This is a genomic window from Paraglaciecola sp. L1A13, from assembly GCF_009796745.1.
Lineage (GTDB): Bacteria > Pseudomonadota > Gammaproteobacteria > Enterobacterales > Alteromonadaceae > Paraglaciecola.
The window spans coordinates 230,687-346,029 of record NZ_CP047024.1 but is presented as its reverse complement, the minus strand read 5'-3'; the positions used below and the strand labels follow the sequence as shown (position 1 = coordinate 346,029).

81 protein-coding genes, 1 tRNA gene and 1 pseudogene (2 of these 83 running past the window's edge) are annotated in these 115,343 nt (G+C 41.0%); 30 read left to right on the top strand and 53 right to left on the bottom strand.

All coding sequences use genetic code 11. The annotated features are described in order from the left end of the window. Positions 1-1,002: the 3' portion of a trehalase family glycosidase gene (locus GQR89_RS01395; protein WP_158768400.1), read on the top strand. The gene continues 297 nt to the left of window position 1, outside the view; the window shows 1,002 of its 1,299 coding nt (coding positions 298-1,299); its start codon lies beyond the left edge, outside the window; it ends in the stop codon at positions 1,000-1,002. Positions 1,003-1,021: 19 nt separating this feature from the next. Next, positions 1,022-2,236, top strand: coding sequence for an AGE family epimerase/isomerase (locus tag GQR89_RS01390; RefSeq protein ID WP_158768399.1), 1,215 nt, complete (start codon positions 1,022-1,024; stop codon positions 2,234-2,236). 160 nt (positions 2,237-2,396) lie between these two features. Here the strand turns inward: GQR89_RS01390 and GQR89_RS01385 are convergent, their stop codons facing one another. Continuing rightward, positions 2,397-3,764: an alkaline phosphatase PhoX gene (locus tag GQR89_RS01385; protein ID WP_158768398.1), complete on the bottom strand. Its 1,368-nt coding sequence runs from the start codon at positions 3,762-3,764 to the stop codon at positions 2,397-2,399. 386 nt (positions 3,765-4,150) lie between these two features. Between GQR89_RS01385 and GQR89_RS01380 the strand changes: the two genes are divergently transcribed. Both GQR89_RS01380 and GQR89_RS01375 read left to right on the top strand, forming a co-directional pair. Further along, positions 4,151-4,227: transfer RNA gene (locus GQR89_RS01380), tRNA-Arg, on the top strand. Between the two features lie 793 nt (positions 4,228-5,020). Beyond that, positions 5,021-5,680: a hypothetical protein gene (locus tag GQR89_RS01375; protein ID WP_233269048.1), complete on the top strand. Its 660-nt coding sequence runs from the start codon at positions 5,021-5,023 to the stop codon at positions 5,678-5,680. A 54-nt stretch (positions 5,681-5,734) separates the two neighbouring features. Here the strand turns inward: GQR89_RS01375 and GQR89_RS01370 are convergent, their stop codons facing one another. Beyond that, positions 5,735-6,190, bottom strand: a complete 456-nt coding sequence (locus tag GQR89_RS01370) for a hypothetical protein (protein WP_158768396.1) — start codon at positions 6,188-6,190, stop codon at positions 5,735-5,737. A 278-nt stretch (positions 6,191-6,468) separates the two neighbouring features. Here GQR89_RS01370 and GQR89_RS01365 point away from each other — a divergent pair, with 278 nt between their 5' ends. Next, positions 6,469-7,215, top strand: a complete 747-nt coding sequence (locus GQR89_RS01365) for a ZIP family metal transporter (protein ID WP_158768395.1) — start codon at positions 6,469-6,471, stop codon at positions 7,213-7,215. Positions 7,216-7,340: 125 nt separating this feature from the next. Here GQR89_RS01365 and GQR89_RS01360 read toward each other — a convergent pair whose 3' ends face one another. After that, entirely contained in the window at positions 7,341-8,390 is a 1,050-nt protein-coding gene (locus GQR89_RS01360; RefSeq protein WP_158768394.1) for an MBL fold metallo-hydrolase, read from the bottom strand. A gap of 253 nt (positions 8,391-8,643) precedes the next feature. Between GQR89_RS01360 and GQR89_RS01355 the strand changes: the two genes are divergently transcribed. From GQR89_RS01355 to GQR89_RS01345, 3 genes are all read left to right on the top strand, one after another. After that, positions 8,644-12,858 (top strand): cache domain-containing protein, encoded by a 4,215-nt coding sequence (locus GQR89_RS01355; RefSeq protein ID WP_158768393.1) that lies wholly within the window; start codon positions 8,644-8,646, stop codon positions 12,856-12,858. 307 nt (positions 12,859-13,165) lie between these two features. Continuing rightward, entirely contained in the window at positions 13,166-15,364 is a 2,199-nt protein-coding gene (recQ, locus tag GQR89_RS01350) for a DNA helicase RecQ (protein WP_158768392.1), read from the top strand. Between the two features lie 278 nt (positions 15,365-15,642). Next, positions 15,643-16,902 (top strand): ferric reductase-like transmembrane domain-containing protein, encoded by a 1,260-nt coding sequence (locus GQR89_RS01345; protein WP_158768391.1) that lies wholly within the window; start codon positions 15,643-15,645, stop codon positions 16,900-16,902. Between the two features lie 109 nt (positions 16,903-17,011). On the opposite strand, the gene selD is transcribed toward GQR89_RS01345, so the two are convergent. Further along, positions 17,012-19,156, bottom strand: a complete 2,145-nt coding sequence (selD, locus tag GQR89_RS01340) for a selenide, water dikinase SelD (protein ID WP_158768390.1) — start codon at positions 19,154-19,156, stop codon at positions 17,012-17,014. 226 nt (positions 19,157-19,382) lie between these two features. Then, positions 19,383-20,474, bottom strand: coding sequence for a tRNA 2-selenouridine(34) synthase MnmH (gene mnmH / locus GQR89_RS01335; protein ID WP_158768389.1), 1,092 nt, complete (start codon positions 20,472-20,474; stop codon positions 19,383-19,385). 249 nt (positions 20,475-20,723) lie between these two features. Here mnmH and GQR89_RS01330 point away from each other — a divergent pair, with 249 nt between their 5' ends. Together GQR89_RS01330 and GQR89_RS21610 are read left to right on the top strand one after the other, a co-directional pair. Further along, positions 20,724-21,203 (top strand): peptidylprolyl isomerase, encoded by a 480-nt coding sequence (locus GQR89_RS01330; protein ID WP_158768388.1) that lies wholly within the window; start codon positions 20,724-20,726, stop codon positions 21,201-21,203. 72 nt (positions 21,204-21,275) lie between these two features. Then, a complete protein-coding gene (locus tag GQR89_RS21610) occupies positions 21,276-21,398 on the top strand; it encodes a hypothetical protein (RefSeq protein ID WP_255455661.1) in 123 nt (40 codons plus the stop codon). 81 nt (positions 21,399-21,479) lie between these two features. Here the strand turns inward: GQR89_RS21610 and GQR89_RS01325 are convergent, their stop codons facing one another. Both GQR89_RS01325 and GQR89_RS01320 read right to left on the bottom strand, forming a co-directional pair. Further along, a complete protein-coding gene (locus GQR89_RS01325; RefSeq protein WP_158768387.1) occupies positions 21,480-22,718 on the bottom strand; it encodes an ABC transporter permease in 1,239 nt (412 codons plus the stop codon). Then, positions 22,712-23,437, bottom strand: a complete 726-nt coding sequence (locus tag GQR89_RS01320; RefSeq protein WP_158768386.1) for an ABC transporter ATP-binding protein — start codon at positions 23,435-23,437, stop codon at positions 22,712-22,714. Before GQR89_RS01320 ends, GQR89_RS01325 begins: the two co-directional genes overlap by 7 nt. 104 nt (positions 23,438-23,541) lie before the next feature. Between GQR89_RS01320 and GQR89_RS01315 the strand changes: the two genes are divergently transcribed. From GQR89_RS01315 to GQR89_RS01305, 3 genes are all read left to right on the top strand, one after another. Further along, positions 23,542-24,123, top strand: coding sequence for a DUF3299 domain-containing protein (locus tag GQR89_RS01315; RefSeq protein ID WP_158768385.1), 582 nt, complete (start codon positions 23,542-23,544; stop codon positions 24,121-24,123). Next, a complete protein-coding gene (locus GQR89_RS01310) occupies positions 24,124-24,576 on the top strand; it encodes a hypothetical protein (protein WP_158768384.1) in 453 nt (150 codons plus the stop codon). It begins immediately after the preceding gene. 85 nt (positions 24,577-24,661) lie between these two features. Beyond that, entirely contained in the window at positions 24,662-25,324 is a 663-nt protein-coding gene (locus GQR89_RS01305) for a DUF3299 domain-containing protein (RefSeq protein WP_158768383.1), read from the top strand. A 65-nt stretch (positions 25,325-25,389) separates the two neighbouring features. Here the strand turns inward: GQR89_RS01305 and folE2 are convergent, their stop codons facing one another. The 6 genes from folE2 to GQR89_RS01275 all read right to left on the bottom strand — a co-directional run bounded on the left by folE2 (position 25,390) and on the right by GQR89_RS01275 (position 29,771). Then, positions 25,390-26,310 carry a GTP cyclohydrolase FolE2 gene (gene folE2 / locus GQR89_RS01300; RefSeq protein ID WP_158768382.1) on the bottom strand — a complete coding sequence of 307 codons (921 nt, stop codon included), beginning with the start codon at positions 26,308-26,310 and terminating at the stop codon, positions 25,390-25,392. Positions 26,311-26,404: 94 nt separating this feature from the next. After that, the gene (locus GQR89_RS01295) at positions 26,405-27,103 is read right to left on the bottom strand and encodes a DUF1826 domain-containing protein (protein ID WP_158768381.1); all 699 of its coding nucleotides are present in this window, start codon (positions 27,101-27,103) and stop codon (positions 26,405-26,407) included. Continuing rightward, a complete protein-coding gene (zigA, locus tag GQR89_RS01290) occupies positions 27,100-28,317 on the bottom strand; it encodes a zinc metallochaperone GTPase ZigA (protein ID WP_233269047.1) in 1,218 nt (405 codons plus the stop codon). Before zigA ends, GQR89_RS01295 begins: the two co-directional genes overlap by 4 nt. A 5-nt stretch (positions 28,318-28,322) precedes the next feature. Continuing rightward, positions 28,323-28,733, bottom strand: a complete 411-nt coding sequence (locus GQR89_RS01285; protein WP_199271359.1) for a MerC domain-containing protein — start codon at positions 28,731-28,733, stop codon at positions 28,323-28,325. A gap of 7 nt (positions 28,734-28,740) precedes the next feature. Then, entirely contained in the window at positions 28,741-29,220 is a 480-nt protein-coding gene (locus GQR89_RS01280; protein WP_158768380.1) for a Fur family transcriptional regulator, read from the bottom strand. A 2-nt stretch (positions 29,221-29,222) separates the two neighbouring features. Next, positions 29,223-29,771, bottom strand: coding sequence for a DUF2796 domain-containing protein (locus tag GQR89_RS01275; protein WP_158768379.1), 549 nt, complete (start codon positions 29,769-29,771; stop codon positions 29,223-29,225). Between the two features lie 265 nt (positions 29,772-30,036). Between GQR89_RS01275 and GQR89_RS01270 the strand changes: the two genes are divergently transcribed. From GQR89_RS01270 to GQR89_RS01235, 8 genes are all read left to right on the top strand, one after another. Further along, a complete protein-coding gene (locus GQR89_RS01270; protein ID WP_158768378.1) occupies positions 30,037-32,430 on the top strand; it encodes a TonB-dependent receptor domain-containing protein in 2,394 nt (797 codons plus the stop codon). Positions 32,431-32,463: 33 nt separating this feature from the next. Beyond that, complete coding sequence (locus tag GQR89_RS01265; protein ID WP_158768377.1) at positions 32,464-33,852, top strand: 5-methyltetrahydrofolate--homocysteine methyltransferase; 1,389 nt, start codon at positions 32,464-32,466, stop codon at positions 33,850-33,852. Positions 33,853-34,149: 297 nt separating this feature from the next. Further along, a complete protein-coding gene (locus GQR89_RS01260) occupies positions 34,150-35,826 on the top strand; it encodes an ABC transporter ATP-binding protein (RefSeq protein ID WP_158768376.1) in 1,677 nt (558 codons plus the stop codon). Beyond that, complete coding sequence (locus GQR89_RS01255; protein WP_158768375.1) at positions 35,823-36,851, top strand: efflux RND transporter periplasmic adaptor subunit; 1,029 nt, start codon at positions 35,823-35,825, stop codon at positions 36,849-36,851. The genes GQR89_RS01260 and GQR89_RS01255 overlap by 4 nt, the downstream gene beginning before the upstream one ends. Then, positions 36,851-38,248, top strand: a complete 1,398-nt coding sequence (locus GQR89_RS01250) for a TolC family protein (protein WP_158768374.1) — start codon at positions 36,851-36,853, stop codon at positions 38,246-38,248. Before GQR89_RS01255 ends, GQR89_RS01250 begins: the two co-directional genes overlap by 1 nt. A 632-nt stretch (positions 38,249-38,880) precedes the next feature. Then, positions 38,881-39,294, top strand: coding sequence for a 3-phosphoshikimate 1-carboxyvinyltransferase (locus tag GQR89_RS01245; RefSeq protein ID WP_233269046.1), 414 nt, complete (start codon positions 38,881-38,883; stop codon positions 39,292-39,294). 277 nt (positions 39,295-39,571) lie between these two features. Continuing rightward, entirely contained in the window at positions 39,572-41,893 is a 2,322-nt protein-coding gene (locus GQR89_RS01240; protein ID WP_158768373.1) for a hypothetical protein, read from the top strand. A 1,350-nt stretch (positions 41,894-43,243) separates the two neighbouring features. Continuing rightward, a complete protein-coding gene (locus GQR89_RS01235; protein WP_158768372.1) occupies positions 43,244-44,200 on the top strand; it encodes an acyltransferase in 957 nt (318 codons plus the stop codon). Positions 44,201-44,341: 141 nt separating this feature from the next. Here the strand turns inward: GQR89_RS01235 and GQR89_RS01230 are convergent, their stop codons facing one another. The 13 genes from GQR89_RS01230 to GQR89_RS01170 form a co-directional block, all read right to left on the bottom strand. Further along, entirely contained in the window at positions 44,342-45,235 is an 894-nt protein-coding gene (locus GQR89_RS01230; RefSeq protein ID WP_158768371.1) for a glycosyltransferase family 2 protein, read from the bottom strand. Positions 45,236-45,319: 84 nt separating this feature from the next. Next, the gene (locus GQR89_RS01225) at positions 45,320-47,215 is read right to left on the bottom strand and encodes an acyltransferase family protein (RefSeq protein ID WP_158768370.1); all 1,896 of its coding nucleotides are present in this window, start codon (positions 47,213-47,215) and stop codon (positions 45,320-45,322) included. 176 nt (positions 47,216-47,391) lie between these two features. After that, positions 47,392-49,575, bottom strand: coding sequence for a GumC family protein (locus tag GQR89_RS01220; protein WP_370461064.1), 2,184 nt, complete (start codon positions 49,573-49,575; stop codon positions 47,392-47,394). 75 nt (positions 49,576-49,650) lie between these two features. Beyond that, a complete protein-coding gene (locus GQR89_RS01215; protein WP_158772090.1) occupies positions 49,651-50,142 on the bottom strand; it encodes a polysaccharide biosynthesis/export family protein in 492 nt (163 codons plus the stop codon). Positions 50,143-50,260: 118 nt separating this feature from the next. After that, on the bottom strand, positions 50,261-51,448 hold the full coding sequence (locus GQR89_RS01210) for an O-antigen ligase (RefSeq protein WP_233269045.1): 1,188 nt from the start codon (positions 51,446-51,448) through the stop codon (positions 50,261-50,263). Positions 51,449-51,482: 34 nt separating this feature from the next. Beyond that, positions 51,483-52,517, bottom strand: a complete 1,035-nt coding sequence (locus tag GQR89_RS01205; RefSeq protein ID WP_158768368.1) for a glycosyltransferase — start codon at positions 52,515-52,517, stop codon at positions 51,483-51,485. Next, entirely contained in the window at positions 52,514-53,446 is a 933-nt protein-coding gene (locus GQR89_RS01200; RefSeq protein ID WP_158768367.1) for a glycosyltransferase family 2 protein, read from the bottom strand. The genes GQR89_RS01205 and GQR89_RS01200 overlap by 4 nt, the downstream gene beginning before the upstream one ends. Position 53,447: 1 nt before the next feature. Beyond that, complete coding sequence (locus GQR89_RS01195) at positions 53,448-54,575, bottom strand: glycosyltransferase (RefSeq protein WP_158768366.1); 1,128 nt, start codon at positions 54,573-54,575, stop codon at positions 53,448-53,450. A 194-nt stretch (positions 54,576-54,769) separates the two neighbouring features. Next, positions 54,770-56,209 (bottom strand): oligosaccharide flippase family protein, encoded by a 1,440-nt coding sequence (locus tag GQR89_RS01190; RefSeq protein WP_158768365.1) that lies wholly within the window; start codon positions 56,207-56,209, stop codon positions 54,770-54,772. Beyond that, positions 56,209-57,189 carry a glycosyltransferase family 2 protein gene (locus GQR89_RS01185; protein ID WP_158768364.1) on the bottom strand — a complete coding sequence of 327 codons (981 nt, stop codon included), beginning with the start codon at positions 57,187-57,189 and terminating at the stop codon, positions 56,209-56,211. The genes GQR89_RS01190 and GQR89_RS01185 overlap by 1 nt, the downstream gene beginning before the upstream one ends. Positions 57,190-57,191: 2 nt before the next feature. Continuing rightward, positions 57,192-58,202: an NAD-dependent epimerase gene (locus tag GQR89_RS01180; RefSeq protein WP_158768363.1), complete on the bottom strand. Its 1,011-nt coding sequence runs from the start codon at positions 58,200-58,202 to the stop codon at positions 57,192-57,194. A gap of 91 nt (positions 58,203-58,293) precedes the next feature. Further along, positions 58,294-59,697, bottom strand: a complete 1,404-nt coding sequence (locus GQR89_RS01175) for an undecaprenyl-phosphate glucose phosphotransferase (protein WP_158768362.1) — start codon at positions 59,695-59,697, stop codon at positions 58,294-58,296. A gap of 1,280 nt (positions 59,698-60,977) precedes the next feature. After that, the gene (locus GQR89_RS01170) at positions 60,978-61,424 is read right to left on the bottom strand and encodes a DUF2798 domain-containing protein (protein WP_158768361.1); all 447 of its coding nucleotides are present in this window, start codon (positions 61,422-61,424) and stop codon (positions 60,978-60,980) included. Between the two features lie 531 nt (positions 61,425-61,955). On the opposite strand from GQR89_RS01170, the gene GQR89_RS01165 reads away from it, so the two are divergent. Beyond that, the gene (locus GQR89_RS01165) at positions 61,956-63,554 is read left to right on the top strand and encodes a flavin monoamine oxidase family protein (protein WP_199271358.1); all 1,599 of its coding nucleotides are present in this window, start codon (positions 61,956-61,958) and stop codon (positions 63,552-63,554) included. Continuing rightward, the gene (locus GQR89_RS01160; RefSeq protein WP_158768360.1) at positions 63,554-63,979 is read left to right on the top strand and encodes a cytochrome c; all 426 of its coding nucleotides are present in this window, start codon (positions 63,554-63,556) and stop codon (positions 63,977-63,979) included. Before GQR89_RS01165 ends, GQR89_RS01160 begins: the two co-directional genes overlap by 1 nt. Before the next feature lie 214 nt (positions 63,980-64,193). Here the strand turns inward: GQR89_RS01160 and gdhA are convergent, their stop codons facing one another. From gdhA to manD, 7 genes are all read right to left on the bottom strand, one after another. Next, a complete protein-coding gene (gene gdhA, locus GQR89_RS01155) occupies positions 64,194-65,546 on the bottom strand; it encodes an NADP-specific glutamate dehydrogenase (protein ID WP_158768359.1) in 1,353 nt (450 codons plus the stop codon). 39 nt (positions 65,547-65,585) lie between these two features. Further along, positions 65,586-65,972 (bottom strand): nucleoside diphosphate kinase regulator, encoded by a 387-nt coding sequence (gene rnk / locus GQR89_RS01150; protein WP_158768358.1) that lies wholly within the window; start codon positions 65,970-65,972, stop codon positions 65,586-65,588. Between the two features lie 252 nt (positions 65,973-66,224). Further along, positions 66,225-66,620 (bottom strand): GreA/GreB family elongation factor, encoded by a 396-nt coding sequence (locus GQR89_RS21605; protein ID WP_255455708.1) that lies wholly within the window; start codon positions 66,618-66,620, stop codon positions 66,225-66,227. 582 nt (positions 66,621-67,202) lie between these two features. After that, positions 67,203-68,081 (bottom strand): hypothetical protein, encoded by an 879-nt coding sequence (locus GQR89_RS01140; protein WP_158768356.1) that lies wholly within the window; start codon positions 68,079-68,081, stop codon positions 67,203-67,205. Positions 68,082-68,166: 85 nt separating this feature from the next. Then, positions 68,167-69,936 (bottom strand): transporter, encoded by a 1,770-nt coding sequence (locus tag GQR89_RS01135; protein ID WP_158768355.1) that lies wholly within the window; start codon positions 69,934-69,936, stop codon positions 68,167-68,169. 11 nt (positions 69,937-69,947) lie between these two features. Further along, positions 69,948-71,087: a Gfo/Idh/MocA family protein gene (locus GQR89_RS01130; protein ID WP_158768354.1), complete on the bottom strand. Its 1,140-nt coding sequence runs from the start codon at positions 71,085-71,087 to the stop codon at positions 69,948-69,950. 44 nt (positions 71,088-71,131) lie between these two features. Beyond that, the gene (gene manD, locus GQR89_RS01125; RefSeq protein ID WP_158768353.1) at positions 71,132-72,349 is read right to left on the bottom strand and encodes a D-mannonate dehydratase ManD; all 1,218 of its coding nucleotides are present in this window, start codon (positions 72,347-72,349) and stop codon (positions 71,132-71,134) included. Positions 72,350-72,541: 192 nt separating this feature from the next. Between manD and GQR89_RS01120 the strand changes: the two genes are divergently transcribed. The 3 genes and pseudogenes from GQR89_RS01120 (at position 72,542) to GQR89_RS01110 (ending at position 75,481) form a co-directional block, all read left to right on the top strand. Continuing rightward, the gene (locus GQR89_RS01120; RefSeq protein ID WP_158768352.1) at positions 72,542-73,555 is read left to right on the top strand and encodes a LacI family DNA-binding transcriptional regulator; all 1,014 of its coding nucleotides are present in this window, start codon (positions 72,542-72,544) and stop codon (positions 73,553-73,555) included. Positions 73,556-73,873: 318 nt separating this feature from the next. Next, a pseudogene (locus GQR89_RS01115) lies at positions 73,874-74,395 on the top strand (transposase); the annotation flags it as partial. A 102-nt stretch (positions 74,396-74,497) separates the two neighbouring features. Continuing rightward, positions 74,498-75,481, top strand: coding sequence for a transposase (locus GQR89_RS01110; protein ID WP_158768351.1), 984 nt, complete (start codon positions 74,498-74,500; stop codon positions 75,479-75,481). A gap of 413 nt (positions 75,482-75,894) precedes the next feature. On the opposite strand, the gene glyA is transcribed toward GQR89_RS01110, so the two are convergent. Further along, positions 75,895-77,148: a serine hydroxymethyltransferase gene (glyA, locus tag GQR89_RS01105; RefSeq protein WP_158768350.1), complete on the bottom strand. Its 1,254-nt coding sequence runs from the start codon at positions 77,146-77,148 to the stop codon at positions 75,895-75,897. A 124-nt stretch (positions 77,149-77,272) separates the two neighbouring features. On the opposite strand from glyA, the gene GQR89_RS01100 reads away from it, so the two are divergent. Beyond that, on the top strand, positions 77,273-78,127 hold the full coding sequence (locus tag GQR89_RS01100; protein WP_158768349.1) for a LysR family transcriptional regulator: 855 nt from the start codon (positions 77,273-77,275) through the stop codon (positions 78,125-78,127). A 122-nt stretch (positions 78,128-78,249) separates the two neighbouring features. On the opposite strand, the gene GQR89_RS01095 is transcribed toward GQR89_RS01100, so the two are convergent. The 18 genes from GQR89_RS01095 to GQR89_RS01010 all read right to left on the bottom strand — a co-directional run bounded on the left by GQR89_RS01095 (position 78,250) and on the right by GQR89_RS01010 (position 112,091). Then, a complete protein-coding gene (locus tag GQR89_RS01095) occupies positions 78,250-80,724 on the bottom strand; it encodes a zinc-dependent metalloprotease (RefSeq protein ID WP_158768348.1) in 2,475 nt (824 codons plus the stop codon). Between the two features lie 6 nt (positions 80,725-80,730). Then, positions 80,731-82,329: an amidohydrolase gene (locus GQR89_RS01090; RefSeq protein WP_158768347.1), complete on the bottom strand. Its 1,599-nt coding sequence runs from the start codon at positions 82,327-82,329 to the stop codon at positions 80,731-80,733. 75 nt (positions 82,330-82,404) lie between these two features. Then, entirely contained in the window at positions 82,405-84,003 is a 1,599-nt protein-coding gene (locus GQR89_RS01085; protein ID WP_158768346.1) for an amidohydrolase, read from the bottom strand. Positions 84,004-84,037: 34 nt separating this feature from the next. Next, the gene (locus GQR89_RS01080; RefSeq protein WP_158768345.1) at positions 84,038-86,863 is read right to left on the bottom strand and encodes a TonB-dependent siderophore receptor; all 2,826 of its coding nucleotides are present in this window, start codon (positions 86,861-86,863) and stop codon (positions 84,038-84,040) included. A 607-nt stretch (positions 86,864-87,470) separates the two neighbouring features. After that, a complete protein-coding gene (locus GQR89_RS01075) occupies positions 87,471-89,444 on the bottom strand; it encodes a choline BCCT transporter BetT (protein WP_158768344.1) in 1,974 nt (657 codons plus the stop codon). Positions 89,445-90,276: 832 nt separating this feature from the next. Beyond that, entirely contained in the window at positions 90,277-90,579 is a 303-nt protein-coding gene (locus GQR89_RS01070; RefSeq protein WP_158768343.1) for a hypothetical protein, read from the bottom strand. Continuing rightward, positions 90,576-90,767: a hypothetical protein gene (locus GQR89_RS01065; RefSeq protein WP_158768342.1), complete on the bottom strand. Its 192-nt coding sequence runs from the start codon at positions 90,765-90,767 to the stop codon at positions 90,576-90,578. The genes GQR89_RS01070 and GQR89_RS01065 overlap by 4 nt, the downstream gene beginning before the upstream one ends. Further along, positions 90,764-93,334, bottom strand: a complete 2,571-nt coding sequence (locus tag GQR89_RS01060) for a hypothetical protein (RefSeq protein WP_158768341.1) — start codon at positions 93,332-93,334, stop codon at positions 90,764-90,766. The genes GQR89_RS01065 and GQR89_RS01060 overlap by 4 nt, the downstream gene beginning before the upstream one ends. Next, positions 93,334-94,416: a hypothetical protein gene (locus tag GQR89_RS01055; RefSeq protein ID WP_233269043.1), complete on the bottom strand. Its 1,083-nt coding sequence runs from the start codon at positions 94,414-94,416 to the stop codon at positions 93,334-93,336. The genes GQR89_RS01060 and GQR89_RS01055 overlap by 1 nt, the downstream gene beginning before the upstream one ends. A gap of 796 nt (positions 94,417-95,212) precedes the next feature. Continuing rightward, entirely contained in the window at positions 95,213-95,629 is a 417-nt protein-coding gene (locus tag GQR89_RS01050) for an MAPEG family protein (protein WP_158768340.1), read from the bottom strand. Positions 95,630-95,995: 366 nt separating this feature from the next. Then, positions 95,996-96,463 carry a dCMP deaminase family protein gene (locus GQR89_RS01045; protein WP_158768339.1) on the bottom strand — a complete coding sequence of 156 codons (468 nt, stop codon included), beginning with the start codon at positions 96,461-96,463 and terminating at the stop codon, positions 95,996-95,998. Continuing rightward, a complete protein-coding gene (locus tag GQR89_RS01040; RefSeq protein WP_158768338.1) occupies positions 96,447-99,143 on the bottom strand; it encodes an NACHT domain-containing NTPase in 2,697 nt (898 codons plus the stop codon). The genes GQR89_RS01045 and GQR89_RS01040 overlap by 17 nt, the downstream gene beginning before the upstream one ends. Further along, the gene (locus GQR89_RS01035; RefSeq protein WP_158768337.1) at positions 99,140-99,478 is read right to left on the bottom strand and encodes a CU044_2847 family protein; all 339 of its coding nucleotides are present in this window, start codon (positions 99,476-99,478) and stop codon (positions 99,140-99,142) included. Before GQR89_RS01035 ends, GQR89_RS01040 begins: the two co-directional genes overlap by 4 nt. A gap of 18 nt (positions 99,479-99,496) precedes the next feature. Then, positions 99,497-100,756 carry a DNA cytosine methyltransferase gene (locus GQR89_RS01030; protein ID WP_199271357.1) on the bottom strand — a complete coding sequence of 420 codons (1,260 nt, stop codon included), beginning with the start codon at positions 100,754-100,756 and terminating at the stop codon, positions 99,497-99,499. Between the two features lie 95 nt (positions 100,757-100,851). Beyond that, a complete protein-coding gene (locus GQR89_RS01025) occupies positions 100,852-106,239 on the bottom strand; it encodes an ATP-binding protein (RefSeq protein WP_158768336.1) in 5,388 nt (1,795 codons plus the stop codon). After that, positions 106,232-107,767: a hypothetical protein gene (locus GQR89_RS01020; protein ID WP_158768335.1), complete on the bottom strand. Its 1,536-nt coding sequence runs from the start codon at positions 107,765-107,767 to the stop codon at positions 106,232-106,234. The genes GQR89_RS01025 and GQR89_RS01020 overlap by 8 nt, the downstream gene beginning before the upstream one ends. After that, positions 107,764-109,881 (bottom strand): hypothetical protein, encoded by a 2,118-nt coding sequence (locus tag GQR89_RS01015; protein WP_158768334.1) that lies wholly within the window; start codon positions 109,879-109,881, stop codon positions 107,764-107,766. Before GQR89_RS01015 ends, GQR89_RS01020 begins: the two co-directional genes overlap by 4 nt. A 449-nt stretch (positions 109,882-110,330) precedes the next feature. Beyond that, entirely contained in the window at positions 110,331-112,091 is a 1,761-nt protein-coding gene (locus GQR89_RS01010; RefSeq protein WP_158768333.1) for a class I SAM-dependent methyltransferase, read from the bottom strand. A gap of 625 nt (positions 112,092-112,716) precedes the next feature. Here GQR89_RS01010 and GQR89_RS01005 point away from each other — a divergent pair. The 3 genes from GQR89_RS01005 (at position 112,717) to GQR89_RS00995 (ending at position 115,247) form a co-directional block, all read left to right on the top strand. Then, positions 112,717-113,031 (top strand): helix-turn-helix domain-containing protein, encoded by a 315-nt coding sequence (locus GQR89_RS01005; RefSeq protein WP_158768332.1) that lies wholly within the window; start codon positions 112,717-112,719, stop codon positions 113,029-113,031. Positions 113,032-113,043: 12 nt separating this feature from the next. Beyond that, complete coding sequence (locus tag GQR89_RS01000) at positions 113,044-114,282, top strand: type II toxin-antitoxin system HipA family toxin (RefSeq protein WP_158768331.1); 1,239 nt, start codon at positions 113,044-113,046, stop codon at positions 114,280-114,282. A 254-nt stretch (positions 114,283-114,536) separates the two neighbouring features. Next, the gene (locus GQR89_RS00995; protein WP_233269042.1) at positions 114,537-115,247 is read left to right on the top strand and encodes a hypothetical protein; all 711 of its coding nucleotides are present in this window, start codon (positions 114,537-114,539) and stop codon (positions 115,245-115,247) included. A 43-nt stretch (positions 115,248-115,290) separates the two neighbouring features. On the opposite strand, the gene GQR89_RS00990 is transcribed toward GQR89_RS00995, so the two are convergent. Continuing rightward, positions 115,291-115,343, bottom strand: partial view of a TonB-dependent receptor gene (locus tag GQR89_RS00990; protein WP_158768330.1) — the final stretch only. 2,839 nt of this gene lie beyond the right edge of the window; the window shows 53 of its 2,892 coding nt (coding positions 2,840-2,892); the start codon falls outside the window, past its right edge — the gene reads right to left on this strand; the stop codon is at positions 115,291-115,293.

The following is a 115,343-nucleotide window of genomic DNA, read 5'->3' as shown; positions in this document are numbered from 1 at the left end:
TGGGGCTCAGATAAACGGGTAAAAAGTACGTCTATTTCACAGCCTCCCGTGGTGGCAAGTGTCATCAAAGATATGCTCGACACAGCTGACGATAAAGCCTTAGCGCGCAGTAAAGCCGAATCATTATTTTCTAACTTAGTTGACTACCACCTTTGGTGGTATAAAGAGCGGGATCCACTCAATACGGGTTTAGTCGTTAGTTACCACCCTTGGGAATCCGGCATGGACAACAGCCCAGCGTGGGATGAAGCTCTAGCAGCGGTACCTTGTGTAGATTGGGAATATGAACGTCGTGACCTTGGCCATGTTGATTCATCGCAACGTCCGCATAAAAGTGAATACGACCGTTTTCTGTTTTTGGTCGACTTCTTTAAGAAGCATAAATTCGACAGCGAAGTCATCTTCAATGAGTGCCCTTACAAGGTAAACGACATTGCCATCATCGCTATATTGCACAAAGGCAGTAAAGATATACTCGCTTTGGGTGAAACATTAGGCATTAAAGACAAACGCTTAGATGTATTAGCTCAGCGTATTGAGCTTACGCAAAGCGCGATTTCAACATTATGGTGCCCTGAGTCTCAATACTTCTATTGCCGCAACGTACTAACAGACACCTTATGTAAAGTGCGTACGTCAGCCGGTATGCTGACTTTATTTGCAGGCTTAGCTGACGCGCAGCAAAAAGAAATCTTAAACACCAAGGCCAAACAGTGGAACGCTGCGAGTCAATACTGCATCGCCTCTACTCACCCAGAAGAAAGTCGTTACGAGCCACAACGTTACTGGCGTGGGCCTATCTGGTTACACATCAACTGGATGATAGCCCTAGGCTTTGAAAGTGAAGGCTTTCAAGACACCGCTGATAAACTACGGAGCGACTGTCGCGCATTAGTCGATTTGTCTGGTTACTACGAATACTTCAACCCTGAAACGGGTGCAGGTTGTGGTGGTAAAGACTTCTCGTGGACCGCAGCTATTGCGTTGCATTGGTTACTTTAAGTAACGTCAGGAGATTAAGATGACAAACAGCACACCACATTTTAGCAGCCCTACGTTTCTGCTTGACCATATAAGCGACACGCTCAAGTTTTACGAAGCCAACGTAGATGACCCCCATGGCGGCTTCTATCAAAACTTCCTAGACAACGGCGATGTGTACGACAAGGGCACCCGCCACCTAGTGAGCTCAACCCGTTTTGTCTTTAACTATGCCCGTGCCTATCAAGAATTCGGCGAAGCCAAATATCTAGCACGGGTAAAGTCTGGTATTGCATTTATTCGCAGCGCTCATTACATACCCGAAACGGGCGGTTATAACTGGCTAATAGACGTGCAAGAGGGCGTTGTCAGCGTAAAAGATCAAACCAATCACTGTTATGGCTTTGCGTTCGTGATCCTCGCTTACAGCTGGGCGTTGCGCGCAGGCTTAGAAGAAGCGCGCGAATACCTAAGTGACACGTTCGACACCATGGAAACCCACTTCTGGGATGCAAGCGCAGGCCTTTACAAAGACCAATGCAATGCCGATTTCAGTGTATGTGATAACTATCGCGGTCAAAATGCCAATATGCACACCTGTGAAGCGTTAATAGCGGCCTATGAAGCCAGTAACGAACGTCGCTTTCTTGATCGCGCTATCGCCTTAGCAGACAAGATGACCAATCAACAAGCGGCGCTAATGGGCGGTTTAATTTGGGAACATTACGATCTCAATTGGCAAGTCGACCTTGAGTACAACAAAGACGACCCGAAAAATCTGTTTCGTCCTTGGGGATTTCAACCTGGTCACCAAACAGAATGGGCCAAGTTACTATTATTCATTGCCAAGCACGACCAACGCCCGTGGTTAATTCAGCGCGCCAAAGCCCTATTTGACCAATCATTAGCAGTCGCATGGGACAAAGAACACGGTGGTATATTCTATGGTTTCGCCCCAGACATGAGCATTTGCGACAATGAAAAATACTTCTGGGTTCAAGCGGAATCTATGTGCTGTGCAGCCTACTTACATCACCACACCGGTGACGCTGTTTATCAGCAATGGTACGACAAAATTTGGCAGTACTCTTGGCAGCATATGGTCGATCATCAATACGGCGCCTGGTTTAGAATACTGACCCACGACAACCAAAAAATTGACCAGCTCAAAAGCCCCATTGGCAAAACCGACTATCACACCATGGGCGCTTGTTTTGACGTACTCGAATTAGTACGCCGCCATCCTATGACGTAAGTTAGCCCAAGCGCTTGCTGTAATCCCTTGTAAACGCTATCAGTAAAGCAAACGCTGTAAACGGGTAGTACTAGCCTGCATGAAACACTGTGTCCCCTTTGGTTTCATGCAGGCTTTTTATTGTTTGTTTATTAGCTGAATTACCAGTCTTTACATAACATTAACCAGCAAACGTATCCCATGGTCCCCTTATGGCTAGGGTTCTAGTCGGTGAATAGAGGTTCACGAATAAGACTGAGCCATCTGGTGAGAAACATGCACCAGCCAATTCCGTTTGCATATTCAAACGCGCAAAATTATAAGCTTCACCTTGCGGGGTAACTCCGCGCAAATGATTATTAACCACGTCGGTGTACTGGTCTTCACACACTAAAAGATGACCGTAAGGCGTAACCGTTAAGTTATCACCAAAGTTGTACAGGGATTCATCTTCACTTTGTAAAAACAATTGTAGCTTTCCAGATGAACTCGCTTCTTCTGGTTGCCCTTCAAAAGAAGACGGCTTATAGCGCATAATTTGCCCGAGTTGCTTTGCACCGCCATTGGTACAACAAAAATACAATTCATTGTCACCCCAATGGATCCCCTCACCCCGAGCGAATAATGCTGCCCCGTCTTTAAAACCGCGATCACGCAGGTCATCTTCAGGGCTTTCAGGGCTATCTAGGTTTATCCACTGGGCATCCACCCACTCTTGTACCGGCATGTGATCCGCTACCCAATTACGTGTGTCATAACCTTTAGTGCCTTTAATCACTAAGGCCTGTAGTTGACCGCCTAGGGCTAATTTCCCTGGTTGATGAGGAATGAAGCGATAAAACAAGCTGTCGCCACGGTCTTCCGTTAAGTACACAATCCCCGTTCGTGGGTCTACCGCTGCCGCTTCATGATTAAAGCGCCCCATGGCGGTTAAGGGTTGTGGTTTGATTAACCCTTGAGCAGAGGCTGGCACTTCAAAAATATAACCATGGGATTTCGATACACCAGTACCCGCTTTAAGTACCGACTCTTCACAGGTCAACCAACTATTCCACGGCGTCACGCCACCGGCACAATTTCGCACTGTGCCAACTAAGGTCAAAAACTGCTCTTCCAACGTTTGGGTTTTCAGGTTGTAAACCATCTTACTGGTTCCCCCAGGTAAGGCCACACCATCACTGTTTTGGTCGTAAGCTAACTGACTCTTATGTTGTTTAATACTCGACTCAGCCTTGATTAAGTCCCTTGGGTGCAACTCATGATTACGAATAAGCACAACACGCTCCTCGTCTAACGCGAAACAACCCATGCCATCAGCTCTATCTGGTACGGTAAGACCATCCGCCATTTCATCACCCAATTGTGAAATAACCTGATAATCAAACCCATCGGGCAAATCCAAAATATTCTGAGGATCGGCGACAAGAGGACCAAACCCATGAGTATTTTTAGCTAAAGAAGCTGCATTTACTTTGCCAAAATAACTCGCCGTAAGACCACCAAACGCTAACGCACTTGCGCCCAAAGTAAACTGTCTTCTAGAAATCATAATCTCGCCCAAAAAGTTAAAATAAAGCCCCACATTAAAAGCGTTATGTTATCACATAACCAATTTATTCTGTTAATTTATGATTAGAAGGGAATATCACGCCAATATGACAACTTCATTTTGTAACCTAGGTTCGATAAACCAGAAAACTCGACATTAAACATATATCGACAAAAATAAAACTAAATAAAAGTGGAAAAAACGCTGTATTTCATTAGAATCAGCGCTCACAAAATGAAGCGCTTTTAGCTTAGCTGGCTAATGATTAGTCGCGAAGTGACGAGAGGTAGTTGAACGTCACGTCGAGAAAGAAGAACGACAAACCGCGATGATTTGGTTGGAACCAAGCTTCATGGATGAAAACGAAGAAAGTAAAATATATTATTGCACCCGTAGCTCAGCTGGATAGAGCGTTGCCCTCCGGAGGCAAAGGTCATGAGTTCGAATCTCGTCGGGTGCACCATTTCTAAAAGCCTATCAAGTTATCAATCACTAACTCTTCATTCTCTGTGACCAGATTGTGACCACATGCACTCTGAACCGTAATTTACACGTGCTCATTTGACTATAAGTAAATCCTGCAAAGATTAATAAAGTGCGAGTAATAAACACTTTCTTTATCCACTACGATAAGATTGCCCCCGATCGTACCGCCACGATAAAGTGTTGCTCTACTGTAACCAGCGCTTTTATCTATAAGTTTTATATAAAGCTTTTCTAATTTAGCAGCTCATATTCTTTTGGTGGCAAATTAGTTAGTGTTTCATTCGGCCAATCGTAAGTGCGTCCGGTAATCTAGGGATATGTGATTTCCACTCCGCCTGTTACTAAGTAAAAAGTGTCTACAGAGTTAGGGGAAGATCAATATGTCAGTTTGAATTCACAGTAGCCGTCCATAATCACCCATGTATCTCGCCCCAAGTTGGCTGAGATTTATGGTACATCTCATCCGTCTGCTTTAAGTGATGACAGTATCTTTTAGCCCACTCAAGGTAATTCGTTGTATTACCCTTTTTTTGTAATGGACTACCATAATGCTTACTAATAAATAATCAAAATTCACGCTGAGCCAGTAAATATAATCATATTTAATGCCTTGTAATGGTTTTTCACGCAATTGATTTAAATTTTCCGTCATAATATAGTTTGTAATCATTATTCACGAAATTATGCTTTATATAATCATTTTTCATGGGTGATAATCGTTTTTCATGGTAAATCATCATTTGTAGCTTGGCGTTATGGCCTTAACACAAATGCAAATTATCCAATCGCTTGGCGAAGCGATGAACTGGTTTGAGCGAGAATTAAGTTGGGGTGTGCCACCGACTGAATTACGTCACCTTTGCGGCCGTATTGGGGAATTATATGCGGCGCTAATTTCCAACGGGCAAATGGCTACCGAGGTAAATCAAAGGGGTTATGACGTAGTTAGCGCTGAGGGCGAGCGTATATCAGTAAAGACCACGGCCATGATGGGAAACAAGGGGCATGTTACGTTTAATGCAAACACCCTTGAATTCGTTGACCGGGTAATCATTCTTCGTGTTAATACAGACGAGATGCAGGTAGAGACGTTATTAGACACCTCTACCGCTGAGATGATTGAACTTTTGGGCAATGAAAGAAACACTAAGCGAATGCTGTCATTAAGTAAATTAAGCGGCAGACCTAAAAATAGAGTTGAGATAAAGTCTGTTAAAGAAGTTACATTTCAGGGCTATCTTATCCGTGAACTTGAGACAGGCACAATTGAAATTGACTTAAACGGCGAACAGATAAGCCCTGTTAAACCCAAATTACGAAACTTAGCTAAAATTCTGAATGTCAGTTTACTAAACAGTAACGGAAACCTATTTAACACACGGCAGTTGGGTAGCCTGATCATAAAAACCATTCAAGAAATGAATGATTAAATTCTGCACTAACATGATTATTGGCCTCATTGATTACACATCGCGCTTGAAGGCTTAAATATCCATCATTCGGTCAATATTCATTGATAATATTCGTTTTTCTTGTTTTTGCATCTCAACTAAATTAGTGAATATTTCTTTCAACTGCATTTCATCCACTTCTTGCTCTACTTGGCTATATAACTCAATAAGTTCATCGCTAAATCTCGTTGCCAATTCAGCAATATATTCCATGGATTTATCGGTTTGCAACGTTTCAAACTCTGGGATCTTAAGTATATTTTGGTCATTAGCGAATTGAAGATAAGTATCTAGAATGCCGGTAGACGAGTCTTTCTCATAATTTCCTAATGCTTGGGCAGCGTCATTTTCGTGCTTAATGAGGTAATTTAATAATAATTCTACTTTTTGTGGATTTTCGTTAGTTGCCAGAAACTCATATAGTTTAGCTAACCGAATATGAAATGATTTTGCATGTTTAATGGCATCTCGTGTTTTTTCAAACCGCATTTTGTTCTCTTTATTAAATATGCATAGTAATTAACGCTAATTATCAGTTAAGTGATAAAAATTATGTTGATGATAATCAATTTTTTACAACAAACAGTAAGTCTGCCAAAAAATATATCTTAGACTGGTGATATCAGTAAAATATACCACGCTAATTGGTGGTAACTCGCTAAAAAAGCCATCGTACAAACCAAAATAATGTCGTTTCAACCTGACGTAATATACCGTCGACATACTTAGTTATGGCATTGCGCGATACATAAAAAGGGACATGCTTAATGACGACATTGGCTTGGATAATTGTCAGCAGTTTATTGATGAGCTCAATAGCACTGGTGGGTAGTGTAACACTGCTATTGAAGCCATCGACCCTTAAAAAATTGCTATTACCTTTGGTTGCCTTCGCTGCGGGTTCGCTTCTAGGAGGGGCATTTTTGCATATGATCCCTGCTGCGCTTAAAGCTAATCTGAGTATAGGGAAGATTGGATTATTAATTATCAGTGGGTTTACTGCTTTTTTCATTCTTGAGCAATTTTTGCATTGGCGTCACACCCATCAAATACCCAGTCAGCAAGATGGACACAAAGAACCTTTGACCTACTTAATTTTATTTGGCGATGGGCTGCATAATTTTTTGGGTGGCATGGCAATAGCCGGTACCTTTTTAATCGATATCCGTTTAGGTATTGCCAGTTGGCTCGCAGCCGCAGCACATGAAGTGCCACAAGAGTTAGGAGATTTCGCTGTACTTGCTGATGGTGGCTGGTCCAATCGTTCAGCATTGTTTTTCAATTTTCTATCTGGGCTGACGTTTTTACTGGGTGGATTAATCGCTTATTTTTTATCTTTTAAAATAGATGTTTCTTGGCTTATTCCCTTTGCCGCAGGTAATTTTATTTACATCGGTGCGTCAGATTTAATCCCCAAAGTAAACAATGATACAACTCACAATGTAAAAGATAGAGCGGTGACCTTAGCGGCGTTTGTATCCGGTATCGTTCTCTTGTACTTGGCGATACCCTAACGATATTTTTATCAAAATTCCGCGATAGTGTTGAACAAGGCGTCGCTAAAAATAGTGAGATTCATGCCTATTGAAACGAAAAATAAAAGTCGCTTATCCTTTTGCTATCATTTTTACTCATCCCGTCAATGCTCACAGGCTAGAGTAAAAACATAGTGCCCGTCTTCGTTGATATCTCGGCTTACTTCATCCTCAAAATACAGATAGTTCAGGTGCGCAAGCGCTTCGGCAATGGCGAAGAACATATTGTGTTCGTTTAACTCCCGTTTAAACAATACAGGTAAGCATTCTTTGATAGTTTTACCTTGTGCGCAAAACGATTTTAGGTTGGCAAGATGCTCATGATGATGCTCAATCAATTCATCAACCCGCTTATGTAACCCAACAAATGGTTGTTTATGAGAGGGTAATACCAGCGCGTTCTGTGGAAGGTTTTTAAACTGCGGTAAAGTGTCTAAGTACATTTTCAGAGAGTTAGCATTTGGCTCGGTACTGTACACCCCTATATTCGGGGTGATGATGGGTAACACATGATCCCCTGATATCAATACGTTTGTTGTGGGGTTAAACAAGCAAACATGTTCTGGCGAGTGTCCTCTGCCAATCAACACCTGCCACTGATGGCCACCAATGGTCAGATTATCGCCTTCTTGCAAACGTTCATGATGCAAAGGAATTGGCCGAATAACTTGCCCTACCCCTTTATTCGTTTTGCGGTTTTCACTGGCGGTTGCCACGTACTCTGATGACATACCACAGCGCACAAGGTATTCATCGTCTTGCCAGTCTGATGCACCTCTGCTGCCTGCACTCATAGCTCTGCCAACAAAGTATTCAGAATGACTCATATACAATGGCGCACGATATTTATCGACTAAATAACCAGCCATACCTATGTGATCAGGATGCATGTGGGTGACGATTATTTTGGTTAAAGGCACATCTAATTGATTTAGTAGGCTATCCCATAACTCTTGCGTTTTGTTTACCCCAAATCCGGTATCGATAAGCGCGTAACCTTTTTCATTGGTGACAGGGTCATTATCTTCAATCAAATATAAGTTGATATGATCCAGCTCAAACGGCAACGGCATGCGTATCCACAGAATACCCGGTGATACTTGCTGCCATTGACCAGCTTCAGGTGCTTGCACATCAATAAAATCAATTGTCATTGGGTGAACTCCACGTTTTATAGCGCTCTATTACAATCAACTTTGATCTAAACCACCACGCACAACGATGAATCATTAACTATCAAAACCTTGAATAGCAAAAATCGTGACTTCTACACGCCGCCCCAGAGCCGTAACTATTAACCTAATCTAGCCGCTCAACTTAATTACGGGAAAATAATCAACCACTTCTATTTGCACTCTCATGATATTGGTCAATAATCATACAAGTGTGAACATTTAGGCTAGGGATATGGCCAAAAATCAAATGGAAAACAATTCTACCCTCCCCCGTAAACCAAAATTTTTACGTATTTGGTTACTTGCTTTGATTGGCATTTTTTCGATTGTCGCCTTCGGTTATTATCAATACAGGCTGCAGCAAGAAAATTTTGCTAATACCAATTATTTTCGAGTGTTGTCTGAAGCCGCCTCACAACTAGATAATAACCTCGCCCAATTAATTAGCTTGTATGAATGGGGCGAAAGCGAAGCCAATATACGGGCCATTCTGCCCAGTTATAAAAGTGCAAAGCTGACAAGCCAGCAAAGCAAAAGCTGTAAACCAACGGATGAAACTGGCGCACAAACCAATCTGTTTTATTACCAATTCGACGGGCAAAATTTTTTAGTTAAGCCAAAAGGAATTGACGATGTCAAAGAACCGGAAATAGAAAAGAAGGTAAATAAGTACATCGCCTGCGCAAGTGTTGCCAGCAATGACATTCTGCCCGTCCCCAAAGCGGGCTTTAGTCTCTATTTATTCGTTAATCAATCTAATAAAGTTATCGCGAGTCGCGGCGAACAATCGGCTCTTTCAATCATTAACGTTAACCATATAAGTCGACTTATTGCCGAAAAACAAAATCTCAGTTGGAAAGATCTTGCATCCGACAACCAGCAATCTTCCACCGTTGAAGGGCAAAAACTACCTGGTTTCAATCATTTTTTAGATTTGCAACTCACAGCAGGTGAGTACCGCATCTTCATTTATCCCTACAAACTGAGCAATACAGACAAACTCATCGGTGATATATCAAAACCTCTTTACGTATTGGGTGTACTGCCCAAACCCATGCTTAAAGCAGAGCAAAGCCAGCGCTGGAATTTGAGTTTGCTATCTATCACTTTGCTGCTCTTGATCTTTGCTTGGGTCATGTCACGTCTGTTTATGTTATCCAACAATCAAGCTGTGGGAGATATCTTTTATTACTTAACAATGGTCTGCAGTTATCTTCTTTTTGTAATGGTTATTTCACTGTTGTTCGCTTATGGGGAAAAAACCACCGAACAGAGCTATAAAAAAACGCAAGCAAAGCAACTACTGACAAGTATCAATTCTGGATTTAATCGAGAAATGAGTGAGATAGTTGATGAGCTCAAAAAATACCGTAGATTTTATCGCAATTTGCTTGAAGCTCTGCCAGAAAACTTACCTGGAAACACTGTTCAGCAAACAGAAACAGCAGAACGTACAGCACTCGCTTCACTTCTATTACACTGTGACAATTATCAAACGCCCGATGCAATTAAAGAAAAAACAAAGTGGAGTTACAGCACGCTAACAGATGTCTATCAAACTGTGGATAGGCCCACTGACTGTGATCTCGAATCGGTTATTACAAACAAAAAACGATTGAATCAGATAAACTTTTTTGCCCCCGGCCTGCAGTTTATTCCTAGCGAAAAAGATGATGAAAAATATGCCCAGTGGTTTAACGCTGAAAAAGGGATCACCCAACAGACTAAAATTTTGAATATTGTGCTTTTGGATAAAGACGGTAGCGATACTATGCCGATGTTTTTTTTCAACGAAAATAATAAAAAACCGACCAGCTTCCAACTTGCACAGAGGCAATATTTTAGAAATGTCCGTGACCTAAAAGGCTGGCAAGCGAAGTTCGGTGACCTATCTAAGTCGGCAGGTAAGCAAAGTCCACCGGATATAAAAAACTTCTATATACAGCGCCTGCTGAATCTTAATAACGGAACACGTGGCAGCACAATAGGTATGCCCCTTTACGACGACCCTCAAGAAAACGGCGAAGGCTATGTCATGGTGGCCGACATCACCCTTCCATCCCTAACGATGACTGAATTTAATCAGCCTAATAAATTATTAGACATGACATATATGGTCGTCGATCGAGACTCTGGTCAGGTTTTATTTCATTTAGACGAAGATCGCACCTTAGTGGAAAATTTATTTAGTTTTGGTCAAGGAAGCGAGAAAATCACGCACCGTATACGCGCGGGTTTGGGAAAAAAAGGAGATTGGGTCGAAGGGTTTTATCATGGAGTAGCCGGTACTTTTAGTTATCAAAAAATGCCCATCGAGCAATGGGCATTGGTGATATTTATGCCAAGTGACAGTCTTGATATTTTTATGACCAATCTATTTCTGCTAAACAGCATCACCATGGCCGTAATATTATTATTTATTTCGCTGTGCATAGTCATAATGCGACACTTTTTTGATACTGGTTTAATCAAATTAAAATGGTCAATTCCATTGGTTATTGAACGGCGCAAAATCATGTTGTTTAGTTCAATTTATATTGCCAGCATCTATCTTGGTTTTTGGCTCGACAATGCTCTTAACCGCTCAAATGGAATAGAACCACCTTATGTGTATTGGCTTACAGTACTGGCTGCCGTCGCATGTTTGGCTTGGGGATATTTCGAATATCAGAAATACTATCGCAAGTCACGCCAGGCGCAGCGTCAGCCAATAAACAGCAAAAGGGGCGCATTCGTATTAACCATTTGTTATATTTTTACGGGCGCTTTATGCACTTTTTACCTGCAACAGGTCGGCATGTCTTCGTCGTTAAGTTTGAATTGGTACTACACCCAGAAGTTATATCCCGCTAGATTAAATCAAGAACGTCAGGAATTACATACCAGTGCACTTAACCGGTATCCTAATTCGATCAGCCGATTTCATGTGGCCCCCTTGAGTCTTATGCCCATCTCTGATGAGTGGGAAGAAACCTTAACGTCAAAGGCAACTGACACCCCGTATTTGCAACCTAAAGACGTTCGCCACTTTGGCAAGCTTGTTAATACATCAGATATGAAAAGCTGGGTAATCCGTTATTTAGGTTTTAAAGAAGATAAAAAGCAAACAGGAGAGAATGAAGAAACCGAAGAAACCGAAGAAACCGAAGAATTGAAACTTGCGCGCACTGCAGATCTGAACGGGTATTTATTTATTATGGTTGTCAGTTTTTTAATACTTTGTTTTATCTGGGTACGTTTTAATAAACTCATTTTGGCCGTGCGCTTATTCGGGCCACCGGAGTTTTTGCGCCATCTCAATCAAATTGTTAACCGCCCCTATAAAATAGATGACTATTATCCGAATAAGGCATTAGTGCTCGACTTGAATACTGTTCCGACTGCCGGTTACAACATTGCTCTGTTATTACAGCAATGGCAAAACAAGGCAAAACATTTACCCGTATTATTTGGTAATTTTTTCACTCTTTGTCCGTCGTTAGTGGAGATTGCCGGACAAGATAATCCTTTTCCCAATATGAAAATATCCTTAGAAAGAAGCAAAGAAGGAATAGCATTAACGCTATGGGATATAGAAATGACTTTAGAGCTGCCCATACAAAGAAAACTACTGCTACGTTTTATTAATCATTTAAAATCGCTAGAAATTGCAGGGCACCTTGCCAGCGTCACTATTATCAGTGAATTCCATAGCCTGCAACGTTTGTGTTTAAAAGATACGCTGCTAAATTCTCAAGGACAAAGCGCCCAACAACTTGAACACGGGGAATATTTCTCGTGGGCTGAATGTCTCATGGATTTCTCGGTTTTAGTCCCCTCGGACCTTAAAGAAAATCTAGATTTAAAATTTATTCAACATGAAGTGGATGCATTTCCAATGTTGGAATTTCTTCGTTCTGAATTAAACTTACCCATCGCTAACACATGGTATAAGTCGTTTAATTTATTGCGTTGGATATACCTCAAAGATTGGCAAAAAACCCACAAAGAATGGGCATCAATTAACTTTATTTTACTTAAGTCTGAAGCTCTTTATCGTTTCAAGTGGGAATCCTGTTCAGCAGCAGAGAAGCTAGCACTATTCTATTTGGCCCAAAACAAACGAGTAAATCCCGCTAATCTGCAAATGTTAGAACATTTGGCTTTGAATGGGCTCATAAAAGTTAAACGAGGCAGGGTACATATCGTCAATAAAAGTTTTGCTTATTTTGTTCAGTATGCCGAAGACAGAGAAACCCTTCACCAACTGGTCGCGGAGGGTAACCTGGGCCGGTGGCAGAGTTATAGACTACCCGTGACGTTACTGATTGTGATGGTTATTGGCACAATTGCTCTGACATCGGGTAACTCTTTGTATATGATCGTGGCATCAGCAATGGGTGTTTTGGGTACTATAGGCAGCTTAACCAATAGCGCTAATTTGATCCGCAGTAATCTGCAAAAATGAGGATCACATTAAGCCGTAAGCATATTTGAGATAGGCAACACCTCGGTGCGCTTCATAATGCATCTTATGTACGATGAATAGGTATGCATTTTCAACCTCGCTAATAACTGTATATCTAAGCTTTTTGCAGAGTTTGTTACAGTGGCATTTTTATGCAAACACACTTGGCCACAGTAACGCTAAATGGATTTTTTACATACCTTCCATTAAATCCGATCTTAACGTAGACAACGAATTTTTAAAAAAATATTGTTACCGTTATAGCATTGTATGAGCAAATAATAACCACTTAAGAAGGACATAATGCGTGATCGACCAAGCCAGTAAAATCCTTAAAGAAGTGTTTGGTTTTAACGAGTTTCGCCAGTCGCAAAAAGCGATTATCGGCAACGTACTCAACAAGCAAAATACTCTGGCGATCATGCCTACCGGCGGCGGTAAATCGTTGTGTTATCAAATTCCGGCTTTATTGTTTGATGGCCTGACAGTGGTTATTTCCCCCCTCATTTCACTGATGCAAGATCAAGTGCGCCAACTCCAAGCACTCAATATTCCAGCTTGTGTATTAAATAGCTCCCTTTCAAAACAGGAATATCAAGACAACCTGCAGGCTATTGGCGAGCAACGTTGTAAATTGGTATTTTTAGCACCAGAAACGGCTTTGCAAACCAATGTTATTGCGCTATTAAAAAGCGTCCCACTGGCCTGTATTGCCATTGATGAGGCCCATTGTATTTCAGAATGGGGGCATGATTTTCGTCCTGAATATCGCCAACTGAATCTGTTACTTGAGCAGTTCCCCAGTGCGGTGTGCGTTGCCCTGACTGCCACGGCTACCCCGCGGGTGCGAGCCGACATTAAGCGACAGCTTCATATTCCTGATAACAGCGAATTCATTGCCAGTTTTGACAGGCCAAATCTATATTTAGAGGTATTACCTAAAGACAATCCCTACCAGCAATGCACCAGTTTTATCAAGCTGCATCCAGATCAATCCGGCATTATTTACTGCCTGTCACGTAAGCAGGTTGATGAGCTGAGCGGCAAACTCAGCGCCGATGGTTACTCAGTGGCGGCCTATCATGCAGGGCTTAGCAGTGCTAGGCGAAATGATGCGCAAGAACGCTTTATTCGCGATGATGTGCATATTGTAGTGGCCACCATTGCTTTTGGTATGGGTATTAACAAACCTGATGTGCGCTATGTTTTGCATTACGATTTACCAAAAAATATTGAAGGTTATTATCAACAAATTGGCCGAGCCGGTCGCGATGGCTTATCTGCCGATTGTCTTTTGCTCTTTGGTTATGGAGATACCGGGAAAATACGCTATTTTATCGACCAGATTTCCGACGAACAGGAAAGACGGATTGCCACCGGGCACCTAAATCAAATGCTGGCACTGGCTGAAACAGACACTTGCCGTAGATTGCCATTACTGCAGTATTTTGCCGAAACACCGCAAAGTGAAAATTGTGCAAAGTGCGATAATTGCTGTAATGAGAGCAAGCAAAAAAGTGATTTAACGGTTGCAGCACAAAAATTTCTTTCTTGTGTGTATCGTACCGGTGAGCGCTTTGGTGCCAGCCATATTATTGATGTATTACGAGGCTCAAACGCTGAAAAAATACTGCAAAACCAGCACAACTTGCTTTCAACTTACAACATTGGCAACGAGTACAGCAAAAAGCAGTGGATGGTGCTATCGCGCCAGCTATTGCAAAAGGGGTTATTGAGTCAAGATGAACAATTCGGCGGGCTGCGCCTGACCAAACAAGCAGCTGACGTACTCAAAGGCAATGCCCCCTTCTTCGCCCTGCTACAACAAGCAACCGTTAGCAGTAAAACCAGTACCACCTCGGCGCAACCAGGCGACGCAGCGCTAGTACAAATACTTAAAACAGAGCGAAAACGCTTAGCTGATGCCGACAATATTCCACCTTATGCTGTGTTCGCTGATCGCACGTTAAGCGAAATGGCTTACTACTTTCCTCGCTCATCACAGAGTTTATTGAAAATTCACGGAGTCGGTCAGGCTAAATTAGACAAATACGGTGAGATATTTTTGCAGCTTATCAGTGATTATTGCCAGCAAAATAATTTACAAGAAGTTAGTAACGACCAAGCCCCCAGTAAAGCCCCCAGTAAAGCCACCAAATCAAGCAGCCAAAGCTCACAAAAAACCAGTGCCAAAACCCTTGAAATTATCAACGCCTTTCAAGACGGTAACGATATCGAAGCGCTTGCCACTTTGCACAAGGTTAAAGCTAACACCATCAATAAGCACTTGTATGACTATGTGCAAGCAGGTGAATGTCTTAATGAACCCGAGCGACTGCTTTTGGCAACCAAGCTAAGTAAAACTGAAATCGACCAAGCCCTCAACGCGTTTAAGCAACACGGAGCAGAGCGTTTAAAGCCCGTGTTCGATGCGCTTAATACACAAATAAATTACCAGCAATTACACTTATTAAGGGTGTATTTTGTGCAACATAAAGGCGCTTGAATCAGTTTATTCCCTAATCATCCCGATACAATGAGCAATCCATTGTAGGGAACAGTGAACCATCCCTTGTTAGCACAATTAATTTTCCTTGATGTGGATCAGGCCGGCAATACTACGCTATGCCATAGTGGCGTTGAAATAAACGCAATTGGTACCTTGGTTTAATGCGAAACGTCATCAAATGACAGGTCATTATGGCTGGGTTCTCTACGCATGCCGCCCGTGCTCCATAGAACGAGCTAGCGAGGCGACGTAACACTTTTACCATAGGGCACAGCATGATAGTAAAAACTTGGCAGGTTATCAGCAGCATAGTGCTTATTACTACCATCAGTGTTTTGCTACAGATCCCTAATGAAACTTGGGGTACAGCAGCAACGGCCAGTCTTGTATTAGGTGCGTCAGCTTTAGCATGCATGGCGACGTCTTGCACTCTATCTAGCCGCTGGAGTTTTGTTGAAAAATTATTTGGCGGCTTGGATCAGCTCTACCAAACCCATAAATGGCTCGGCATATGGGCCCTTGTCTTCGCTGTTTATCATTTCGTTTTTAAAGCTAATCTGGATTCTTGGGATGCGTCGCCAATTCTAGAGCTTCCCAAATACTGGGCGCGGCTAGCACGTCAACTCAGTATCGTGGCATTAGGTTTTATTGTGCTGCTAGCGTTAAACCGTAATATCCCTTATCACGTCTGGCGTTGGTGGCATAAGCTCTCAGGTCCGTTTTTTCTCATTGTTATATTACATTGGCTGAGCTTTAAATCCCCCATCACCCTCGATAGCTCAGCTGGTATCTGGCTAGCGCTGATCTGTGCGATTGGCGTAATGGCGGCGTTTTACAAGCTGGTGTTATACCCTCTTCTCGCCTCGGGTGGCGAATATAAGGTGGTCGCCGTGTCACATGGCAATAAAGCGGTACACTTAGAACTTGCGCCCGTTAATCGTAGTTTTGCATTTGAGGCCGGTCAGTTCGGGTTTCTAGCCCTCAAAGAAGCCGGCTTACGAGAGCCCCATCCATTTACTATCGCCAGTGCGCCGACTAACACGGGCAATATTCATTTTGTCATCCGAGCATTGGGTGACTACACGCACAGATTAAGCGAACAAGTTAAAGTCGGCATGGTGGCCGATGTCTATGCTCCCCACGGCCACTTTAAGCGCATGCCTGATGCACAAACAGAGATCTGGATTGGTGCAGGAATTGGCATATCACCTTTTATTTCATGGTTGGAGGATAAAAGCATCGGGCACTTTGAGTCCGAGACCTTAGTGTATTGCTTTGAGCCGTCTCGGGCTTTCCCTAGCGTTGAACGTATTAAAGAGATGGCCGCCGATTCGGGCGTACGGTTCGTACCGAATCCAAGTGATGGCGACGCGTTAGCAGAGACGATCCGCCGCGTGGCCACTGAAGTCAGTCCACAACAGGTTCAAATCAGTTTCTGTGGTCCAAAAGGGTTATTGAAGCACGTTGAAGAATTGATGAAAGCAAATAATATTCCTGTAAAAAACATCCGTTACGAATTTTTTGAATTCCGTTAACCTAGGGGATGAAACGGGCATAAGACACAAAGTTGCTGACTCATTCATGGCCAATATCCTGTCTTTCTCGCCTGCCTATCCTGCCCAAGGTTGGTCCATTTATTTATGCTTAATAAATGGAAATCTCCTTATCTCCCGTTTGCAGACGGGATGTAACGTGACCAACCTTGACGACACCGTCAATAATTAATAACTTCGAGGCCACCTCCGGTGAAACCGATACTAGTAGGCCGCCGTTCGTTTGTGGATCAAAGAGCAAATCAATAATCTGGTTTTGTGCATTTTCACTGACCATGCAACGGTTTTTCAAAGGTAATAACTGAGGGAGTAAACTGGAGGCTACGCCCAGCTGCGACAAATCTAACGCCCCGGGTAACAAAGGCACGTTTCGACTATCGATATTAATTTGTAAATCAGAGCCTTCAACCATTTCCAAACAATGACCTAGTAAACCAAACCCGCTGACATCGGTTGCACTATGCACTTCATGGTTTTGCAGAGCCTTAAAAAAAGTGCGGTTAGACGTCAGCAAATGCGCCCAAAGATCATCCACTGTCCCCGCTTCGGCTTTTAGCTGCATATCGGCAGCAAGAATAACCCCAGAGCCTAAAGGTCTGTTTAGTAATAAAAAATCACCCGCTTTGAGGTTGTTCTTTGGCCATACGTGATGCTGTTGTCCGTTGACTACAATGGCGAGGTGGGTTTCTTTGCCTTGGGTGCTGTGACCACCCACTAGGGTGGTTTCGTGATGAATAAGTGCTTCGGTAATACCATTCATAAGTTGTTGAAAATCACGCTTGCTCAAACGAGGATTGGCAAAGCAGATATTGGCCCACACTTGTGCGCTGGTCGGCTGAATGCCCATGGCGTATAAGTCATTAACCGCATGATGAGTGGTCACAATACCGAGGCGGTAAAGATCATCGGTAAAGGCGCGAAAGCCATCAATGCTTTGGTATACGCTTTGTTCTTTGTTAACGATGGCAATCGCAGCGTCTTCGGTCTTAGTCAAATGATGGGGAAAATTCGCTTGCTCATAAATAGGTAAATCTTTTAGTGACTCTTGTAACATCTGTGGGCCAAGCTTACTGCCACAACCAGCGCAATGCATGGGTTCGTCCATGTCGCTGTGCATACTGGGTAAGTGCTTTTGAAACAAATCCATAAAAGTTAAGTCGATGTGATCTTTCCACTTCCACACCCAGCCACCAGAAAAACTAAAACCCATTTTTTGCCCAGCCGCTGTTCGGTTTCCAAGTGAAATGAGTGATAAGAAACTTGTCTGCAGTTTAGTTTTGGTGAATGTTGTATGTTGCAAAGCCGCACGTAAGTTTTTTTCCAAAAAAGGCGCTGACCGGACCGCATAGACCCCCGCTTTAGGGCGCGGTGAGTAAGTCATGCTTGCCACATCGCCAGCGGCAAAAACATCAGGATGCGAGGTACTTTGCAGGTATTCATTTACTTCAATAAAACCTTGTTCGTCCGTTGCTAACCCTGCTTTTTTGGGCCAAATGGGTGCCGTTGCTGGGGTGCACCAAATCGATTTATCGATAGCAAGCACCTGATTATCGTCTGCAACTAACTGTTGTTGCTCGACCTTGGTGACACGAAAATGATTAACTAAAGTCACATTGTTACGTTTTAGCGCTTTGCGGACAGCCTTTTGCACACCCCTTTGATAATTTGACAGTAAGTCTGAGCCTGACTGAACCAAAGACAATTGAATCGGTTTTTGCTGCTGCGCAAAACGGTGAGCAATCGCCAGTGCAATTTCAACACCCGCGGCACCCGCACCAACAACCGCCCAGTGAGGAGTCTTACCTTGATAATCATGGGCCAGTAAATGGGCCCATGTAGCCGTTAACTGACTAACTGGTTTCACCCCAACGGCAAATTCTTTGGCACCGGGCACAGTCAGGTTTGGCGTTGAGCCCACATTGATCGACACCTTGTCGTATTCAATATCAGGGTGGTTATGTATGTGAATGCGCTTAAGATCAACATCAAGTCCCGTAACACGTCCATGAATAAAACGTACGTTAGCGGCTTGAGCCAGTTTATTCAGATCAATATGCGTTTGCTCTTTAGAATAATGTCCGCTGATAAAACCTGGCAGCATGCCTGAGTAAGGTGTCAGACGAGTGTCTGAAATAAGTGTGAGTCGTACATTAGGGATCGGTTTCATCGCCAACATTCTGAGCACCAATACATGAGTATGACCGCCGCCAATAAATACCAGATCGCTTTCGTTCAAGAAACTTACCTTATTAAAGTGTGAGGGCCGATGTTGTAACTAAACCAGAGGATGCCAATGGGCACGAACATCTTCTTTAAATAAAAATTGCCAATTAAGCTAACAGACCGAGCAAACTAGCTTCCATATTCAGTAAAAAACGTAGAATTTAATATAACGACGCCATTGCCTATAAAAGCGCCAGCGATAGTCCAACAGCAACACAAAAAATACTGACCTGATTAGCCTACAATTTTTTCTTATCTGCTAACCATTCGAGTATCTCTTTATGATTACCTTCAAATATTGTTTGTTGCGCTTTTGCGGCCAATTGATACTCATACATAGGGTCGTAATAATCACTCAGCAACACGTCGATTATATCGTCAAATTTGGACCAACTCCCTTGATTGATTAGCTGCAATACCGCGCTATCAAGTAAAAGAATGAGGTTTTTATAACGATCACCACCGAGGCGAGTTTTTATACGGGTCAGTGCACTGCGGATAAATTCATCAAGGTACGTTATGGCAGCCTCTTCACCCTGACTGAGCTGTGACTGGTAAGCATGCACAAAGTAATCTTTACGAATTCGCTCGATACGCTCGTTCAACTGCGTATTGAGTAATACGGTAGGCGCTTGCTTACTCAGTCCTATATACTCTGGTAACAAGGCAATGCGGCCAATCATGCGCGATTCATCTTCAAATAACACAGGGGCATCAGTTTGATTGCTCAGTTTTAACCATTTTATCGACCATGCATTTTCAAAATCAATTTGGCTTGGCTGTTTACTACCAGTACTACCAAATGCACTGCCTCTATGATTGGCTAACCCTTCAAAATCAATTGATTGAGGCCAATCTTGAATAACTTCAGTTTTGCCTGACCCCGTTGCGCCTGAGAGAACTTGAATATTCCCTTGAGCAATTCGGTCATGCAATTGCGTCAACAAAAACTGCCTCATCGCCTTGTAGCCACCCACGACCAGCGGCATATTGATGCCTGCTTCAGCTAACCATTGTTGCGTCAGATGAGACCGCAGCCCACCACGAAAACAATATAAAAGCCCGTTCGGATTATGCCGGTGAAATAACTGCCACGCGCGAATTCGCTCCTCTTTAACTGCGCCCTTTACCAAACTGTGGCCTAAAGCCAAAGCCGCCTCATGGCCTTCTTCTTTGTAACACGTACCTACGGCTTCGCGTTCTTTATCACTCATCAATGGATGGTTTACAGAATAAGGAAAAGCACCTTTATTGAATTCAACTGGTGCTCTAACATCCATCATCGGAATGTCGTTTAGAAACAAGCCCTTGTAGTCAGCATTAGATAGCAAGCACAGTCCTTAAAAATCGAGTAAGAACACTTAGCTTATCAGAATTGTTATCAAGTAAGTGATTCTCAAGACCAATGGTCTACGTATAAAATCAATTATCAAGTTCGACTATTTGCCCTTGATTTGATTAAAAAGGTCTCCAAGTCTGATGATAGAACATTAATAATGTGATGATGTTTATGCGACGTAAGTTTCGGTGGCATTCACGTCACAACATAATTAACCGACTAAATATGAAAGGACAAATAAATGATTGCAGATCAAAAAGTGGTATCGCTAAACTACACAGTAAAAGACGCAGAAGGCGAGCTCATCGATAGCTCAGAAAATGCCAAACCATTAGTTTACCTACATGGCCAGCACAATATTATTCCCGGTTTGGAAACCGCACTGGTAGGTAAAGCGCCAGGTGATGAATTTGATGTTACCGTTGAACCAGAAAACGGTTACGGTGAATACAACGCAGATATTCTACAAGTTGTGCCTCGTGAAGCTTTTAAAGGCGTAGAAGAAATCGAAAAAGGTATGGTTTTTAGTGCTGAAAGCCCGAATGGCCCAGTTCAGTTAAGGGTCGCTAACATTGAAGGCGATGATATTACCGTTGACCCTAATCATCCATTGGCAGGTAAAACGCTGACGTTTTCTGGCTCAGTGATAGATGTTAGAGAAGCCACTGAAGAAGAACTTGCCCATGGCCACGTTCATGGCGAAGGCGGACACCAACACTAGGCATTCAATCTAGCAATGAGGTGAGCAGTAAATTTTATCTCTATTTACTGTGACCCTTTTTTAGGCAATGCCATGGTGGCCAAGTCGAAGAAGCTGCAGACCAAAGCCCAAGAACAAGTGAGCGAAGGGCGTCTACTCGTTGAAAAAGGCGCTGGTTTTATCCGTAACGTACCACTGTTGCCTGATAGCCAATAAAGCTAGGCGTATATAAACACCAAAGGGCCGCACACTGCGGCCCTTTTTGGTAAGCGCATTTTACCTAGTTATCACCACCCTTTAGCCTTTGCCAGAAAGACTCGATTGCAGTGCATTTTTATACGCTTCAAATGCAGGGATAGCCGAGGTGATGACAGATGCAATGGTAATGATGACAGTGATTTTCAGCGTCTTCCACGACAACAAGTTTGCACTTAAAAACAGACCATAATGAGATGCGAGCCCGTCAGTGAACAGCGCCAAGGTTAAACTAACGAGCGTAATAGAACTTACAATACTAAGTAGCACCAAAATAAGCGCCTCTAATAACACCAATGCAAAAATTACAATTGGGCCAGCCCCTAATGTTCGCAGTACCGCAATCTCGCCTTTTCGCTCATTCATGGATGCAAGCAACATGGTGGATAACCCAAACAGTGACGAGATTAAGACCAAAATGCTGATAACCCTAAGTACATTCTCAACAGATGCCATCATTTGCCATAACTCTGCCAGCGCAACCCCTGGCAAAATTGCCATTAAACGGTCGTCTTGGTAATTATTCAAATCTCGTTGCAGTTTGAAGGTAGCGAATTTGGTTTTTAATCCAAGTATTACTGCTGTCACACTTTCGGGCTGAATATTTTCTAGTGATCCGCCTTGAAGGATTTTTGCTAACTGGGATGGCGGCAAATGAATCGCCTCGATGGCGGGCAACGTTACGTGCACCGTTTTATCAACGGGCGTACCCGTCGCGTTAAGAATACCGCTGATGACAAAAGGACTATGATCGTGATGGGTAAAGCTTGTCGCACCAATGCCGTGAGCAATAATAATTTTATCGCCCACATGGTAGTTTAACTGCTTGGCGACGTCTGCCCCAATAACAGTTTCAAACAGACCTGAAAAGGCTTTACCTGATGCAAAATTAAGAGCCTTATCATTGCCGTACTTGTAGTGGATGAAGTAATCACTATTGGTACCTAGTACGCGAAAACCACGATGGGAATCCCCTAATGAAATAGGAATTGCCCAAGCTACTTGGCTGTTTTCTGTTAGCATTTCATAGCTTTTATAATCGATATTACTAGTGGCATTCCCCATACGAAAGACCGAATATAAAAGCAAGTTTAATTGTCCAGTCGGCGCACCGACGATGAGATCAGCGCCCGAAATAGTTCGGTTAAAACTGTTTTTCGCCTCCTGACGAATATGCTCAACACTGATTAATACGCTGATACTAATCAGCAGTGACAGAAATGTCAGAATAACTGATTTTTTACGGCTGCACAGGCTGCTCCAAGCGAGGGAAATTAACATGCTGTAGCCTCTGCAGACTCACACAAGCTTGGCATATCGATGCTTTTTTTGAAAAAGCGTTGCAGGGACATATCATGACTCACGAATACCAGCGTCGCATCAGCGGTCTCACACATTTCTAGCAAGGTATCCATAAAAGCATCCCTTGCTGATGCATCTAAAGCAGAGGTTGGTTCGTCCACCAGTAATAACTCTGGTTCGTTGATAAGTGCCCGAGCAATCGCCACACGCTGTTGCTGGCCCACACTCAATGAATTTGCCGGCTTGTGTATGACATTTACTGGCAGCTTTAACCTTGAAAGTAAGGTGCTGACAGCTTCTTCAAGATGTTTATTCCGTTTAGCAGCAAAGTAGTTGGCTAACTGAATATTCTTCAGCACGCTCAAATAGGGGACTAAGTTGAATTGCTGAAACACCACACCGATATGCTGCGCTCTGAAGGCATCTCGGCGCCTACCAGACAACGCTGAGAAAGGTTGCTCTAATAGCTCGACCGTCCCATCGGTCGGGTTTAACACGCCTGAGAGTAAATTAAGCAGTGTCGTTTTGCCTGAGCCAGAATCTCCGTGCAGGAACACTCGCTCTCCTCTTTCAAGCTGCCACTGCGGGATACAAAGCACTGACTCTGTACTCGATTTAGGATAACGATGGCGCACATTTTGTACGTTTATCGCTAGATTTCTTTTAATATTACGGTTAGCTGGTTTAACTGCTTTCATGGATAATTCTTTAAAATACGTTACGATATAAACTTAACAATTGATATGTTATAACATTTACTTCATCCTAAGACTAAGTAATATTTTAATCACAGATACAGCTAATGAAATTACGCATTTTTAGTTCGCGCGTCATCGCCCTCATATTCACCACTGGTTTGCTTTATTCGGCAACCGCGGTACAAGCCAGTGACAATTATCAAGAAATAGAGTGGATAGCATTAATGCCGAAGGACGATCTTGATGCATTAATGAACCCACCTGAATATTTATCAGATATCGCCGACGGATCAGAACAAGATTCGGTTGCCGCTTTTAACAATAAAGAAGCGGATGATGCAAATACAAAGCGCTTTCAAAAGGCGTTGATCTCCACACGTGTGATTGAATCATATGCGAATAAACGCATACGAATCCCTGGTTTTATTGTGCCATTAGAATCGGATGCATCTCAGCGTATTACTGAGTTTTTTATCGTGCCGTATTTTGGCGCATGCTTACATATGCCACCACCACCGCCTAACCAAATTATTCATAGTCAAACCCAACAAGGGATAAAACTAGACAGTCTTTATGACCCTTTTTGGTTTGAAGGCACACTGGTTATTGATACCAAAGAAAATGCCCTTGGAACCTCTGCATATCGCCTTAAGCTAGATAAAACCTACCCATTTGAGGAAGAATAAATGAGAACGCTAAAATCAATCGGTTGCATATTGACATTACCGTTGTTGATACCGTTAGTAGCGCAGTCATGCGAACTACATAGTGGACGAGGGTTTGGCATATTTTCGTCTTTTCATCCTCTGGAGCAAATGCACTACCAGCAAACGTTTACCCAACCGCTGCACGTCACTCATCCAAGCAGCGTTAAAGCCGAGACAAATACACCGACAGTGGTCAAAATTGATTACGGTATTCCTGATACCTATAAAAATGTCGTCATTCGTTTTTCTGGTAGCGATAATGTCACGTTTTTAGATGGCGTAGCGTTATCAGCTCAGGGTGCGTCGGGCAGCTACCCACTCAAATATCATGTCACCAAACCTGGTAGCCATAAAATTTCATTACATATCAACGCCTTAAACCATGACGTTCCAGTAGACTTTACACAATCTATTACTGTAAACGCTACATGATGGTAACGCTTGCTGCTTATCAGTTTGAGTACAGATATATATGGTATATAGCAGGCGGAATTAGTGTGTTTGAAGTGAAGAGTCTATGTTAAACAACACGCTTAAGATTGCTGCCACATTATTAATTTTCTTTGGCGCTGGCGCCGCGCTCACTCAATTATTGGATTACAATTGGTCACTGCAAATACACAAGCTATTTTCCAGTTCAGTGCTGTATGTTACCCCTGATATCGATTTACGTGACCGCCTGAATAAAAGCGAAAGAATACAGATAGGCTGGCGTAACCTGTTACCTAATTCAGACCAATCGGTGCTAGCAAAATATCAATCAAATAACGAAAAATCCCTGAGTGAACAGGTGGCCCTTTCCATAAAATCCTCCACTGACCAAGCTTATCAATCCGCGTTGTATTCCACTGATGTGGTTGAGCAGATTATTGGCCAACATGTTAGTATTTCAGGCTATATTGTGCCTATCGACCTAAACGAAGATAGAAGCGTTAAACGTTTTTTCTTGGTGCCCTATTACGGCGCATGTATTCATTACCCACCACCACCGCCAAATCAAATGATTTACGTAGACCTTATCGATGGTTTTTCAAAAATAATGATGAGCCAAGCGTTCACTCTGACCGGTGTATTGGAGAAGGGCCTATTTGAAGATCATCAAGGCACTTCGGCATACAAACTAAACCTGTCTGAAATCAAAGAGTTCCACGAACAACCAGATGAATACCGCAACCACTAACTAATCTGCCGCGAAGTTAGTTAAACGACTGTGTGCCTGCGCAAACAAGCACCAACCGCGATTCTCTATGATTCACTACTAATGGTTGTATTTTTGAAATCAATCGCGACTGCGTTGTGGGCATGTAAGCTTTCTTGATGCTCAACTTTAAACCAATAATCGAGCACATCTTTTTTAAGTTCAAGTGCATGCTTTAAGCGCCTTGCCGCATCTTCACAAAACATTAAATTTTCAGCATTTAACTTGGCGAACGCTTGCTCGTCTTGACGTTTGACAGCAGTTTGTACTGGCGTGCCAATCACTTCTTCAAGTTGTGTTATTAGATCGGGAAAATTGGGCAACGTATTACCATCAAGGGTCAGTTTAATATACGCATAAGAGCGCTGACTATGGGGTGTAGCAACGACACCATTTTTAGATGTGACCCATTGGGTTATCTCACTTTTTGCAATCATATCATCAGTAAAACGCTCAGAAATGGCATCGCTCAACGCTTGTTGTGATAACGCAGACGAGCATGGGCAAGTGCTCGAATACGCAATAGTCAAAGACAACACGGTACGTACTTGGCCATTTACTAGCTCAGTGGATATTCCAATAGGATAACTCTGGTAGCCAAATTCGTCACTTAGCAGTGCTTTCTTTCGAAGAGTTAGCTCAAAATCTAAATTCACTTTCGCGCCTTGGCTAAGTCCCTGTTGAGAGGCAACCAGCTCGGTTAATAGCGCTTTGAGCGCAGTAGCGCTTAATAACTCAGTACCCAGTATGTCGTTCAACTTTAGAAATAAGCGTGACATATGAATACCTTTTGCATCGCTTTTGTCTAAGCTGACATACACATCAGTTTTGGCGTTAACATATGCTGTAACTTGGCTTGCCAACGGCACTTGAATCGGTACAGCGATACGCTCCATACCCACCCACTTGAGCGCAGTGGCAGACAAAACGCTTTCGCTGGACGTAACATCCGGTAAATTTATGCTCATAAACTAAAATGGTCCCGTTTTGGATAAATGATTAATGATAGTGTGACGTTGAACTGACAAGCTATTTGCTCAAACCTTGTGGTTGAATATTCACTCAAAATACAAAGTCCAAGGTCAATAATAGGCGTTGCTCGTTGCTGCTATTTGGGGGTGAACGATGCACCAGACCAGCTCCCTCATTGTCAAACCAGCCTTCGCCTTTAAGCAGTGCCACGTCGCCACTGGTCATAGCTTGAATAGACCTTTTATCAACATAAATACCGGATTGGTCATCGCTTAAGCCGTTATTACCAGCACCCAACTTAGTACGATCAACTGTTTCATTCGTAAGCCATTGTGTGCCAGGACCACAAAAAGAGGTGACCAAACGACACGGAATCCAATCCACATGAAATCGCGGGCACATAGCTTGCTCTAGCACTTTTAGACGCAGACCAGCACGTTTCAAGTCAAACAAACAACAAAACATATCAACAAGTGACGCGATGATTTCGGTCAGTTCGTCATTAAATCCAAGGGGAGTCAAGGCCATGCTTAAGTCATCGATAATGGAGCTAGCAGCAATCGTTTTTTCAAAGTTGAGACGCGGATTTTGTTCTACACACTGCGCTATGTGCTCAAGTAAATCTTTTGAAAGCGTGCGCTGCCATACAACAATGTTGTTCTGTTCTTGGTAAATATCAGGTAATACACTGCAACTATCACCTAAGGCGTAATTAACACGGTCTGCTGAGCCGTTAGCACCGTGATAAATGATGTGCTCTGGAGTTTGCACCACTGCTGCTAAGCTCATGCATCTTCCTCCCATACTGGGAACGGATCAGGCAAGGTTTTCCAGTGAGCCTTTCCTTGTAATAAGACTTCATCGTCCAGCAGGCATTCATCTAGGGCTTTTCTAATTGCAGCTTCTTGTAAATTCTGACCAATAAACACCAACTCTTGGCGCATATCTCCAAAGGGTTCTTGCCATAAGGCATTAATTGATTGCAGATATTCTTCGTCTGTTGGCCATTGCTCTTTCGGCACGGCTTGCCAGAACAAACCACCAAAACCATAGCGTGCAATACCACCAGCTTGATTCCAAAGGCCTGCAAACTGAGGGCGTGTTGCTAGCCAAAAGTAACCTTTAGAGCGCAGTAACTTACCAAAACCTTTTGTATTGTGAACAAAGTTGTAAAACTTCTCTGGGTGAAATGGCCGTCTCGCTGAGTAGCTAAAGCTTTGAATGCCGTATTCTTCTGTTTCTGGATTATGCTCACCGCGCATTTCTTTCAACCAGCCAGGTGCTTGTTGAGCTTGTTCGAAATCAAAAAGCCCAGTGCCGATAATTTCTTCTATCTTTACCTGCCCATTATTGATTGGAACGATACGCGCATGAGTATTAAGGTTTTTTAAAATTGCCTTTAACCGCTCTATTTCAACGCTATCCACTAAATCCGCTTTTGAAATAAGCAGCACATCAGCGAATTCAACTTGCTCAATAAGTAAGTCAGCAACACTGCGTTCATCATCTTCACCCAGGCTTTCATCGGTCTCGGTTAAATACTTAGCTTCGTCGTAATCTTTGAGAAAATTAACACCGTCGACCACAGTTACCATAGTGTCTAGGGTCGCTATATCTGATAACGAAATGCCGTCTTCATCAGTAAAAGTAAAGGTTTCAGCTACTGGCAGAGGCTCAGAAATCCCAGTTGATTCAATCACTAGGTAATCAAACTGACCTGTGCTGGCTAGTTTACCAACTTCGATAAGTAGGTCTTCTCTGAGCGTGCAACAAATACAACCGTTACTCATCTCTACTAGCTTTTCATCCTTATGATTGAGTGAAATCTCATTTTTTAGTAACGAGCCGTCGATATTGATTTCACTCATATCGTTGACAATAACCGCTACTTTTTTGCCTTGGCGATTATTAAGAATATGGCTTAACACTGTGGTTTTACCTGCTCCTAGGAACCCGGAAAGCACGGTAACGGGTAGTCTGTTCTTTGGCATTGGATTTAGCATTAATATTAGTCCTGGTCGTGTATTTCTATATTGTCGTCATGGCGACGCAAACGATAGTTAAGAAAGTGCCCGTAAGCGATGATGCTTGTCCCTAGTACCGTTAGGGCAATTTCACCGTATTTACCCACTATCGCGTGCCCTAAAGCAGAGGTAGCAATTAGAATCGCTAACCCCACTAAACCAATAAGCAATACGCGATGGCTGCGATGATGCAAGTAACCAATCACTAGAGCGATTGCGCTAATAGGCACAACAGCTACTAGCAACATCCGATGAAATAGCTCATCATTAAACGCCAGCAATCCCGTAAGAGCCGGCATTAAAATCAATATAATAGGAAGGAAAAGGCAGTGAATAACACATAATAGCGATAGGCCCACTGCCGCTTTATCACTCATTAGCTGTAACTTGGTCATGGATGTCTCAAGAAAGTTTTTTATGAAAAGTCGATTGGCAGCTTTTGCACAGGCTATAAAGCTCTATTTGTGAACCGACAGACGAAAAGTCAGCACTTTTGGCATGGTGAGTGAGTGCCTCAATAACTTCTTGGGCAATCTCCACTTCTTCGATGTGCTGACACGACTTACAAATCATAAAAAGGGGCGGATGTTCTTCACAAGCGCCAAATGTATGATTGCAAATAATATATTTGTTGATGGATTGCAGGCGATGTACAAGGCGTATCGATTCCAAGAAATCTAACACGCGATATACCGACATCGTCTTGATGTCTGATGCAATTAGCGTGTTGTAATGATCCGTCAATTCATAAGCAGACATAGGTGTTTTAACGTCAAGTAGCACCTCTAACATATGCAGACGCGTTTCGGTCAGCCTGCTACCTGCTTTTTCGCACATATCTCTGGCTATTTCGATAAAATCATCGGTGTTTACAGGACACATAATCACCACGCTATATCTGGTTCAGCTGGCGTTAGCTGCGCCAAACCTTGGCTAATATTCGTTATCCATTGCGCCCGAATACTGGTTAACGACACAAGGCCCTTGAACAGCGTAACTGTCAGTTTCTTGACCTTAGCGGGGCAAGCAAACCGGTATTCAACGTTCACGTCCTCGTGCAAAAACTCATTATGATCGCCATGCTCGTGATGTTTCTCATCATGCTTTTGTGCATGCACAGTCTCAATGTTATTCAAATAAGCTAAGTTCAAAGAATGTGTTACTTCATTCAAGGAGCAATTAGGGTTTAATTCGATTATCGAGTTATTGTCCTCTAGCCTTTTTGCGAAAAGCTGAATGGTCTTTTGCTGTGCCTCGTTTTCTGGCGCATGCTCAAAGCCAAGCACATCTGCTGCGGGCAAAATAAGCTGCACATGCCAATTGTTATCTTCTTGCGAAATGAACATTTGCCCCTGACCATGAACATGCTCTTGTGCAGCAACTGTAAAGCAACAGCTCACTAGCGCGCTCAACAGCAATACATTTTTCATCATTCATTTACCCTCTTATTTGCAGCAATACGGCTAACCCTAATAACTCGCGCTTTTGTGCTGATTTATCTCGTTTTCTTTGCTCGGCAGCATCCTTTATCTAAGGGTTACTTTCATCCAAGCAACAAGCCTATGTGCTAAGCAATGCTATTTATGCGAAAGGTCCTTCATTAATCCATTTTAAGATTAATAAGGCTCTTCCATTTGATTATAATATAACATAACATTTAATTAATGATACATTATAACATCACACGGGAAAATAAAAATGAATAGGATATCTTCACTAGCAGCGCTGATTAGCGTGCTCTTACCTGCCAGTCTTTTAGCGCAAACCATAGAGGGGACGGTAGTCAATAACGCTGGTCGTACCGTCGCGGGGGCGAAAGTAAAAGTGGAAGGAATAGGCGCTGAAACGGTCACCGACAAAGCTGGGCGCTTTGTTTTTACTGATTTGAACGAAGGTAAAACAGAACTACATATTTCCTCATCTGGATATGCCCATTTGCATCAGGACATTTCGATGCCAACACAAGGCATAAAAGAAATTACCTTTACTTTGCAGCGCTCTCCTATCGAAGTTATCGATGTGTACGCGACGCCAATTCATATGTCAGTAATGGAATCTGCGTCACCTGTTAGTGTACTTTCTGGGGAAACACTGCGCCGCCAACAAGCATCAACCTTGGGTGACAGCTTAGAAAAACTGCCTGGTGTGCAATCAAATTTTCATGGTGCGGTTGCGAGCACTCCGATAATTCGTGGACTAAGCGGCCCTCGAGTGTTGATCTCACAAAATGGTTTAGACGTCAGCGATGTGTCTCGAGTCGGACCAGACCATTCGGTTGCCACCGAAGCGTCAACCGCTCAGCAAATTGAAGTACTGCGTGGCCCCGCTACATTATTCTATGGCAGTGGCGCAGTGGGAGGGGTAGTCAATGTAGTAGATGGCCGCGTGCCTACCGACAACACAACGCGTGGCGAATGGCTGCTCGAAACAAACTCAGTAGATGACAAAAAACTGGGCTCATTCAACCTCACTACAGGCTATGAATCATTCGGATTCTACGCTGATGGATATTGGCGCGAATCGAATGACTATGACGTGCCTGTCGCACCAGATTCCGACTCTGATGAGCCGCAAGATCATGTGGTTAAGAACAGTGCTGAAAAATCTGATGGCGTCACGTTAGGTGCAAGCTACTTATTCGATCAAGGTTACGTCGGTGTAGCCGTTGAGCAGTTCAATCGCGAATACGGTATTCCTGGGCACTCTCACGGTGACAGTGAAGACGAAAATGTTTATGCAGATCTAGAGCAAACCCGCGTACAGCTTTTAGGTGAGTTGAACGTTGATAGTAAGTGGATCAGTAAAATCAATTTACGCGGTGGCTTCACCGACTATGAGCACGCTGAAATAGAAGAAGACGCAGTTGGCACCGTGTTTAAAAACGAAACTCATGAAATCAAGCTCGACTTCATCCACAACCCCATCGCAGATTGGAACGGTGGTATCAGTTTCCACTACAAAAACAGTGATGTCGCGGCCCAAGGCGAAGAGGCATTCACGCCGCCGTCTAAGGCGCAAACTATTGCATTAGCCATTATGGAAGAAAAACACTTTGGTGACGTGTTACTGCAATTTGGTGGGCGTATTGAGCGCGTAACGATTGATGCCAACAACGTATTGCTACCCACGCTTGATGCGCACGACCACGATGACGAAGCAGAAGAGGAGGATGATCATGACCACGATCATGAAGAAGAATCTACAGTGACCCGTGTTTTTGATTTAGCCCACGAATTTACACCAGTCAGTGTATCTGCGGGTTTAGTCTGGGACTTCACCCCAGGGTATAACTTAGGGTTGTCTATTTCCCGTTCAGAAAGAGCCCCGTCTGCGTCAGAACTACTATCGTTTGGTGCACATATTGGCACAGGTACTTACGAAGTAGGCGCGTTATTCGCATTGGATGACGACGGCTCGAGCATAGGTCTGACCGGAGAAAATATCGACTTAGAAACCGCTAATAATATCGATTTAACCTTACGTAAAACTCAAGGTGATATTGGTTTTGTATTCAACGCATTCTACAACCAAGTCGATAATTACTACTACCAAATAGCCACCGGATTATTTGCTGAAAGTGGCCACGATCACGATCATGAACATGAAGAAAGTGACGTAGAGGAAGATGAGCACACAGATGAGTTACCCGTTTATCTTTTTCAGACTGACGACGTCATATTACACGGTTTCGAAGCACAAATTGCATGGCAAGCCACCGACACATTCAAAGCGACCTTATTCTCTGACTATGTTCGCGCTCGCTTAAAAGATGGCGGCGACTTACCCCGCACTCCACCACTGCGCTTCGGCTCTCAGTTTAGCTATGAAACTGCGCGTTTGAGCGCACATCTCGATATCACTCGCTACCAAGAGCAAGATCGTGTTTCTTCAGACGAAACCACTACCGGTGGCTACACCTTGGTTGATGCAAGTGTGTCTTATGATCTGCCGGTTTCAAGTCAGGATATTGTTGTTTTCCTAAAAGGCAGCAATCTGACTGACACAGAAGCCAGAGTACACACCTCATTTTTAAAAGACATTGCACCACGCCCGGGACGCAGCATTTCAGTTGGCGTCAGAGGCAATTTTTAGCTCAAAATTCATTTACATAACAAGGAATATACAATGACTAACACACATAAATTTAATCTTCTTGCTGCGGTTATTGGCGCAGTATTGCTAACAGGTTGTGGCGACGCTGAAACCACCCTAATCGAAAAAGATCCAATAGAAATACCTGACGAGGACCATGATGATGATGAGCATGACCACGCAGATGATGAATATACGATTGATTCAATGGGCCGACTAGCTGTGTTATCCGCTGAAAGTAACGTTACCACTATATTCGATTTAGACGATGGTGACCTACTAGACACCTTCACCTTAATTCACACATCTAACACTTTAACATCGTCAGCAGATTATCGTTTTGCAGTTATAGCGAGCCGAGCGCAAGACTATGTGGGCTTTATTGATGGCGGCATGTGGCGCGAAGATCACACTGCACATTTACATGATTACGAGCAAAGCCCTGCCATGAGTGACTTTGAAGTCACAGGCAGCAGCCCTACTCATATTTTAAGTCATGATGGTCAATTAGCCGTATTCTTTGATGGCAATGCAGATGCAGGCACGCCAGCCTCAGTGAAGGTCGTCACCGACACGCAAATAAGCAGCGAAGCCGATCCGCTACCCACTTTAGATTACACCATTAATATGCACGGTGTAGCTGAGCCTCGAGGTGAATATCTACTTGCCACCGTTCGTCGGGACGACGCTGAAAATACCTCAGTTGCGAAGGTATTGCCTGACCAAGTCGGTGTGTATCACTTACATGACGATGTTTATGAACAAGAACAAGTATTGGATGTGCTGTGCCCTGATCTACACGGTGCGGCTCAAAACGAGGATTACGTTGTATTCGGTTGTACCGATGGCGTGCTTTCAGCTCATGAACATGATGATGAATATGAAGCAGAAAAAATTGCTAATATTGATTTGTTAGACGGCTTGCGTATAGGCACATTGTACGGTCACGAAGAAAGTGATTCTTTGATTGGTATTGCCTCTGGTCACGATGCGGGTGAGGTTATTCTTATCAACGTTAACCCTGAACAAAGCATGATGGAAGCATTGTCATGGCAACCTGATAGCGACGTGACGCCCGTTTCTTATGCTTTTTCTCATGAAGGTAGTGAGTTTTTGATACTCGACAGCCTAGGTTTTTTAAATGTACTTAGTGCTTATGAAGAAGATGGCATAGTGCGCTGGGAGCTGCGAGAAAGTGTAGATATCTCAGAGCAAGACGTATCCACTATGCCCGAAGGCATGTCATTTAGTATGACTGTGGCGCAAAATAGCGATTACGTTTATGTATCAGACCCCATTGCTCAGCATGTACTGCAAATCGACCTTGAGTCGCTAACAATAACAGGCGACATTGAACTGGACTTTGCCCCAGACAATATCACTTGGTTAGGTATTGCTGAATCGGACCATGATCACGACTAAATGTCGCATAAAAAGTAAATAATAAAGATCGCCCTATATGGGCGATTTTTTTATATAATGAATGAACGAAAAGATCACCTTTTACGTAAAATTTTGCACCTAAATAATTGATTTAGTTGCTCAATAGCGATACAACCATTTAAATATCTGAAATAAATCAGTAAGCTAATTAAAGTGAAGCTGGTTTTAGTTTTAACCTGTAGTCACTTTAATAGTGTGCTTGTGATAGCTCAGTTTTTATAACGTTAACAACATTGAAATTGACCGTGTATTGACATATTAAAAGACGAGCCCGAAATGTCCTCCAAAAATATTGACCTAGTTAACTTGCGCCAAACGTTATTTGCTTTGTTAAAGCCAGAACGTTCATTTTTCGCTGTTGTCATCGCTTATAGCGTTGTTATCGGCCTGCTAACGTTAGCCGTGCCTATTGCAGTACAAACCTTAATAAACACAATCGCCAATATTGCTTCAACGCGCGCGGTGATCACCCTTGCTATTGTTTTGTTCAGTACCTTACTTCTGTCAGGTTGCTTCGCAGCCCTGCGCATGCGTGTCATGGAATATTACGAACGGCGTGTCTATGCGCGTTTAGTGGCTGATCTGAGTCTGCGTACTATATTGGCGCCCCATAGCTATTTTGAAGGTAGTCAAAACACCTCGATCACTCATCGTTATTTTGACATCATGACATTGCAAAAGAATGTACCTAGTTTGATGGTTGATGGTATTGCTTTGATATTACAGATGATTGTCGGTTTCACCCTCGTCTCTTTTTATCACCCGTTTTTACTCGCGTTCAATCTATGCGTAATTTTGATTATGTATATCATTTGGCGACTCTGGTCGACCCAAGCCAAGATTTCAGCGGTGCGCTTATCTGAATCAAAGTACTCCACCGCGAAATGGCTAAGTAACTTGGCATCGGCCAACGACTTCTTAAAATCCTCTTCTCAGTTCGATTATGCAGGCAAAAAAACCGAGCGCTACGTGTCAGAGTATGTAGATAACCATTCTCGCCATTTTTCGTTCACCTTTAAACAAGTCGTTATGTTTTTGGTGCTGTATGCCTTGGCAAGCTCTGCTTTACTTGGCTTAGGTGGCTGGTTAGTCATAGACGGGCAATTGTCCATCGGGCAACTTGTCGCGGCAGAATTGATTATGGCTGCAGTATTTTTAGGGCTTTCTAACTTCAGTAATTACCTAAAATTGTATTACGAGTTGTATGGCACAGCAGATAAAATTGGTGGTGTTATTAGCATGCCCCAAGAAGCATATGAGCAAACATCTAAGCCAGCGCCTGCTGGCGGTGCGCTAAATTTCAATAATGTAATTATCAAGCGTAAAGATGAATCATGCCTTATCGACAAAAATATCGCTCAGGGCGATAAGTACTTTGTAACGACCCAATCTAATTGGACCCAGCGCACCATAGTTAACTTACTCAAGCGCTACGAAACCCCCGCATCCGGTTGGATTAACCTTGATAACAACGACCTGTCTGATTACGACACCTACGATCTGCGCCAAGCCGTGTTTGTGTTAGACCGCTCGCTAATTATTGAATGCACCATCGAAGAATACATTAAAATGTGTGCTCCGGATGTATCAACCAATGAGATAAACGTCACCCTTGAAAAAGTAGGCCTTACGGATATCATTAATTCCCTGCCGCTTAAACTAAAAACCTCGATATCCGCGGTGGGTACGCCGTTACAACCCCTTGAATTCATACTGCTGAAATTAGTGGTCGTCATGCTTTCTAAGCCAAAAGTGTTGATAATTAACCAGCACTTTGATGCTATTCCTACTTCAAGACGTGAAAGAATATTAAAGGTAATTGAAGCAACTAACCTGACTGTATTGTATTTTTCAAATGCGCCAACTACCGGTTTTTTAAATGGAGTTATTGCGCTAGAAAGTAAAAAAGAGCCCATAAATAGTGGCCACAGCAGCGCAGGAGATAAACCATGAGTAACGCTCATAACGATTTCATGGGAGAAATGAAAACCTTACAACATTTAGAGGTGCCAAAAACCCACAAAACAATTATCTGGCTTGTGATAACACTAGTGATCGCCGCAGTGCTGCTATTAACATTCACTCCATGGGTGCAAACCGCCTACGGCACAGGCACCGTTAACTCGCCAGATCCTTTGTACCGTATTCAACCTATCTCAGCTTTACTTAACGGCCAGATTGAGCAGTGGCATGTAAGAGAAGGCGATAGTGTTAAAAAAGGTCAACCCATAGTTACCTTAGTCGATGTGGATTCTGACAGGCTAGAAAAGATACGCTCTCAACAAGTTGCCGCTAATCAGCGTTATGTCTCAAATAAAATCTCAGTACAAAACGCACTAAGTAACCTCTCACGCCAGCAAAAGTTACTCCAAGAAGGGCTGGTATCTCAAAAGGATGTCGAAGCGGTTGAAATTGCACTCGAAAAACTTAAAGCGGAAGCATCTAAAACAGAAGAAGATTTAGACACACTTAAAATGACATTGGCTCGTCAAGAAACCCGTACTAAATATGCCCCAATGGACGGCACAGTCGTTCGAATGAAGTCAGGCGGAAGCGCTACTTATGTCACCTCAGGAAGCATATTAGGCTGGTTTGTGCCGGCAAACGTTGAACGACAAATCAGTATAAAGATTAGCGGTCTTGATGCAGCACTTTCCACAAAAGGCAAAAAAGTCAGGATTCAATTTGAAGGTTGGCCAACATTCCAATTTAGTGGTTGGCCTGCTATGTCAGTGGGAACGTTTGAGGGAGTAGTATCATTTGTCGAACCTGTCGCTGACCAATTTGGTTTTTTCACCGTCTGGATTGAGCAAGTCAATACCACAGTCGCGTGGCCAGATCATGAAAGCGCTCGCTTAGGCAGCCGAGTCAGAGCATGGATACTACTTGAAGAAGTACGGTTAGGGTACGAGTTATGGCGACAATTAAATAATTTCCCTCCCGTGCGTGTTCAAGAAACCCAAGAAGGCTCGACCTAATGTATAAATCACTGGCTTATGCCACGTTTTTACTTGGTATTTCTGTGCCATCCCAAGCATTAACATTGCAAAAATATCTGTCATTTGTATCTGATAACCACCCTGAAATACTGGCACTTGATGCCACGACAGGCCAATACGGCGCAGATATTCAATACGCTGATGGGGCCTATGACGCAAAACTAGATCACAACAGTTTTTCGCGAGTGGCCGGCTACTACGATGGTTTGCAAGCATCACAAAAGTTCTCAAAACCCCTCGAAGCATATAATGCAGAGATCTTCTCTGAATACCGCATTTCACATGGTGACTTTCCGGTTTATGAACAACAATACGCGACCCTGTCTGGTGGTGAAGCATCATTAGGCGTGAAGCTTTCATTGCTAAAAGGCCGCGACACAGATAAGAATAGAACGGCGATGGCGAGTGCACGCCTGAAATACAAAATGTGGAGTGAAGAGGCAAAACTTGCCCAAAGTGAGTTTTACTATTCTGCAATTCTAGCCTATCTCGACTGGGTCGAATCCGTGAGCTACTATAACAAAATAGAGCAGTTGGTCGAAGCAGGTGTTAATAGGCAAGATGGTATTAAAAGACGAGTTGCAGAGGGAGATATTGCCGAAATTGAGCTGTTAGAATTTGAAACTCGGCTACTAGAGCGGCAGGTTACTTTGCTCTCAGCTGAACGCAAAGTACAAGCAAACATTCAAAAACTGCGCTACTACATGCATAGCAACGCTTCGCTTAATGATATTCAAAACGCCCCCTCAAGCGATGCAACGAACATGACATGGCCAATTGCGTTCAAAAATGTCATGCATGCTGAGGTCTCTTCAAACCACCCCGCTTTAGCGGCAAAAGCTTACGAAATGCAGGAATTAAAACAGAAAATGCGCCTCGCAACAGTCGACCTGTTACCCAAGCTCGATGTTGAGGCTAAACTCGCGCGAGATATAGGCTCCGGCCCAACGTCACTTCAAGACACAGAAGCTAAAATAGGTCTGTATTTTTCAATGCCTTTTGAGCGCTCACAAGCGAAAGCAAAAAAGAGTAGAACACAGTTCGAAATCAATGCTTTAGAGCAGAAAACCAACGCCTTGCAACAGTCAATTGATGCCAAACTACAAGAACGTCTCATCAACCTTACCTACGCCAAACGTTTGCATAACATGCAGAAAAAACAGGTTGTTTTATCACGTCAACTTTTCGAGCGAGAACAGCGACAGTTTGAATTTGGTTCAAGTGATTTTTTTATGCTTAATAACCGAGAAGTCGATGCGTTCCAAGCGGATTTGAAAGCATTGACCGCGCGTATCAATGTATTTAGAGAAGAGCTCGCTATAATGAAGTTAAATGCCCAGCTAGATCACGAGTTTATTCAGCACACCCTACTTTAAACGCCCACGTCGAGTAGCAATTTAAACTTTGCCCCCTAAGCACAATGGCTGAAACAGGCGCACTAGATCCGCATAAGGGTTTATGACCATTGCAGCAATTTAGCTTTTATACGCGCAGGCAAACTTACCCTCGTCCATCAAGGCAGTCTTAAAACAGTAGCAAAAATGAGTAACACAGCACAAACCTTGCCCTTTGCACGACCCTTTCGATAATAATTTGCTTAAGTGCTTAGTTCATTATTAACGGCTTACTAAGTCGAAGCGACTCACAAACTTGTTTCTTGTAGGAGACTTCCTTTAACTACGGAAAGCAAAATTGATTTTTATTCAACGTTGTGAGTAAAAACTTCAAGGTTGCTTAACTTCCACATAAAACGTTTTCGATATAATCCCAAACTGGTATGAATAATCTAGTTAAACTAACAAGGCGCTAACAAACGTTAATTTCAACTATCTGATAACTAGCACTAATTCGTTTCCTTTCGTGGTAGAAAAAACTTATAAAATATAAATTTTTTAAGTTTTCATGTAAAGTTAATGCCTGAAAACATGGTATGCAGGTTATATTTTAAAGTAATAACCAGTTAAAAAACCGCGTGTCTTTATATACTTTTAACGAAATGGATACCTACGTGACGCAAAGTAAACCTCAGATTAAAAATGAACCTGCAATACAGAAATTGCTAAGTAGAATGCCTGACGACGTGGCAACAAGTTTTTCAGATGATCAATTATTGCACTTGAAGCTAGCCTTAGGTGCGCGCCAGTGGGGAAAGCATAAAATAGACTTTCGCGGAACTGTTGCCCTGCCCTTCTCACCCAGTAAAATCTACTATGTGTTACTTATGGGCAAAAACCACAGAGACTTATCCCGTACTGAAAAGGCGGTATCAGCCTTTACGATTACACTTTTTGTTAGCTTATTTATTTTTATCTGTGTACTCGTAGGGTTACTCGTTGTGTATTTACTTAAGTCGGCTTTAGGCATTAATTTGTTCGAAAATTTTTCACTGGGAATTTGGAGTTGGTTTAAAGCGTTATGGTAGTGAAAGCCTGTTATGGTCAGTCATAGAAGCAAATTTTTAGCACGCAGCGTAAATTTATTAACGCTTATCTGTAAGCTTCAAATTATGACTTTCTTTAGGATCAGTAAAATAGTTTCCATATATCAACACACTATTATTTTTCGCTAATAGGGTTAATTTCTATCTCTTTTGGCTAAGACCACCCGAAGTATCCACATTTAATAATAAACCTAGTCCATAATAAGCTTAGTAGGTCTATACTTTGTGTATTTTTTTGACCGTTACTTAGAGGGTACTTATGAACCGTAATTTCATTTTATTAAGCATGGCCACCATAGGGATTCTTGCGCTCGAATGCAGCGCTGGTGATACAGATAAAGAGCCTCTTGTCCAAAAACAAGCTGAGTTTACTATAAAAGGAACACGAAACCTTGATAAAGACGAGAACGGCCTTTATGACGATGTCGAACGAAAAGCAATGCTTGATGTGCTGCAAAACATCAGCCCTGAGATCAAAACAACCTTTGATACGAATAATGACGGCAAGGTATCAGTACTTGAACAAACGAGCGGCCGCCATCCATTATCACAACTGACAAATAGTAACAAAGTCGTTGCTAGCTCAGTAAAAATACCTTGGTCACCTAATATCTACTCTGAATGGATTTCCACGTCAGCCCTTCAAGAGGATGCCCCACTAGGTAAAGTAGCAGCACTATCCTCCCGAGGAACGGTAAACAAAACCGGTTTAACACAGCAGAATAGAGATAAACAACCCCAACTTAATGCGGTCCGTAACGGAATAGAATTTGCGGCTAACTCAGGGCAGTATCTTAGTATGGGCGTTCAAAAAGACGCCCGTTGGAACTACCGTTGGTGTCTTTTTACCTTCCGGATAGATGGAATGAGTGGCGCTGGTGATACAACCGTGCTGGTTGATATCAATCGTGGTAATAGCGCAGGCCAATCATCACCAAAAATTTGGTATAACAAAGAAACGGGGCTAAATGTTGAATACGTAGGACAAGCACAAAGCGGCTTAGATAAGCGCGTTTTGACAACGAAAGATATTTACATCGATGGTAAAAGTTGGAATGTCGTCGTTGTGGGTATGCGCTACGGCAGAATGTACGCCTCAGTCAATGGTCGCGATATTGATATTGAACAACCCGATTATTATTCAGCGCCTCGTATCTACGAAGGAACAACCGTCATTGGTAGCACGCAGAATGATAACAGTGCATGGGCATTAGACGCGCTACTCTTAGGTACGACTGAGCCCTCTGAGGCAATGATACGCAAAATGAGTGGATGGGCTGCCCATCGTTTGAGTTTTGAAAAAAAACTACCTGAGAACCATCCTTACTATTCACAACACCCCGTGCTTGATGAAGAAGATCACCCCCATCGCTATGTTCATGACGATGAGGCTTGGACGCAATGGGGCCAATCGCTTCAAGATTCCATCTTTCGAAAGAGTAATGCGGGCAATAAACCAGTCAACACGGAAACATTTGAGCGCGTCTTTTACGATGATTTTCGGAGTAAACGCATTACGCGAAGTTTTACCGGCGAAGGAAACCTATGGCAATCCCCTGGTTTTAATACGGCAGTAGGTGCTTCTATTCCATTAGCACTTCCGGGAACTGAACCCGATGCCTATGCTCATAATGCCGAAACTAAAAAGCAGACTCTATCTTTGGTTCCCAAAGGCAACAGTATGGTTGCAAGCGCTTTTTATTCGGTTAACGATATGGGCCACGGGTACACTTGGGATGGCCCTAAAGTCATTAGAATTCGCGCAATGTTCCCCAATATCCCTCAAAAAGACTTAGCACCTGGCCTTTTTCCGGCCTTTTGGTCCTATGGTACTGAGTGGCTATTTTGGCGAACATCTAATCGCATAGAAGTGGATTGGTTTGAGTTTGACGGTAAAAATGGCCAATGGTTAAACGGTCTCGCAAGTCACTATCACTATAGTCATTTAACGGACAACATTTATGCAAAAAATAATAAAAGCGCCAACAGTTACAAGGCGTACGGTGGCGAGTTAACTGAAGCTAAATCAAACATTCCGGGAGGACTCTATTTTTGGGATGGTCAATACCACACTTGGGAATTTGTAATAGATAACGACTTAACCTATATAAATGTAACCGTGCCAGACCAAAATGGCAAAGATCAATGGGTTGAGGTAGGGCGCAGTAGAACCCCTGCTACTTATCTTGAGCGCATGGATATCCAATTTGATTACGCCCTGAAAGACGAACAGCCCAAACCCATTGGGGAGCAGAAATTTACTGTGGATTTTGTGGAAGTGCTGCAAAAAACTGCGCAAATTTCTCATTTTACCGAACCTTTTATCGCCGCCCCGCAAATCACTGGCGATGCATCCGTTGGAAGCACGATAACATGCACTGCTAATTTACAAGGGGTGAAAGATGCTCGTTACTATTGGTTTGCCGATGGATACCCTTTGACCTATTCGTCAAACGCGTCTTACACACTAAGCACTAACGAGAAGGGTGCAAAAATTCGGTGTATGGTTAAGGCAGTTGGCGCGCTAAATATGCCTGAGGCATGGTCAGCGGAATGGGAAAGTCCAATTGTAAAACAGTGAAATAAATATCGCCCCACAACAAAACCGTGCAATGGTTTAATGATCACGAGCATCGAATAAGGTAGTAGTTTTACCACCTTATTCGATGAAGTGGCAAAGACGTACTTTTTCACCAGAATTTAAATTAAAAGCAGCTCTTCCCCGGTGGATTACGCAATAACAACACCGTGATGGCAGCCTGTCGAATGCGCAAGCACTAGAACAGAAAAATTCATTTTTAATAAACTTCCGCTCTCTTGATATCAGACGGACTCGACTGCACGCCCAGTTTGATCAATTAAGTACGAATGAGAAGTTAAAAACAAGCTTCTGCGTCTTTGATATTGTTCATAGTATCCACTATGAACACCACCAACGTGCACAAAAAATGAATATTGAGCTCACGACATTGCTCATCAAAGTCAACAAGTCAATTAACCACAGCCAAAGCTCTGAATGAAACTGAAGTATCTTCGAGATGATGCAAGAGCAAGATTAAATGTTGGCCGTTTCAACGCGCGCATGTTAATGAAAGAGCTTGTACTAATATGTAAAATACCTATTCGTGTACATATAAAACTGCGACGGTTGAGCACCCAATATACAAAATCAATTACGATGGAGTTTGATGTATCAAAATGCGACAGGTGTCGGCTGTGGTGATACCACCTATATCTGGCTGGGTGACTAGCGGTTGTAATTAATTTATACACGAAACGTATTGTAGACTGGTCTATACCTCATCAATCGGAAGCCGAAGTCGCATATTCAGGCAACAGGTCTGGCGTTATCAACGGACACACAGCGTGCGTCGCTAGAGAAATTGTTGAGACAATACCCCGATCAAAAGAACATTAAGAAACTTGAAGCTTAAGTGAAAATCGATAACTGGATATTCTTCTTAGCAGCAAGAAAAATACAATATGCGATATGCGATACAAGTTAGTACTGGATTACGGCAACCATTAACAACTGCATATATTCAATAAATAATTAGCTCCCGCAAATTTGGAAACCAACCAAAATTAAAGTCTACAATCAATTACACACTAAAAATTAGAAAAGAAAACGATTGATTCATCTACAAGAGAAGAACTACTTTAGTGAAAAAAATTAGCTAATGGCATTTTTACAAGTCATTAATTAACAACATCGAATTAGACCTACTATATAACATACTAATTAAACGTGATTATCTTTTTTAAACATTATATTTACATAACGGAAGCATATCAATTCTGTAAGACAAGAGTGACGAAAATATGTCATAACATTCTGATGTAGTTCTTAATATTTTATTGTATTATATTTTTATACTAAGAAAAAAATAGATAAACGACACTGAAAGTTTAGTAATGGAATATATATAATATGAACAGAAATATTGCTTTGGATGTCCTAAAATTAATCATGGCGTTTATGGTGGTGGGCATACATGCTAATTTTATGATGGACTTATCACCATTAGGTAATTATCTTACCGTCCATGGTATGTTTAGAATAGCAGTCCCTGTTTTTTTCGTAATAAACGGATATTTCTTTTATTACGTCCTAATTAAAGAACAACAATTAAAATGGCTTAGAAGAGTATTTATTCTATATATTACATGGATGGTATTTTATTCATACTTTTGGTTTTCGATACCAGATATGTCTTTTATTTCCTATGCGAAGCTTCTTAAGGTTGTTTTTTTTGGATATTATCATTTATGGTATATTGCTGGAATGATTGGGGCAGCTGTAATATTACTGATACTTCGAAAATTGCCGTCATCTATTCTAATAATATCTATCATACTAACCTTCCTTTCTGGAGTGATAATACAATACTTAGGAAATTATCACATTTTTGAAGGAACCTTTTTAGATAAATTGTTTAACACAAATCAGATGCATCGGAATATGATATTTTTAGCATATCCATTTTTTTGTACGGGCTATTTAATCAATAAACATTCACTTCCTAGCAAAATATCTTTAGAACATTCATTTATCTTAAGTATTCTTGCAATAGGTGCATTGTTAGGTGAATCTTATTTTAATTTTCTCCAAGAAAATAGGGATGGATATTTTGATAATTATTTTTCACTTATTTTAATTTGCCCAATAATATTTATATTATTTATTAAAGCTAACATCCCCGGAACGAATAGAAACATCGCATTATATTCTTCGTCTATATACTTTATACACGTATTAATTCTGATTATACTGCAAAAAATTACCGCCCTTAGTCCTACATATGTAATGTTATTTACTATTTTACTCTCAGCATTTGTTTCATATTTCATTATAAAAATCAATAAACGGTTGAAATTTATACTCTAAATCGCCAACGCTTATTTAATGAAAATTTTATGGAATTTATTTAACTGCATTTAACACCACAGATTTATACGGTAACGCGCATCTAATACACGATAATTAACGAGGAAAGTCCCTTTTCAAATAATAGACAATTCGCTTACATTATAATGAAGAACGTTTCTTAGCATTAAAGAGACAATCCCAACATGCAGCGATTTTCGCTCTTTGTAAACAGGCTAAATTACTCTTATTGGATGCGTAGTAAAAAATTAATTTTAGCCATCCTTTTAAAAAATACACCAAAGAAAGAAACCTTGCATGACCTTTACCTAGATATTTTCCTGAAATATATAAATACGACCAAGTCATATGATATTGTCTAAAAAAACTTAATTTTTCACTGCTTCCTGAAGACCCTCCATCGATATGGAAAGCTTTGGCATCTGGCGTATAAATTAACTCATAACCACTTTTTTTGGTGCGTATACAAAGGTCATCTTCTTCAAAAAATAAAAAAATATTTGGATCAAAGAAACCTACCTTTTTCATTATTTTCATATTGAAAAACAGTACAGCACCAGATAGAAATTCAGCACAGATATCACCGTCAGCTCGCAGAAAATTCCCTTCGCTGATCTTTCTCTGATGAAAATTTCGTCGATATGTCTCTTGTAAATAACCGTTTTCATAAAAAATTGCAGTACTAAGAATACCAGCTTGAGCATAAAGCGCAGATTTTTTGACTAAAGTATCTAATGCGCCTTTCCCCATTACTGCATCGGGATTCAGCAACAACGCGTATGGTGTTGTTATTTGCTCAAGGGCAATATTATTTGCAACGCCAAATCCTAAATTATTAGCATTTCTAATTAGTTTTATTTTGGCGGTGCCAAAAGAGTCAATTACATCAGAAATATTATCAACACTTGCATTATCGACGATAAATATATTCGAAACTAACTTTTCATTTACTACTGACTCTATTGCGGCTCTAACTACACTAGTACTATTAAATGTAACGATAACAACAGAAACTGGACCAATATCATTAATCATTTAGTACCTATTTCAAATTTACTTCAGCATAAAACTGAAATACAACAAATTGTAAAACACTGTAAAATAGAAATTAATAACAAATCATAAATAACTGCTAATTATATCTTTCATCATATTTTCTACTACATATTTGGAACCTTTAAGCGACAAATGCCCATAGTCAAATACTAATGGGGTATTTTTGTCATCTACTTTAGCTAGACAACCGTTCTTGTTACATAACTGATCAATCATAGAGAAATATTCAATTTCTGAATTATCATAATCTATATGTAATTGACTATTAATTCTCAAAACATTACGATTAAAAGAGCGATCGTTAATTACCCTATCATCTTTATTAAAGTGTCTCCGGGCAATCGTAGTGGGCAAGGATGGCTGCCATTGTGGTACCGGTCCCACTAAAATTAATTTAGCACCTAAATTATGCTCATATAAATATTGAAGTATTTCATTAAAATCATTTTTATCATGATCAATACGTTGAGCTAAAATAATTACTTTAGGCTCAATATCTAATATTTTATGCTTTGCCATATCATTTGACCTATCACAAGCACGTTTATATTCCTCTACAGATTCATTATCTTTCTTAATAAGCGGTCGGCAACCTGAACTAGCGACTTGGTTAATGTGAACATTCGGGAATGTGCTTCTAATACCATAAGAAAGTGCTTGTGCATGTGAATCACCCCAAATAAATATCCCACCTTTACCATTTGTAGTGCAAGTCTCAGAGATATCATCAACCTTTGCACTAAGAGATTCTGCATCGAAGAAATTACACTGCTCCATAAATGCTTTCGGAAGATATTTTTTGTAATTTTCTGTGTGATAAATAGACACATATTTTGCTTCTTCAGAATTAGCAATGCTTCTGATAGGCGTATTGATGCCATTTTCTACAAATATGAAAGAGCCTAAAAATCCGGTAATGCATAAGAAATAAACAGGCTTACATTTTAGGTACCCAAATACGCTAGTAAAATCATTTCTAAACTTAATTTTCTCAATATATTTGTAACTCAAAAAACCAAGAAATATCGACAGTGCAATACCAAAATATATGAATATGCTATCCAGTGAGTAATAATAAATAGCGACCACAAAAGGCCAGTGCCATAAGTAGATAGAATAAGACCAAGCCCCTACTTTCTGAAACACAATATTGCTAGTAATAAAACTGTTGTTACGTTGTGCCTGAATGATAAGAAATGAACCGAACACCGGGAAGATTGCAAGATAACCAGGCCAAGGATTATCTTTTGAGATAAGCCAGTAAGAGCCCAAGATTAAGGCCAAGCCAATCCACTCTAGCAATTTTTTTCTTTTTTCTTGTATGGAAAATGGATACAAATAAGCAACACCGCCAATCATCATTTCCCAAGCTCGAGTATGTAATAAATAATATGCCGTACTAGGCCATTGGTAAGTAGCAATAACGCAAAAGATAAAACCAAAAACACTTCCCAACAAAATTGCGGTTTTCATCATTTTTAAAGACATAAATTGCCGCATAGCAACAAGGACTAATGGGTAGATTATATAAAATTGCCATTCAACCGATAAAGACCAAGTGTGTAATAGCCATTTTTCATGCGACGCGGTATCAAAATACCCAGCTTCCATCCAATATATGAAATTGGATACAAAAGTCAAACTACTGCCAATGTGCTTACCCAAAGCTCTGTAATCGAATGGAGTAAGATAAAACCAACCAAATACAAGCAAGGCTAAGCACAGTATTGCTAAAGCAGGAATAATTCTATTCGCGCGAGCAATATAAAACTTTAATATGGAGAAACTCTCTTTTTCAATACCTCTAAATATTATTCCTGTCATTAAAAAACCAGAGATAACAAAAAACACATCTACACCCGCAAAACCGCCTGGCATCCAAGACGCATCAAAATGAAATAGCACAACGGCTATGACTGCTATGGCTCTTAATCCATTTATATCTTTTCTAAATTCCATGATAGTCCAACCTATAAATAAAAAACGGAGTTAGCTAATAAATAATAACAATGAAACGCTCAATAATGAGCAATTTATTAACTCTAAAAATTAAAAACCAATTATTTTAATCTTACTAAAACTCGCAAGCAGTGAATCGTATAAGGCTTGTCATTAACAAGTTATGAAAATTGACTTCAAGAAGAAGCCTCATCGCCATAAGAGTAATCGTTGTAATAACCTTGATATCCAGAGTCAGACATCTTTTTAGTATCAACTTGGTTTAACACCACACCGGCTATTTTGGCGTTGACCCGTACTAATTTACCTATACCGTTTTGAGCAACCCCAACACGTGTGTCATTACTTTTCACTATAAAAATAACTGCATCTGCTTGCTTGGCAATAATCAGAGAGTCACTGACCACTTGAACTGGCGGGGTATCGATAATAATACGATCAAAGGATTGCTTTAATTCTTCTAATATATGGGCAAATTTTGGAGATGTTAATAACTCCAACGGATTTGGCGGCCTTTGTCCACAGGGCATAATGGTTAGACCTGAAACTTCATCCAAATATATACATTCGTTCAACTTTTCAGTACCTGATATTAGATTTGCTAAGCCCGGATGATACGGCGGCAGGTCAAAGCGCTTGCAAATATTTGGCTTTCGCATATCAGCATCAATCAGCAAAGTACGTTCAACTTGAGCTAATGCAAAAGCGAAATTAATGGCGGTAGTTGTCTTACCCTCACCAGGTAAAGAAGAAGTTATTTCAATGGTTTTTGTCTCTTTATCAAGTTGCGTTAATAAGAAGTTGGTTCGAAGGGTACGTACAGACTCAGCGAACCTTTTGCCATTTTCATCATAAAAATAGTGCAACAAAAAGCCGTTCTTTTTCTTCACGCGCACTAGCGGCAATAAACCTAACAAACGCTGGGATAGTTTATCTTCGGTACCATTAATGTGCTTAAAAGTATCGTTTAAAGATTCAACCACAAAAGCAATTACGAGCCCTAACCCTACTGATGCCATAAAAGCTAAAATGACGATAAGCATCTTATTAGGTTTAACGGGGTTTTGCGGTCGAAAGGCCCGGTCAGTAAAACGTGCAACCGCCGAATTAAAATCACCAGTCACTTCAGTTTCTTTCGAACGAGAGAGAAACGTATTATATATTTCACCGTTCGTTTCTACTTCACGAGATAATTTTTTATATTCATATTCTTTCGCTGTGAGTGTCTGGAATTGCGCTTTTATGCGCACAAGTTCTTGCTCGAGCGCTTCAATATTACGCTCACTGGTAGACAGCTCTTTTTCTACCCCAGTAACTAAGCGGCGTACTTGCTCATTAAAGTTACTGTTTACGGTGGCCAATTCAGCTCGAGCAGCGATCATTTTTGGGTGTTTAGGCCCATATCGCTGGCTTAATTCTGATACTTTACGCTCAACCGTGACCAAGGTTTGTTTTACATTTTGTATAACATCTTGTGAGCTGATTTCACTTATCGATCCCAACATCTCTAAATCATCACGGCCATACTCATCGATAACGCGCACTATACTTAATAGTTTGTTTCTGACCTGTCTTGCACCAACCAATTGCTCAGATGTTTGCTCTAATTCTTTTGAGACTAAACCCACCACGCCCGAGACATCCACTAAATTCTCGCGTTCACGATATTGCTGTAGTTTTAACTCGGACTCGTCTAAGCGAATACGTAAGTCAGATAAACGCGTGGTTAACCAGCCCGAGGCCTTTTTAGTCATCCCCATTTGTGCAGATAGATTTTGCTCTATATACACTTCGCCAACCGTATTGGCGACGAGTGCAGCTAATTTAGGATCACTACTCTCGAAGGTAATGTTAACTAATTGTGTGGTACGCACAGGGTCGATCGATAACCGCCCTAAAAAGGTGCCGACTAACGACTGTAAAGCCATTTCCTCTTGTTCTGGACCTGATAATACCGACACTTTCTTTTTAGGTAAAAAAGGAATGAGGCCTTTAATATCGTTAATAACTTCTCTTTTACGTGACGAATTAACAATAAAATCTGGGTTATTTTTTAAATCTAACTTTTCTACAACTGCCTGAGCAATTTTACGCGATTGTAGAATTTTAAATTGCGTTGTGTAATATTCTTTGCGGTTAGAATCAAGGCCGTAAATATCGTCAAACGACACGGCTTTCGCTTGATCAGCCTCTATTAATAGGGTAGCTGTTGCCCTATATATCGGTGTTACCTTAGTTACTGCAAAGACCGTCGTCAGTGTTATAACTATAGCCAGTAAAGCAATGCGCCATTTATGCTTATTAATTACCGCAAAATACTGGCGTAAATCGATAACCTCGTCGGCAGAGTTTTTAACCATTTCAGCCGTCACATTAGCTTTCTGGGAAGGTGAATCTAATTCCATACTTTCAATCTTTCTCATTATAAAAATTCTTTAAAAAAACCGCTGTTCAATGGTAACCGTATCACCAGCATTTACTTTATAGTCAAGAGATGCTTGTTGCTTTTTGTCTTTCTCTCTCTCTTTGAAAAGAGATATTTTACTTATATCTGCGCGCTCAGTTAAACCACCTGCCAATGCGATAGCCTGATTGATAGTCATCCCCGGTTGATAAGGGTAGCCGCCTGGCAATTTCACTTCACCAAGAATATAGAAAGGGCGATATTCAACGACCTGTACATAAACATTGGGGCTGATTAAATAGTCGCCTTTTAAACCTTGCTCAATAACTTGTTCAACCTGTTTTACGGTTAAGTCTGTTACCTTAACCTCCCCCAAAAATGGATAATTGATGTTACCGCTACTACCCAACAAAGTTTCTATCGCTAAATCCTCTTCACCAAACACCTTAATAGCTACCTTATCACCAGGGCCTAAAAGGTAGGTTTCTTGCGCAAAGACGTTTATCGAAGTTAACGAAATCATGAACAAGAAAAAAAATGTTATTTTTATAAAAATTTTATTCACAAACACCTCTTATAATCAAAAACTTCGCACGCATAAACCTAAAAACACTATATTTAAAAACATTTAACAAACCTATTCATTTATTATATTTCGTATCAGCAAGTGCTGCTGAGTTAAAAGCAAACCCCATGCACAAAGGAAAATAAAATAACAGCATTGATGGTGCGCCACTTGACATAAAAAATAACATAATGATTGAATAAGCCAACAAACACAAAAAGCAATCTCGTTGTCTAATAGAATTAAAATTGTTTTTTAGTCCGAAAATAAAATAAGGGAATAGTAATAAAATAAGACCAAAAACTCCATACTCGATTAAAATATCAAGAAATACATTATGCGTATATAAAGCTAGATTCGGACTATAAAAATAGTTAATCATATGATTAGCTAACATCTTAGGCCCTACACCAAAAAATATATTTTTTTGAAATATATCCCAACCAAACGTTACTAAACTCTGGCGATGCAAATTAGAAACCCACAAAGCTGCATCTTCATCAAGATAATATATTTCAACATCGCTATAATTAAAAAAAGAAAACTCTGCTAAGTCAACCATGTTCGGTGCTAACATTAGCAAAACCACGCCGAAGCCAAAGGCTCCCATTAGCAACCATTTAAGCGCATAACGATAAGCCATAATTAAATATATCAGCGAAACGATATGAAAAGCTAAAATCCCTTTCCGTTCAAGTGAAAGTAAAATAAAAGGGTATAAAATTATCAAGGGAAAAATATATTTTTTATTATTAAAAAAATAAATATGGCTGACTAATACAACCCCTGTTAGAGCGAGTATGTACTTGGCATCACCTAAATCTTTATAATGGTAATATTTTCCATGAGCAAAGTGATACAGAACGACAAAGATACATATCATTAGTAACGCTTTTAAAAATAATGCCTGAAATTCTTTAGGGTATTTAATTGATTGACCATAAACAATTCCAATAACGACCAACAATAGCGCCCACTGGACTGACTCAACTATTGCATCCTTCAAGCTTGATTTTAAAAGGCCAAGTAACAAACAGTATCCGATAAAAACAAACACCATTTGATAGCCATGCGGCACGCACCATACAATGCGTCGATGACGTGCAAGAACAAAATAGAGACCGATGATGGTTATCGACGAGATATCTGCCAAACGAATAATAACGCCAGGTAACGAAAGCCGTAGATCGGTGAAATACAAAGGAATAACAGTCGCAGCCAAAACGAGCAATAGCCTTTCGATAATTTGCAACTTAATTTGCATATATCCCTCGTATAACTGATAAATTAATCACCAACTAATTACCTAACAACGTGCTATATAACTCAGTATGTCTTTGAGCGCTTTTTTCAATCGAAAACTCATAGGCACTTTTTATTGCTAGTGTTGACATATCATTATAAGAAGTAATATTTGACGTTACAGCTAAGATCAAAGACGTTAACTGCCCAATATCCCCCACTTCAAATAGATACACGCTGTCAACCACATCATTTAAACCCTCTACATTAGTTGCAAAACAAGGTAAGCCTGCAGCCATAGCTTCAACCACAGCTAAGCCAAAGCCCTCCCAGTTGGATGACTGAACATATATATCAATACTGTCTAAAAAGTAAGGGATATCGCTAACTTGCCCATGAAAGTACACCTGGTGCTTTAAGCCTAAATCAACAACCAGATTTTCTAACTTTTCGCGTAATTCGCCATCTCCAGCCAAATGTAACTCATAGCCACTGCCCAATTCTTTTAACGCCTTAATTAACGTCTCAATATCTTTTTGCTTAACGAGTCTGCCAACCATACCGATTTTGATAGGAAAACGAAGTGCTTCAATTTTACGTTCTTGCATTGAAAAACGACTTAAGTCAACACCATTATTAATAACTAACGCCTTATCGTTACTCCACCCTAAAACAAGTTCAAAGGCTTTTTTCACGCCTTCTGAGATACATACAACTTGTTTAAATCGGCGGAAAAAAATAGCCTCAAACCATTTAACCAATTTAATATCTCGTCTACGATAATAAGGATTATGTTCAGTCAATATTTTTAAGGTGGATGATAGAAGTGCAATATACATAGAAGGGAATAAATGAGCATGGACTAGATCGGCTTTATTCAAACGTTTAATGACACCAAACAATCCTAAATCTCGCTTGTGATAAACACTAACGCCTAAGCTATTGAGTTCGTCAATATATTCATTTTCACCGCGGGTAAGAATGACTTCAAATTCAAAGTCATCTTTTTGCAACGTCATTAAGTCGACTAATAAACGTTGTACGCCACCAAGACGTTGTAAATCATTAGTAATATGTACTATTTTATTCACTTAAAAAACCTACAAATTAAACAGGAGAGTGAATAGTTTATCTTACCTATTATATTAGAACCATGCTGTTTAACGAGCTTATTTACCTCGATCATTTTGGGATAACATAGTTGATAATAAATTTTTCTATCGGCTTTATCTGATATTTTTAATCCCTTTAACATAAGCAAAAATGTACGTTTTTGAAGTTGTGATACCAATTCACGTTTTTGGTGAGTATTATCAATAGTCTGCTGAATAGCTGTGATTAAATTTACTAGTAAATCGGAATATTTAGATGTTCTTAACGCCGTTGTTGAGCCCGCACGTTTGCGATAATAGACCAACGTGCTTGAAATACGAACACTAGTTTGTGCTTTTGAAAAAGCGTGAATATTAAACCAAATATCTTCATAAATCATACCCTTCGGGAACCGCAAATCGTTTAATGTGTCTCTATTATACAAACGAGTCCACACAAAGAAGCCTGTATGAAACGGATTTAAATTTGATGAAGGCAATTCAGATATGACTGTATCGTTAACATCCGGTAAGACTGTTGTAAACTCTGTGAAACCAAATTCAATAATGTCATTTTTGGCACGTTCGACATATGGCTCAAGAGTTTTCCAATAATGTGGTGCAATGGCATCGTCTGAATCGATAAAGCCAATATACTGCCCTTGAGCGACTGCTAATGCTTTATTTCGGGCTGCGGCCTGGCCTTGATTAATTGGTTGCTTAATAATGCTGGGGTTAAATTTTAGTGCCTGTTTATGTTCAGCAATAAATTGCTCAACCAAAGTGATAGAGTTTTCAGGGCAGCAATCGTCTACAAAAATGATTTCGACTTTATCTGTATTAATTCCCTCGAATAAGCTTTGCATCAACTCTGGTATATACTGAGCAACCTTATAAACTGGGCAAATGAGCGACACTAGAATTGGCATATTATGCTTCCTGTCGGGCGCTAGCTTGATGCTTAGCACCAATGACGCCATACTCTTCTGAGTAACTTTCTAACATGACAGGCAATGAATACTTTTGCTTATATAATTCATACGCTTCAATACCGTGATCAACAATTTTTTGTTTATCATCTATATATTCCGCCATCGAACTTGTCATCACTTCAGCATCACGAATCGGGACTAAGTAGCCAGATTTGTGTTCAACAATGAGTTCAGAACAACCACCTACATCTGATGTGACTACCGCTTTTTTACATGCCATTGCTTCGATAATACTGCGCGGTAAACCTTCCCAAAAACTGGATAATACAAATACATCTGCCTCAGCTAGTTTTTCTGCGAAATTATCGACCACGCCACAAAAATTAATCATACCAGTTGGGAAGTTAGCAAAATAAGATTTTACCTGTTCTTCGTACTGTCCGTCTCCGTATATGCTTAAAATAAAGGCTTTATCATCTGCTAATAATTGCTGACAAGCTTCCGCTAGCGTCGCGTAGTCTTTTTGATCTTCAAAACGCGCTGCGGTAATAAAATGAACGGGATCATCGCTTAACTGCCAATTATCGTTACTGATACCCAGCATACCATTGCGTATCACTAATAACTTTTTATCCGGTACGCCAATACGCAGGTATTCATTTTTATCAAACTCACAAACACCAATAATGGTCGAAGGTAAAACTGATAATGTTTTTTCAAGTAACTGATATTTTTCATACCCTTTGTTTTCAGGTGTATTAACAAAGGGCACACCATGTGGCACATAGTAGGAGCGCTTAAATGTTAACATTGCCGCGATACGCCCTAATGCGCCTATTTTTGCGGTATGCCATGAGCAAACTTGTGGTTTTTCAGCGAGAATAAGCCAAACCAATTTAAGTAATGACAGTAAATCGCTTATCGGGCTCAAATCCCGTTTCAAACCCGTTAATGCATGCACCTGAAAGCCTGAATCACGTAATTTATCAATCGCTTCTCCATTCCCGCCAATTGCATAAATTACTTCAGCACCCTCTTGACGAAATTTTTCACCAATTTGACAAATGTGCTTAAAAGAGCCTGATACCACTGTATCTGAACGTGTCATTCCTATTAAAATTTTCATTTTTTGCTCCCTTAGCTCTTATATTTATTGTTGACTAATAAAAAATTGGTCGTCGCCGGTGTCGTTCTACGACCTGTAGTTCTAATAAAATGGTGAAGTTTTGATGAATGAAAGTTCATTTATTTATCGCTCAAAATTGTTTGATCGATATACCTTAAAAACACTCTTCATATTTAATAAAACATTCCTAAATTTTATAAATTTGCTTTCTTCTGCTTAATGAAAACGGCCCCTTTGTCTGTAAGGAATAGCCCCAAGGGCTTTATCGCACAAAAGATTAGAAAAATTAAAATAGTGACTATCCCTCCTAAAAGTCCTGAGAGTATTGAAATTTTGGATATCATTAGGTAAAGGGCAATTATAAAAAAAGCAGAAAATAGAGATGGTGAGAATTTATTAATTAATTGATAACAAGTTATTCTTGTGTACATAATTATAAACATGAGCGTTAATAAAAATCGTAAAATACTGGCGATAACAACAGCATAAGCGACTCCAATCACGCCATAGTCGAGACCAAACCAAACTGAAAAAAGTAATATAAACAATGAAGTAACTTGCTTAATTGTTAATATTTTCACTAAGTCGTAAGCAGCTAAGAATGAATCCATAAATGAAGATAGGGCTCTAAAAATAATACAGCTTGCAAGTATCTGTAATAAATCACCGACTACTCCCCACTGACTTCCCATCATAATAAGTACAATTTCGTGAGCCCCAACAATTAAAAGAATCGAACCAAGTGTTAGGGCCAAACTTAATAATGACAGGGACTGTAAAAAAAAGACTACCAATTTATCTTTCTCGGACTTCATTGCTGCCATAACTGGAAATACAACACGATCTACAACAAGTAAATATATCTGATTAGGAAAATCGACAAGTTGCATTGCCCTAGAATAATTTCCGAGCGTGGCACTTCCTAAAAATCGGCTTACAATGGCAATGTCTAATTGTTGGCTAAGTAAACCCAATGTATTATTAAAGAAAAATGCAGAAGCATATTTGCTAATCTCAACCAATTCTTTTTTATAAATTTTATAGCGCAGGTTTCCCCACCCTTTTTGCAATATAAATAAAATAGAAATTAACTCTGAAACCCATAAACCGATAATGATCGCCCAATAACCTATATCGAAGTAGAGCAAGGGTACGGTTACAAAAACATTACCCGTAATAGTGCCAAATGCCTGCACTTTTCCTATAAAAAGAATGTTCCCACCGCGTTGTAATAAAGCAGAGCAAATATTGCTCACTCCAAGTAATAGAAACATCAAACTGGAAACTTTTAATGGCAAGCCAATTTCTTCAATCGTTAATATGTCAGCAATAGAAGTACCTAGAAAAATAAGTGTAATACTCACTAATGTGCATAGCCCAACAGATAAACCTAGTGCGCTGCCTATATGACGCTCGCTGATTAAAGGGCGTTGTATAACGGTTCTTAGTATTCCCATGTCGGCGACAAGGTACGCAAATCCGAAAACCATAGTAAAAGCAGCCACGACACCGAAGTCTTCAGGGGTAAGAAAGCGCGCAGTCACCATTAGAATGAATAATCTAACTAACTTTGACGAAATAGTTAAAGCAGCCATTGTCCCTATGCCAGATACCACTGACCGATTTTCAGACATTATAACCTCCTGACTAAAGAGGCAGTTTTATATACTGATAAAAAAAGAATACGAGGTGGCATTTTTTTAAATTCTGATTTTCTAACCGAATTAGTAATGTCTTTGGTAATTGATATATTTTGGGCTAACGTTTTTAGCGCGTTTTGCCAGTCGTTTTTATTCGTCAACTGTTTGCGCCATTTTATATAACGCCCCAAGAGATCAAAAAACAGCCGGCTATACATTCGTTCAATGCTAATATTTTTATTTTGGGATAATAAGTATTTATCAAGCGCGTGAACGTTATTGGCAATAAGAAAGTAATCAGGATTAAACTTTTTACTCACTGACTCATCATTTAAGTCATAAAAGTAAGTACCTTTACAGTAATCGATCATTCTCGATTGCGTAAAAATAATACGAGACAATAATTCATCTTTGTAGGTTTTGCTCATATCTTCAAAACTATCTAAGAATGAGTAGGCAGAAAGAAATATCGACTTTCTATATACGCCGAAACTATGTGCTCCCCAACCATCTATGCAAGATTTAAAGACATCATCCCCAGATTGAGGCCAAGAATCAGTGAACATATTAAACGGGACTGGCTCACCTCCGCCAACTTTCACCTGGGTGAATAATACAACATCAATATTTTTCGTAAATTTTTCAAGTGCCAACTCGATCGCATTTTCAGAAATAGTGTCATCTATATCTAGATATACGATGTATTCACCCTGCGCTTTTAAAGCACCTGCTCGGCGAGCTTCTGCTGCACCGGCATTTTTTTGATCCACAATATGAATGTTTGAATAACTTTTAGCTAACGTTTCAAGCTTTGATAATGATTTATCTTGAGAGCCATCATTTATAACAACCCACTCAATATTCGGGTATGTTTGAGCTGCAACGCACTCATAGCATTTATCAATAAAAGACTCGCCGTTATACACTGGTGTAATAATGGAGACTTTTTCATTGATTTCGTCTATTACCGTCATTATCAAATACTGCCCATACTGTTATAAGCAATATACCAATCAACAAACTGCTGCATGCCATATTCAATCTTTGTATCAGGTTTAAACCCAACTTCTTCTTTCAAACTGTCAATATCAGCAAACGTGGCAGGGACATCGCCCGGTTGCATGGGTAAGAAATTCTTTTTAGCTTCTTTCCCGGACGCTTTTTCAATCGCTTCAATAAAGGTCATTAGTGCGATGGGTTCGTTATTCCCGATGTTAAACACTTTATAAGGTGCTTTGCTTGAAGACGGTGACGTATTGGGGTTTTCAGCATTACGCTGTGGTACTACGTCTTGAATGCGAATAATGCCTTCAACAATGTCGTCAATGTAAGTGAAATCGCGCTTCATTTTGCCATGATTAAATACTTTGATTTCGCGGTCATTCAATATTGCATCCGTAAACAAGAACGGCGCCATGTCGGGGCGGCCCCAAGGACCATACACAGTGAAAAAGCGCAACCCTGTTGTGGGTAAGTCGTATAAATGACTGTAGCTGTGTGCCATTAATTCATTCGATTTTTTTGTCGCCGCATACAGTGATACCGGATGATCGACTGCGTCTTCGGTGGAAAACGGCATCTTTTCGTTCATGCCGTATACCGAACTAGATGACGCATAGACCAAATGCTGTACTTTATTATGCCGGCAACCCTCAAGAATGGTGGCCATACCCACTAAATTTGAATCAATGTACGCCATTGGGTTTTCAATTGAATAACGCACACCTGCTTGAGCGGCCAAATGTATAACGCGTTCGAATTTCTCATCGGCAAATAATTTAGCGATACCCTCTCTGTCAGCTATATCGATTTTAATAAACGTAAAATTATCGAAATGTGCAATTCGCTCCAAGCGAGCGAGCTTTAAATTAGGGTCGTAATAATCGTTTAGGTTATCTATACCAACGACTGTATGGCCTTGTTCACATAACTTTTCAGCAACAAAATTACCAATAAAACCAGCTGCGCCGGTTACTAAGTATTTCATTTGTACTTCCTTTAATTTATTCGCTAGGGGCGTTAATAATGCTATAGGCCACTATCTATAGTTTGAGTCGACGCATATATATGCGACTCATTTAATAAGCGTTTTTGTCTGTAAATGAACGGAAAATAGTAAAGAAGACGATTTTTGCGTCCATCCATAAAGACCACCTACGAATATAATCTAGGTCGTATTTGATGCGCATTTCCATTTTCTCTATTGTGTCTGTCTCACCACGCCAACCATTAATTTGTGCCCAACCGGTAATGCCAGGCCTAATTTTGTGACGCAGCATGTAGTAAGCCACAGCTTTGCGATATTCCTCGTTGTGTGCAGCGGCATGCGGTCGCGGCCCAACAACTGACATTTTGCCTTGCAATACGTTAACAAATTGCGGTAATTCATCGAGAGATGTGCGACGAAGAAACGCACCAAGCTTGGTGATGCGCACATCATTCTTTGTCGCTTGGGTAACAACATCAGAATTTTCTGTTACGGTCATTGAGCGGAATTTATACACCTTAATGTCTTTACCATTCAGGCCGTAACGACGTTGTTTAAAGATAATGGGCCCTTTCGAAGTGGTCTTCACCGCAATCGCAATTATCAATAACGGAATACTAATGAGCAGTAAAATGGCGCTCGCGAGTAAGATATCTTCAATACGTTTAGTTAACGCATACGAACCGCGCATGGGGTTGCAAAACACGCTTATTGTTTGAATGTTTCTTACATGCGCCATCGAGGCACTCATAATACTGAACATATATAAGTTAGGCACAAGCTGAACATTAACCGTGGTATTGCCCAGTAATTGTAAAATAGCGGTGATGCGTTTTTCAGCCGATAACGGTAAGGCTATGTACACAACATCAAATTCGTTTAAACGCGCGTGGTCAACTCCATCGTCAACTTTACCGTTTATCATTCCGTGGTAGGTTTCCGGTAGGCGTTCTAAGTCTCTGTCATCATAAATGGCGGTTAAACGGTAGCCAGTTTGCGGATTGGCAAGTATTTCTCTTGCAAGATTTTCTCCTTCGGTAGTTAACCCAATAATAGCTACGTTCCGGGTGTTTAAACCTTTACTGCGTATACGACGTAAGAATAAACTGAAACATCCTCGCCAAATTATTAACAGAATCCCTGTTAATAAAAACCAGGCAGAAATTGCGCCTCTTGAAAGATCCGCATTCGATTGGTCCCAAAAGAGATAGAGCAAAATAAGAACGAAAGACAGCGACCAAGACAGCAAAGTATTAAAAACAATCTCTTTGAAAGCGCCATCACGCCATGAACGATATAGCGCCAGCATTTCAGCTGTAATAGAAAAGCCAATAATAGAAATAAGGAAAAGTACAAAAAAGTCTTGCGTGTAGTGGATTTGAAAAATTGATAACGCCATCACCAAAGCAAGCTTTATAAACAATAAATCGGTCAGTCGATAGAAAGTCGCAAACTTATTAATGTTATTTTTGATAAGACCATTTTGTAGGACCATATCCCACCTCCTTGTAATAACATATTTTTAACATATGGTAAGGTTCAACAAGCTATATTACTGATGCTTAAACCCACTAAAATTTATTTCACAATTTAAAAAATTCAATTTTTAAATTAAATGACATGCATAAAAAACGAGTGATTTTCAACAATTAAACTCACACTATATAATTTAATAACTTAATCATTAAAAAAGGGTAGTTTATTTCGCATGAAAAGGTGAATACCTGTTCCATCAGTAAATTCAGCGACACATCTTATATTTATTAAGTTTCACGTCAAGAAAATTTCAAACAACTGCACATTTAATTAATCGTTAGAATCAATTAGTTGAATACGCTCACATTAAGAAGAACCATTTATGATAATCTAAAAAAATATGGTATATCCAATCTAACATATTCCTATCAAAGCTAAGAGTAGTAAAATATCGTTTTATTTGTATTTTTTTTGTTAACAAATAAAGATCCAGTATTTTATTTACCTTATGTTTACTTAAAAAGTCTTTATTATTAATTTAATATGAATCAAGTTTATTTTCCTTTACCGAGATAATTTTAAAGGCTTATAACTTAACGATCCTGACTTACAAACAGCAAAAATCGAACCAATGCATTTTCGCGTTAAATGTAATAGCGGAATATGCATGTTATACAAAGGTTTAAGACGCAATATTGGAAATAATGTTGGTAGGGTAACGATAGTTTTCCCCTGCTCTTGCTCCGAAAAGGTGAATTAATATGCACAACAATCGTGCTGGGTTTATTTTTTACCTTTAGCTACAGATTATTCAGAAGTTGGGATTTGACGTAATACAATCTCATTTGCAATTGTTGACAACCGTTCGCTCTTGTCTTCATCACAAAATACATTTTCAACGAGCAAGCTTGCTAAATAACAAATTTTAATCCGCTGCGCCTAAGTTTTCTGTCGGTACGTATTCCCTGTTATCAAATGTGGGGTCATGCAGTTATGGTAATTTGCTAGCTGCTAGTAACTAGTTACAATTTCCATCAGTCAGTTAATGCGAATCTTGTTTTCGCCCGCTATTTTTCAAGATGGGGCATTAGGCTATTTAAAAATTATTTAGAATTAATTGGCGTCGCGCATAAACACTAATGTTGAATTGAATCAAATATAAAACCCAACTATGACCAGTCTATCGAATATATAGTCTATTACATAATTGAAATGCTTAGACCCAAAGACAACTCATGAATCCGTCAGGTATATGTAGCTACCAGAGCGCACTAAAAATACCAAACAACATCATTGTCTCTAGCTTGCAAGAAACACTTCTAACTTAGGTTTTATCAATAGGGTCATCACAGGTGATAAGATTAATGCCACGGGCAATACCATTAAATAGCTGGCTAAAAACGCTTCACTGAATAGCGCTAAATCCCTCATTCCGATATTACTATACGTAGTGCTTAGGGCCATAATGGCCTCCATGCAGATTGCCATTCCTGATCCAAAAATCAGGTTTTTGTGTACAGCGGAAAAGCTGCTAAAAAATGCCTCTACCACCTTATTTATGACCCACATCACGCCGACGCCCATGGGAAAAAGCACACTCACAGCCTGAACAAAAGAGAGCGCCCATTGGCGAACGAAAACATCAGTAAAGCCAATGTTCGAATAGGTCAAGATCCCTGTGAACAGCCCACCAAGCACCATGACCATAGTGATAATGACCAAAATTTTTTTTATCGTGCTTTGCATAATATCTAGCCACCAAAATTATTTATATACCAGAGCTTTATGATAGCAATGTAGTTGACAATATCAACTATAAATTTAATTTCGTAATCGCATTTTAAAAATAAACACGTGGGCTAATCACACACTGCTGTTATCAACGATAGTAGCAGCAAAAATGTGACTCTAGTCTCACGATCGTTATAAATAGCTGTCATAACAAAACGCCGATAATTAACACGGTTGCAACAAATAAATACGTAACACATTAATAAATAACGATATTTTAACATCGTATTTTTATGATAATGTCATTTAACTGACATAATCGACTGTTCGTCGAACAGTAACTATACAGTTTTAAGCAGCTGGTTATTATCGAAGAGGGAGCAATTTTATGGTTAATATTTAATCTTTGTGTCAGGAGGCACTTATCCCCTAGAGCAATATCACCGTTAATGCTGAACTATCAAAAAATCAGTTAAAGCCGAGTAGTCTTCGGTTTAAAAAAACAATAATTTCAACGATTTAAGTATAGTTACAGGTAAACAAGATATGAAGAGAACAACAATAACACGTAGAGAGTTACTTGGGTGGATTGGCAAGACGGCAGGGGTTGCCGTTATGTATCAAGCAATGTCTTCTCTAAGCTTAGCCGCTGAATCTACTTTCAAACCCGGCTTTAAATTATCCAAAGCCCCAAAAGGCGCAAGTATTCTAGTATTGGGAGCAGGTGTCGCAGGCATGACAGCCGCTTATGAATTGCGTAAAGCTGGCTATAAAGTGCAAATTCTTGAGTATAATGAGCGAGCAGGCGGACGTTGCTGGACCATTCGAGGCGGCGACAGTTTTACTGAATTAGGTGGCGAAACACAGCACTGTAAATTTGAAGACGGCGGTTACCTCAATCCCGGCCCTTGGCGTATCCCCTATCATCATCACGGTATATTACATTACTGCCACGAATTCGGCGTCAAGTTGGAAAGCTTCGTACAGGTGAATTATAACGCCATGGTGCACTCAAGCGAGGCATTTGGTGGCAAACCAAAACGTTACCGTGAAGTACAAGCTGATTATCAAGGACACGTGGGAGAGTTACTCGCAAAATGTGTCGATCAAGGATCTTTAGATCAAAGCATAACCCCCGAAGATAGACTCAAGTTACTGGAGTCACTGCGTAATTGGGCCGGATTAGATAAGTCAGGGATCTACCGTAAATCCCTTGAAAGCAGTTTAAAACGAGGTTTCGCTGTGCATGCTGGCGGCGGATTAATGCCCAAAGCTGTACCGTCTGACCCAATTGATTTTTCAGCTCTGCTTCAATCTGACCTGTGGAAGACTATTTCACAAGGTCAACAAAACGAGCACCAAACCCAAATATTTCAGCCTGTCGGTGGCATGGATGGCGTCGCAAAAGGCTTTGAACGTCAAGTTAAAGATCTCATCACCTATCAGGCCAAAGTCACAAAAATACAGCAAGATGACAAAGGCGTTGCCGTCACTTATGTAGACTTAAACACTGGCAAAGAGCAAAGCGCCACCGCTGATTATTGTGTATGTACTATTCCTTTATCAGTGCTTAGCCAAATCCCCGTTAATGTCAGCGGTAAAATGCAGCAAGGTATTCGTTCCGTTCCTTACAATGCAGCTGTTAAATTCGGCTTACAATTTAAGCGTCGCTTTTGGGAGCAGGATGAAGCGATTTATGGTGGCATTTCGTACACCGACCAACCCATTCGAAATATTTCCTATCCTAGTGACAACTTTGGCAGTAAAGGCAAAGGTGTATTGCTTGGGGGCTATATGTGGGGCGCACCGAACGCCTTCGAATTTACCTCAATGACACCTGCGGAGCGCGTTAAAAAAGCAGTCGAAATGGGCGCAAAGATCCATCCTCAGTATTTGGAAGAGTTCGATAGTGGCATAGCCGTTGGTTGGCATCGAGTCCCTTGGACCCATGGATGTTGCGGCGTATGGACGCCTGAAACACGCGAAACCCATTATGATAATTTATGCCAAATAGACGGGCGAATGGTGTTAGCGGGCGAGCATTTATCTTATTTAAACGCTTGGCAAGAAGGCGCTATTTTGTCAGCACTAGATGCGACCGAACGATTACACAAACACATTACATCCGCTGAGGTGGCCGCCTAATGAAATCAAGCATAAAAAGATTAACGGTATTCACTACTCTGCTGTTAGCCAGCAGCACCTTTTCCCTCAATAACTATGCAGCAAACGATGCGAGTGAACATCAAGATGTCACAATATCGAATGCTAGACATTTTGAAGAACAAGGCGGTGAAGCAATCTTTAAATCGGTATGCCAGGGGTGCCATATGTCAGATGCTAAAGGTGCCAAGGGTGTTGCTCAATACCCGGCACTCGCCAGCGACACCAATCTGGCCGGCGCGCCTTATCCGATTTATATGGTATTAAAAGGCCAAGGTGCAATGCCTGGCTTTGCCTCCGTAATGTCTGATCAGCAGATAGCTGATGTCGTAAACTACGTGCGAAGCCATTTTGGTAATCAATATGAAGATCTAGTGCAAGTTACTGACGTGAAAAGTTTGCGTTAATGGGCTGAGCTGGCCATTTATAGTGGCCAGCTCTGTCTTTCAGACTGATAATCAAGCTAACAGGCCAGTAAATACTTTGACCATAGTGATAATAGCTAAGAATTTTTAGCGTGTTGCACAAAATATCCGCTAACCTAAATTAACGCCGTTTATAACGCTAGCACCTATCAAGTCGTTGCTATTAAAAACTATTTTAAGAGGCTTTTGTCTCTGCCTAAACTACACCTTGCTGGATCATCGCATCAGCCACTCGGCGAAAACCCGCAATATTGGCACCTAATACCAGATTACCATCGTGATCAAATTCTTTGGCAGTTTCACTGGCCACTAAAAATATATTCTTCATAATCTGCTTAAGTCGCTGATCCACCTGCTCGAACGTCCAGGTTTGCATACTGGCATTTTGCGCCATTTCTAATTGACTGGTTGCGACACCTCCGGCATTGGCAGCCTTGCCCGGCCCATAAGCAATACCTGCAGCTAAGAATGCATCTACGGCCTCATGCGTTGAAGGCATATTTGCCCCTTCGCTGACCAATTGACAGCCATTTTCCAATAACGCCTTAGCGTCTGCGAGAGTGAGTTCATTTTGGGTTGCACAAGGAAACGCGGCATCTGCGCTATAACGCCATACACTATGACCATCCGCTGGATATTCATTAACTGGGGTATGTACTGCCTCGGGATAGGTATCAATATATTCAAGCAAATCGCAGCGTCGCCCCTCTTTAAGTCTTTTTATCAATCTTAAGTCAATTCCACTTTCATGATAAAGCGTACCGGATGAGTCGCTACAACTAACGGGTGTAGCCCCTAGTTGATAGAGTTTCTCCATCGCATAAATGGCCACATTGCCAGCCCCTGAAACTAAACAGCGCTTCCCTTGTAAGTTGTCTCCTCTTTCTTCCAGCATATAATCAGCAAAGTACACCGCGCCATAGCCTGTGGCTTCCTTACGCACTAACGATCCTCCCCACAATAAGCTCTTACCAGTGAACACTCCTTCGTAGCGACCAGTTAGGCGTTTGTACTGACCAAACATGTAGCCAATTTCCCGCGCACCCACACCGATATCCCCAGCGGGAACATCGCATGTGGGCCCAATATGTCGATAAAGCTCACTCATAAAGGATTGACAAAAGCGCATAATCTCAGCATCCGAGCGCCCCCTAGGATCGAAATTAGCACCACCTTTTGCACCGCCAATGGGTAATCCGGTCAGGGCATTTTTAAATATTTGCTCGAAACCTAGAAATTTTACAATCCCCGCATTCACAGAAGGATGAAATCTTAATCCTCCTTTGTATGGACCAAGCGCAGAATTAAACTCCACCCGATAACCTTTGTTGACTTGAATGTCGCCTTTGTCATCGACCCAAGGAACGCGGAACATGATCTGCCTTTCTGGCTCAACTATGCGTTGAATTATTGCTTGTTTCCTGTAATGGCTGTTCGTTTCTAAGAGCGGCTCCAACGAGCTCAGTACTTCCTCTACGGCTTGATAAAACTCCGCCTGCGCCGGACTACTGCACTTTAAATCTGTTATCGTTCTTTGAATATAAGTCATTAATTTCTACTCTTGATTTGCTCGTTTCGGTCGGTTTCCCTAACGTTTCTTACTGTCTACATTAATAATTTCCACCGATTGCTCACCCCTTTGGGTTTGCCATTTAATACACTGGCCTGTGCTCAAACCGATTAATGCCGAACCGATAGGAGCAAACACCGAAATACTGTCTTCGAACTTGATAGTGTCCGCTGGTAAACATAGGGTTTTGGTAAACGTTCGTTGGGTATCCAATATTTTAAAGGTTACCTGGCTACCGATCGCAACGACGTCTTGGGGTAAGTCTTTGCAGGCAACAATCGTCGCCCGGTCTAGTTCATTCTCAATCGCACGAATGACCTCAGGTGGCAATTTTGAACGCTCAAGTTGAAACTCTAATTCAGCTAAATCAGCCGTTGAAATAATGATGTCTGGTTGTGTATCCATAATCTATTCCTTGCGTTTTAATATAAAAAAAGGGGCTCATATAAGCCCCTTACGTTAACTGGCTACTTCTGTTTATCTTTGCGCTTACGACGTTTTTCTTTTAACGTGCTTTGCGGCTTTTTCTTGTCTTTACCTGTACTCATGAGCTTATTTTCCTCTAAAAAAATTCAATACGTTTATTGCATTAATACCCTTTCAAAGATTAATTACTCCAAAATTTCACCCTCCATTATCCTATCGACTCATAGGCAATTAAATGCTCAAATCTGTAGCACTGTGATTCACCGCAATAAGCTCCCATTCAAGCTCTCCTTGCGATGTTTTCACTTGCGCCACATCTCCACAGCGAAGCCCTAATAGCGCTACACCGATCATTGATGTGAATAACACAATGCCCTCTGCTGGGCGGGCTTTTTCATCTTTCACTATTCGTAGCGTTAGCATCTCTTGGCTAAGCACATTTCTTAATGTCACAGTGCAGCCAACTCGAACACGATTTTCCAAACGCGAAGCTTGACTGTCGCAAAACTCCAGGCGATTAAGTAACAAACATAGCGCCAAAGGATTCAGCAAGATCCGATGGCTAGCGTCTTGAAACACAGAATTGGGTGGGCAAATTAAGGTTTTGCAAAACCTAAAAATATGCATTAGCACGGCTAAATCTCCAACCGAACTGATAACTAAAACAAATGAACAAACAGGGGATATCTGCCGAGCGTAAGGACTACGCTCGGCTTAATTTGGTAAGGTGAGTAAGTTACTCTTTATGGCGACGATGGTGCTATTGTTAAACATAATTCCCTCAAAGTATTAGGCTGATAATAGTCCCCTTTAAAATAAATACAAGAGCAAAAATGCACTCTATTTTAACTATCGTTAGTCGCTACCTATTTCACGATAAACAGTAATAGGTGACGGTACTCCATACGCCATGCATAGGCAGTATTTACACGCTAAAACGCTAATTGTAAGCACCACTATTTTTATGAATCAATAGGTAGAAAAATAACACCTTTAAGCATCCTTTACGGGTAATATCACAAAGGCTCAATAAGCGAAAAAGTAAAAAACGTTGTGGCCATTATTAAAGCCTCAAGTGAATTATCCCCTAGCGGAGCCACTACCTAGATATTGATAATCAGCATTAATAGTCCGTTCAATGCTAAAGCAAAAGTCCGCTGTAAATATAAAGACTTTAATCTGCTATTTTTGTCGGATTTGTTATGTGAATTAATTAACAACGTCTTTAATTACCTGTTCCACTTCCTTGTACTCAGTTGATTCAACAAAACCGATTGAGAACGTTTGCGGTGTATTCAGATATTTGTTTTTATTACTTCGTCCAAAACCTAGCACAGTCATATAAGGCCTACTGGCGTAATCATCTGGGTAGCTGTCATCTTCATGATGAAAGAAATAAATCATCCGCGAGGCTTTTTCATCCCCAAAGGCGTACCATTCAGGGCTAGGTAAATCGCCGCTAAAGCCTTCGTTGATGGGATGAGGTTTGTTGTCAGCCGAGTTAAACCAAAAATCACTGGCATCCATCTCGCCGCCAGGCACACCTTCGTATTGCACCCAATAATGATAACCCTCGCTAACTTGTAGCATGGTGAAATCGCACCGATCTGGGTAGAAGTCCCATTGCCCCTGCCACTTGCCGTTACCTGAGGTAAAGATGATCTGCACATGCTGAGGTGTTTCAACCGAGATGCGAGAAGAGGACGGGTCTGTGCCAGCGTTCATGGCATGAAAATAGCTGCCATCTTGTTTGTGTATTGCATTAGGAAAACCACGATACTCGCCTTTCCAACCCGAGCCTTTGCTATCGTTAAATCCAATCCAATCAACACCGTCTACATCCAGCATACTGGATAACCCGCCCCCTTCTTTTTCGAGGTAAAAGGTTGCATTCGAAATACTAACTACGTACGCAGAAGCGCTACCAGCTGAGTCATCAACGCCATGAGTGAGTGTTACCTGCTTAACTTCAGTGACGCTATTGCAACCCACACTGAATAAGGAGAAACCAAACACAATAATAGCAGCGCATACATTCGAACACGCGGTATATGGGCTTATATTGGACGCTAATATTTTTAACAGCATGGGCTTACTCACCTATAAAAGAGGGGGTCAGTAATCTACTAACCCAGATTTACGTTATGTATAACTATGGTGCGTGCTTGCAACACTAGGCGGGACTCGTCACCCGTTTAGATTTGGGTTTTGCACTTTTTTTCAGTAGAAACCCGATGGCTAATATGGCCAGAGCACACAAAGCAAATACCATTCGTCCCCACATTGGATTGGGTATTAACATCATGAAAAATACCCCTGTCCCCATATATAAGACCATAGAGCCTAATTTATCGCGTTGCTGCCTGTCGAATTCATCTTGTTCAAAGTCGGCAATAACAGGCGTTTCAAAATCCGTGAAGAAGCGATCGGTTTCCTGCTTATGTTCATCCCGTTCTTCCTTATAGAAAAAGGTTGTTGAGCAAAAGAACCCTGCAGTAATGACTAAGTGCGCACCTATGGTTATCATTAAGTTCATGTCTATGGATTCGCGGCGTGTGAACGCTTGCTCTAAGCCAATCCATTGAGCGAATAGCTCTGGCGTTAAAATGTTAGCCGTACACCAAGATACAAACATACCAATAATTACCGTAACCCAAGGTGCCCACTGAGGGGTTTTTCTAATAAACAATCCAAAGATCAGCGGCACAAGTAGCGGTACTTGGACCATAACCGATACGCTCATCATTAATTCAAATAAACTTAATTCTTTCAAAGATTTAAAGAATAAGGCCACCACGATAACCAAAATCCCACTAATAAAACTAACATAGCGGCTGACGGTTAACAGATGTTCGTCGCTAACAGTTTTGCTCTTTTTAAGCAGCAATGGTTGATAAATACTCCTGACAAAAATACCGGCATTTTTATTCAGCGCTGAGTCCATTGACGACATGGTCGCGGCAAACAAACCCGCTAATAATAAACCTACCGTCCCAATGGGCATGGCATTACGCGTGAAGACCAAATACACCGCATCCGCTGCCTTGTTACCTAACTCAGGATACGCCGCTGCCGCATCAGGATATAAAATGGCCGAGGCCCAAGGTGGAATAAACCACACTATGCTGCCCACACCCATTAACACCATAGCCAGTAACGCGGCTTTTCGAGCATTGTCTGAATCTTTCGCGTTCAAAAATCGGAATGCGTCGTGCATGTTCATGATCGTGATCATTTGCTTGGCTAAAAAGAAGACAAACGTGCCCACTAAAATGACGCCATAGTTCATATCTGGCCCCATAATAAAATCACTTGGGAAGTTATTCACCAGCTCAACCGGCCCACCTACCATCACCAAAGCAACAATGGCACAAGCAATTGATATTACCGCTACCACCAGCGTTTGCACAAAGTCTGACGCTACCACGCCCCACGCCCCAGATAACACAGATACAAAGACCACGGTTAACCCAGTTACTATGATCGTTAGCGTAATGTCAGCTTCAAACACAGCACTGGCGAAAACACCTAGTGCGTTCAACCAGACCCCTGCATTAATAAAACTAAAAACGATTAAGGCCCATGAAAAGAATTGTTCGTTTTGGCTACCAAAGCGCCGCTTAATGCCTTCAGTTGGGGTATCCACGCGCATCTGGCGAAAACGTGCAGAGAAGTAGGCCCAGCCACAGAAATACGCAAAGGTATTAGCAAAAAATACCAAGCTAATGGCAAAGCCGTCGGTAAATGCCTTACCAGCCGCGCCGGTGAAGGTCCAGGCTGAAAACTGCGCCATAAACGCCGTTGAGCCCACCATCCACCACAGCATACGACCGCCGCCACGAAAGTAGTCGCTAGTGGAGTTTTTTGCCATATCTTTAAAGGCAAAACCAATGCCCACGATGAGGATAAAATAACCGACTATGACCAGATATTCATAGAACATGGGTAGCCCTTTTATTGCAGATGACTAACGTCAACCCAATTATCATTTTTACGAATTAGATCAATCAGTTGTTGATATTGACTACCTTCTTTAAAAGTTTGATATGGGGCCACGTCTTCCCCCTTTATATCATTGACTAATTCTCTGATGAGATACCGCCAATTACGCTCTGTATCCCCTTCCCCTTGAGGGTTATTTTTTACGATGTCGTCAGGTAGAGGTAGTCTTGTCCAATTGTTATTCTCATTGTAAAAATACAAGGGGCCGCTTCCGTAATGGCCTTTGATATATATCGCACCTTTGCTGCCATAAATCACTATATGGTCTTCGTTGAAGCGTGGATGTAAGCCGCCGTGTTTAAACAACACAGACACAGGCTTTTCGGCTAATTTGCTTTCAAGCTGTGCTAGCACCGTATACGACCATTCAACATTTGATTCGCCCCATTGCAAAGACGGATCGTTAAGATCATCAGGAATAAAGTCACGGCGCTTCTTAAAGTTATGTACTCCTTCAACAATCGGAGCTCGGCCTAGGTCATCGCGCACTTCGCCCATGACCGACAATATTTTCTCACCAATGATAGACGTCACAATCGATAACTTATGAGTGAAGTTGTTATTCAAACGCCCACCGCCATCTTCTTTGCGGTGCGACCAACCAAAGGGAATATCCCGCTCTAAGTTAAAATGCGAGATACACTCAACTTCTAACGGCTCGCCAATAGCGCCTGCAGCGACCATGCGCTTAGCGTGAATTACATCCGGCATATATCTAAAGCTTGCAGCAAAAGCCGTTTTCACGTTTTTCTCAAGCGCTAAGTCGTACAATTTTTTAGCAGACTCACCGGTTGCGGTCAGCGGTTTGTCACTAAACACATGGCAACCAAACTCTATTGCCTGAATAATGGCTTCTTCGTGAGCGCCACCGGGTGTGGCAATTGACACCACATCGGGTTTACATTCAATCAATGCTTGCTGCCAATCAGTACCCGCATATGGGATCGCTAAATCTTTGGCTACTTGTTCAACCACGCTTTTTGTGCGACCCACAATGCCCACGACTTCAACACCCACAGATCTGAATGCTTCTGCGTGCCCTTGACCGGCAAAACCGGTGCCTTGAATCAATACTTTTATATTTTTACTCATGTTATTTATCTCGACTTATCAAAGACTAAATTCACTATGCGAGGCTACCAATTCCAAACCGTTCCGTCTTCCAACCGACTAACTGGCAAGTATGAACGTTTATAGGGGTATTCTTTCGCTGCTTCTTCATCAAACTCAATGCCTAAACCAGGCGCATCACTAACGTAGGCAACGCCATCTTTTACCTCAATCCCATGTTTGAATATTCGGCCGGATGCCGCATTACCAAAACCAACAAATTCTTGTATGCCGAAGTTAGGGGCCCAAATATTCAAATGCATGTGCGCGGCAAAACAAACAGGGGAAAGATCTGGCGCTCCATGTGGCGCAGTTTTAACGTTATAGATGCTGGCGAAGTCAGCTATGCGACGAAGCGCAGTAATGCCACCTGCGTGGGTAGCGGCCACTCTGATATAGTCGATAAGCTGATTTTGAATCAGATCTTTACAGTCCCAGATAGTGTTGTAGGTCTCACCAATGGCTAATGGCGTAGTGGTATGTTGGCGTATAACCTTGTAGCTGTCTTGGTTTTCAGCGATTGAAGCATCTTCTAAAAATAATAGATTATAGGGCTCTAAAAGCTTACCTAGTCTTGCTGATTCGATAGGTGTTAATCGACTATGAACGTCATGTAGCAGATGCACGTTATTACCAAAACGCTCTCTTGCATGACGAAAAAGCTCAACAATCATGTTGAAGTACTTTTGCGTAGACCATTCTTCTTCTGGTGGTAAAGGCCGACTACCTTGTAGCTCAAAATAATCAGCTTTGTCGCCCAGCACGCCATAGGTAACATTCAGTCCAGGAACCGCACACTGTAATCTAACCGCTTTAAAGCCCTGATTAATGTGCTCTTCGGCTTTATCTAGAGTGTCCTCTATCGTTTCGCCGCTTGCGTGTGCATACAACGTCACGCCGCGTCGGCTTTTACCACCAAGCAATTGATAAACAGGCATGCCTGCCGCCTTGCCCTTAATATCCCACAGCGCCATGTCTATAGCGGCGACTGCAGCCATATTCACAGCCCCTTTACGCCAATAAACGCCTTTATACAGATACTGCCAAATATCTTCTATATCGTGGGCATTTCGCCCAATAAGACAAGGAGCAACATGCTCTTGCAGATAAGCAACCACAGCCATTTCACGACCGTTTAGTGTTGCATCCCCTAGGCCATAAATGCCGGCGTCGGTCATCACCTTAACGGTGACAAAATTTCTGCCAGGGCTACAAACAAATACTTTAACCTCGGTAATTTTCAACTGATGTCCTCTCTTCGAGTATTAGCGCTCAGACTGTATTGAATTAACTGCACCGTCATTCACTTGTAATCTTTGAATCTTGGTTTTTTACACAAGCTCAAATTTACTAAACCGGTTTAGTTGAACAAATTATCATAATCTTGCAGTATGTCAACATCCCGCAGCCAAAATCATCAGCAGATAAACTCAACAATGGCAAAAGTAAAATTAATTGATGTCGCACAACTGGCATCAGTATCAAAAAGCACGGTATCTCAATACCTCAACGGCCGTTTTGACTATATGTCGAAGGAAACACAGGTACGCGTGAGAGCGGCAATCAAGGAGTTAGACTATGTGCCCAATCCTATTGCCAGAAATTTAAAGGCCGATAAAACGAAGACCATAGGCGTGATTGTAAGAGACATTACCGGCTTCGATACCAGTCGAACTATTCGCGGGGTTGATGATTACTGTAAAGCAGTTGACTACAACGCATTGATTTACAACACAGATTTCGATCCTGATACGGAAGCCAAATCCCTAGAAGCCCTATACCAACTGCGGGTAGACGGAATTATCATTGCGTCGTCAGGCAAAAATAATCAACTAATATCTGACTATATAAAAAAGGGCATGCCCATTGTTCATTTTCAATTGGAACATGATGGCAGTGAAAAGAACCTTATCTTGTCAGACTATCGCCAAGCTGCTTTCGATGCGACCGAGTATTTGATTCAACTTGGGCATAAGCGAATATGCTTTGTCACCCAAGATTTTAAAAATGTTAAATCTAGAAATGAACGATACATCGGCTATGCATCAGCCCTTGAAAAACACCACATTCCATTAGATAAAAACCTAATTCAATATTGGCAACGAGAAACGGGATTTGAGCATTCACCTAAGAGCATTATAAGCTCCAGCGCATCGCCAACGGCCTTCTTCACTCAACATTTGGCTATAACCACTGAACTACTGACCCATTTAAACCAAGAAAAAATTTCAATACCTGATGATGTTTCACTCATCGGTTTTGACGAAATTCCTATGGCCGAATTTTTCAAGGTACCCATTACGGTTGTCAAACAAGAACCTTATATTATCGGCAAAGAAGCCGCCAAATTACTGCTGGAAAACATAAACGATAAAAACAGACACTCGCAGAAAATCATGATTTCATGCTCAATCACGCAAAGGCAGTCTTGCTCGTCGCCTAAAGAATAAATATCCCTATAAAAGCCCGATATACCAACAAATAAGATAAATCGGTTTATCTTATTTGTTTTGATGACGTTCTTAATAATATTGATTAAAAGATTAGATAGACACGAAGCAAAAAAACACTGCCCTACCTAGGCAAAATAACAAATAACGTTGCGATACTAATAGCTACAGTTTACAACGGACCACATCCCCGCATCGAACACAGTCAACCAGCTTTTAACTAAATATTCTTATCATGACACCCATAATAAAATTGGTTAATTCCAAACCCTAAACTAAGCTCAATATGTGTTTCATTTCTAATCTGATGGGTGCGCCATGCCTCAGTCTCGTAAAAGTCAAATTAGCTTAATAGATACCCCTTATTACCACTGCGTTTCTCGCTGTGTTCGTCGTTCCTTCCTATGTGGTATTGATAAATACTCAGGTCAAAGTTACGAGCATCGTCGAGGCTGGGTCGAGAGTCGATTACTATTCTTAGCATCGGTCTTTTCAATCGATATTTGTGCTTACGCAGTGATGAGCAATCACACGCATATCGTATTGCATGTAGACAAAACGTTAGCAGAAGCTTGGGAAACCGAAGCGGTATTAACTCGTTACCATAAATTACATAAGGGTACTTTGTTAACCCAAAAGTACCTCAAGGGGTACCCATTAACTCAAGGAGAGTTGATAAGCTTTGACGAAACCGTTGAGCTATACCGAAAACGGTTGTACGACATTAGTTGGTTTATGCGCAATTTAAATGAATATATCGCTAGGGAGGCAAATAAAGAGGACGACTGCACGGGACGGTTTTGGGAAGGTCGCTTTAAGTCCCAAGCCTTGCTAGATGAAAGAACTAAATATTCTTATCATGACACCCATAATAAAATTGGTTAATTCCAAACCCTAAACTAAGCTCAATATGTGTTTCATTTCTAATCTGATGGGTGCGCCATGCCTCAGTCTCGTAAAAGTCAAATTAGCTTAATAGATACCCCTTATTACCACTGCGTTTCTCGCTGTGTTCGTCGTTCCTTCCTATGTGGTATTGATAAATACTCAGGTCAAAGTTACGAGCATCGTCGAGGCTGGGTCGAGAGTCGATTACTATTCTTAGCATCGGTCTTTTCAATCGATATTTGTGCTTACGCAGTGATGAGCAATCACACGCATATCGTATTGCATGTAGACAAAACGTTAGCAGAAGCTTGGGAAACCGAAGCGGTATTAACTCGTTACCATAAATTACATAAGGGTACTTTGTTAACCCAAAAGTACCTCAAGGGGTACCCATTAACTCAAGGAGAGTTGATAAGCTTTGACGAAACCGTTGAGCTATACCGAAAACGGTTGTACGACATTAGTTGGTTTATGCGCAATTTAAATGAATATATCGCTAGGGAGGCAAATAAAGAGGACGACTGCACGGGACGGTTTTGGGAAGGTCGCTTTAAGTCCCAAGCCTTGCTAGATGAAAGCGCGGTATTAGCATGCATGGCTTACGTAGATTTGAATCCCATTCGAGCCAACGTGGCTTCAACACCTGAGGCTTCGAAAAACACCAGCATTAAAAAGCGTACGAAGGCTTTGAAGAACAAAAGGCCACAGCCTAAGGCTCTTATGCCCTTTATAGGTAGTCACAAAGAGGATATGCCAAAAGGAATTACCTTCGATTTAAAAGATTATTGTGAATTAGTTGATACTACTGGGCGCTATATTAAAGACAGTAAAAGCGGGGTTATTGATGATAAGCAAAACCCTATTTTAGTGCGCTTAGGGTTAAACTCAGTTCAGTGGTTAACCCTTACCACTGAGTTCGAAAAGCATTTTTATTATGCCGCTGGAGCAGAACAAATGATGCATGCGTTCAAGCGACACACTCAACACCAAAGACTGCGAGGGTTGGACAAGGCACGACTGCTCCTTAAAAGGGCGTAAATAGCGCGATAATCCTTCGCCAAAGAACACTCATTTTGTGAGCACCTTTGCTTGCGCCTTATATAAAAAACTCCGCTTAAATTAATACTTAATCGCGTTAGATAACAAATTGACCTGATTGAAATCTATTGAACTACTCATAAATGAATAAAAAATACTACTAATCGTCCTGCTTATGTTCCATGAATTAATATGGATGTCTTATATAAAAATATTGGTAGAAGGCGAACGGCTTAATCTTAATTCAGAGTAATTTAAATATGGATGTCATTATTATTTTATGCGTGGATATGTTTGAAAAAAACGGCAAAAAAATTTGCCGTTTATAGAGTAAATGAAGCATCTTTGTTCTGCGACGAATCTACATTATGAATATCAGTTTCGCTTTTGAAAAGAATAATATAGCGAACTATTTATTTGTAAACGGGATACTTAGCCGTTAACGCTGCCACATCTTGACGCACAATGTTGTACAAATGCTCTTCTTCTATATTATCTAACAAATCACACATCCACTGAGCGAGCTTTGCAGCATCTTCACTACCAATACCTCGCGACGTTAACGCTGGCGTCCCTATGCGTATACCACTAGTTACAAATGGCGATTGAGGATCATTAGGCACGGTGTTTTTATTAACCGTAATATTAACAGCGCCCAAAACTTCATCGGCTTGCTTACCGGTTAACCCCTTAGCAGTAAGATCAACTAAAAACATATGGTTATCAGTCCCGCCAGATACTACACCAAAGCCCCGCTGCATAAATACCTTAGCCATGGCCTGTGCATTATCAATAACTTGCTGCTGATAGGTTACAAATGAGGGTAAGGATGCTTCTTTGAAGGCGACTGCTTTCGCAGCAATAACATGCATCAAAGGCCCACCTTGAATGCCCGGAAAAATCAGTGAATTGAACTTTTTTTCGAGACTTGGATTCGATTTACACAAAATCATACCCCCTCGAGGACCACGTAAAGTTTTATGGGTTGTGGTGGTAACCACATCGGCGATGGGAATTGGATTTGGATACAAACCTGCGGCAACAAGACCTGCAACATGCGCCATATCAACAAACAAATAAGCACCAACACTTTGCGCTATATCTTTAAATTTTTGCCAATCAACAACACGAGAGTATGCAGAAAAACCAGCGACAATCATTTTTGGTTGATGTTCTTTAGCAAGAGCAGCCACTTGCTCATAATCGATTAGGCCAGTAGAGGTATCTAAGCCATATTGAATCGCATTGTACAATTTGCCAGAAAAGTTTGGTTTCGCACCATGAGTCAGATGACCACCATGGTCTAAGCTTAAACCTAAAATTGTATCCCCCGGACTTAACAGCGCCATATACACCGCCGCGTTTGCCTGTGAACCCGAGTGTGGTTGCACATTAACGTAATCCGATGAAAATAATGCTTTAGCTCTTTCTATAGCTAACGTTTCAACCCCATCTGCAAATTCGCACCCGCCGTAATATCTTTTCTTAGGGTAGCCTTCAGCATATTTATTGGTCAGTTTGCTTCCTTGCGCCTCCATCACTGCTTTACTGGTGTAGTTCTCTGAGGCGATAAGTTCGATATGATTTTCTTGCCGTCTACCTTCATCACTCAACAAAGCAAATAAATCAGGATCTGTTTCTTTTAATGACATATTTAGGTCAGACATAACGCTTCTCATTGATTGATTAGGATGATTATGCTAATTCTTACTGCGCATAAAATAAAATCAATAATTACAATGATGTCATAAACTTTTCAAATAAAGCTAAAAGAATAATGGAAGGAATCTTATGAAAAATTTGTCAGTCGATTTTTTACGTTCATTTGTGACAATTACACAAACGGGAAGTTATACACTTTGTGCAGAGCGCCTAAAACGCACACAACCAGCCATTAGCTTACAAATTAAAAAGCTAGAAGACGTTATAGGCGAAAAGCTATTTATTCGAGAATCTAATCGACTGACACTAACGTTAGCTGGCAGCAAGTTGTTAGAATTTAGTATGAAGATCATATCATTAAATGATCAAGCCATGCGGGAGTTTGGACGCCCACAAGTCAGCGGAAATATAAGGCTAGGCATCCCAAGTGAATTCTCTACTACATTAATGCCAAAAATTATTCGACGTTTTATAAATACTTATCCTGAAATATCACTGGAGGTACACTGCGCACTCAGCAAAGATCTCTTATGTGAACCGCTTAAAAATAAATTTGATCTCATTTTATCATTACAAGAAGAGGCTGATTCTACTCAGGAAGGGCACATTATCACTGACCAATTAGTCTGGGTAGGTAGCCAGAGGTTCGTCAATAATATCCCCGAAAAATTGCCTATTATCGCAGCACCTTCCCCTTGCCTTTATAGAAAGCGAGTCACTTCAGTATTGAATACACATAAGAAAAATTGGCAAATAATTTACACTATTGCCGACCTAAATGGTATTCAAACCGCTATCAATGAAGATTTAGGTATTACAGCCTTAGCCAGAAGCACGGTGCCTCCCGGGTTGTTTATACTTCCACCAAGCCCACAGTTACCAGAACTAGGTCAGGTTGGTGTTTACCTAATGAATCCTCAAAAAGTGCGTTCAGAGGCTATTGAACTGCTAGCAAAGACTATTGAAACCCAACTCGCGATCTAACAACGCAAGATTGCTGTGTATAAATTAAAAAGGCAGCGTTTGTGAAGTGACCCCCAATCGTTGGACATTCCAATTACTGGGGGTCTTTTTATGTCAGCGGCTTTTTAATTCCGTACTTATACTTACAAAGGTGGTCCCGGCGGCGCTGGATAGCGCGACATTGGCTGCTCCCCCCATCTTAAAAACTCTCTTGAAGGAACATATTTAACGGGATCAGTTAAATACAATCGAATGCTTCGATATGCTTGCTGGTAGTGTGCTTTCGTTAATGGGTCTTGATGCTTTTTACCTTCAAGCTCCTCAGCAAGATCTGATAAAGTCATCATTATCATTGCCGTAACTTCAGGGCTAGATTTTACGTCAGCACCGGCGGTCATTAAGCTATTGAGCACAACGCTTTGTGTCACTCTGAGTAAAGCTGAGCGACCAGAAGACTTACCAATTTTTTTACCCCATGTCTGTTGCATTAATGTCTCGATTAACTGAGGCAACGTCAATGTTGCAGGGTCTCGCGCTTCGAATGCAACCATTCGGCTAAGTTTGTTAGGCTCTAACAGTGGGGTCACAATTAAATCTGCCAGAATACGCGCCGCTTTAAGTTGGTCAAACGCATAATCATCAGACATATCTTCGCGGTTAAGACCTGGGTGTACTGTTAATTGAACCAGTAAAGACTCAGGTAAAGCCAATTCATCCGGCGATAAACTAAGCATAAGTTTACTTAGCAATTGCTTTTGAAGTGCTGTGGGCACTATTTGAGTAGGCATAATACCATCACCTTTGACCGCCCATTCGTGATACATACCACCAATAAAACGCTGTGCCGCTTCAATCGCCCACCGATGATGTAAATACACCATCCAAAGTTTCATATCGCGTAAATGACCCAGTGGCTCTCCTTCATCCAACATATCGGGGCCGTATTGCGCTAGCATGATCTGCCTTGCTTCGAAGCTCTCATCCATGTATTTAACGGGCGACGAGAGGTCGTCATACCATGCCCAACGAGGGTCAGTAGATGGAACAAATAAAATGCCGTTATTGTGCATTTCTTCAATAATGCTGTTTAAGCCTTTCGCCTCAACATTTTTTGCCAGAGGCGTATAAGCATAACGCACCATGTATTTATCATATTCACCAATTCCAATGGCAAACGCTGTTGATAAATCCAGTTTTCCATCTTTGACCTTCACCCTGGGCGAAGGATATTCCATGACTGAGGCGCGATCATTAATACTCGATGCCCAATTATGACCAAAACCTAACACATGACCCAACTCATGAGCTACCAGTACCCGCTGACGTGCTAACGCAAATTCTATTTCAGCTTCAGCTAATTTCTTGCCATCTGCTGTCGCCGCCTTCACGTAACTTTTATAGTAACTGGCTACTGTTCTCATGCGATGCGAGTCGAGACGACTTTTTGAGCCTAAAATCTCTCCTGTCCGTGGATCTCGATACGTACCGCCCATAGAGAATCCCCGGCCATCTCGCTCTATCCATTGAACCCAAGCATAGCGGATATCCATAGGATCCATGCCTGGTTCAGGTTCTTTTACCTGAACAGCATCTTTAAAACCCGCGGTTTCAAATGCTTCATTCCACCAGAGCGTACCTTCTTTCATTGCTTCTCGAATATCATCTGGAATGGCAGGATCAAGATAAAATACGATAGGCTTTATTGCTTCACTCAGCATGGCCTGCGGCTGCTTTTTCTCAAGTCGCCAACGTGTTACCCAAGAGACTTCCGTATCTTTATTAATTGGATTAGCCAGGTTGCTAAATTTCAATTTACTGACCCCAATACGAGAGTCTGCAAGGCGTGTTTGGTAGCCAGTAGGGGCGCGTAAAAAAGAATGATGAATACGCATTGATAACACGCGGGAGTCAGGTAAGACGTTTTTTACCACGATATTAGGTTTACTAATATTGAAAGAAGCAATGGTTTCAATTTCGGTATTGTCAGTGAAGTTTTTCATCCTAGCCGGATAAAAACCACTTTTGTTATTATCAAATTTGAACTGAGCGTGCTTCGATGCTCTTCCGTTTTCTACATCAGCTGCATCACGAATAAATAAAGATGTCGCGTCAACTAAGTGTTTACTTTCTGACTGCGCAATGACAGGCAAAGATGCCAGAACTGAAGTCGCAAATGAAAGGTCAACATTGTTGACTCTCTCAGGCGTGCCTCCTTGCGCTCTAAAATCCAAATTCTGTTGAACAACCAAAACATTGGGTCCACTTTTGTGAAAGTGAACCACCATGCTTTTTAAGATCCCTCTGTCCAAAGGTAATTCAACTGAACCTGCACCAGTAGCGGCACTTACGTAATACAAAACATCGCTGTCGAACTCTGTAAGTTCCATTAACACTTTGCCAGCATCTGCATCCCAATAAAAAGGAATAAATCCTGGCTGTTTTGTTAAGGACTTAGTCGCTTGGGTAAAATCGCGACTTTGAGCCTGACTTACCCCTGAAAACGCACCCAACACCAGCATAATAAAGGCTGCGTAAATAACACGCAACAGCAGCCTATAACGAAACGAGGGTATGCCAACCCCAGCACTATCTACATACTTCGAAAATATAACAGTCATTAGCGGCTACTCAGATTTAATAGTAGGGTAATCAATACCCAACTGTTCTAAGTAGGTGTCGTATTTCTCAGCATCATAGTAAAACTCGCGCATTCTATCGCGATACTGGCCCATAATATCTTCATTCAAATGAATTTGTGGGGTGTCTTTTTCACGCAGTAACGATTCATATTTAAGATCTTTTGTTTGCGTATTGGTGAAGTAATCATCCATTTCTTCGAGTAACGAAGGGTCAGTAAATAGATCAATCATGGTCATGGCATGCGCTTTAGCGCCTGCAATAATGCCTTTATGCGCGATTGGCGTTGCCATAGAAACCGCATTTGACCAATTATGGCCCGGTAAATTAGGAATATTTGACGGATATAACATGAAAATTGTTGGTACCACCCAAGAGATATCACCTACATCATCTGAGCCGCCCCCAGTTAACTTATCTAAAGGAGGGGGAGCGACCATTGGCATGATCTCTTGCGGCAAGCCTATTTCTTCTGCACCGATTTCTTTTTGCAGTGCTTTAGCGAGCGTTAAGTCGTCATCAGACCATTCAGGTAGGCCCACTGCTTTGATGTTTTCGTATGCTCTATAAGCCAAAGGCTTATTTGAATGTAGTGGCCATGCAGACCCCATCACCACAGAATCCCAAGTCGTATTCGTCATCAAAGCTGCGCCCTCAGCAACCTTATCGCCAACCTCCCATAACGCTTTGATATGGGGATAATCTACTTCCCTAAAGAAATACCAAGAACTGGCTTTAGGCGGCACCACATTGGGTTGGTCACCACCATCAACGATAACGGAATGAATACGCTGCGATAGTCTCAAATGTTCCCTGCGGTAGTTTAAACCAACACTCATTAATTCAACGGCATCAAGCGCACTTCGTCCCCGCCATGGCGAGCTTGCACTATGGGCTGATTCACCGTAAAAGTTATATTTTACTGAGACCAATCCTGATAGCCCAGGGTTACCGTAAAACGTACCAAAACTGCTTCCTACATGTGAATAAAGCACCGCATCAACATCATTAAAGTACCCAGCACGAACATAGTAGGCCTTAGTCGCCAATTGCTCTTCTGCGACACCAGGCCACAATACAATGGTGCCTGATATATCATTCTCTGCCATGTAGTCTTTGAGTGCTATGGCGGCAATAATATTCACTACTTGGCCCGAGTTGTGCCCTTCCCCGTGGCCCGGTGCTCCTTCAATAATGGGCTCATGATACGCTACACCGGGTTTTTGTGACGCTTTAGGAATACCGTCTAAATCTGTTCCCAGTGCAATAACGGGTTTACCTGATCCCCACTTAGCGACCCAAGCGGTTGGAATACCCGCAATACCTTGCTCAATCTCAAAACCTTCCTCCTTTAACATCTTGGTTAAATAGGCTGACGTTTCAAACTCTTGAAAACCAAGCTCACCAAACGAAAAGATGGTGTCATTCATAACTTGCGCAAGCTTCTTCTGCTTGTCCACTGCAGCAACTACTTGAGCTTTTGCATCTGCACGCTGCTGTGCTGTAAAGGTTGTAGCAGCGGCTTCAAAAACCATACTCATTGACAAGAACATAGCACTAAATTGCAATAATTTATTCAGTTTCATAAGGTGTATCCTCTAGATGGAATCATCACTCAGCACAAAAAGTACAGGCCGCAGTTGTGCGGCCTGTAAACACATTTACTCTTTCACTGTTGGGTAAGTAATGCCTAACTGCTCTAGGTATGTGTCGTATTTTGCAGGGTCGTAGTAGAACTTCTTCATGCGCTCTTTGTACGTAGCCATTATTTGCTCGTTTAAATGGATCGCAGGCGTATCTTCAGCACTTAATAAAGGAATGTACTTTTCATCCTTGGTTTGCACGTCTTTGTAGTAATCCCAGGCTGATTCCATCAGTGCATCACTAGTAATCAAGTCAAACAGATTCAAAGCTTGTACTTTTGCACCTGCCAGCACGCCCTTGTGCGCGATAGGAGTTGCCATAGCCACGGAATTTGACCAGTTATGGCCAGGTAAATTGGGGATATTGGCAGGGTAACGTAAGGTGATTGTAGGCACCTGCCACGACACATCACCGATATCATCTGAGCCACCGCCCATATTTTTCTTCGGATCAATTGGATCCGACAACACTTCAATCTCGGTTTTCAACCCTGTAGGTTCAACGCCGATCTCTTTTTGAAGTGCTTTGGCTAGGGTCATATCGTCATCTGACCATTTTGGCATCCCAATCAGCTTGATATTAGAATAGGCATTTTCGGCGATAGCCTTGTTCATATGCTGCGGCCAAGCAGAGCCCAGTACCGTGGACTCCCAAGTAGTGTTGGTCATTAAAGCTGCTCCCTCAGCCATTTTGTCGCCAATCTCCCACAAGGACTTAATATGTGGATAATCCGTTTCACGGAAGAAGTACCAAATACTCGCTTTTGGCGGCACAACATTCGGTTGATCGCCACCATCCACAATTATCGAATGCGTTCTTTGGGACAAGCGCAAATGTTCGCGGCGATAGTTCATTCCAACGCTCATTAGTTCAGCCGCATCAAGTGCACTACGACCACGCCAAGGTGACCCAGCACTGTGTGCCGATTCGCCAAAAAAGTCATACTGTACTGATACTAAGCCGTTACCTCGGCCTGCGCCCCAACTTGTGCTAAAAGCATTAGATACATGCGAAAACAGAACCGCATCAACGTCTTTAAAATATCCATCTCTCACGTAATAGGCCTTAGTGCCTAATTGCTCTTCAGCAACACCCGGCCATATTTTAATGGTTCCTTTGAGGCCATTTTTCTCCATATATTCTTTAACCGCTATGGCAGCAACTATATTCACGACCTGCCCTGAGTTATGACCTTCACCATGACCGGGCGCACCTTCAATCACAGGATCATGATAGGCAACCCCAGGTTTCTGCGACGCCTTAGGGATGCCATCAATATCAGAACCCAGCGCAATAACGGGCTCACCTTCTCCCCATGTGGCCATCCAACTCGTAGGAATACCTGAGATCCCAGTTTCAATTGAAAAACCGTTATCATTCAGTATTTTGGTTAAATAAGCGGAGGTCTCAAACTCTTGAAAACCAAGCTCACCAAAGCTAAAAATCATATCGTTCATTACCTGAACGTCTTTGGCTTTGCTCGCCACAGCATCAATGAGCTCTGCTTTCGCGTCCATACGCTCATTTAACGTCATATCTGCGCTAGCTAAAGCCGATAAAGGCCCCACGACCAAAGACAGTCCCAAAATACCTGTTACAAATTTCTGTTTAAACATACTGATTCCTTTTGAAATTTAACTTAATACCCAATTACATATTTACACGTACACCAAGTTTGAACTCACGCCCAAGTACGTCGTAAAGCCCGCGGTTAGTTTCTAGGTAGCCAGGACGATTTTCTGAACCCTGAGAGGCCGGATAAGCCACCATTGCAGGGTCGGTGTCAAAGACATTTCGAATAGAAACGTAGAACTCTGCATCCGTATCTTCAGCAAAGGTAAAAGTTTTAGCAGCATAAAAGTCGAAGAAGGTTTTGCCATCCACGCTGTTATCATTAATGGTGTAGTTTGGTGCGGAACTGACAGGGCAATTAGTGGTACATTCGATATATGAATTGTTGAGTACACCATCACTTACACCGCGGGCGGTAATGTTGAAAGTCATATCATCAAGGTTGTAACTAACCGAAGCTCGGTATTTCCAATCCGGAGTGCTGCCAGCATTTGAACCAGCTGAATCAATCGCTGTGACACCGTTATCAATAATATTTTCTAAATAGTTAGTTGCCAAGAAACGCAACTTGACTCCCCCTAATCCACCGTCAAAAATGTCCCCCATATCAAAGTCGTAAGTAACGTCGTAATCCACGCCTCTAGCGGTCATTGAGTCAAGGTTGTCGTATAATAGATTAATCGTCTGTAGCGTACCGCTGGCGTCATAAATCATATTGTCACAGTATTTTTGCACGCCATACTCTACACAATATTCCGCCGTATCATCGGCGGTAACAAACGATATAATCCCGTCAATTTCAACTTCATAGTAATCAATGGTGGCAGAGAAGTTTTCGATAAAACTAGGTCTTAAAATAACGCCAGCTCCCCAAGAGTCAGCTTCTTCAGGTGCCACAGTAGGATTACCTTGAAGGTTTTGAATCATAGGAACCGAAGCACCATTTATGGTTACCGAGTTGCTACGGGCGGTACCGGTAGCATATAACTCACTCAGATTTGGAGCCCGAATATCTCGTGAGCGAGTTAAACGGAATGTTGCATCTTCAATTGGTCTATAGGTAAGACCGGTTTTCCAAGTAGTCACTCCCCCAGAGGTGCTGTAATCGGTGTAACGCACAGCGCCGTTGAAATCTAGATCATCCATCAATGGGATCAATGTCTCAACATATGCTTCTTTTACATTGTACGAACCTTCCGTAACTTTATAGTTTCCGTATTTCCAACCACTCGAATACTGAGGGTCCACATCGCCATCCATTTGTTCATGGCGATATTCAGCACCAAATGCGATTGAGATAGGACCGGCCCACCCTTCAATGTCGCCAGTGCTAAAATTTACAGCGGCAACATCTTGCACAAATTCTTGTATACGACGGGGTTGCCCCAGCACGTAACTCAATGCTTCGTCACTACCAACACCAACGCCTAAACGGTTAAGCGGAATACAGCCATTTGAAGGGTCTGTTAGTGTAGAGCGACAAACCACCTCTCCTGAATCCGGGTCAACAATTGCGTCGGTTGCCAAGTCTAGGCGTGACGTATTATAAGTACCCGTCATATGTTCATCAGACTTGGTTTTGCCGTATTGATAATAAGCATCCCAAGTGAAGAACTTATCACTTAATCGAAACTCACCATTCCCGCCTAGCACGATACGCGTGGTATCGCGCACGTTATTTGCTCCGGAGGCGGGCATGTCAACGTTACTCGTATTTAAACTAAAACTAGCTAAGCCAAGATCAGCCATTTGTGAAGACACAGATGAGGGTAAATAGGCGTTATCAGCATAAATGGTTACCCCTTTTGACGTGGGGTTAATGTAATAACTTAAGCCTTCATACTCTGCATAGGAACCCTGCATATACAACTCAGCGCCGCCCACCATATAGCTGAATCTGGCGAACAAGTTCTTTCGTTCTTCATCAGCCGCCAGTGAGTTTGTTCCAAGCATGCCCGATGTTGTATATTCCCAGTCGCCACCTTGCATCCATTGGCCCGATACTGCGCCGTATGCGAGTTGATTAACGGCCCCATCAACGCCAAAATAAGTCCCCTCCAAAGGACCTGATGCAATTAAACCACCAGGGGTATAATTAGAAATACCAATACCGGTATCAACTAAATAGAAAGGAGAACCTTCACTGGTATCTGGGTTAATCATGCCCACAAAACCCTGCTCGGCCCAGTCACGTGTGGTGTCATGAATGCCATTTGCTGAGTAATACTCACCACTAAGTAATAAGTGCCCGTCACCACCAGCTAGCTCTGAACCATAAGTCAGAACCACTTTACCGTTTTCATGGTCGCCGTACGTCGTTTCGCCATATTCAACTTGCGACTTAAAACCAACATATTCTTTATCAAGAATAAAGTTCACAACACCACTAACGGCATCTGAACCATACACAGAGGAAGCACCACCAGTCACAATTTCTACATTTTTGATCAGTGACTGAGGGAATGTATTCGTGTCCACCTCGCCAGTCGAGGCTGACACAACATTTCGTTGTCCATCAAACAAAACAAGCGTTCTGCCGACACCCAAAGCACGTAAATTTAACGCAGCAATACCTGATGCTCCACTACTTAAAGAACCCGAAGAGGTAGATGCCGTCGTACTGCCTGTAACTGAAGGCATGGTATTAACGAATTCAGCCACACTACCGGGCGCGTAGGCATTAATATCTTCTTGGGTCATAAGCGTGATCGGCGCTGGTGTGTCGTAGCCGTCACGAGCAACTCTTGAACCAGTCACTTGAATCGATTCCATTTTTATTTCGTCAAGATTTTCTGCTTCGATATTCGACTCTTGTGCAAAAGCATGACTACCCATTAAGGAAGAGGAAATCATTGCAGCTAAATAGGTTACTTTCATGGATTTGGTACTATTTGGGCTTTTCATGTGTGTATCTCCTGTTCAAAGAACATGTGCGTTTTTTCGGCTTATATGAGCGGATTTGGATTTGCTAACACCCATTTGCAATCTTGTCGTTGCCTTTGAACAAAAGCACAAGCCATACCTAAATCGCTGATTTAAAGAATGTTAATGGGATATAACTTGGATTGCGCAGGAAGGATAGAATATGAATCAGAATATATTCATATTTTTCAGATGGTTACAATGATGAAAAATTCTATTAACAAAGTGTAAACGTATAAATTTTTCTTATCTTGCTGGGCGTTATTATCAGCTAATTAAGCATTCGTTTTTCATGCTATAAGAAAATATTATGGCTAAATAATCGTTATTTATATGGAAAAATAATTCGCACTATTTAAATGCACTGCGCCCTATTAAGAGTCATAACGCGTAAATACCGGTGATATAAAATGGGGCTATTTTAATTGGGATAAGGATATGGCGATAAACGGGTGTTTAAAGAAAAGGGCGTACAGCCGATATTATAGGGACTAAAACATTGATAATTTTAATAGCCATACGCGACAATATTTAAGCTACAGCTTTGCTATTGTCGCGCGGGTGCAATCACGCTATTTGAATTAAGACCCTAACCTGCCAAATGCAAAAAGTGCAAATGGCGGTGATATTGATCAATTACATCGTTGATCACCGCTAACTTCGACCAACCCATAATATCGTAATTTTGCCCACCTTCGCTTAAATGCACATCAGCTCGGTAATAGGTATATTCCCCATCAGAGTCAGGTACTGGGGTCTCAGTTGATTGACCATATTCAGGTAAATGGTGAATAGTTGGGTAGACCGCGTATACAAACTCGGCGTCTTCGCCATGCTGAACCGTCAATGTGATCGCTTCAGCAGATTGGCTAATATTAGCTTCAATCTGTTTTAAGGTTAATTCTTTCGCCACCGAGTCGAATGCTTGTTTGACGGTTTGTTCAACGAAGCGTTCTACCGTAGGCTTATTGGGAAAGTCTACTATGGTGTGTAATCGCTCTTTCCAGCTATCGCTACCCGCGTTGACTTGCCCTGATGGTGCATGAAGCGTCATGCTTTCACGTTTGTATTCTTCGACCCTTAGGGCTTTTATTAAGCCGTACATAGATATCAGTAATATCACTGCAAACGGCAAAGCGCTGGCTATGGTCATAGTTTGCAAGGCGCTTAGTCCACCAGCCATTAATAAAATGCCAGCAACTAAACCGACCCCGCCGGCCCAATAAATACGCTGCCAAACCGGCGTATCGTTTTGACCGTTAGAGCACAACATATCAACCACCATGGCGCCTGAGTCACAGGAAGTGACAAAGAACACGACAATCATCAGCACCGCCACACCAGATATCACATTTGACCAAGGGAAGTGTTCAAGAAATAAAAATAATGCCACCGGGGTGTTATCTGTCGCCAGCTTCGCTAGTTGCGTACTCCCCTGATTAAGCACTAACTCAATCGCGCTATTACCAAAAATAGTCATCCACGCCAGCGTGAACATAGATGGTATCAGCAATACCCCAATCAAAAATTCTCGTATGGTGCGGCCCTTTGAAATACGAGCAATAAACACACCAACAAAGGGCGCCCACGCTAGCCACCATCCCCAGTAGAATATAGTCCAGCCGCCTAACCAGTCCTTTTTGTCGTAAGCGAAAAGATTAAAGGTATTACGTACCAAATCAGATAAGTACGCCCCGGTATTTTGTAGCATCGCTTGTAACAAAAATACGGTAGGTCCAGCTAGTAAAATAAACACCAGTAAGCCAATCGCCAGCAGCATATTAAATTCAGACAATATGCGAATTCCCTTATCTAAACCACTGACAACCGAGACAATAGCCAAACCAGTGATTGCCACAATCAACAGCAATTGGTAGGGCTCAGATATAGGGAAGCCGAACAAATAATTAAGGCCCGAGCTAATCTGTAACACTCCCAAACCCAGTGACGTTGCTACGCCAAAAATAGTACTGATGACAGCGAAAATATCGACCACGTTACCGCGCCAGCCGTAAATTTTATCGCCGATAATAGGGTAAAGCGCAGAGCGTAGTGTTAGAGGTAAATTATGACGATAACTAAAATAAGCTAAGATAAGCGCAACAACAGCGTATATCGCCCATGCGTGCAATCCCCAATGGAAGAACGTCATCTTCATCGCTTCTCGCGCCGCCTCAATGGTGCTAGGTGTTGCCGTAGGCGGAGCAAGAAAATGCATTAAAGGTTCTGCAACCCCAAAAAACATTAAGCCAATGCCCATGCCTGCCGCGAACAACATTGAAAGCCACGAAACAAATGAATAATCAGGCTCAGCGTGATCCGGCCCCAGCTTAATTTGACTATGCCTCGATATGGCCAAATACATAACAAAAATTAAAATCGTAGCGACCGTTAACACATAAAACCAACTCCCGTTATCCACAATAATGGTTTGCAGCTGCGAAAAGGTTTGATCAGCTAACTGAGGGGAAAGTAACGCAAAAAGGAGTAAGGCGATGATGGCGCTCGACGAACCGAGAAAAACGATTTTATTTAGATGCTTAGAAGAACTGATTGGATTCAATATGTTTCGCCTTTATGTGTTGCTTAACCACGCTTTTTATTCGTTTTAGGTGTCGGCTTAGCTTGATACACGATAACCCATCCTAGCACAGCGTCAAAAATCAATCCTTATAGGCCATTCAAATCTAGCCCTATCAATAACACAAGCAGTCATGTATCCGTAATTAGCTAAGTACTTGAATGTGCATTTTATAAGTTTAAGCACGGACAAGTTATATAAGCCCACTTGTTAAATTCCCCCAATAACAACTCGTAGTCTCACCCACTTTTATGAGCTTATTTATTATGGGTGTCATGATAATTAGCTTGTCTTCCATTGGCATTTACATGGGCGACATTAACATGGGTGTCATGATAACGATGCCCCTCAATAGCAATACCTGACTCTGACTAATTAACATGGGTGTCATGATAAAAATTCTGACAAAACGCTATCGCCAGAGAGTCAAATACAGGCCAACTCTAGGCGAGAATTATCATGGGTGTCATGATAAGGATGTGCTTTTGATAAGGCCAGTTAACATGGGTGTCATAATAAAAATATCCGTAGTCCACAATCAGATCCCCGTAACCTCAATGCCTAACTTCGACTAGTTGATAGGCCTAATTATCATGGGTGTCATGATAAGAGCCTTTGCTCAATGCACTATCGCGAATACGGTAAACAGCGTCCAACTCTAATCATTAACACCTAATCATCTTTACCTTCGCGCTCTGCTTTTGATAGGGTTAGTTATCATGGGTGTCATGATAAAGATGCGGGTGATGATAACGATGTTCTAGATCATCTTACGAAGCTGGAACGTGAGCGTAGGCCTATCAATCACCAGTACTTAGTCCGCTTTACCTTCGCGTTCTACTTTTAATAGTGCCAACATGAGTTCGCGTTCTTTGGGTGATAGGGAATCTAGGGTCTTTTTAATGTTGTTGCGGTAGCGTTTTAGGGTGACTTCGTCACCGGCGATGGCGGCGTCAAGTGTGTGTTCGTACTTGGTGAGTAGCGCGTTGAGCTTAGCGGTGTTTTCCATATTGGCGGTGTGGGCGGTGTACGCTAGGTACATTGCACCGCACAGGGCTAAAAAAGTCATTACATCGAATTTGAATGAGATAAAAGGGGCTTTTGTTTGTTCGGTCATTTTTGCTGTTCCATCGTCAATGATATTTTTAGTTTGAGTACTTCAACTTGCTGGGCCGCTTCGCCTAAGGCCTGACTTTGTTGATAAAATAAATACTGCATACCAACAAACATGGCGACCATTAAAAGCACCAGTATTAGGTTGTCTGCTATCCATTCTTTTGCGAAATCAATTACCTTGTTCATCATAGCCTTGCCTTACAATCTGGGAGTTCTTCATATGCAATCGTATTGGTTTCAATCGACTCACTGATCATTTTCGCCGTCACTGTGCCCAGCACAAAGCAGCGGTATCGTTTGCTGCGCTCAAGTTCGAGTAAAATCAGGTTATTCTGGCCTTTCTCGTTTAGATTATTGAGTAACGCTAACGTGGCTGGCATGTCATTTAAGTAGCTAGCCATATTATGCTCAAGGCGCTGCATAAGGGTTTCTTTGGCAATATCCCCTTGGGCCAATTGCAGCCAATACGAGGGGTCGTCCACGTTCGATACATATTCCAGCGCTAACGATTGCCAGTCGGGCTGATAAAATAAACGCTGCTCAGCAATAAGGCCGATGTCGGTGCCTTGCATAAAGTTAGGCATGCTCACTTCTGCCACTTTATTATCGGCTAAACGTACGCCTAAATACGCGCCTACGTTCATGTCTTGCTTGAGCAGAGTAATGTTGGTGTCAAAAGGCGCTGTCACCTCGCCGATGCCGAGCATTTCAGGCGCAAAATCAAGCATCGAATACGCGAGGTCGTCATAGCTACGTAGCGAGAAGCGCGCTGTTTCGCTATGCGCAACGGGTAATCCATTTTCGTCTCGCGGCAGTTTTTTGTGTACTACACTTGCCACCGCATCAACCACAGCAAAGTCACGATAGGTTTTGAAAATACCGTTCTCTAAATCCAGTACGTAACCAAACCCCACGGTGAACGTTTTATCGAAGGTGTCTACATCACTGAATTCCTCGGCAAAGGCGACCATCATGCCGTGATAAGAGTTCTCGCCCATTACCGACTTGCCCACAGGTATGCCAAAGGCGAACACGCCCAGCCCCATGGCCACCAACAAATACACTTTGCTGCGTGCCCACAAGTACATGCCCAGCTTGATAAATAACAAGAAAATCGCCAGCAAACTTGCCGCAATACTCACCGGGGGGATAACCGCTAATTTAACGGCGTCTTTGCCCAGCTGAAACATGCTACCGCCAGGTGAAAACGCAGCGGTGGCGGCAGTCGATGTGACCATTTTAATAAACGAAATATTGTCTTGGCTAGCCAGCCACATCTTCTTGTAGCGACTTTCTGCAATGCTTGGGGTAAAGCTTTCCATGTAGTAAGGGCCAAGCGCAATTTTCGCCAGTACTTTTATTTCATACAAACGAGCAAAGTCGACCCTATCTAGGTTTTTCTCTGGCACACCACCAAAGCTCGAGCCGTCTTGGTATTTCACCCACAGCGCCTCAGCACGGCCTTTGTATTTATTGGTGATGGCTTGTCGCAACGGGCGCATGTCATTCATGGTCCACTCTTTGGCCACATGCACATCATTTTCTGTAAACACGGCAATCGCCACATTGGTAGCAACGGGCGACTGCACGTATTGTTCATACTCCATTTCTTCTGAAATACCATATGCCCGATGTAAATACGCTCGGCGGCCACGGGTAAACATGCCCATAAGTTGATATTTCGATTTAAGAATTTTGGTTAAATTAACTTCGTCAGCCTGTAAATACACACCAAAGCGTTCGCCGTCTTCAAAAGTTAGGTTATTCAGATATTTAGCAAATTCAGCTCGATAAAAATCATGACACTCGCGGTCGCACTTCGAGCTTTGGTACTTATTGCGGATATCACGGTACACCTTAACGATATTTTCATTCTCGGCGTAGTCTTTACGAAAATCATCCGCCTTTATCAACTCGTCTGAATATACCTTCCAGTGCTGATTAATCCGCTCGTTAGCTTGGTTCAACAGCTCGTTACGTTCTTGCTCAAGCAAAGCAAAGTTGTTTTCCCGTCTGCTGGCCTCGGTATAGTCTTGCCTGGCCTTTTTATAACTGGCCCACTCCGCTTTATAAATACCATCGAATTTACGAATGCGCGGCAGTGCATCTTTGCTAAAGGTTTCTTCTTGGCGATTTTGTAAAAATACATCCGCCATATTTTGCAAGTTTGATTCAATTAAATGATTAAACCCACCCGAGAAATACGCCAATGAAGGAATAAGCGCCACCACTAAATCTTTACGCTGCGGGTCACTCACTATCTCATCAAATTCAGGAAAGCCTTCAATGGTCACAGATTCAGCCAAATAGGCCTCTTTATAGACGATTGCCCGTACCGCACTGAGTTTTTTCTCGTTCGAGGTGCTATCTACCACGCCATCAATCACAATGCGCAGTGACGGAATAATCAACGCCCACAACAACACAAATGCAATTGGCCTGAACACCCATTTACCAAGTTTGTTAATACCCTGCTCTGTCTGAGTGTCGACTGTGTCTTTAGCTTCGCCCAAAATATTAAATATATGGCCTGGCATAAATGAAATAATACCCAAGGCTAAACCGAAGCCCGACAAGGTACGGCCAAATAATTCCAAGCGCTCTGCGGTGAGTTGGTACTCACCAAATACCGCTTCTAGCGGCTTAGCGTACATATCGATTAGCAGTAAGTTAAGGGATAATTCAAGGCACACATACACCACGAATAACCCAAGTAATACCAGTATCTTCACCTGACCAGCGCCCTTAGCTAACATCAATTACCCTGCTTTCTCATGGTGGCTTTACGGCGTATATAGTCGGTACTCACGTCTTGCTTACGATCTTCACAGTATTTGTACAATGGGTCACTCGGTGCAAGGCGGCTGCAACGACTGCCGGACTGTAATTTTTGATAGGTCGAGTACTTCAGTACATCGCCATTAATCGTCAAATATTGACCTGAGGTAAACAAACTTTGCTGCTTAGCTAACTGGCTAAAATCTGCATTACTGGGCAATACATTCACCACGCTAGGTAAGTCATTTGCTTTCGTGTTGCTAATAAATTTTTTACTTGGGGGCTGCACAAAATTATGTGCCTGCATACACGCTATAACGGGCGAAGTACTAACGGCAAACGCCTTTAGTTCAGCATTGGCGGTATAATTGAGTTTAAAAAAAGTTCGGTCTTGAGCAGCAGACGTACTCAAGGTATCCCCTAAATATAAATACCTTGCCGCTGCATTTTCAAGTACCGCGCTATAACCCGCTTTTTCTACTTGTTCAAGCAATGCACTGTTAACCACCAAACGCGTGTGTTTCACCGGCAGCAAGCTTTGCACTGAGGCCAGTAAATCAGCTAACGAATTCTCGGTAACACCGGGCTGTGGGCGAATATAAATTTCATCACTGGGCATCATGCGCGGCGTTAATACACTGGCAAGCAAAGCAAGGTCAAACTCGCTGCTAAACTGCGTGAAATCATTGTCAGTGCTCACCACCTTCCAGCTACCGTTCACCAAAGCCACATCGAGGTAAAAACCCGTAAACACATCTTGATGCTGGCCAATATAGGGTGGCAAGTTGCTACTGGTCACGCGATACAGCATATCAGCCTCGCACATGCCCCTCATCACAGGTAGCACATCACCGTTATCAGCAATCAACAAATTACGTTGTAGCAAGGCTTGTTGCAGCGCAGCGTACTGAGCCTTTGCGCTACCATGCGCAGGAAACGCACTACTAACCGTAATCGCGTTCGAATACGCATCTGGGCGCTTATCAACCGCACAACCAGACACAAATACAACCGAAAACAGGCTAAGTAAAAAAAGCAGAGGGTATTGACGTGAGAGCACGAAAAATTCCATTTTTATCGACATTTACGAATAAACTATAACAACAAAAAATGTATTGCAAATCAAAGTGTTAAATAGTTATTGGTGAAGGTTTTACGTGTCAGAGAAAGTAAATGGCTAAGATTATGGCAAATTTATTGCGATGTTATCAATGGTGTTTGCGTATAGATTAGGTATGTGAATTGCGTGATAGGTATGAGGTTTCAATTAATGCGCACTAAAAACGCAAGTTAATCGAAGTCTGAAGTGCCTATCATGGGTGTCATGATAAAAGGCGGACTAAGAACGCAAGTTAAACGAAGTCTGAAGTGCTTATCATGGGTGTCATGATAAAGGGCGGACTAAGAACACGAGTTGATCGAAGTCGGAAGTGCCTATCATGGGTGTCATGATAAAGGGCGGACTGAGAACGCAAGTTGATCGAAGTCTGAAGTGCTTATCATGGGTGTCATGATAAAGGGCGGACTAAGAACACGAGTTGATCGAAGTCGGAAGTGCCTATCTTGGGTATCATGATAAAGGGCTGACTAAGAACGCAAGTTGATCGAAGTCGGAAATACCTATCATGGGTGTCATGATAAAGAGCGGACTAAGAACGCAAGTTGATCGAAGTCGGAAGTGCCTATCATGGGTGTCATGATAAAGGGCGGACTGAGAACGCAAGTTGATCGAAGTCTGAAGTGCTTATCATGGGTGTCATGATAAAGGGCTGACTAAGAACGCAAGTTGATCGAGGTCTGAAGTGCCTATCATGGGTGTCATGATAAAAGGCACTTCACGATACCGTACTCTGTTACTAAATTAACCTTAGCCCGACTACTACTAACATAACCACATTCGCCAATAGCCCAATTAAAAAGAAATAGGTACGTGGGCTAGGGTTTTTCTCCGTGGAAATTGCGTAGTACAGCACCATATGCACAACCCTCGCAATAACGTAGGTCCACACACAAATAGCAAATACAGGGCTCTGATAATTAAGCACAAATGCAAAAAGAACCGTCCCAACAAACAGCGCACTGTTCTCTAGGGTATTTTGGAAAGTACGATGAGATCTGAATACAAAACTGTCGTGGGATAAGTTTTCATCTATTTTCCCAGGGATCGCATTTGGTTGCTTAGCCTTACTAAACGTCGCGACCATCCACTGCACGAGTAACATCACCAAATATAAATAGAACGCCGTGTAAGCCGAATAGGCGAGATCAAACATATCACTTTCCTTTTATAAATTAATGGGTATCACAGTAGCAAGCTTAGTGCCCAATATAAGTCATTGATATATAGTTTATTAAGTGTTGTTCATCTTGATGGAATGTAACAGGTACAGGGTTGATTATAAGAATTACCATCGCGCCAAGTTTATTAAAAACAACCATTTTGGAGGTATTTTGTGGGGCTATTGAGATGGGTGGCTTAACAAGTTCTTACTTCGGTTTCTAAGTAAAAAGTGTCTACAGAGTTAGGGGAAGATCATTCACCAGACAATTGGCGAACGTATATGCAAAGGTAGAGCAAAAGAGAAGAGCATCGGCTGTGCCGACTTTAGTCACTTAGATGGCTGTCCATTTAATTGAGTCTATACTTCGATTTCTACAAATCGCACATTAACACTACATTCTTCGAATAAATCTAATGCGAAGCGAAAATCTTCTCCCCACTTTTGATCTTCTAAATTTGGTGAAAATGCTATCAGTTCGGAAATGCCTGATTGTACGATCGCTCTTGCACAGTCCATACAAGGAAACCAAGGTAAGTACATACGACAACCATCTAGAGAGATCCCAGCACGAGCCGCATTGTAAATAGCGTTCCTTTCTGCATGTTCCGTCCATTTATATTTCGCTGGTCTTGAGTGTCTTTCGTCCAAATCATCGTCGGCATCTCTTGGAAAACCGTTGAAACCAGTCGAGCGGATTTCGTTGTGAGGACCCACAATCACACAACCAATCTTTGTACTTCGATCTTTACTCCAACTCCCAACCACTTGAGCCAATTCAAAATATCTTTGGTCCCAAGACGTTAATTTGCTATGAATTAAGCTCATTTAATCTCTTTCCCCAGTTTTTTTTCTCAGAAGAGCTATCACTCTCTAAGCATTCATAACCGTTTTTGACCAATTCAAAAACCAGATCCTTCCATTTAGAGCTACTAATTACTCCGGAAGCTAACTTGGTTGTATTTAATATCTCAGCTCTAATAAGTCGCGAATCTATACTTGAAAAATTTCGAGTAATTTGATTAATTATTTCGGAGCATATTTCAGTACTCTTAGTTGAAGATGCTTGTTCCATCAAACTTCGAGCTGCACCAAACCTTACCCATTCATACTCTTCTTTATCAAATAATACTTCTAACAATTTATCTCTAGCTAGGTTATGCCTAGAAGCAGAACCCAAAAGATGGACAATTCGCCACCTTATACCAATGATAGACTGCTTGTTTTTAATGTCATACACATGCATTGAGTTGAATATAGCGATTATATAAAGCACATTTTCGCTAGTTAGTGTTTGTAACCTCAATATATTCGATGCAGTCCAACCAATTACAGGGTCTTCTAAAAGTGCATTCATCAAGGTAATTTGCTCGTTTTCCTTTAAAGTTTCTATTTTATCGCTTAAAAATACACTACGAAACTTACCCATTCGCCCATTAGTTAGAGGTTTACATGCATATCGCTTTTTATAAGCACAAATAATTTCGTCTGGAGAGCTATCAAAGTTTATTTCCAATGAGTTTCCCATCAACTGGTAACAATCCAAATACTCTTTTATACCCTGTCTTGTATGCTCAAAGATATCTGAAGCCCTTAAAGCATTCAACGCAAAGATAGCATCTCTAAATTCAAGTTCTATATGGTTCGGAATAGCATCAAACTTAGAATCAAAGTCAGCTAAAATCCTCAAGACATATCGATAGTCCCAATCATAAAGTGCAACTAGGAAATCTGTTATTTTTCCACTTTTTTGAGTAATTTCAGAAGCGAAAATGATAGACTCAATGGAGAGTTTTTTGATTGAAATATAATCAAAGTGCTTCTTCTCCCATAGTTTATTATTTTCTGCGACGTGAAGAGCTGCGAGCCAATCGTGAAACAGTTGGTGCTGAAATCCTAAATAATCTTTATCATCCTTAATAAGAGTTCCAGATTCTTTTAATAAATCCATCAATTCATTATCCAATCCCGCCTCATTCCATTTGTCTTCTAGCGCAATTGGACTTTTATGTTCCTTATACATATTATATGCTACTTTTGCGGCTGCGAGTATTGACTTATTTTTCGTCTCATCAGACTTGTTTTCCGTAAACACATGGTTCAAAAAGTACTCTCTCATTAATTCATGTCTATACTGAGCATGTGTCTTTTTTTCCAACGAAAGATTAATGTAAATTGATAAGAAGAATGGACTACTAAGCAATTTCTCCCAATTAGTGTCCAGTTTCTCATCGGCAGAAGAACTATTTAATGACGATGCAATTATGCTTTTTGATAAGGGCGCCATTGTATACTGTTTAAATTCTGAACTTTCTAAATTTTCTGAAAGCCTGTCTCCAACGATTACCGTTACTGATCGTTGATTATACAACTTTTCCAAACATCCAAGAACCTTTCTCTTATTAGTCTGCTTCTCGTTCAACCCATCTGCTATTACATAAATTTGCGCGGAGGGTTTACATTTTTTAATTATTTTAAGTTCTTCAAATTTAGAGTTTAATGCTGTTTCATCAAATAAATTTTCATAACCTTCGAAAACATTTGGGGTTTTCGCCAAGTTTAACCAAAAAACAGCACAATCGGAATGAGCTAAATTGCGCACAAGATCAAGAAGGAAGTGTGACTTTCCACTGCCACCTGAAGCTGCAATTCTAATTAAATTAGGATATTGAAGTCTCGAATAAAACTGTTTTGCTGTTAAATCATTAGGACCATAATTATCCAACTGTGGGACCATCATATTTATGAAGCCTAAAGATGTATTAGTTCGTTCATTTAAACGAAGTTCAAAATCACTTGCTTCATTTCTTTGATCTTTACTTTTCAATTTCCTTAAAAGCAACTTCATATGATCAAAATGTTGTTCAGCTTTAGTTTCTTGAATCAAGTCAATATTCAACCCATAAAACGCACTCACGGGTATTGCATATGCAACCTTGCCATCCTTATTAGTTGACCCAACGATACCAATTACCTTTTTATTCGATATCACAGGGCTACCGCTATACCCCTGACGTGGAGCTTGCTCTAAACTATTAGGTTTAAGCTCAAATCGATCTCCAATTAATTCACCTACGACTCCGTCGCATGAAAGACCTCGACCATGTGTGGGTAAAAACGCCAAAGTTGAGAAGTGTTCTTTTGCTATTGGTTCAGACCACACCTGCAATATATCATGCTCAAGCTCAAGCTCAATACCTTGTGAACATGGCACCAATACCGCAACATCACCGCTATAAAATCCTTGTTCATTTTTCTTCGGTTCCAACCATTTTGCAACCTTGCAAATTACCTTTTCCATTTCGATTGAATTAGGTGAACTGCGGTAATGCACTGTCACCAAATCTTTTTCTGTCGGTTTAACGTCACAATATTCCTTTCGATTCAAAGAGTGATTGATAACGTGCGCGCAAGTGACTATTTTCTTGTTTGAAATTAGCCACCCTTGGCCAGAGATTTCACCATTTGATTTCGTTATTTTAACGGTTATGCTGGCAAGGGAGCTCATTTATCGTTGTTCTTCCAGACAGCTTTGATTTTTAGAGTAACTTCTCCACTAACCTTACTAACGATAACATTTGCGTCAGCGCTAAATTTCAAGCCAAATTCAACTTCAATAGAATCTGGAGCAACAGCAACATCCTTAATAGATTCAACGGCAGCACTAACCAATCCCGAAACAGGTGAAAGAGCTTCTTTCAAATTAGCTGTAACATTGTTTATCCGATCTTCAGTGGAAGCAAATACTTCACCTTCCTCTTGTTTTTCTATTAAGACATCCTCTGTCGCCTCAATGAAGATAGTCTTATTATTGTCTAGTTCAAGCTTAACGAATTGCGTCATGTTCTAATTCCTTTTAGTTTATGAATTTAAATCAACTTTCTTTAGTGTCAGTCCTAATACTTCCCCTAATAAAGGCGGGACAGCATTTCCTACCTGAGTATATCTAGGACATTCTTGAGTTCTTCTATGACCGCCAGTTGTATATTTCCCTTGAAATTTAAAGTCATCTGGAAAGGACTGTATCCTTGCATTTTCACGAACAGTTAAGATTCTAGGTTCAGAATAATGTAACAAGTCATCAGGTAAAGTGGTCAAAGTTCTAGAAGGTTGAGATGGGTCTAAAACACTTATTACTTGTTTTTTCATGCCAATTACTTTTTTTTGCTCAGCAGTTAATCCTAATCCAGGTCGGCATACTTGCTGAATATATTCAAATTTTTCAACTGTGGTGCCCCGGTGCCTAGCGATCCTCAAACCATTTGGTTTAGAGCCATTAATGCCTTTTCTCATCGCCTTTTGAAACGTTGTCAATTTATCAGGAAGTACATAATCTAATTTTTTAAAACCTGTATTCTCATTTCCTGAATGATAAACTTTATTAGCTCCAATGTGTTCAAGGTCACTTATTGCAGCTTTAACAGAAATAGGTGTTTTAGGTAATTTCTTACTCTTAAGGAAGTCGTGTCTCAATGACTCAAGCACTACAAAAGGGTCAACATCAAGTTTACAAATGTCTTTTCTAATACCAATCATAATAAAACGGGTACGTTTTTGAGGTACACCATACTTTTCACTATGCACATAATCGGTAAAAACTTTATAACCAAGCTTTTCTAGCTTAGCTTTAACGACCATCGAGTACGGTTGTTTTTCAGCTATACCCTTAGAGTCTTTAAATGTCGCGTTAAAGCCACGTACATTTTCAAGCACCAAATATTTGGGGCTTACGATTTTTACCATTTTGATGTATTGCTCAGAAAGCTGATTTCTTGGGTCTGAAGAATTTCTTCGCCCAGCAAGAGAAAAACCTTGGCACGGTGGACCACCTGCAATCAAATCGACTTTTCCCTTTAACGCTTTCAGAGAGTCGATATAGTCTTCAAGTAGAGTTTGAATGGTAGTTGCTTTTTTGGGCAGCCAATCGGGCCAATCAAAATGGCTATATTTATCGCCATCGATTAAATTATACCTAAAAGTATCAAAAGCCATAGGGTCTTTTTCAACAGCAAATATTCCTTTCCAGCCAGCATTACCAAGGCCTAAGGAAAATCCACCACATCCAGAAAAAAGGTCAATATATGTCCCTGTTGATATCAAATTTTTAATATTAGATTCCACTATCAAAACAACCAACTCACAGTACTGTATTTATATACAGCATTGCAAGCTACATTCCTATTTATTGCCAAGTAGGATACTGTAAATGGTAATACTTAATCCAGTTTATAAAATGGTATTCCCTTAATAAAATCCCCATTATGACCTAATGTTTTGCATAGTGACTCAAAGACCTCTAACGAAGCTATTCTGTTAATTGTACTTTGACCCGAGTTTGGCAAACCAATCCGATCTAAATCGCTTACTTTAATTCCAGGTACTTTATGTACAAACCAACTCTGAATTGGCTCCATATAATTTTCTTTATTAGTTTTAAAATGTGAAAAGAATTGTGAAGCGAGAATTACACCAACCCCAAATTCTCGGCCTTGTAACAATAGTTTACTCAGTACCGGGAATTCATAAGGCATGATGTTGTGTGCTTCATCAACTAGGAGATAAGAATCAATAAACCTTGTTTGAGGGCTCTCACCTAAAAAAGGCCTTTTCTTTACTTTTTTCATATAGTCGTAGTAAAAGTTAAGGAAGATAACGATTATCATATTCTTTATTTTATCGTCACTGAACCCGCTTAGATCAATGGCAATAGTGCTATCAAAAAAACTTTCGAAGGTTTTTATTTTATCAGGATTACTTTCAAATATTTCGTAATCGATTATATCACTCATTATTGTATAGGTAGTATCAACCTTACCATCCACCAGCTCTTCGTAGGCTTCAAATACTTCATAAACAGTTGGGTCTCTCCCTTCGATTTCCTTGAAGCATTTTTTAACTGCTTTTTTCAAAAAATTATCTTGAAGAGGTTTCTGTGCACTAAATATTTTACTTAGTACATCTCTAAAAAATGAATAGCGGTCTAACCAGGGAGTTGCCGCTGATGAATCTGAAGTGTTGAACATATTCAGAGGAAGGTCTTTGGGCTTAAAAACCTTAATATCAGTTTTAGATATGAATTTACAGTTTTCATTATCAAGGTCACTAAAGTCACGTTTATAATCCAATATAAGAACTTTTGGTGCGACTCCACGATTATTCTCTGGCTTACTTACTAGTTGATACACTAATGATTTTAGTAGTTGTGTTTTACCTGTACCAAGATCACCAACTACTCCTATATTTATGTTATTCAAAGCTGTATTGCCGGGATAAAAAGTAGTGTCTTTATTTTCAAACCTATCCAGACTTTCACCAACCTTGAAATTAATTCCTAAACTATTAGTAGTGCTTTCTTTACCTACATCTTTTGGAATCTCTTCATGATCAGGAGTTAAGGGACTTTTTTGTTCACCTTGATTTTCTTTGTCTTGGCTTACTTCTAATTCTGTAGTCGCACTCACTTTCTTAACGTCACTCAATAAGCCCCAATGACCAACTTTTGAAAAAACATCTTTAATCACAGTCTCTTGTTTATCACTTAGTAAAGCAGCAGCAGAATGGTGAGATAAAACAATTGTATCTTTAAATTCTTTATCAACAGATGAAATTATTTCCCCATGCAAGCAATTTTCTAAACTAATCAACCTGCCTACTTTGTCAATTTCAACATCAATATTTTTTGACATCAAACTAATAATTGTCGATTCATGAAACTTAGACCACTCAAAGCTTTTCTTCTTAACACTATTTATTTCACCATATATTCTAAAGCCATAATCAATCCATGATGACAGCATCTCTCTCCAAGCAAGTCCCCACAGCTCACTCTTCTGGGATTCTTTTTGCATATATTCAAGAAAATCAGCAAAAGTCTTCGCTTGCTTTATAGCGTTAACTCTTTCTTCTGGCATCATCTTTTCAGATCTAGCTTTAACTTCCACAGGGGTTAAACGAATTGACTTTGCCTTCCCTTCCGATAAACCAATACTAATAACAATTAAATCTGGTCTCTCCATATTACCCGTCTTTAAATGAGCTCTTAGGCTATCAAACCTTGGTTGGAATATATCCGCTGGGATAATCAAGTTTATATGTGAATCTTTGATTACAGGAATTAAGCCATTACAATTGATATTATTCTGAAATTCGGTTTGTAATAATCTTAAGGCGACTAGCATACCTATCTCACCAAAGCTTGACGTTCCTCCACTCGTTAATTTCTTTAACGTTGGCATACCTCTTAGTGATATCTCTTGTAGTAAACTTTTGCTTTGCTCTTTATCTAAAGGTGTTTCCCCTTGGAATTCTATTAGTGCATTTTTAAGAGCCTCATGCATATTATCCGACTCGCGAGCCAATAAATAAAATCCGCTTGATTGACCTTGATCAGAAGAGTATTTTGGTAACTCATAATCCCACAGTAACGATGTTTGATCTGGCATCTGGAAACAAGATGCATCTATAGTCGAAGATGAAACTGCGCAAAAATTAGTGTTAAAGAGGGAGTCTTCCAATGTCTTTAAGTTTGGTGCAAATACTAAACTATCGAATAAATCAAACTCTTTACATGAGCTTTCCATGACATCGAGAGTATTTAATAAAACATTTTTGATACTTCCATCCTCATCAATTGGTGATGTGATGAAATGACCAACTCTAGACTCTGCCAAAAACTTATTCTGTTTTGAAAAGCTATGTTTAATACTTTTTCTAAACAAACCAGTTGTGTCAACAGCTGAATTAAAATTATGCTTCTCGAAGGTATTATTCATCGTTTTTAAATGATCAATAATAGCTAAATCTCTCTTCTCAATTTTTTCATTATTCTTTTTTGTATACCAACGTACATTAGTACCAGAACGGGCAGTTAATGATGCTAGAATTGCTGGTTCAGGCTGCGCTTTTTGAGATCTCGTATCATATACTCTAAGTGAGTTTGCACCAGCTGAGGACCATTCATCTTTTTCTATCCCTAAGTTTTCCTCACACCACTCCTCGACCCCAACATTACAAGAACTTTGGCCTGTAGTGTCACTTGTTAAAGATATAGTTAAAGTAGATTTTGCACATGCTAGTTGTCGAACATCATCAAGTGTCCTTTTAACTTGCTGAGTGCTGAAACCTTGTGCTATCCCGTCTATCGTTATTCCAAACTCATCGCCAAAAATTGATTCATAATCTTCATCGTTGATGTTAGATATACTGTCAGTACTCCAAAGAACACTCCAATAATCAGAGGAGGCTCTTACCGAGGCAAAACCTTTATATTCAGGTGATGAATTAGCATTTAAGCATGGTAGCGCAAAGCAATCAGGAAATACGGTGGGGTCAATAACACCTGAAGCCGGTGCACAAACTCCATCTTTTCTGGCATCTTCAAGTAAACGTTGAGCATTGCAGTGCCAGGCAATTCTTACGGGGTGAAATGGTGATAAAATAACAGCATCTGGAATAGAGTTTAAACAATTATTGCTCGATTCTTCAGAGTGCACGGTTAAAATATCACTCCATATAGCTGTTTCATAATCACTATTTAGCCATTTGAAATATTCTGTGATGTATGAATTAAATGCTACTTTAAATTCGTCATCTAAATAAAGTAACCCGAAATTCAAAGATTCAATTGAATCCCCATTATTATCACAATATTTTTTCAATAAAATACGGAGAATATCACGGCTTTTAATATAAGTTTGAGGTACTGCTGAAGCTAGTGAATCGTATGTTGGCCTGGGATCCAAGAAAATTTTCATATCCGAGATTACCGGATTTGAATTCCAGACTGGCTTGGTCCATTTATTCTTCAATCCAGGCCCTAAAATAACCGGATAGAAAGACTCATGATCACTCAGGATCCAATGTTCAAAGTTTGATAGCATGGTCTGTCTTACATCAACTTTTAAAGCTGATTTTCCACCACTACTTTCAATTACGAGCTTGCGAAATTCACTCGAAACACCTTTAGGAATAAATTCACTAACTGTAAAGCTAATTAAATATTTACGAGTTACATTACTATCATAATCATCGAGTTCGAATTCATAAACACAATCTTCATCAGCTTCAATTAAACAAACAGCATGCTCTTTAGAGGAAGGTGTTATATTTTTAAATGTAACTTCATCATTGGAGTCACTAGAGAAAAAACCAGTCATCTTGGAATCTAGTTTTAGCCCGGCCGTATGAAATAAATCAAGAGTGTGAGAACCTATACCATTTAATTCAATTTGGCATTCATAATGTCCCTCATTATTTTTTTTGGCTATTTTCCCTTTCTTAGCTTTAAATTTGAAAGGGGTGATTTTGGTTGCTGACCGACAGTTAATTGTAATCTGGGGCTTAAATGACTCTAAGTTTATTACTTTATAAACTAATGGTTTTACAAGTGAATCAGATGAAAAATGGTATCTAAGAAATAAATCATGCTCTAAAAATCCAACTTCGTCTTCCCAATTTACATCTGTATCTGTAATTGTAATTGTTGCTATGCTTTGTAACGCTTTATTACCCGACGACTTACTTATCTCTAATATTACTTCACCTTGTTCATCAGCGGGGGATATTAGAAAAGATGTTCTATTTTGAACAACGTCAGGGTGACTTTTAGATATTGGGTTATAGAGTGTATCTAAGCATGTAACTATAATTTCTGAATATTCTTGTGGTTCAGAAAAGCCTCCTAATAGCTTGCCCCAAGTTTTATTGGTTAAAGTATTCCACCAGTTCGACTCATCATGTTCTTTTGCTTTTGCATAATTACCCATTGGATTATCATGAAATTCTGATGCCAAAAGGCAGTTTACAGAAATAGACTTGATAAATGATTCTAGAGCTTCTTTGAGTTCAAAGTCTTCATCAGGTAGCTCATTAGTCATCATTTCTAAACCACTATGAAAACCATATTCAACAAAGTAATTGGAAATCTTTTCAGGTAATTTTAAAGTGGCTAAAATTTCATCACCTTCTATGCAGGGCAAACCAAGCTGTTCATAAAGGTGAAGGCTATTTGGATTAGTAGATACAGTATTATAAGTATCCTCCAGGATAGTCCAAACAGCACGTCTGTCACGATGTCTTTGATCGCCATCCCATGCTTCTGTTAAAGCCCCTTTAATAACTTCACTTACTGTTTCCTGTTCGTTTTCGTGAAATTTAGAAAGTATCGAATTCAAAATATTTAAAATTAAAGATTCTTCCAACCATTCATGCACATTATTATGATGTTGGGTTGAAATTCCTTTGCGCTCCGCCGCGGTTTCAGAAGAAAGGTTCGTAATATCATCAATAGCATGTAAAGCAAAATATGAGCCCTCCTCTGTATTCCTAACAGTTACTAAATGATTATTTGTGCACCTGCCTGAATTTAAGTTTTGAGGATCATTATTAATACTTGAATCAACAAGTAAAACAGGAATATGTTTTGTTAAATTATCTCTTGATATTTTTAGCTGTTTTTCTCCATTACAAAGATAGGTAAATATTTTTTCCAACATGTTCTTTGGTAACCCTGAAAAAAGCACACGAATCGGATCTTTTTCATTAGTTAAGAGAGCTGAAATTTCATCCTTAACTTCTTTAATCAAAAACTTATAAAAACTATTCATTACTATTCCCTATTTTGAAAGGTGTATTGATGACCATGCCACCCTCTGCATCGGGACTCTCAATTACTAAACCTAAACTTCTAAGTAATTTATAGAATGTACTATTACTATCTTGTTGAATCTCTGCCTCTAGGCCGTAAAAGGAAAGTTGCTTAATTAAGTCAGCAATAGTACAGGGGCCTTCTGTCTGAGCTGCAGTACAATGCACCATCAATAAAAGTGCTGTAGGTCCTAACCCCACTACCCATGGGGCACTTGAATAAGCACCTTTTTTACGAAGAAAGTAACCTTGGTCATAGCTTTCTAAGCCTGCTTCAGATGTTTGCCTTTGCCTAACAACGTAACTAATGAATTCTAAAATATTTTTAGATGTTCCTTTTTTGCATGCTGTGATCTTAGGTTCCATGTCAAGAATGGATCTATAATTTTCTCTATATGCCGGGTAATCGAAATACTTATATTGTTTGGCTAAGTGATTTAACGTTTGAGTGATTTTTTGTGGAGAGGATAGAATAACTGCATTATCATCAAAATAATCATTATCTGAAATGTTGCATAAAATTAAATTAATAGAACAACGACCTAATATATAACCCCTTACTGTTGCTTCTATAGTTTTATTAGTTGGCTGTTCTAGAGACCAAAAGTTATCATTTTGTGATAATTCATATTTTACTTCTTCTTCATTAAAGTGCTTCCCTTCGCTCAAAGCCTGCTCAAGCATTGAAGATATTTTTTTATTTATGGTACAAAGCCACATAACATGGGAACAGGCAGCGATTCGACACAATGATTCCACCATTGAAATCCATTGCCTTCGTGTTAAATAGTTTTTCAACGCAAGGACTATTTTTAAGTCCTTTACAAATTGCAGGGCAGGATTTTGTAATGAAAGGTTGCCGAAAATTTCATCTTCTTTTAAGGGTAAATGGTTTGGTCTAGACCAAGTCCCTACAAACTCTTTTTCACGCCAAGTCGTAAACTCTTTTTGAATTAATTGTGCCCAAATGTCATCGTCTTCTGTAACCGATAACTTATCAAATATCTCCTGCCATAAATATAATGCATCAACTTTATCATCAGTACCCATACTAATCATTTTGGCAATCAATTTACCTGGATTCCATGGATTTCCGGCCAGCCTTGCTGACATTGAATAAATAGTAGAATCTGGTACCAATGGACTTAATTGTAAAAATTGTTTTTTAGATTGATTGGTTTGCTTAGGACTTGTAATTGACCTAGTAACAATTTGATTCCATAAATCATCATCTATATCAATTGCACTTTCAGCACCATTAGGTCGCTTTCGTTTATCAAGGTTTCTGGTTAATTTCCGACCAAGAACAGGTGGTTGCCTTTCGGAAATTACTCCAGAAAAACCTACATTTCGATACAATGAAGCCAGTAAAATCTCTCCCGTAGCTACTTCGGGTAAAGGACTTAAATGAAGAAAGCTCTTTGTATATTTTTTATGTAATGCTTCTGATTTCCAAGGTGCTTCATTGAAACTAGACAGATGACTCATTTAATTTCTCCAGTAAAAGCTAAATCTTCATCTGTATCAATCTCAAACTCTTTAGCACCAATTTTAATTTTTGCACTTAAATCAAGGTAGTCTTCATCCCTAACTATCTCACCAGCTATTATTGATTTAACTTCATCAAGCATTGCGAAAATTTCTTCAGGTAGTGAAGCTTCATTTAGACCCTTTTCTATTTCTCTTAAAGATTTAAATAAATTGAAAGTTACTGGCAAATAACGTTTTTTGTGAATGGAAATATATGGCAAGTACTCCTTAGGTTTCGATAAACCGTCATAAAACTTAACCATTTTTGGCTTAATTTCGCTCACCAGTAATGAAATGTCTCTATCTCGATGTGCAACTGGTTGGCCAAACGTTGTTGATAAGGGAATAGAAAAATGTCCGTGCTCATTTATTAACCCACGGATTTGTCGTTCAGTGTTCTTAATTTGTTTTTTATCATCATGGAATTTGGAATAATCGCTCAAGGCTGCAACACTTTTACATAAACCATACTTAACACCTAAGCTGCGTTTAACCAATCTAGATGAAAACTGTCTGATTGAGGCCTGTAAAAATCTGACTTGATTCGAGAGTAAAGGACTATGGTTATGCTCCATCAAAAACTCATCTGCTAATATCAAATTTTTTAAAATTCTTTTATCTAATTCTGGCAACCTTCTTGAAACTAACTTCAAGCCGTCGCTGATAGACAACCCGAATCTTTCATCGATAAAGTCTGCTGTAACATTGATTTTTTCATTGTTTACGTTCTTTTCGAAAAAAGTCACATCACCACTTAATAACGCAGGATCTAGGTAATGAGAAAAACTTTCTGAAAGTATTTTCCTTATAGAGTTCGAATCGTTATTTGTTAGATTAGCTAATGCCTTAAAATGGTTTGAGGCACTACAATATTCTTTATAATGCTCTGAACTTTTAGGCTTTTTAAGAACAGCTAATTTTGCTGTTCGGTGATTACCTTTATTCAATTTAGGCCATAAAGAAAATAATCGATGATGGTATAATTTACTCATCATGAGATAAGGCGCTTTGGCAAAGCTAAGGTCTTCCTTTTCTTTACTAATTACCTCTAGTTGATTTGCAGTCCATTCACATGGTGAATATAGTTTCTTTCCAATCATCAACTCCTCTTGGTCCCCAATAAACAAATAAGATACTAGCGAATATAAATCTCGGAAAGTCCATCTTTTTCCAGCACATAATTCGTAAAAATGTAGTAATTTCACTAGGTTATTTTGAGCTTCTTTCTCTTCAAGCAATAATTTATTTTGGCAAAATGGACAGACTGAATGGTTGTCACAAGGGGGTTGCCATAATTTATCTCTAAGAGCTTGATGCAAAATCTGATGCATTACTGCAATTGACTCACCAGAAGCAGGGGATACTAATGACTCGACATCCATAGGCCAAATAGCAATATTTCGCCCTTCTAATGGCCACGAATCGGGAGCTAATGGTCCTCCACTAGCGGCTTTAACTAGTTCATTAATCAGTTTAATTAAAGGTTTGTTATTTTTTTTATGAGCCAATGAAGAAGCATTTGCTAAAACTCCACGGTTGATACAGCAGATATAAACACCTTGGAACTCGCCATTTAATATACTGACAAGTTCATCATTTAAAAGCTTTTCTGGATTTGTCTGATTTTGTTCAGTGTCTTTTTCTGTAGCATCTTGTACTAAGTGGATTTCTGGCTTTATACCAAATTTTGGTTCCCATAAATCCGAGAAATTAACTACTGATTTTCTTGGGGGTAATGTCCCTTCTAAAATCTCGTATTGTTCGGCAAAGCGTCCTATCAAGACACCATCAGCTTTTATAGCTTTATCAAAATCCTCTATACATCCTTCAACAGCATCTGTTTTACCATTACCTGGTCCCCCTATTAACAATATAGCCCTTGGCGTGTATTCCGAATTATTATTTACAATTTCACTAACCCATTTTTTTAACTTTATTGTCAAAGGTGTTTCTATTTTTTTCCCTGCTGGTCTGCCTGAGTTTTTTTTGAATGGGTTTCTAACACCACCTTGCTTTGAACCAGCCCAGTTGAGAAATGCAACGGGGTAAAGTTTGTCAACTTCGCTATTCATAATCCTAAATCCATATAGTTTAAAAAGGTATGTAAAACAGACAATATATCTATCTTTAATGAGTACTTATATATTGGCAATCTTTAGCTATCAACCTGCGAGGTAAGGTTCGTTGAAAACTAGAAATTAGATGAGGAATCGAGTCGCCAAATTTAAGCGACAATTCCTTTACCCGATCAAACGCAAGGTGTATTAACTCCAAATCACTTGCCATAAATATTCATAACCATTGAACGTAAATCATTGTTTTTAGTGTTTTTTATACAAACGAGATTACTATTTTTACCAATAAAAGCAAAGTAGTTATTTTTTGACCGTTGTTGCTTCTCGTCAGAGCAAATTAACAGCCCATCCATGTTAATTAATCGCATAGCAACTAAAACCCCACGGTCGGCCAAACCGAAGTTTTTAGGCTCACATTGGCGAAATTCGCCAATGCCTTAACCATCCTACCACTCACTCAATTGCTGCATATCTTTCAAACGGCCTCTTTGTAGCAGTAGTGCTTCAAACAAATCATCAATAGAATCGTTTTGTGCGCTGAGTCCGGGTAGTGCGATATTGGCTTCGGCGAAGAAGCGTTGTTTTTGATTCTGTTTGTTGTCGTTTAACCATGCCGATGCCCACCAGTGTTGCATGCGCTCTTTAGCGGCATTGAGTGTTTTTTCGGAGGGTAATTTATCTCGTTTGTTATTGTTAACTTGGCTATCGCTGGGAACTAGGTTCCATAAATCATTATTTGGCCAGCGTGAAAAAGGCATGCTGTGATCGATGTCGTATTTTCGCTTTAAGGTTTTCGCTGACCAAATACAGTGCATTTGTTGAGTGGTAGCAAGGGTGTCGAACCGCTGGCGAACGCCTGTAGTTGAACGCTTTGGCTCTTCCCATTTTAATGCTTGGTAAAGCAGGTATTGCTTGTCTGGTGCGGTATAACCTAGGTTACCTTGGTAGCTGGCCATGGTTTTTACCCATTCGCTGACTAAAACAGGCTCTATCCAACAGGCATATCGGCTTAGCGCTAACCAAGTGGTTTCGGGTAATGAGAACTCGCCCCACTGAGTTAGGGTGTTTAAATCTAGAAATAGACTGTCTTTTGCTTTAACGGTTTTCGCGTCTACTTCAAACACTCGGGTATCACTGTTAGGTAAGATTATGTACTTGCACGGCATGTCTCTTATATTTTGCGCACTAGCCGAGAGCGTTCGGTATAACGCTTTTGCGTCGGCACCGACAAATAAGTTACCAATGCGAAAATCGGCTGAGGCTCTGTGGGTTAGTTGGTACCAACCGTTGTTTTTCATAAAGCCCATATTGGGGCGTTGATTAGGTGTTTGAAATAACCTGTAATGGTCAATTAAATCTTTGTATTGGTGAATCCAATACAAAGCCACCAAGCCTAATGGCAGTATGACTCTGTCACCGTTTGCAGAAGGTTCACGCCTTAGTACCGCACCTGCATGGCCATCGGCAATTCTTAACAATACTCTTAGCAGTGCCAATTTGTGCGTGGCAGATTTTCCGTCATTAATGGCCACATGGCGGATAAATGGGAAGGCACCTGTGCCGTCGTCTGGCATTTGCAATACGAGAGTTTGCCAGTAAACGTCCTCACGCCCTAGTTGGTCTTTTGTGTTTTGCGATTCGAGTTTTGAAAACAAGCCTAGGTTTTGTGCTAGTGCCTCAACTTCTTCAATGCTGACGTCGAACATTTTCCTTTCATGCTGCTCTTGTGCTGACATGCCAAATTTCAGCGATACTACTATTTTACCGCCGGGTTTGAGCAAATTGGCTAACTTACGCAATGAGCGACTCCGTTGACTCACAGGAATATGCATCCAAACGGCACTTAATAAAATCAGGTCAAAACTGATTTCTAAGCGTGTGGTTTTATCTAATGCAGGTAGTGAGTCTTGCAGCCAATGAACATTTTGCCCTTGGGTGGTGTTTTGGCCAGTTTGCAGCATTTGTAATGCGGGCTCTACGGCATAAACACGGCACTGATTATTCCCTTGATTTCTTTTGGCAAGTAAATTGGCGATATGACTTACGTCTCGGCCAACACCCGCGCCAACATCAAGAATAGTGGCATTGGGTTTGTCTAAGATAGCGGGTAAATAGTGCGCCCAATTGCCGTGTACTTGCTCAAACGACAAGGATAAATATTGCGGCGCTATTTCTTGAACTTTATTATTGTAATAATCGTTAGACACATTAATCCTTGTGACACATCAACTGGCTATTTTCTATGGCAGTGCGAATTTTAATAGTATCGCTGAGGGGTAAACACTTCAAATGAAGTACAGGTAAATATCTTGAGCTATAGGTACAAGCAAAATGTACCCGATGGTCAGTCATTTGTCTTTCTTCGTTATTCGGCAATCTGTATAACTATTACTTATCCCTGTATTTTCAGTACGTTAAAGGAGTAACAACACTGTGACTTATCTTATTTTTTGATTGAGATATTTTCCGCTTTTGACGCAGCAGACAGATAAAGGTATTGGTAGGTACCTATTCAATTTTTTAAACGATGCCCCAAGTAATAAAAGCGTTGCGGCCAAGCTGAAGTAATTGCTAAGTACCGTGAATCAAGGCCCTGCCATACTGCCCCAAAATGCCCGAGGGATGGTTTGTTGTCTCAAGGATTAGGATTTTTTTGGATAAATTACTAATATGAGACACTTCCATTATGAAACTATAGTTTCATAATTTAATCTATAAAGTAATTTTTGTTTCACATGAAGACAATTGGGAAGGTCGATTTATCACTTTCTTTAATATTAAAATGAAACTATAATTTTATTAATCCTAGATTAAAGAAAATATAGTTTCACTATGAATACTATTGAATCAAAACCAAAGCGCTCTGCTGTCATTTTCCCAAAACACAAAAAGGTGTTAAGCATCTTGGGCGAAAACTTAACTCTGGCGATGAAACGACGCGGTGTTACCCAAGAAATGATGCACAGTAGAACAGGGATATCTAAACCGACGTTACGAAAAATCTTAAAGGGTGACCCTTCTGTTTCGCTTGGGCACTACGTCAACGTTTTAGCCTCCCTGGGCCTAGTGGACGACCTAACTAAAATCGCATTTGATGACGAGCTAGGAAGAAAGCTACAAGACATCAAATTGATGAATAAAAAATAAGAGCGTCGTATTATGGAAATCCACGTTTACGCTGATTGGACTGAAACCACTGACCCTATGTTGGTCGGCACATTGCGCTCGTCTGAAATAAGAGGAAAAGAGCATTTCAGCTTTAGTTATGATGAGAAGTGGTTAGCCTCCGACTATGTTCTCCAGATTGATCCTTCTCTAACGTTATTCGTTGGTGAGCAACATGCCCAGAGCGATAAAAATTTCAAAGTATTCCTCGACTCATGCCCTGATCGATGGGGGCGGTTGCTGATGCAACGTAGAGAAGCGGTTATCGCTCGACGAGAGAAACGACGAGCAAAAAGTTTATACGAGACAGATTACTTGCTGGGCGTTCACGACTCATTTCGTATGGGTGCACTGCGCTTTCGCACAGCGTTAACAGGTCCATTTTTAGACGATAACCATGAGCTATCTGCGCCAGCAATAACCAACCTACCCGAGCTACTACAGGCTGCAAATAAAATAGAAGAAAAACCAGATTTAGATAATCCAGATTATCTAAAATGGCTTAATATTCTGATTTCACCGGGTTCATCATTAGGTGGAGCCAGACCAAAGGCGTCAATAAGAAATCATGATAATAGTTTGTGGTTAGCCAAGTTTCCCAGTCGTCATGATGATCACGATATTGGCCTATGGGAGTTCGTCGTATACCAAATGGCGATCGAGTCAGGCATCGAAATGGCAGAGTCCAAAGTTGAAGCCATTGGCAGACATCATATTTTTTTAACGAAAAGGTTCGACCGCACCGATTCAGGGAAACGGCTTCACTTCAGTTCCGCGATGACTCAGCTAGAATACTTTGATGGTCAGGATGATGGTGCAAGTTACTTGGAACTTGCAGAATTTCTCATACAACACGGTTCTAATACTCTGCAAGATCTTAAACAACTTTGGACAAGAATGCTGTTTAACATCATGGTCTCAAATTGCGATGATCACCTGAGAAATCACGGATTCATTCTTCAGCCCACTGGCTGGCGGTTATCTCCTGCCTACGATATCAACCCCATGTTATATGCCACTGGCCTACACCTTAATATTAATGATGTGAGTAACGCGCTCTCGATAGGCTTGGCATTTGAGGTTGCAGAGTACTTTCACGTTAATGACAGTACCGCCAAAAACATCCACCAAAGATTGTTAAATACTGTCTCAAAGTGGGAAAACCTTGCTCAACAAGCAGGTATCAGCAAAGAGGAAAGAGAGCTGTTGAGGGATTGCTTTATACTCGACTAGAGCGTCAAGCCAGTGTGGTCGAACTTCATCTGCATTAGAGCAGCAGAATTTCGTTTACCCTTTGTTTTACACGGAGCACGCAATACAGATACACCTGAAAAATTAATTATTCTTATTTTACATTTGCACGCTGTTTAGAGACCCTAACTCAAGCGCTTGTTTGATAACAGAATAGCAAACTCATCATTTTCAAAGACAGGATTGAGTATCCTGCGTCACCGAGCCTAGTGCTGTTACGGGCGGGTGCCTATATCTTGATATGGCCAGTGCTTTATTGGAAGTGGTTTAAAAGCCAAGATAAAACATGCTTTATCACCGACCCAGATTATGTTTGGCCTGAACCAAGACCGGTTGATCCTGAGACAGTGAAACATAACAAAAAAATGGCTCAGCTTGAAGCCCAGAAAGTACAGCAGGAATGGGAGGAATTTGTGGATGCCCTGCCCCTGTGTGGCTCGCATATTATGTACAAAGGCACAGATATTTACGGTGAAAGACTCGCTGGGCGCTTTATTTTTGAAACGGCTGATTTGCTACCCATGGTCTTCGATAGACTAAACCCTAAACCTTTTTCACTTAACGATGACGCTAGCGCTAGAGACTGCTATGACGTAGAAGCTGAAATTGACTCGAAAACAAGCGCTCGGGCGAACCCGCATAGCGGCCAAAACACCCAGGAACACTATATTCATCGCTGGTTGCGCACTTACGACCCAACCCATTATGTGTGCAATGTGGTACCTAATACGTTTGACCGGTTTGAATATATCGCCAGCGATATGATTGGGGCGGGCAAAGGCCAAGTGCATTGCAAAAGCTGTGACACAGTTTATACAGCAAGTGAAATAAAAGCAGGCGACGAAGACACAGGTGGCTGGATACTAGGTGCCATGCATTGCCCAAAAGAGCACTTATTAGCACGGCGCAAAAAGATACATTTATTGCGCTGCGTGCAGAGCGAGTAAATGACGATACCTGTGAACATCGCTTTGGCGTTTCAGTCATTCGCTAATATCGATAACTCACCCCGAGATAAAACGTACTGCCACTGGTTGTGGAGT

Excerpts from the sequence above, each read along its gene's own strand:
- GQR89_RS01180 (WP_158768363.1), bottom strand. The coding sequence starts at position 58,202 with ATGAAATACTTAGTAACCGGCGCAGCTGGTTTTATTGGTAATTTTGTT.
- zigA (WP_233269047.1), bottom strand. The coding sequence starts at position 28,317 with ATGCTAAATCCAATGCCAAAGAACAGACTACCCGTTACCGTGCTTTCC.
- GQR89_RS01095 (WP_158768348.1), bottom strand. The coding sequence starts at position 80,724 with ATGACTGTTATATTTTCGAAGTATGTAGATAGTGCTGGGGTTGGCATA.
- GQR89_RS01265 (WP_158768377.1), top strand. The coding sequence starts at position 32,464 with ATGACTAACACACATAAATTTAATCTTCTTGCTGCGGTTATTGGCGCA.
- GQR89_RS01185 (WP_158768364.1), bottom strand. The coding sequence starts at position 57,189 with ATGACGGTAATAGACGAAATCAATGAAAAAGTCTCCATTATTACACCA.
- GQR89_RS01000 (WP_158768331.1), top strand. The coding sequence starts at position 113,044 with ATGGAAATCCACGTTTACGCTGATTGGACTGAAACCACTGACCCTATG.
- folE2 (WP_158768382.1), bottom strand. The coding sequence starts at position 26,310 with ATGAGCATAAATTTACCGGATGTTACGTCCAGCGAAAGCGTTTTGTCT.
- GQR89_RS01200 (WP_158768367.1), bottom strand. The coding sequence starts at position 53,446 with ATGCCAATTCTAGTGTCGCTCATTTGCCCAGTTTATAAGGTTGCTCAG.
- GQR89_RS01360 (WP_158768394.1), bottom strand. The coding sequence starts at position 8,390 with ATGACAATTGATTTTATTGATGTGCAAGCACCTGAAGCTGGTCAATGG.
- GQR89_RS01260 (WP_158768376.1), top strand. The coding sequence starts at position 34,150 with ATGTCCTCCAAAAATATTGACCTAGTTAACTTGCGCCAAACGTTATTT.
- GQR89_RS01280 (WP_158768380.1), bottom strand. The coding sequence starts at position 29,220 with ATGTGTCCTGTAAACACCGATGATTTTATCGAAATAGCCAGAGATATG.
- GQR89_RS01365 (WP_158768395.1), top strand. The coding sequence starts at position 6,469 with ATGACGACATTGGCTTGGATAATTGTCAGCAGTTTATTGATGAGCTCA.
- GQR89_RS01080 (WP_158768345.1), bottom strand. The coding sequence starts at position 86,863 with ATGAAAAGCCCAAATAGTACCAAATCCATGAAAGTAACCTATTTAGCT.
- GQR89_RS01035 (WP_158768337.1), bottom strand. The coding sequence starts at position 99,478 with ATGACGCAATTCGTTAAGCTTGAACTAGACAATAATAAGACTATCTTC.
- GQR89_RS01060 (WP_158768341.1), bottom strand. The coding sequence starts at position 93,334 with ATGTTAGCTAAGGGCGCTGGTCAGGTGAAGATACTGGTATTACTTGGG.
- GQR89_RS01135 (WP_158768355.1), bottom strand. The coding sequence starts at position 69,936 with ATGTTCTATGAATATCTGGTCATAGTCGGTTATTTTATCCTCATCGTG.
- GQR89_RS01175 (WP_158768362.1), bottom strand. The coding sequence starts at position 59,697 with ATGGTCCTACAAAATGGTCTTATCAAAAATAACATTAATAAGTTTGCG.
- GQR89_RS01255 (WP_158768375.1), top strand. The coding sequence starts at position 35,823 with ATGAGTAACGCTCATAACGATTTCATGGGAGAAATGAAAACCTTACAA.
- GQR89_RS01170 (WP_158768361.1), bottom strand. The coding sequence starts at position 61,424 with ATGCAAAGCACGATAAAAAAAATTTTGGTCATTATCACTATGGTCATG.
- GQR89_RS01160 (WP_158768360.1), top strand. The coding sequence starts at position 63,554 with ATGAAATCAAGCATAAAAAGATTAACGGTATTCACTACTCTGCTGTTA.
- GQR89_RS01040 (WP_158768338.1), bottom strand. The coding sequence starts at position 99,143 with ATGAGCTCCCTTGCCAGCATAACCGTTAAAATAACGAAATCAAATGGT.
- GQR89_RS01140 (WP_158768356.1), bottom strand. The coding sequence starts at position 68,081 with ATGCTGTTAAAAATATTAGCGTCCAATATAAGCCCATATACCGCGTGT.
- GQR89_RS01225 (WP_158768370.1), bottom strand. The coding sequence starts at position 47,215 with ATGGAATTTAGAAAAGATATAAATGGATTAAGAGCCATAGCAGTCATA.
- GQR89_RS01110 (WP_158768351.1), top strand. The coding sequence starts at position 74,498 with ATGCCTCAGTCTCGTAAAAGTCAAATTAGCTTAATAGATACCCCTTAT.
- GQR89_RS01295 (WP_158768381.1), bottom strand. The coding sequence starts at position 27,103 with ATGAGCTTAGCAGCAGTGGTGCAAACTCCAGAGCACATCATTTATCAC.
- GQR89_RS01045 (WP_158768339.1), bottom strand. The coding sequence starts at position 96,463 with ATGAGCTTAATTCATAGCAAATTAACGTCTTGGGACCAAAGATATTTT.
- rnk (WP_158768358.1), bottom strand. The coding sequence starts at position 65,972 with ATGGATACACAACCAGACATCATTATTTCAACGGCTGATTTAGCTGAA.
- glyA (WP_158768350.1), bottom strand. The coding sequence starts at position 77,148 with ATGTCTGACCTAAATATGTCATTAAAAGAAACAGATCCTGATTTATTT.
- GQR89_RS01100 (WP_158768349.1), top strand. The coding sequence starts at position 77,273 with ATGAAAAATTTGTCAGTCGATTTTTTACGTTCATTTGTGACAATTACA.
- GQR89_RS01025 (WP_158768336.1), bottom strand. The coding sequence starts at position 106,239 with ATGAATAGTTTTTATAAGTTTTTGATTAAAGAAGTTAAGGATGAAATT.
- GQR89_RS01325 (WP_158768387.1), bottom strand. The coding sequence starts at position 22,718 with ATGTTAATTTCCCTCGCTTGGAGCAGCCTGTGCAGCCGTAAAAAATCA.
- GQR89_RS01065 (WP_158768342.1), bottom strand. The coding sequence starts at position 90,767 with ATGATGAACAAGGTAATTGATTTCGCAAAAGAATGGATAGCAGACAAC.
- GQR89_RS01235 (WP_158768372.1), top strand. The coding sequence starts at position 43,244 with ATGAACAGAAATATTGCTTTGGATGTCCTAAAATTAATCATGGCGTTT.
- GQR89_RS01220 (WP_370461064.1), bottom strand. The coding sequence starts at position 49,575 with ATGGTTAAAAACTCTGCCGACGAGGTTATCGATTTACGCCAGTATTTT.
- GQR89_RS01050 (WP_158768340.1), bottom strand. The coding sequence starts at position 95,629 with ATGTTTGATCTCGCCTATTCGGCTTACACGGCGTTCTATTTATATTTG.
- GQR89_RS01275 (WP_158768379.1), bottom strand. The coding sequence starts at position 29,771 with ATGATGAAAAATGTATTGCTGTTGAGCGCGCTAGTGAGCTGTTGCTTT.
- GQR89_RS01240 (WP_158768373.1), top strand. The coding sequence starts at position 39,572 with ATGAACCGTAATTTCATTTTATTAAGCATGGCCACCATAGGGATTCTT.
- GQR89_RS01370 (WP_158768396.1), bottom strand. The coding sequence starts at position 6,190 with ATGCGGTTTGAAAAAACACGAGATGCCATTAAACATGCAAAATCATTT.
- GQR89_RS01345 (WP_158768391.1), top strand. The coding sequence starts at position 15,643 with ATGATAGTAAAAACTTGGCAGGTTATCAGCAGCATAGTGCTTATTACT.
- GQR89_RS01165 (WP_199271358.1), top strand. The coding sequence starts at position 61,956 with ATGAAGAGAACAACAATAACACGTAGAGAGTTACTTGGGTGGATTGGC.
- GQR89_RS01090 (WP_158768347.1), bottom strand. The coding sequence starts at position 82,329 with ATGAAACTGAATAAATTATTGCAATTTAGTGCTATGTTCTTGTCAATG.
- GQR89_RS01330 (WP_158768388.1), top strand. The coding sequence starts at position 20,724 with ATGATTGCAGATCAAAAAGTGGTATCGCTAAACTACACAGTAAAAGAC.
- GQR89_RS01315 (WP_158768385.1), top strand. The coding sequence starts at position 23,542 with ATGAAATTACGCATTTTTAGTTCGCGCGTCATCGCCCTCATATTCACC.
- GQR89_RS01215 (WP_158772090.1), bottom strand. The coding sequence starts at position 50,142 with ATGATTTCGTTAACTTCGATAAACGTCTTTGCGCAAGAAACCTACCTT.
- gdhA (WP_158768359.1), bottom strand. The coding sequence starts at position 65,546 with ATGACTTATATTCAAAGAACGATAACAGATTTAAAGTGCAGTAGTCCG.
- GQR89_RS01190 (WP_158768365.1), bottom strand. The coding sequence starts at position 56,209 with ATGTCTGAAAATCGGTCAGTGGTATCTGGCATAGGGACAATGGCTGCT.
- GQR89_RS01005 (WP_158768332.1), top strand. The coding sequence starts at position 112,717 with ATGAATACTATTGAATCAAAACCAAAGCGCTCTGCTGTCATTTTCCCA.
- GQR89_RS21610 (WP_255455661.1), top strand. The coding sequence starts at position 21,276 with ATGGTGGCCAAGTCGAAGAAGCTGCAGACCAAAGCCCAAGAACAAGTG.
- GQR89_RS01285 (WP_199271359.1), bottom strand. The coding sequence starts at position 28,733 with ATGACCAAGTTACAGCTAATGAGTGATAAAGCGGCAGTGGGCCTATCG.
- GQR89_RS01310 (WP_158768384.1), top strand. The coding sequence starts at position 24,124 with ATGAGAACGCTAAAATCAATCGGTTGCATATTGACATTACCGTTGTTG.
- GQR89_RS01130 (WP_158768354.1), bottom strand. The coding sequence starts at position 71,087 with ATGAGTAAAAATATAAAAGTATTGATTCAAGGCACCGGTTTTGCCGGT.
- GQR89_RS01390 (WP_158768399.1), top strand. The coding sequence starts at position 1,022 with ATGACAAACAGCACACCACATTTTAGCAGCCCTACGTTTCTGCTTGAC.
- GQR89_RS01210 (WP_233269045.1), bottom strand. The coding sequence starts at position 51,448 with ATGCAAATTAAGTTGCAAATTATCGAAAGGCTATTGCTCGTTTTGGCT.
- GQR89_RS01020 (WP_158768335.1), bottom strand. The coding sequence starts at position 107,767 with ATGAGTCATCTGTCTAGTTTCAATGAAGCACCTTGGAAATCAGAAGCA.
- GQR89_RS01385 (WP_158768398.1), bottom strand. The coding sequence starts at position 3,764 with ATGATTTCTAGAAGACAGTTTACTTTGGGCGCAAGTGCGTTAGCGTTT.
- GQR89_RS01375 (WP_233269048.1), top strand. The coding sequence starts at position 5,021 with ATGCAAATTATCCAATCGCTTGGCGAAGCGATGAACTGGTTTGAGCGA.
- GQR89_RS01070 (WP_158768343.1), bottom strand. The coding sequence starts at position 90,579 with ATGACCGAACAAACAAAAGCCCCTTTTATCTCATTCAAATTCGATGTA.
- GQR89_RS01195 (WP_158768366.1), bottom strand. The coding sequence starts at position 54,575 with ATGAAAATTTTAATAGGAATGACACGTTCAGATACAGTGGTATCAGGC.
- GQR89_RS01230 (WP_158768371.1), bottom strand. The coding sequence starts at position 45,235 with ATGATTAATGATATTGGTCCAGTTTCTGTTGTTATCGTTACATTTAAT.
- GQR89_RS21605 (WP_255455708.1), bottom strand. The coding sequence starts at position 66,620 with ATGCATATTTTTAGGTTTTGCAAAACCTTAATTTGCCCACCCAATTCT.
- GQR89_RS01320 (WP_158768386.1), bottom strand. The coding sequence starts at position 23,437 with ATGAAAGCAGTTAAACCAGCTAACCGTAATATTAAAAGAAATCTAGCG.
- GQR89_RS01305 (WP_158768383.1), top strand. The coding sequence starts at position 24,662 with ATGTTAAACAACACGCTTAAGATTGCTGCCACATTATTAATTTTCTTT.
- GQR89_RS01250 (WP_158768374.1), top strand. The coding sequence starts at position 36,851 with ATGTATAAATCACTGGCTTATGCCACGTTTTTACTTGGTATTTCTGTG.
- GQR89_RS01015 (WP_158768334.1), bottom strand. The coding sequence starts at position 109,881 with ATGAATAGCGAAGTTGACAAACTTTACCCCGTTGCATTTCTCAACTGG.
- GQR89_RS01085 (WP_158768346.1), bottom strand. The coding sequence starts at position 84,003 with ATGTTTAAACAGAAATTTGTAACAGGTATTTTGGGACTGTCTTTGGTC.
- GQR89_RS01355 (WP_158768393.1), top strand. The coding sequence starts at position 8,644 with ATGGCCAAAAATCAAATGGAAAACAATTCTACCCTCCCCCGTAAACCA.
- GQR89_RS01270 (WP_158768378.1), top strand. The coding sequence starts at position 30,037 with ATGAATAGGATATCTTCACTAGCAGCGCTGATTAGCGTGCTCTTACCT.
- GQR89_RS01120 (WP_158768352.1), top strand. The coding sequence starts at position 72,542 with ATGGCAAAAGTAAAATTAATTGATGTCGCACAACTGGCATCAGTATCA.